The sequence below is a fragment of the Streptomyces griseocarneus genome (assembly GCF_014655595.1).
Classification (GTDB): domain Bacteria; phylum Actinomycetota; class Actinomycetes; order Streptomycetales; family Streptomycetaceae; genus Streptomyces; species Streptomyces griseocarneus.
On sequence record NZ_BNBL01000007.1, the window covers coordinates 131,252 to 244,146 of the forward strand.

The 112,895-nt window shown below is 72.4% G+C and carries 104 protein-coding genes and 2 tRNA genes (2 of these 106 running past the window's edge); 73 read left to right on the forward strand and 33 right to left on the reverse strand.

Annotation, left to right across the window (positions count from 1 at the left end):
* Positions 1 to 1,850: the 3' portion of a helix-hairpin-helix domain-containing protein gene (locus tag IE295_RS19220; RefSeq protein WP_372478890.1), read on the forward strand. The gene continues 253 nt to the left of window position 1, outside the view; 1,850 of the gene's 2,103 nt are visible here — the last part of the coding sequence; the start codon falls outside the window, past its left edge; its stop codon occupies positions 1,848 to 1,850.
* Positions 1,851 to 1,898: 48 nt separating this feature from the next.
* On the opposite strand, the gene IE295_RS19225 is transcribed toward IE295_RS19220, so the two are convergent.
* Positions 1,899 to 2,678: a hypothetical protein gene (locus IE295_RS19225; RefSeq protein WP_190064930.1), complete on the reverse strand. Its 780-nt coding sequence runs from the start codon at positions 2,676 to 2,678 to the stop codon at positions 1,899 to 1,901.
* Between the two features lie 47 nt (positions 2,679 to 2,725).
* Between IE295_RS19225 and IE295_RS19230 the strand changes: the two genes are divergently transcribed.
* Positions 2,726 to 2,914 carry a DUF5703 family protein gene (locus tag IE295_RS19230; RefSeq protein ID WP_086568809.1) on the forward strand — a complete coding sequence of 63 codons (189 nt, stop codon included), beginning with the start codon at positions 2,726 to 2,728 and terminating at the stop codon, positions 2,912 to 2,914.
* A gap of 133 nt (positions 2,915 to 3,047) precedes the next feature.
* Here the strand turns inward: IE295_RS19230 and IE295_RS34285 are convergent, their stop codons facing one another.
* The 3 genes from IE295_RS34285 to IE295_RS19245 all read right to left on the reverse strand — a co-directional run bounded on the left by IE295_RS34285 (position 3,048) and on the right by IE295_RS19245 (position 5,769).
* Complete coding sequence (locus IE295_RS34285; RefSeq protein WP_190064931.1) at positions 3,048 to 3,890, reverse strand: chaplin; 843 nt, start codon at positions 3,888 to 3,890, stop codon at positions 3,048 to 3,050.
* Between the two features lie 163 nt (positions 3,891 to 4,053).
* The gene (locus IE295_RS19240) at positions 4,054 to 4,287 is read right to left on the reverse strand and encodes a chaplin (protein WP_190064932.1); all 234 of its coding nucleotides are present in this window, start codon (positions 4,285 to 4,287) and stop codon (positions 4,054 to 4,056) included.
* A 153-nt stretch (positions 4,288 to 4,440) separates the two neighbouring features.
* On the reverse strand, positions 4,441 to 5,769 hold the full coding sequence (locus IE295_RS19245) for a M20/M25/M40 family metallo-hydrolase (protein ID WP_190064933.1): 1,329 nt from the start codon (positions 5,767 to 5,769) through the stop codon (positions 4,441 to 4,443).
* Between the two features lie 230 nt (positions 5,770 to 5,999).
* On the opposite strand from IE295_RS19245, the gene IE295_RS19250 reads away from it, so the two are divergent.
* Positions 6,000 to 6,087, forward strand: a tRNA-Leu gene (locus IE295_RS19250).
* Between the two features lie 14 nt (positions 6,088 to 6,101).
* Here IE295_RS19250 and IE295_RS19255 read toward each other — a convergent pair.
* Together IE295_RS19255 and IE295_RS19260 are read right to left on the reverse strand one after the other, a co-directional pair.
* Positions 6,102 to 6,947, reverse strand: coding sequence for a hypothetical protein (locus IE295_RS19255; protein WP_190064934.1), 846 nt, complete (start codon positions 6,945 to 6,947; stop codon positions 6,102 to 6,104).
* Between the two features lie 212 nt (positions 6,948 to 7,159).
* Positions 7,160 to 8,152 (reverse strand): magnesium and cobalt transport protein CorA, encoded by a 993-nt coding sequence (locus IE295_RS19260; protein ID WP_190064935.1) that lies wholly within the window; start codon positions 8,150 to 8,152, stop codon positions 7,160 to 7,162.
* 71 nt (positions 8,153 to 8,223) lie between these two features.
* On the opposite strand from IE295_RS19260, the gene IE295_RS19265 reads away from it, so the two are divergent.
* The 5 genes from IE295_RS19265 (at position 8,224) to IE295_RS19285 (ending at position 14,311) form a co-directional block, all read left to right on the forward strand.
* Positions 8,224 to 8,922: a histidine phosphatase family protein gene (locus IE295_RS19265; protein WP_190064936.1), complete on the forward strand. Its 699-nt coding sequence runs from the start codon at positions 8,224 to 8,226 to the stop codon at positions 8,920 to 8,922.
* A gap of 93 nt (positions 8,923 to 9,015) precedes the next feature.
* Positions 9,016 to 9,606 (forward strand): DUF3090 domain-containing protein, encoded by a 591-nt coding sequence (locus IE295_RS19270; protein ID WP_190064937.1) that lies wholly within the window; start codon positions 9,016 to 9,018, stop codon positions 9,604 to 9,606.
* Positions 9,570 to 10,466 carry an SCO1664 family protein gene (locus tag IE295_RS19275; protein WP_190064938.1) on the forward strand — a complete coding sequence of 299 codons (897 nt, stop codon included), beginning with the start codon at positions 9,570 to 9,572 and terminating at the stop codon, positions 10,464 to 10,466. Before IE295_RS19270 ends, IE295_RS19275 begins: the two co-directional genes overlap by 37 nt.
* 179 nt (positions 10,467 to 10,645) lie before the next feature.
* Positions 10,646 to 11,875 carry a cysteine--1-D-myo-inosityl 2-amino-2-deoxy-alpha-D-glucopyranoside ligase gene (mshC, locus tag IE295_RS19280; RefSeq protein ID WP_190064939.1) on the forward strand — a complete coding sequence of 410 codons (1,230 nt, stop codon included), beginning with the start codon at positions 10,646 to 10,648 and terminating at the stop codon, positions 11,873 to 11,875.
* Between the two features lie 177 nt (positions 11,876 to 12,052).
* Positions 12,053 to 14,311, forward strand: a complete 2,259-nt coding sequence (locus tag IE295_RS19285; RefSeq protein ID WP_505016467.1) for a TIM-barrel domain-containing protein — start codon at positions 12,053 to 12,055, stop codon at positions 14,309 to 14,311.
* Between the two features lie 17 nt (positions 14,312 to 14,328).
* Here the strand turns inward: IE295_RS19285 and IE295_RS19290 are convergent, their stop codons facing one another.
* The 4 genes from IE295_RS19290 to metH all read right to left on the reverse strand — a co-directional run bounded on the left by IE295_RS19290 (position 14,329) and on the right by metH (position 20,176).
* A complete protein-coding gene (locus tag IE295_RS19290) occupies positions 14,329 to 14,802 on the reverse strand; it encodes a nuclear transport factor 2 family protein (protein ID WP_190064941.1) in 474 nt (157 codons plus the stop codon).
* A gap of 83 nt (positions 14,803 to 14,885) precedes the next feature.
* Entirely contained in the window at positions 14,886 to 15,962 is a 1,077-nt protein-coding gene (locus IE295_RS19295) for a S1 family peptidase (protein ID WP_190064942.1), read from the reverse strand.
* A gap of 216 nt (positions 15,963 to 16,178) precedes the next feature.
* Positions 16,179 to 16,532: a peptidase inhibitor family I36 protein gene (locus IE295_RS19300; RefSeq protein ID WP_190064943.1), complete on the reverse strand. Its 354-nt coding sequence runs from the start codon at positions 16,530 to 16,532 to the stop codon at positions 16,179 to 16,181.
* Between the two features lie 137 nt (positions 16,533 to 16,669).
* Positions 16,670 to 20,176 (reverse strand): methionine synthase, encoded by a 3,507-nt coding sequence (gene metH, locus IE295_RS19305; protein WP_190064944.1) that lies wholly within the window; start codon positions 20,174 to 20,176, stop codon positions 16,670 to 16,672.
* Between the two features lie 300 nt (positions 20,177 to 20,476).
* Here metH and IE295_RS19310 point away from each other — a divergent pair, with 300 nt between their 5' ends.
* From IE295_RS19310 to IE295_RS19350, 9 genes are all read left to right on the forward strand, one after another.
* The gene (locus IE295_RS19310; protein WP_190064945.1) at positions 20,477 to 21,241 is read left to right on the forward strand and encodes an IclR family transcriptional regulator; all 765 of its coding nucleotides are present in this window, start codon (positions 20,477 to 20,479) and stop codon (positions 21,239 to 21,241) included.
* A gap of 347 nt (positions 21,242 to 21,588) precedes the next feature.
* Positions 21,589 to 22,371: an MIP/aquaporin family protein gene (locus IE295_RS19315; protein WP_190064946.1), complete on the forward strand. Its 783-nt coding sequence runs from the start codon at positions 21,589 to 21,591 to the stop codon at positions 22,369 to 22,371.
* Between the two features lie 44 nt (positions 22,372 to 22,415).
* Complete coding sequence (gene glpK, locus IE295_RS19320; protein ID WP_190064947.1) at positions 22,416 to 23,951, forward strand: glycerol kinase GlpK; 1,536 nt, start codon at positions 22,416 to 22,418, stop codon at positions 23,949 to 23,951.
* 2 nt (positions 23,952 to 23,953) lie between these two features.
* Positions 23,954 to 25,561 carry a glycerol-3-phosphate dehydrogenase/oxidase gene (locus IE295_RS19325; RefSeq protein ID WP_190064948.1) on the forward strand — a complete coding sequence of 536 codons (1,608 nt, stop codon included), beginning with the start codon at positions 23,954 to 23,956 and terminating at the stop codon, positions 25,559 to 25,561.
* A gap of 123 nt (positions 25,562 to 25,684) precedes the next feature.
* Positions 25,685 to 26,725 (forward strand): glycoside hydrolase family 18 protein, encoded by a 1,041-nt coding sequence (locus tag IE295_RS19330; protein WP_224323187.1) that lies wholly within the window; start codon positions 25,685 to 25,687, stop codon positions 26,723 to 26,725.
* Positions 26,726 to 26,868: 143 nt separating this feature from the next.
* Positions 26,869 to 27,909, forward strand: coding sequence for a PAC2 family protein (locus tag IE295_RS19335; protein WP_190064950.1), 1,041 nt, complete (start codon positions 26,869 to 26,871; stop codon positions 27,907 to 27,909).
* Between the two features lie 141 nt (positions 27,910 to 28,050).
* On the forward strand, positions 28,051 to 28,743 hold the full coding sequence (locus IE295_RS19340; protein WP_190064951.1) for an HAD family hydrolase: 693 nt from the start codon (positions 28,051 to 28,053) through the stop codon (positions 28,741 to 28,743).
* A gap of 459 nt (positions 28,744 to 29,202) precedes the next feature.
* Positions 29,203 to 30,798 carry an ABC transporter substrate-binding protein gene (locus IE295_RS19345; protein ID WP_190064952.1) on the forward strand — a complete coding sequence of 532 codons (1,596 nt, stop codon included), beginning with the start codon at positions 29,203 to 29,205 and terminating at the stop codon, positions 30,796 to 30,798.
* A 100-nt stretch (positions 30,799 to 30,898) separates the two neighbouring features.
* On the forward strand, positions 30,899 to 32,497 hold the full coding sequence (locus IE295_RS19350; protein ID WP_190064953.1) for an ABC transporter substrate-binding protein: 1,599 nt from the start codon (positions 30,899 to 30,901) through the stop codon (positions 32,495 to 32,497).
* A 137-nt stretch (positions 32,498 to 32,634) separates the two neighbouring features.
* On the opposite strand, the gene IE295_RS19355 is transcribed toward IE295_RS19350, so the two are convergent.
* Positions 32,635 to 33,306: a response regulator gene (locus tag IE295_RS19355; protein WP_190064954.1), complete on the reverse strand. Its 672-nt coding sequence runs from the start codon at positions 33,304 to 33,306 to the stop codon at positions 32,635 to 32,637.
* Positions 33,307 to 33,321: 15 nt separating this feature from the next.
* A complete protein-coding gene (locus IE295_RS19360; RefSeq protein ID WP_224323186.1) occupies positions 33,322 to 34,251 on the reverse strand; it encodes a RecB family exonuclease in 930 nt (309 codons plus the stop codon).
* A gap of 81 nt (positions 34,252 to 34,332) precedes the next feature.
* Between IE295_RS19360 and IE295_RS19365 the strand changes: the two genes are divergently transcribed.
* The 3 genes from IE295_RS19365 (at position 34,333) to IE295_RS19375 (ending at position 37,293) form a co-directional block, all read left to right on the forward strand.
* A complete protein-coding gene (locus tag IE295_RS19365) occupies positions 34,333 to 35,607 on the forward strand; it encodes a site-2 protease family protein (protein WP_190064956.1) in 1,275 nt (424 codons plus the stop codon).
* Between the two features lie 53 nt (positions 35,608 to 35,660).
* Positions 35,661 to 36,548, forward strand: a complete 888-nt coding sequence (locus tag IE295_RS19370) for a tRNA (adenine-N1)-methyltransferase (RefSeq protein ID WP_190064957.1) — start codon at positions 35,661 to 35,663, stop codon at positions 36,546 to 36,548.
* A 172-nt stretch (positions 36,549 to 36,720) separates the two neighbouring features.
* Entirely contained in the window at positions 36,721 to 37,293 is a 573-nt protein-coding gene (locus IE295_RS19375; protein ID WP_190064958.1) for a hypothetical protein, read from the forward strand.
* Positions 37,294 to 37,297: 4 nt separating this feature from the next.
* On the opposite strand, the gene IE295_RS19380 is transcribed toward IE295_RS19375, so the two are convergent.
* Positions 37,298 to 37,594 (reverse strand): ferredoxin, encoded by a 297-nt coding sequence (locus IE295_RS19380; RefSeq protein ID WP_190064959.1) that lies wholly within the window; start codon positions 37,592 to 37,594, stop codon positions 37,298 to 37,300.
* 242 nt (positions 37,595 to 37,836) lie between these two features.
* Here IE295_RS19380 and arc point away from each other — a divergent pair, with 242 nt between their 5' ends.
* From arc to prcA, 5 genes are all read left to right on the forward strand, one after another.
* Entirely contained in the window at positions 37,837 to 39,603 is a 1,767-nt protein-coding gene (arc, locus tag IE295_RS19385) for a proteasome ATPase (protein ID WP_190064960.1), read from the forward strand.
* Between the two features lie 319 nt (positions 39,604 to 39,922).
* Complete coding sequence (gene dop, locus IE295_RS19390) at positions 39,923 to 41,434, forward strand: depupylase/deamidase Dop (protein WP_190064961.1); 1,512 nt, start codon at positions 39,923 to 39,925, stop codon at positions 41,432 to 41,434.
* 182 nt (positions 41,435 to 41,616) lie between these two features.
* Positions 41,617 to 41,835: a ubiquitin-like protein Pup gene (locus tag IE295_RS19395; protein ID WP_086569168.1), complete on the forward strand. Its 219-nt coding sequence runs from the start codon at positions 41,617 to 41,619 to the stop codon at positions 41,833 to 41,835.
* 109 nt (positions 41,836 to 41,944) lie between these two features.
* A complete protein-coding gene (gene prcB / locus IE295_RS19400) occupies positions 41,945 to 42,787 on the forward strand; it encodes a proteasome subunit beta (RefSeq protein WP_190064962.1) in 843 nt (280 codons plus the stop codon).
* Positions 42,788 to 42,833: 46 nt separating this feature from the next.
* Positions 42,834 to 43,598, forward strand: a complete 765-nt coding sequence (gene prcA / locus IE295_RS19405; RefSeq protein ID WP_190064963.1) for a proteasome subunit alpha — start codon at positions 42,834 to 42,836, stop codon at positions 43,596 to 43,598.
* Here the strand turns inward: prcA and IE295_RS19410 are convergent.
* Positions 43,595 to 44,632, reverse strand: a complete 1,038-nt coding sequence (locus tag IE295_RS19410; protein WP_224323199.1) for a LacI family DNA-binding transcriptional regulator — start codon at positions 44,630 to 44,632, stop codon at positions 43,595 to 43,597. The genes prcA and IE295_RS19410 overlap by 4 nt on opposite strands.
* Before the next feature lie 267 nt (positions 44,633 to 44,899).
* Between IE295_RS19410 and IE295_RS19415 the strand changes: the two genes are divergently transcribed.
* From IE295_RS19415 to IE295_RS19470, 12 genes are all read left to right on the forward strand, one after another.
* On the forward strand, positions 44,900 to 46,168 hold the full coding sequence (locus tag IE295_RS19415) for an MFS transporter (protein WP_190065148.1): 1,269 nt from the start codon (positions 44,900 to 44,902) through the stop codon (positions 46,166 to 46,168).
* A 9-nt stretch (positions 46,169 to 46,177) separates the two neighbouring features.
* A complete protein-coding gene (gene pafA / locus IE295_RS19420) occupies positions 46,178 to 47,539 on the forward strand; it encodes a Pup--protein ligase (RefSeq protein ID WP_190064965.1) in 1,362 nt (453 codons plus the stop codon).
* A 153-nt stretch (positions 47,540 to 47,692) separates the two neighbouring features.
* Complete coding sequence (locus IE295_RS19425; RefSeq protein WP_190064966.1) at positions 47,693 to 48,676, forward strand: FKBP-type peptidyl-prolyl cis-trans isomerase; 984 nt, start codon at positions 47,693 to 47,695, stop codon at positions 48,674 to 48,676.
* A gap of 65 nt (positions 48,677 to 48,741) precedes the next feature.
* Entirely contained in the window at positions 48,742 to 49,116 is a 375-nt protein-coding gene (locus IE295_RS19430) for an FKBP-type peptidyl-prolyl cis-trans isomerase (RefSeq protein ID WP_190064967.1), read from the forward strand.
* A gap of 116 nt (positions 49,117 to 49,232) precedes the next feature.
* Positions 49,233 to 50,204 carry a helix-turn-helix transcriptional regulator gene (locus tag IE295_RS19435; protein WP_190064968.1) on the forward strand — a complete coding sequence of 324 codons (972 nt, stop codon included), beginning with the start codon at positions 49,233 to 49,235 and terminating at the stop codon, positions 50,202 to 50,204.
* Positions 50,205 to 50,225: 21 nt separating this feature from the next.
* Positions 50,226 to 51,188, forward strand: a complete 963-nt coding sequence (locus tag IE295_RS19440) for a helix-turn-helix transcriptional regulator (protein ID WP_190064969.1) — start codon at positions 50,226 to 50,228, stop codon at positions 51,186 to 51,188.
* Positions 51,189 to 51,223: 35 nt separating this feature from the next.
* Entirely contained in the window at positions 51,224 to 51,463 is a 240-nt protein-coding gene (locus IE295_RS19445; RefSeq protein ID WP_107431044.1) for a hypothetical protein, read from the forward strand.
* Positions 51,464 to 51,555: 92 nt separating this feature from the next.
* Positions 51,556 to 51,765, forward strand: a complete 210-nt coding sequence (locus tag IE295_RS19450) for a hypothetical protein (RefSeq protein ID WP_190064970.1) — start codon at positions 51,556 to 51,558, stop codon at positions 51,763 to 51,765.
* A 219-nt stretch (positions 51,766 to 51,984) separates the two neighbouring features.
* Complete coding sequence (tatA, locus tag IE295_RS19455; RefSeq protein WP_190064971.1) at positions 51,985 to 52,266, forward strand: Sec-independent protein translocase subunit TatA; 282 nt, start codon at positions 51,985 to 51,987, stop codon at positions 52,264 to 52,266.
* Positions 52,267 to 52,334: 68 nt separating this feature from the next.
* Complete coding sequence (gene tatC / locus IE295_RS19460) at positions 52,335 to 53,273, forward strand: twin-arginine translocase subunit TatC (RefSeq protein ID WP_190064972.1); 939 nt, start codon at positions 52,335 to 52,337, stop codon at positions 53,271 to 53,273.
* Between the two features lie 47 nt (positions 53,274 to 53,320).
* The gene (locus IE295_RS19465) at positions 53,321 to 54,214 is read left to right on the forward strand and encodes a diacylglycerol kinase (protein ID WP_190064973.1); all 894 of its coding nucleotides are present in this window, start codon (positions 53,321 to 53,323) and stop codon (positions 54,212 to 54,214) included.
* Positions 54,215 to 54,258: 44 nt separating this feature from the next.
* Positions 54,259 to 57,084, forward strand: coding sequence for a DEAD/DEAH box helicase (locus IE295_RS19470; protein ID WP_190064974.1), 2,826 nt, complete (start codon positions 54,259 to 54,261; stop codon positions 57,082 to 57,084).
* 42 nt (positions 57,085 to 57,126) lie between these two features.
* Here the strand turns inward: IE295_RS19470 and IE295_RS19475 are convergent, their stop codons facing one another.
* A complete protein-coding gene (locus IE295_RS19475) occupies positions 57,127 to 58,047 on the reverse strand; it encodes a LysR family transcriptional regulator (RefSeq protein ID WP_190064975.1) in 921 nt (306 codons plus the stop codon).
* 70 nt (positions 58,048 to 58,117) lie between these two features.
* Between IE295_RS19475 and IE295_RS19480 the strand changes: the two genes are divergently transcribed.
* Positions 58,118 to 59,242, forward strand: a complete 1,125-nt coding sequence (locus IE295_RS19480; RefSeq protein WP_190064976.1) for a TDT family transporter — start codon at positions 58,118 to 58,120, stop codon at positions 59,240 to 59,242.
* Here IE295_RS19480 and IE295_RS19485 read toward each other — a convergent pair.
* The 3 genes from IE295_RS19485 to IE295_RS19495 are packed head-to-tail and all read right to left on the reverse strand — an operon-like array spanning position 59,169 to position 62,797.
* On the reverse strand, positions 59,169 to 59,921 hold the full coding sequence (locus IE295_RS19485) for a helical backbone metal receptor (RefSeq protein ID WP_190064977.1): 753 nt from the start codon (positions 59,919 to 59,921) through the stop codon (positions 59,169 to 59,171). The genes IE295_RS19480 and IE295_RS19485 overlap by 74 nt on opposite strands.
* Before the next feature lie 22 nt (positions 59,922 to 59,943).
* Positions 59,944 to 61,755 carry an ABC transporter permease/substrate binding protein gene (locus tag IE295_RS19490; RefSeq protein WP_190064978.1) on the reverse strand — a complete coding sequence of 604 codons (1,812 nt, stop codon included), beginning with the start codon at positions 61,753 to 61,755 and terminating at the stop codon, positions 59,944 to 59,946.
* A complete protein-coding gene (locus tag IE295_RS19495) occupies positions 61,748 to 62,797 on the reverse strand; it encodes a quaternary amine ABC transporter ATP-binding protein (protein ID WP_190064979.1) in 1,050 nt (349 codons plus the stop codon). The genes IE295_RS19490 and IE295_RS19495 overlap by 8 nt, the downstream gene beginning before the upstream one ends.
* A 172-nt stretch (positions 62,798 to 62,969) precedes the next feature.
* Between IE295_RS19495 and IE295_RS19500 the strand changes: the two genes are divergently transcribed.
* The 3 genes from IE295_RS19500 to IE295_RS19510 all read left to right on the forward strand — a co-directional run bounded on the left by IE295_RS19500 (position 62,970) and on the right by IE295_RS19510 (position 65,493).
* A complete protein-coding gene (locus IE295_RS19500; RefSeq protein WP_190065149.1) occupies positions 62,970 to 63,875 on the forward strand; it encodes a 5'-3' exonuclease in 906 nt (301 codons plus the stop codon).
* A gap of 56 nt (positions 63,876 to 63,931) precedes the next feature.
* Complete coding sequence (locus tag IE295_RS19505; RefSeq protein ID WP_190064980.1) at positions 63,932 to 64,789, forward strand: siderophore-interacting protein; 858 nt, start codon at positions 63,932 to 63,934, stop codon at positions 64,787 to 64,789.
* Positions 64,790 to 64,860: 71 nt separating this feature from the next.
* Positions 64,861 to 65,493, forward strand: coding sequence for a hypothetical protein (locus tag IE295_RS19510; protein WP_190064981.1), 633 nt, complete (start codon positions 64,861 to 64,863; stop codon positions 65,491 to 65,493).
* Positions 65,494 to 65,844: 351 nt separating this feature from the next.
* Here the strand turns inward: IE295_RS19510 and IE295_RS19515 are convergent, their stop codons facing one another.
* The 3 genes from IE295_RS19515 to IE295_RS19525 form a co-directional block, all read right to left on the reverse strand.
* Entirely contained in the window at positions 65,845 to 66,606 is a 762-nt protein-coding gene (locus tag IE295_RS19515) for a gamma-glutamyl-gamma-aminobutyrate hydrolase family protein (protein WP_190064982.1), read from the reverse strand.
* Positions 66,607 to 66,657: 51 nt separating this feature from the next.
* Positions 66,658 to 68,124: an ethanolamine permease gene (eat, locus tag IE295_RS19520; protein WP_190064983.1), complete on the reverse strand. Its 1,467-nt coding sequence runs from the start codon at positions 68,122 to 68,124 to the stop codon at positions 66,658 to 66,660.
* 121 nt (positions 68,125 to 68,245) lie between these two features.
* Positions 68,246 to 68,968 carry a FadR/GntR family transcriptional regulator gene (locus IE295_RS19525; RefSeq protein ID WP_190064984.1) on the reverse strand — a complete coding sequence of 241 codons (723 nt, stop codon included), beginning with the start codon at positions 68,966 to 68,968 and terminating at the stop codon, positions 68,246 to 68,248.
* A 74-nt stretch (positions 68,969 to 69,042) separates the two neighbouring features.
* On the opposite strand from IE295_RS19525, the gene IE295_RS19530 reads away from it, so the two are divergent.
* The 4 genes from IE295_RS19530 to IE295_RS19545 all read left to right on the forward strand — a co-directional run bounded on the left by IE295_RS19530 (position 69,043) and on the right by IE295_RS19545 (position 73,934).
* On the forward strand, positions 69,043 to 70,410 hold the full coding sequence (locus IE295_RS19530) for a glutamine synthetase family protein (protein WP_190064985.1): 1,368 nt from the start codon (positions 69,043 to 69,045) through the stop codon (positions 70,408 to 70,410).
* An 11-nt stretch (positions 70,411 to 70,421) separates the two neighbouring features.
* Complete coding sequence (locus tag IE295_RS19535) at positions 70,422 to 71,789, forward strand: aldehyde dehydrogenase family protein (protein WP_190064986.1); 1,368 nt, start codon at positions 70,422 to 70,424, stop codon at positions 71,787 to 71,789.
* Positions 71,786 to 72,571, forward strand: a complete 786-nt coding sequence (locus IE295_RS19540; protein WP_190064987.1) for a 3-oxoacyl-ACP reductase — start codon at positions 71,786 to 71,788, stop codon at positions 72,569 to 72,571. The genes IE295_RS19535 and IE295_RS19540 overlap by 4 nt, the downstream gene beginning before the upstream one ends.
* Positions 72,572 to 72,665: 94 nt before the next feature.
* On the forward strand, positions 72,666 to 73,934 hold the full coding sequence (locus tag IE295_RS19545; RefSeq protein ID WP_190064988.1) for an HAD family hydrolase: 1,269 nt from the start codon (positions 72,666 to 72,668) through the stop codon (positions 73,932 to 73,934).
* A 9-nt stretch (positions 73,935 to 73,943) separates the two neighbouring features.
* Here IE295_RS19545 and IE295_RS19550 read toward each other — a convergent pair whose 3' ends face one another.
* Positions 73,944 to 75,131, reverse strand: coding sequence for an amino acid deaminase/aldolase (locus IE295_RS19550; RefSeq protein WP_372478873.1), 1,188 nt, complete (start codon positions 75,129 to 75,131; stop codon positions 73,944 to 73,946).
* Positions 75,132 to 75,300: 169 nt separating this feature from the next.
* Between IE295_RS19550 and IE295_RS19555 the strand changes: the two genes are divergently transcribed.
* The 4 genes from IE295_RS19555 to IE295_RS19570 all read left to right on the forward strand — a co-directional run bounded on the left by IE295_RS19555 (position 75,301) and on the right by IE295_RS19570 (position 79,075).
* A complete protein-coding gene (locus IE295_RS19555) occupies positions 75,301 to 76,149 on the forward strand; it encodes a hypothetical protein (RefSeq protein WP_190064989.1) in 849 nt (282 codons plus the stop codon).
* Positions 76,146 to 77,345 (forward strand): type VII secretion-associated serine protease mycosin, encoded by a 1,200-nt coding sequence (mycP, locus tag IE295_RS19560; protein WP_190064990.1) that lies wholly within the window; start codon positions 76,146 to 76,148, stop codon positions 77,343 to 77,345. Before IE295_RS19555 ends, mycP begins: the two co-directional genes overlap by 4 nt.
* A 50-nt stretch (positions 77,346 to 77,395) precedes the next feature.
* Entirely contained in the window at positions 77,396 to 78,136 is a 741-nt protein-coding gene (locus tag IE295_RS19565) for an SseB family protein (protein ID WP_190064991.1), read from the forward strand.
* 75 nt (positions 78,137 to 78,211) lie between these two features.
* The gene (locus IE295_RS19570) at positions 78,212 to 79,075 is read left to right on the forward strand and encodes an MIP family channel protein (RefSeq protein ID WP_190064992.1); all 864 of its coding nucleotides are present in this window, start codon (positions 78,212 to 78,214) and stop codon (positions 79,073 to 79,075) included.
* Between the two features lie 53 nt (positions 79,076 to 79,128).
* Here the strand turns inward: IE295_RS19570 and IE295_RS19575 are convergent, their stop codons facing one another.
* Entirely contained in the window at positions 79,129 to 79,506 is a 378-nt protein-coding gene (locus IE295_RS19575; protein WP_190064993.1) for a DUF1844 domain-containing protein, read from the reverse strand.
* Positions 79,507 to 79,890: 384 nt separating this feature from the next.
* Between IE295_RS19575 and infC the strand changes: the two genes are divergently transcribed.
* The 10 genes from infC (at position 79,891) to IE295_RS19625 (ending at position 90,663) form a co-directional block, all read left to right on the forward strand.
* Positions 79,891 to 80,529 (forward strand): translation initiation factor IF-3, encoded by a 639-nt coding sequence (infC, locus tag IE295_RS19580; protein ID WP_190064994.1) that lies wholly within the window; start codon positions 79,891 to 79,893, stop codon positions 80,527 to 80,529.
* A 128-nt stretch (positions 80,530 to 80,657) separates the two neighbouring features.
* Complete coding sequence (gene rpmI, locus IE295_RS19585) at positions 80,658 to 80,852, forward strand: 50S ribosomal protein L35 (protein WP_086568974.1); 195 nt, start codon at positions 80,658 to 80,660, stop codon at positions 80,850 to 80,852.
* A 95-nt stretch (positions 80,853 to 80,947) separates the two neighbouring features.
* Complete coding sequence (gene rplT / locus IE295_RS19590) at positions 80,948 to 81,334, forward strand: 50S ribosomal protein L20 (RefSeq protein ID WP_071964710.1); 387 nt, start codon at positions 80,948 to 80,950, stop codon at positions 81,332 to 81,334.
* 126 nt (positions 81,335 to 81,460) lie between these two features.
* The gene (locus IE295_RS19595) at positions 81,461 to 82,315 is read left to right on the forward strand and encodes a TrmH family RNA methyltransferase (protein WP_190064995.1); all 855 of its coding nucleotides are present in this window, start codon (positions 81,461 to 81,463) and stop codon (positions 82,313 to 82,315) included.
* Between the two features lie 36 nt (positions 82,316 to 82,351).
* Complete coding sequence (locus IE295_RS19600; protein ID WP_190064996.1) at positions 82,352 to 83,473, forward strand: sensor histidine kinase; 1,122 nt, start codon at positions 82,352 to 82,354, stop codon at positions 83,471 to 83,473.
* Between the two features lie 164 nt (positions 83,474 to 83,637).
* Complete coding sequence (gene pheS, locus IE295_RS19605) at positions 83,638 to 84,759, forward strand: phenylalanine--tRNA ligase subunit alpha (RefSeq protein ID WP_190064997.1); 1,122 nt, start codon at positions 83,638 to 83,640, stop codon at positions 84,757 to 84,759.
* Positions 84,759 to 87,266 carry a phenylalanine--tRNA ligase subunit beta gene (gene pheT / locus IE295_RS19610; RefSeq protein WP_190064998.1) on the forward strand — a complete coding sequence of 836 codons (2,508 nt, stop codon included), beginning with the start codon at positions 84,759 to 84,761 and terminating at the stop codon, positions 87,264 to 87,266. Before pheS ends, pheT begins: the two co-directional genes overlap by 1 nt.
* A gap of 185 nt (positions 87,267 to 87,451) precedes the next feature.
* On the forward strand, positions 87,452 to 88,651 hold the full coding sequence (locus IE295_RS19615; RefSeq protein ID WP_190064999.1) for a PP2C family protein-serine/threonine phosphatase: 1,200 nt from the start codon (positions 87,452 to 87,454) through the stop codon (positions 88,649 to 88,651).
* A gap of 85 nt (positions 88,652 to 88,736) precedes the next feature.
* Entirely contained in the window at positions 88,737 to 90,074 is a 1,338-nt protein-coding gene (locus IE295_RS19620) for a tetratricopeptide repeat protein (protein ID WP_190065000.1), read from the forward strand.
* A gap of 58 nt (positions 90,075 to 90,132) precedes the next feature.
* Positions 90,133 to 90,663 (forward strand): NUDIX hydrolase, encoded by a 531-nt coding sequence (locus tag IE295_RS19625; RefSeq protein ID WP_190065001.1) that lies wholly within the window; start codon positions 90,133 to 90,135, stop codon positions 90,661 to 90,663.
* A gap of 39 nt (positions 90,664 to 90,702) precedes the next feature.
* Here the strand turns inward: IE295_RS19625 and IE295_RS19630 are convergent, their stop codons facing one another.
* A complete protein-coding gene (locus IE295_RS19630; RefSeq protein WP_190065002.1) occupies positions 90,703 to 90,960 on the reverse strand; it encodes a hypothetical protein in 258 nt (85 codons plus the stop codon).
* Between the two features lie 192 nt (positions 90,961 to 91,152).
* On the reverse strand, positions 91,153 to 92,010 hold the full coding sequence (locus tag IE295_RS19635) for a 3-hydroxybutyryl-CoA dehydrogenase (protein WP_308013122.1): 858 nt from the start codon (positions 92,008 to 92,010) through the stop codon (positions 91,153 to 91,155).
* Positions 92,011 to 92,194: 184 nt separating this feature from the next.
* Between IE295_RS19635 and IE295_RS19640 the strand changes: the two genes are divergently transcribed.
* Complete coding sequence (locus IE295_RS19640) at positions 92,195 to 93,439, forward strand: glycoside hydrolase family 10-like protein (protein ID WP_190065004.1); 1,245 nt, start codon at positions 92,195 to 92,197, stop codon at positions 93,437 to 93,439.
* A 12-nt stretch (positions 93,440 to 93,451) separates the two neighbouring features.
* Here IE295_RS19640 and IE295_RS19645 read toward each other — a convergent pair whose 3' ends face one another.
* Positions 93,452 to 93,649, reverse strand: coding sequence for a DUF1918 domain-containing protein (locus tag IE295_RS19645; RefSeq protein ID WP_190065005.1), 198 nt, complete (start codon positions 93,647 to 93,649; stop codon positions 93,452 to 93,454).
* Positions 93,650 to 93,773: 124 nt separating this feature from the next.
* Positions 93,774 to 94,697 carry a DMT family transporter gene (locus tag IE295_RS19650; RefSeq protein ID WP_190065006.1) on the reverse strand — a complete coding sequence of 308 codons (924 nt, stop codon included), beginning with the start codon at positions 94,695 to 94,697 and terminating at the stop codon, positions 93,774 to 93,776.
* Here IE295_RS19650 and IE295_RS19655 point away from each other — a divergent pair.
* Positions 94,696 to 96,141: an aminotransferase-like domain-containing protein gene (locus IE295_RS19655; protein ID WP_190065007.1), complete on the forward strand. Its 1,446-nt coding sequence runs from the start codon at positions 94,696 to 94,698 to the stop codon at positions 96,139 to 96,141. The two genes, IE295_RS19650 and IE295_RS19655, sit on opposite strands and share 2 nt — an antisense overlap.
* Here the strand turns inward: IE295_RS19655 and IE295_RS19660 are convergent.
* Positions 96,138 to 97,067, reverse strand: a complete 930-nt coding sequence (locus tag IE295_RS19660; protein WP_190065008.1) for a LysR family transcriptional regulator — start codon at positions 97,065 to 97,067, stop codon at positions 96,138 to 96,140. The genes IE295_RS19655 and IE295_RS19660 overlap by 4 nt on opposite strands.
* Positions 97,068 to 97,162: 95 nt before the next feature.
* Between IE295_RS19660 and IE295_RS19665 the strand changes: the two genes are divergently transcribed.
* The gene (locus IE295_RS19665) at positions 97,163 to 98,605 is read left to right on the forward strand and encodes an MFS transporter (RefSeq protein WP_229922989.1); all 1,443 of its coding nucleotides are present in this window, start codon (positions 97,163 to 97,165) and stop codon (positions 98,603 to 98,605) included.
* A gap of 132 nt (positions 98,606 to 98,737) precedes the next feature.
* Here IE295_RS19665 and IE295_RS19670 read toward each other — a convergent pair whose 3' ends face one another.
* Positions 98,738 to 99,208: a MarR family winged helix-turn-helix transcriptional regulator gene (locus tag IE295_RS19670; protein WP_190065010.1), complete on the reverse strand. Its 471-nt coding sequence runs from the start codon at positions 99,206 to 99,208 to the stop codon at positions 98,738 to 98,740.
* A gap of 85 nt (positions 99,209 to 99,293) precedes the next feature.
* On the opposite strand from IE295_RS19670, the gene IE295_RS19675 reads away from it, so the two are divergent.
* The 6 genes from IE295_RS19675 to IE295_RS19700 all read left to right on the forward strand — a co-directional run bounded on the left by IE295_RS19675 (position 99,294) and on the right by IE295_RS19700 (position 105,380).
* On the forward strand, positions 99,294 to 100,259 hold the full coding sequence (locus tag IE295_RS19675; RefSeq protein ID WP_190065011.1) for an NmrA/HSCARG family protein: 966 nt from the start codon (positions 99,294 to 99,296) through the stop codon (positions 100,257 to 100,259).
* 128 nt (positions 100,260 to 100,387) lie between these two features.
* Positions 100,388 to 101,416 carry an N-acetyl-gamma-glutamyl-phosphate reductase gene (gene argC, locus IE295_RS19680; protein ID WP_190065012.1) on the forward strand — a complete coding sequence of 343 codons (1,029 nt, stop codon included), beginning with the start codon at positions 100,388 to 100,390 and terminating at the stop codon, positions 101,414 to 101,416.
* Positions 101,417 to 101,510: 94 nt separating this feature from the next.
* Positions 101,511 to 102,662, forward strand: a complete 1,152-nt coding sequence (gene argJ, locus IE295_RS19685; protein WP_190065013.1) for a bifunctional glutamate N-acetyltransferase/amino-acid acetyltransferase ArgJ — start codon at positions 101,511 to 101,513, stop codon at positions 102,660 to 102,662.
* A complete protein-coding gene (gene argB / locus IE295_RS19690) occupies positions 102,659 to 103,627 on the forward strand; it encodes an acetylglutamate kinase (protein WP_224323185.1) in 969 nt (322 codons plus the stop codon). The genes argJ and argB overlap by 4 nt, the downstream gene beginning before the upstream one ends.
* On the forward strand, positions 103,624 to 104,829 hold the full coding sequence (locus IE295_RS19695) for an acetylornithine transaminase (protein ID WP_190065014.1): 1,206 nt from the start codon (positions 103,624 to 103,626) through the stop codon (positions 104,827 to 104,829). The genes argB and IE295_RS19695 overlap by 4 nt, the downstream gene beginning before the upstream one ends.
* 8 nt (positions 104,830 to 104,837) lie before the next feature.
* Positions 104,838 to 105,380 (forward strand): arginine repressor, encoded by a 543-nt coding sequence (locus tag IE295_RS19700; RefSeq protein ID WP_190065015.1) that lies wholly within the window; start codon positions 104,838 to 104,840, stop codon positions 105,378 to 105,380.
* A 64-nt stretch (positions 105,381 to 105,444) separates the two neighbouring features.
* Here the strand turns inward: IE295_RS19700 and IE295_RS19705 are convergent, their stop codons facing one another.
* From IE295_RS19705 to IE295_RS19720, 4 genes are all read right to left on the reverse strand, one after another.
* Complete coding sequence (locus tag IE295_RS19705; RefSeq protein WP_190065016.1) at positions 105,445 to 105,936, reverse strand: AbfB domain-containing protein; 492 nt, start codon at positions 105,934 to 105,936, stop codon at positions 105,445 to 105,447.
* Positions 105,937 to 105,961: 25 nt separating this feature from the next.
* Entirely contained in the window at positions 105,962 to 106,297 is a 336-nt protein-coding gene (locus tag IE295_RS19710; RefSeq protein WP_190065017.1) for a hypothetical protein, read from the reverse strand.
* Positions 106,298 to 106,589: 292 nt separating this feature from the next.
* A tRNA-Pro gene (locus tag IE295_RS19715) sits at positions 106,590 to 106,663 on the reverse strand.
* A gap of 85 nt (positions 106,664 to 106,748) precedes the next feature.
* Complete coding sequence (locus IE295_RS19720) at positions 106,749 to 107,294, reverse strand: Uma2 family endonuclease (protein WP_190065018.1); 546 nt, start codon at positions 107,292 to 107,294, stop codon at positions 106,749 to 106,751.
* Between the two features lie 133 nt (positions 107,295 to 107,427).
* On the opposite strand from IE295_RS19720, the gene IE295_RS19725 reads away from it, so the two are divergent.
* From IE295_RS19725 to IE295_RS19745, 5 genes are all read left to right on the forward strand, one after another.
* On the forward strand, positions 107,428 to 108,621 hold the full coding sequence (locus tag IE295_RS19725; protein WP_190065019.1) for an argininosuccinate synthase: 1,194 nt from the start codon (positions 107,428 to 107,430) through the stop codon (positions 108,619 to 108,621).
* Positions 108,618 to 110,051 (forward strand): argininosuccinate lyase, encoded by a 1,434-nt coding sequence (argH, locus tag IE295_RS19730; RefSeq protein WP_190065020.1) that lies wholly within the window; start codon positions 108,618 to 108,620, stop codon positions 110,049 to 110,051. The genes IE295_RS19725 and argH overlap by 4 nt, the downstream gene beginning before the upstream one ends.
* A gap of 63 nt (positions 110,052 to 110,114) precedes the next feature.
* Positions 110,115 to 110,666 carry a TetR/AcrR family transcriptional regulator gene (locus IE295_RS19735; protein WP_224323184.1) on the forward strand — a complete coding sequence of 184 codons (552 nt, stop codon included), beginning with the start codon at positions 110,115 to 110,117 and terminating at the stop codon, positions 110,664 to 110,666.
* Positions 110,663 to 112,216, forward strand: a complete 1,554-nt coding sequence (locus tag IE295_RS19740; protein ID WP_372478862.1) for an MFS transporter — start codon at positions 110,663 to 110,665, stop codon at positions 112,214 to 112,216. The genes IE295_RS19735 and IE295_RS19740 overlap by 4 nt, the downstream gene beginning before the upstream one ends.
* A 199-nt stretch (positions 112,217 to 112,415) precedes the next feature.
* Positions 112,416 to 112,895: the 5' portion of an alpha/beta fold hydrolase gene (locus tag IE295_RS19745; RefSeq protein ID WP_190065022.1), read on the forward strand. It continues 351 nt past the right edge of the window; the window shows 480 of its 831 coding nt (coding positions 1-480); its start codon is at positions 112,416 to 112,418; the stop codon falls past the right edge of the window.

Sequence of the window (112,895 nt, forward strand, 5' to 3'; positions counted from 1 at the left end):
CGGCCGTGCGGGCCGTGGAGAGCGGGGAGCGCCCGGCCGCGTCGTTCTTCAACGAGCCGAAGCCCGCCCCGCGTCCCGCACGGACCGCGCGCCCCGCGCCGGCCCCGCGCGCGGCCGCCGCGCCGCCCGCCCGGGCCGCGGTCATCGCGCCCAGCGCCGAGCTGACCGAGGTGCTCGCCGCCGGCGGGGCACCGGAGCAACTGGCCGGGCAGGTCGCCGCGACGCTCGGCGAACACGCCGCCGAGGCCCTGCGGGAGGACCCGTGGCGGCTGCTGGCCGTGCCGGGCGTGCGGCCCGAGCAGGCGGACGGCTTCGCGCGGGCGCTGCTCGGGGCCGAGTGCGGACCGGGGGACGAGCGGCGGGCACGGGCCCTGGTCGTATGGCTGCTGGAGCGCGCCGCTCTCGCGGGGCACACGGTGCTCGAGTCCTCGGCCCTGCGCTCCGAGCTCGCCCGGCGCTCCGTACCGGACGCGGACGAGGCGCTGCAGAGCGCCGTCGCCGAGGGCTCGGTGCTCGTCTTCCGCGAGGGACCCGAGCCCGAGGAGACGGAGGAGGGCGAGGAAAGCACGGAGCCGGTCCGGCTGCTGATGGGCCTGGACCGCTGCGCCATGGCCGAGGAGAGCCTCGCCGACGGCCTGGCCCGCCTGGCGAACGCCGTCGGCCGGGACGAGGACCCCGCCGGCTGGGAGGAGGCCGCCGCCGGCGCGCCCTCACCGTCGGCCGCCGAGCTGATCCGTGCCGTCGCGGCCGCCGGCCTGGTCACCCACAGCGGCGGGGAGGCCGCCCGGGCCGAGCCCGCCGCGCTGATCGCCGCCGCCGAGGGCCTGGGCCTGCGGGCCTGCGCCGCGGCGCACACCGAGGACGGCCGCCGGCGGCTGGCCGGGCTCGGCGTCACCGACGCCGTGACCGTGGCCGGCCTGCTCTCCGGCCGCGAGGGCCCGGGGCGCGACGAGGACGGCACCCTGGCCCTGGACGTCCTGGCCGTCCTGGACGCCCCCCAGCTGGACGTGGAGACGGCCGCCCTGCTCGTGGAGTCGCTCGCGGACGGCACCCGGCTCGTCCTCTCCGGAGACCCGGGCGTCCTGTGGTCCGCGGGACCGGGCCGCGTGTTCGCGGACGTCGTGGCGTCCCGTACGTGCCCGGCCGTCGTCTCCCGCACCCCCGACCCGGGCCCCGTCGGCGAGCTGGTCTCGGGCATCGCCGTCGGCGAGCTCCAGCAGGTCGACGCCCCCGGCAAGGAGGTCGTGATCGTTCCCGTGCGGGACCCGGGCGAGGCGGTGCACCGCACCGTGCAGCTCGTCGCGGACTCCGTCCCGCGCGCCATCGGCGTGCCCGCCGACCGCACCCAGATCATCACCCCCGGGCACGGCGGCCCGGCCGGCACCCGCGCGCTCAACGCGGCGCTCAAGGAACGGCTCAACCCCGGCCCCGGCCGGTTCGGCGGCTTCGACCCGGGTGACCGCGTCGCGTACGTGCCGGCGCCCGGCCGGATGGTCCCCGGCACCGTGGTCTCGGCGGACGCGGAGGGGCTGCGGCTGGACTGCGGCGGTACGCCCGTGGTCGTACCGCCGGCCCGGGTGCCCGAGGAGGTGCGCCACGGCTGGGCCGTGACCGCCCACCAGGCCGTCGGGACGCGCTGGGAGGCCGCCGTGGTGGTGCTGCCGGGCGACGCCGCGTCCACGCTGACCCGGTCGTGGGTCTACACGGCGTTCAGCCGGGGCGAGCGGCATCTGTCGGTCGTGCACGGCGTGGACCAGGCGCTCGCCCGCGCGGTCGCCGAGGTGCCGGCCACGGCGCGCGACACCCGGCTGCGGACGCTGCTGGAGGCCCAGCTCCGGCCCGCCGGCTGACCGGCGCCCGCCCCGGGGGCCGCCGGGCCTCCGGGACGGGCTGCCGGATCACCGCTTGGACGCGCGCACGCCCCTGGTGCCGGTGCCGTCCTCCTCGTCGTCCCCGTCGAGGTCCAGCTCGTCGTCCTCGTCGTCGATGCCGTCGTCGTCCAGCCCCTCGGCGTCCTCGAGGTCGTCGTCGGGATCGTCGGGGTCGCCGAGACCGGCCTCCTCGTCGAAGACGGCGCTGACGTCGAAGCGGCAGACGACCCGCTGGGCGTCCGGCTGCTCGAACGGCGTGGACAGCCACTCGCCGGGCTCGGCGGGCTCGTCCGCCGCCGCCACCCACAGCGTGGAGTCGCCCTCCTCCAGGCCGAACTCCTTGTGCCGGGAGGCGATCTCGTCCGGTTCGTACTCCCCGAAGAGCACGCCGAGGGCGGTGTGGACGTTGTGGCCCGCGCCGCCGGGGGCGCCCGCGCCGGTGTCCGTGTCGGCGTCGGGATCGAGGTCGGCGACGCGCTGGGCCTGGGCGAGCAGACGCTGGGGCTCGACCACGGCGTAGTCCCTGCGGATCAGCACGCTGAGCGCGCTGGGCTCCTCGGGACCGGCGTAGGCGGGCAGCGCGTCGTCCCCGGGGATCTCGAAGGGGGTGACCTCGTCGTAGGCGTCGTAGAGCAGCTCGTCGTACGCCTCGGCTGTCGCGGCCAGCTCGTTGAACGCGGCGTAAACGGCCGGGTCGTCCTCCCCCGAACGGCGTTCGACGGCCTCGAGGTGGCGGTCCAGAGCGGCTTTGACCGCCTCGGCGGCGGCCCGTACCTCGGCAGCGGTTGGCTGCGCAGCATCAGACATAGTGCAGACGCTATCCGCACCGGGCCCGTTCCCGCACAATAGATGCGATGCCGGAATACGAATTCTGTGATGTGTATGTGCCCCGGGGCGTCTCCCGGAAGGCCGCCACGCGACTGCTGACCGACCACGCCGAGTACGGACACTGGGAGTTGGACCGACTACGCCTCTATCCGGACGGCAGCCGCAGGGCGCGGCTGCGCCGCCGGATCATCCGCCAGATCCGGGCGACCTGGTGACCGGGTGAACGCGTCGGCCGGGTGACGGCGTGCCGGAACGCGTCAGGGAGCGGGCCCCGCGACCGCGGGACCCGCTCCCTGTGTGTCCTCGGGCCGGCTGCCCGTCCTTCAGGCCGGGCAGCCCCTGCCGTCCTCAGCCCTGGGCGCCGCGCGCACGGCGGTAGAGCATGGCACCGCCGAGCAGCAGGCCCGCGCTGGCCGCGCCGGCCGCGCCGAGCTGGCCCGCGCCGGTGTGCGCGAGCTCGGCGGCCTGCTGGGCCACCGTCGCCGGGCGGTGCTCGGAGCCGGCCGCCGCCGGAGCCATGTGCGCGTCCTTGACCTCCATGGCCGGCTTGGCCTGGTGGTCGCCGGGCGCGCCCGGGTGACCGGCCGGCTGGCCGTGGTGGTCGGCCGGCTTGTGGCCGGGCTTCACCTCGCCGGGCTTGCCGTGGTGGCCGCCGGGCTTGTGCTCGTGGCCGCCCGGGTGACCGGGCTTGTCGCCGTGCGGCGGCTTGTGGCCCTGGTCGTGCCCGTGGTCGTGGCCGTGGCCGCCCGGGTGGGCGTGGCCGTCGTTGGCGCACTGGTTGCCGGTGGCCGGGTTGCCGATGCCGACGACGTTGACGCTGTTGCCGCACGCGTTGACCGGGATGCTCACCGGGACCTGCGCGGTGTTGCCGGAGAGCACACCGGGCGAGCCGGTGGTCCGGCCGTTCGCCAGCGCGCCGCCCTTGTGGCCGTCGTGGCCGTGGCCGCCGCCGTTGACGCAACGGTTGCCCGTCGCGGGGTTGAGCAGCCCGACCACGTTCACGGTGTTGCCGCAGGCGTTCACCGGCACGTGGACGGGAACCTGGACGGTGTTCCCGGACGCGACGCCGGGGGAGTGCGTGGCGGCACCCCGGGCGCCCGAGTCCGCCTGGGCGTATCCGCCGGTGACCGCCGCGATGACCCCACTTGCCGCCGCTGCCGTGATCAGGCCCTTCTTGGTGACCTGTCGCATTTCGTCTTGCCCCTCTGCTGCTTCTTGCCATGCGGAATGCGCAAGGGCGTTGTACTGCGCCCGTGCGCGGAAAGCTCCGGGTCGAAAGCCGGGTGGCTCCGGTGCACATGGCATGTGCCCCGGAGCCACCCGGTTTCAATCCTTCACGGGATGAGACACAACGTCACTTGTTGACGCAGACGTTGCCCGCGCTGGGGTTGAGCAGCCCGACGACGTTGATCGTGTTGCCACACAGGTTCACCGGCACAGCCACCGGGACCTGGACGACGTTGCCCGAGACGACGCCGGGGCTGTTCACAGCAGCGGCCTGAGCACCCCCGCTGGCGGCGGCGATGCCCGCGCCCGCGAGAACGAGACCACTGGTGGCAGCCGCAGCAGCGACGACCTTCTTGAGCATTGTTTCCTCCTTGTTGGCAATGCGGTCCCAGCCGCGGACCGCACACCTGTAACGACGAGGAGGGAATGGGGCTACGTAACCACTCCGGCGTTCACTCTTTCCGGTTAAGGAAACGCCAAATGTGTGCAGCCTGACGCCCGTTCGGGACCCGGCTCAGCACTGGTCCAGGAATCGATCGAGCACGCGCGCACCGAATTTCAGACCATCGACCGGCACCCGCTCGTCGACGCCGTGGAACATTCCCGCGAAGTCCAGCTCGGGCGGCAGCTTCAGCGGCGCGAAGCCGAAGCAGCGGATGCCCAGGTCATCGAAGGACTTGGCGTCGGTGCCGCCGGAGAGCATGTACGGCACCGCCCGCGCGATCGGGTCCTCGGCCCGGAGCGCCGACTGCATGGCGTCCACCAGGTCGCCGTCGAAGCTCGTCTCCAGGGCCTTGTCCGCGTGGACGTCCTCCCGCCTGACCCGGGGCCCCAGGATGCGGTCCAGATCGGCGAGGAACTCCTCCTCGTACCCCGGCAGGAACCGGCCGTCCACGTGCGCCGTGGCCTGCCCCGGGATGACGTTGACCTTGTAGCCCGCGCCGAGCATCGTGGGGGCCGCGGTGTTGCGCAGCGTGGTGCCGATCATCTTGGCGATGCCGCCGAGCTTGGCGAGGGTCGCCTCCATGTCCTCGGGGTCGAGCGGGGTGCCGAGCGCGTCCGAGAGCTCGTCCAGGAAGGACCGCACGGTCTTGGTCACCCGCACCGGGAACTCGTGCCGGCCCAGCCGGGCGACCGCCTCGCACAGCTCCGTGATGGCGTTGTCCTTGTTGGTCATCGAGCCGTGGCCCGCCGTGCCGTCCACGGTGAGCCGCATCCAGTGCATGCCCTTCTGGGCGGTCTCGATGAGGTAGAGCCGCAGGTTCTCGTTGACGGTGAACGAGAAGCCGCCCACCTCGCCGATGGCCTCGGTCACCCCCTCGAAGAGGCCGGGGTGCTTGTCGACCAGATGACGGGCGCCGTACGTGCCGCCCGCCTCCTCGTCGGCGAGGAAGGCCAGCACGATGTCGCGCGGCGGCTTGCGGCCCGAACGCAGCCGGTCGCGGACCACCGCGAGCGTCATCGCGTCCATGTCCTTCATGTCGACCGCGCCGCGCCCCCACAGGCACCCGTCCGCGATCTCGCCCGCGAAGGGGTGGTGGGTCCAGTCGTCGGCGTCGGCGGGCACCACGTCGGTGTGCCCGTGGATGAGCAGGGCCGGGCGGGAGGGGTCCGCGCCCTCTATCCGCGCCACGGTCGAGGCCCGGCCCTTGTGCGACTCGATGATCTGCGGCTCGAGCCCCACCTCGGCGAGCTTCTCGGCCACGTACTCCGCGGCCAGGCGCTCGCCCGGCCCGGAGTGGTCGCCGTAGTTGCTGGTGTCGATCCGGATCAGGTCGCGGCAGAGGTCGACGACCTCGTCCTCGGCGCCCGGGCCGGCGGTGGCCGGCTTCGACTCGCTCACGCTGCCTCCTCGTCATCGGCCGCCGGCCGGCGCGCGTGCGAGCGGCCTCCGGCGGGTGTCCACCGTCATCCTCCACCCGGCCGTTCCCCCAGCCCAAGGCCGCGATGCCGCCGACACACGCCCGCAACGATCACGTCCGCCCGCGGTCCGGCCAGGTGATCGAGCACCCCTGGATGTTTGCTATTGTTTTCCATGTCGCCGCGGGGAACACCGCGAACGACAGACACCTTGTCCGGGTGGCGGAATGGCAGACGCGCTAGCTTGAGGTGCTAGTGCCCTTTATCGGGCGTGGGGGTTCAAGTCCCCCCTCGGACACCAGCAGAAACCCCAGTTCACCTGGGGTTTTTCTGTTTTCCGGATGCCTTCACCGACTGCTTCGACGCATCCGGCGATGCGCTCGACGCGTCCGGCGATGGGGCCGGGGAGTCCGCCTTCTTCTTGAGACACTCCTTCTTCTTGGGGCACTCCATCCACCGGGTCTGATAGTCTATGCGCGGCTTCTTGTCCGCCCTCAGGACCGGGGTGTGGGTCGTCAGGTCGATTTTCCTCACGACCCTGCTGCGGTCGCCGGACTCACCCTCCCAGTAGCTCATCTCCAGGTAGCCGGAGCTCCTCCGAAGCCACGGAGCGGACTGGAGGTACACCTTCCTTCCCTCGGGGATGCTGACGATGCTCTTCTTCTCGTCGGTTCTGCTGTCGCTCCACTCCGTGGTCTCACCCTGCCGCTGTCCGTGCTCCTCGCCTTCCAGGTGACTCACGGTGACGTCGCGGCCGAGGCTGATGTCCAGCACGCCCGCGATGGCCGCCGAGATCAGCCCCGAGACGTCCTTTTCGATCGACCGCTCCCGCTTTCTGATCCTCTCCCTCTCCCGCGACTTCGCCTTCGACCTGGCCACGGATTCGTTGACCAGCAGCTCGACACTCCACGCGGGTCCGGCGCAGGCGCCGTAGGTGTCCGACACGGCTCTTTGGCCGAAGTCCACGTACCTGGACTGGTGCGTGATGACGAAACGGCACGTCGCGTACCTGCCGTATCCCAGACGGCGGTTCTCGGCCCGCGCCCATTCCTTGTTGTTCAGCAGGGGCCCGTGGTCGTAGCCGTCCTCCTTGCCCAGGCAGTCGGAGATCTCGCGGCGGTCGTGGGACGCGGGGAAGGCCGGAGTGTGGAGCAGGCCCACGAGGCCGGCCGAGGTGACACCGGCGACAACGGCATTCCATCGGATGCGAGGACGCGCAGAACGCACGGTGAGCCCCATTCGTCGAGAGGAATACGGAGAAATTCCCGGCAATTCAGAAAAACGACCGGTTTTGTTCCTGGTCACGGCGGCTCACTCCCGCAACCGGTTTCCCGCTCGGCTCGGCCCGTTCCTTCGTTCGCCCGGGCCCCGGGCTACAGCCAGCCGCGCCGCTTGAAGAGGCGGTGCAGCCAGAAGACGAGCCCCGCCATCAGCACCAGCACGGCCGGATAGCCCCAGGCCTGGCGCAGCTCGGGCATGTGGTCGAAGTTCATCCCGTACACCCCGGCGACCATCGTCGGGACCGCCGCCATCGCCGCCCACGCGGAGATCTTGCGCATGTCGTCGTTCTGCTGGACGCCCATCTGCGCGAGGTGGGCGGAGAGGATGTCCGTCAGCAGGCGGTCCAGGCCGTCGATGGACTCGTTGGCGCGGGTCAGGTGGTCGCCCACGTCGCGGAAGAACGGCCGGGCGCGCTCGTCGACGAACGGCAGGCCCGCCCCCGCCAGCCGCACCACCGGTTCGGTCAGCGGGCCGGTGGCCCGGCGGAACTCCACCACCTGGCGCTTGAAGGAGTAGATGCGCGACGCCGTGTGCCGGGTGTCGCCGCCCACCGGGGCGAACACCTCCGCCTCCAGGTCGTCCAGGTCCGCCTGCAGCATGCCCGACACCTCGATGTAGTGGTCGACGACCTCGTCGCTCACCGCGTAGAGCACCGCCGTCGGCCCGTGCGCCAGCAGCTCCGGGTCCTGCTCCAGGCGCCGGCGCACGCTGGCCAGCGGGCTGCCCTCGCCGTGCCGGACGGTGACCACGAAGGAGTCGCCGACGAACAGCATCAGCTCGCCGGTGGTGACGGTGTCCGCGTCGTCGTCGTAGACCACCGGCTTGAGCACCACGAACAGCGAGTCGTCGTACACCTCCAGCTTCGGCCGCTGGTGCGCGTTGAGCGCGTCCTCCACGGCCAGCGGGTGCAGCGCGAACTCGCTCGCCACCAGCTCGAACTCCTTCTCGGTGGGCTCGTGCAGCCCGATCCACACGAAGGCGTCGCCGGCCGCCCGCGCCTCGTCCAGCGCGTCGGAGAAGTCGGCGGGCCCCTCGGTGCGATGCCCGTCCCGGTAAATGGCGCAGTCCACGATCACGCGGGGCATTCTTCCCTGTCGCACAGGACGTACTCGTCACAGCCGTCCCGGCCCGCCGCGGGCGTCGTAGGCTGGCTGCCATGCCCACGCTGATCCTGGTCCGGCACGGCCGGTCCACCGCCAACACCGCGGGAGTGCTCGCCGGCTGGACTCCCGGCGTGGCCCTGGACGAACGCGGCACCGCGCAGGCCGCGGCCCTGCCGGCCCGGCTGGCCGGCGTCCCGCTGGCCGCCGTGGTCACCAGCCCGCTGCGGCGCTGCCGCGAGACCGTCGCACCGCTGCTCGCCGCCCGGCCGGAGCTGCCCTCGCACACCGACGACCGCATCGGCGAGTGCCACTACGGCGACTGGTCGGGCCGCAAGCTCGCCGAGCTCGCCGACGAGCCGCTGTGGGAGACGGTCCAGCGCCACCCCTCCGCCGCCGCCTTCCCCGGCGGCGAGTCGCTGCGCGCCGTGCAGGCCCGCGCCGTGGACGCCGTACGGGAGTGGAACGAGCGGATCGAGCGGGAGCACGGAGAGAACGCCGTCTATCTGATGTGCACGCACGGCGACGTCGTCAAGGCCGTCGTCGCCGACGCCCTCGGCCTGCACCTCGACCACTTCCAGCGGATCACCGCCGACCCGTGCTCGGTCACCGCCGTCCGCTACACCCGGCTGCGGCCGTTCCTGCTGCGCCTCGGCGACACCGGCGACCTCGCCGGGCTCGCCCCGGCCGAGGCGGCCCGTGAGGAGGGCCACAGCGAGGACGCGGCCGTGGGCGGCGGCGCGGGGGCCCCGTGATCGACCGGCGCAGTAGGGTGGTGACGCGGGACCGCCCCTGATCCCGCACCCGGAACAGTCACTTCCGACCACCGAACCCAATGGAGCAGGACGTTGTCCCGTCAGGTGTTCCTCTTTGACCCGCCGGACCGCTTCGTCGCCGGTACGGTCGGGCTGCCGGGCCGCCGCACTTTCTTCCTCCAGGCCACCGCCGGCGGCCGGACCACCAGCGTCGCCCTGGAGAAGGCCCAGGTCGAGGCGCTCGCCGAGCGCATCGACGAGCTGCTGGACGAGGTGGTCCGGCGCACCGGGGGCAGTGCCCCGGTGCCCGCCGTGGCCCCCGTCGAGTTCACCGACACCGCCCCCCTGGAGACTCCCGTCGAGGAGGAGTTCCGGGTCGGCACCATGGCGCTGGCCTGGGACGGCGACGGCCAGCGCATGGTGGTCGAGGCCCAGGCCCTGGTCGAGCTGGAGGCGGACACCGACGAGGACCTCGCCGAGGCCGAGGAACGGTTGCTGCAGGACGAGCTGAACGGCCCGCCGATGCTGCGGGTGCGGCTGACCGGAACCATGGCCCGGGCCTTCGCCAAGCGCGCCCTGGAAGTCGTCAACGCCGGCCGGCCCCCGTGCCCGCTGTGCAGCCTGCCGCTCGACCCGGAGGGACACGTATGTCCGCGCCAGAACGGATACCGCCGCGGAGCCTGAGCCCGCACGAGCTGCTGGCCGAGGGCGAGCTGACGGTGCGTGGGCAGATCCGCGAGGCGTCCAACGCGGTGCTCTACTGCACGGTCGAGTACGAGGGCGTGAGCGCCGCCTGCGTGTACAAGCCGGTCGCGGGGGAGCGGCCGCTGTGGGACTTCCCCGACGGCACCCTCGCCCAGCGCGAGGTGGCGGCCTACGAGCTCTCCGAGGCCATGGGCTGGGGCCTGGTACCGCCCACGGTGCTGCGCGACGGGCCGTACGGGCCGGGGATGTGCCAGCTGTGGATCGAGGCCAGTGAGGCGAGCGATGCCGGCGAGGCCGACGAGACCGACGGGGCCTCCGAGGAAACCGACGAGGCCTCCGGGGAAGGAGCCGGGCAGGACCGGCTGCTGGCCCTGGTCGAGGGCGACGAGCCCGGCCCCGGCTGGAAGGCCGTCGGCTACGCCGACGTGGGGGAGAACCGCACCGCGCTGCTCGTCCACGCCGACGACGAGCGGCTGCGCCGGCTGGCCGTCCTCGACGCCGTGATCAACAACGGTGACCGCAAGGGCGGCCACCTGCTGCCCGCCGCCGACGGGCGGCTCTACGCCATCGACCACGGTGTGACCTTCAACGCGGACGACAAGCTGCGCACGCTGCTGTGGGGCTGGGCGGGCGAGCCGCTGACCGAGGAGGCCCTGGCGGCCCTACGGCGACTTTCGGCCGATCTGGCCGAGGACCGCCCGCTGGCCGCCCGGCTGGCGGAGCTCATCACCCCGGCCGAGATCGATGCGCTCAGGGCGCGGGTGGCCGACCTCCTGCGCACCGGGCGCCACCGAGAGCCCAGTGGTCAGTGGCCGGCGATCCCCTGGCCGCCGGTCTAGGGCTTGCCCCGCGGCGGTGTGCGGGCGCGTGGAGTGGGCTGGCGCGGGCTGGAGCGGGCGCCATGCGGCCGTGGAACCGTTTCCGCAGCACACTGGACAGCGTGTGCGCAAGAGGGCCTCTTCGGCCAAGAGGGCGGTCCGGTTCGTATCCGGAACGTGCATCCGGTTACGCTCGGGGCATGCATGCCTGGCCCGCTTCTGAGGTGCCCGCCCTGCCCGGCAGTGGCCGCGACCTCCGGATCCACGACACCGCGACCGGTGAGCGAGTGACCCTCGCCCCCGGTCCCGTCGCCCGTCTCTACGTGTGCGGCATCACGCCGTACGACGCCACCCACATGGGGCACGCGGCGACCTACAACGCGTTCGACCTGGTGCAGCGCGTGTGGCTCGACACCAAGCGGCAGGTTCACTACGTCCAGAACGTCACCGACATCGACGACCCGCTGCTGGAGCGGGCCATCGCCAACGGGGACGACTGGACCGCCCTCGCCGAGCGCGAGACGGCCCTCTTCCGCGAGGACATGACCGCCCTGCGCCTGCTCCCGCCCCGCCACTACGTGGGTGCCGTGGAGTCGATACCCAAGATCGTCCCCCTGGTGGAGCGGCTGCGCGACGCCGGTGCCGCCTACGAACTCGACGGGGACATCTACTTCTCCGTCGCCTCCGACCCCTCCTTCGGCGGCGTCTCCCACCTCGACGCCGAGGCGATGCGCCTGCTGTCCGCCGAGCGCGGCGGCGACCCGGAGCGCCCCGGCAAGAAGAACCCCGTCGACCCCATGCTGTGGATGGCCGCCCGCCCGGGCGAACCCAGCTGGGACGGCGCCTCCCTCGGTCCCGGCCGCCCCGGCTGGCACATCGAGTGCGTCGCCATCGCCCTCGAGCACCTCGGCATGGGCTTCGACGTCCAGGGCGGCGGCTCGGACCTGATCTTCCCGCACCACGAGATGGGCGCCTCGCACGCCCAGGCGCTCACCGGCGAGAACCCCTTCGCCAAGACCTACGTGCACGCCGGCATGGTCGCCCTCCACGGCGAGAAGATGTCGAAGTCGAAGGGCAACCTCGTCTTCGTCTCCAAGCTGCGCCGCGACGGCGTGGACCCGGCCGCCATCCGGCTCACGCTGCTGGCCCACCACTACCGCGCCGACTGGGAGTGGACGGACGCCGTGCTGGCCGAGGCCGTGGAGCGCCTGGACCGCTGGCGTGCCGCCGTCTCCCGCCCCGACGGCCCCTCCGCCGACGCGCTCGTCGAGGAGATCCGCGAGGCCCTCGCCGACGACCTCGACGCCCCGGCCGCGCTCGCCGCGGTCGACCGCTGGGCAGCGGCGCAGGCCGCCACGGGCGGTACGGACGAGGGCGCGCCGGGCCTGGTCTCCCGCGCGGTGGACGCGCTGCTGGGCGTGGCGCTGTAAGGCGCTCGGCAAGGGCGTGGGCAAGGGAGCCGTGCGGCTCCCGCCCGAGTGGTTGAGGGGGCGCTCCCCGCGGGATTCCGCGGGGAGCGCCCCGTTCGTTTGAGATAAGTCCACGGGCCCGGTGCGGCAGTCCATGGTCGTGTACACGCCCAGTGCACTATTCACGCGGTCATGAGCATGCGACAGCGAACACGACGGCTGAGAGCGGTGGTCGCCACCGCTCTCCTGGCAGTGGTGGCGACCATGGCCGGCCCGGTGCGCGGAGCACAGGCCGTCGCCGCCGAGGAGACCGTGGGCGACGTCACCGGCTTCGCGACGGCCGGGCCCGTCTTCCACCTCCGGGCGGGCAGGGCGGCGGTGCGGGTCAGCTTCGTGACGGTGGACTCGTTCCGCCTGGAGCTCGCGCCGGACGGCGAGTTCACCGACCCCACCGGCAAGGACATCACCCAGCGCCAGGGGCCGCCCCCGGCGACCCGCTGGCGCGAGCGGGGCGACCGCTACGAGCTGAGCACGGCGGCGGTCACCCTCCGCGCGTACAAGAGCCCGCTGCGCTTCGCCCTCCACCGCGCCGACGGATCCCGGCTGTGGGCCGAGACCAAGGGCCTGACCTGGAACGCGGACCGCACCACCCAGACCCTCGCGCGCGGCACGGACGAGCAGTTCTTCGGCGCCGGGATGCAGAACGGGCGCGGCAACACCTCGCACCGCGGCAAGACGGTCGAGGTCGGGGTGGACTACAACTGGAACGACGGAGGGCACCCGAACTCGGTGCCCTTCTACCTGTCGTCGGCGGGATACGGCGTCTACCGCAACACCTACGCGCCCAATACGTACGCCTTCGCCGACCCCGTGACGGCGAGCGCGCGGGAGCGGCGCTTCGACGCGTACTACTTCGCCGGCACGTCGGCGAAGGACGTCATAGGCCAGTACACGCGCCTGACCGGGCGTCCCTTCCTGCCACCGCTCTACGGCCTGGAGATCGGCGACTCGGACTGCTACCTCCACAACAAGAACCGTGGCGAGCGGCGCACGCTGGACGCCCTGAAGGTCGCCGACGGCTACGTGGCCAACGACCTGCCGCTCGGCTGGATGCTCGTCAACGACGGCTACGGCTGCGGCTACGAGAACCTGGGCGAGGTGAACAAGGGGCTCGGCGACCGCAAGATGAAGATGGGCCTGTGGACCGAGGACGGCCTCGACAGGCTCGGCGAGCAGGTGAGGGCCGGCCAGCGGGTCGCCAAGCTGGACGTCGCCTGGGTCGGCGACGGCTACAAGTTCGCCCTCGACGGCTGCAAGGACGCCTACAAGGGCATCGAGGACAACAGCGACGCCCGCGGCTTCACCTGGGCCCCCGAGAGCTGGTCCGGCGCCCAGCGCTGCGGAGTGCAGTGGTCCGGCGACCAGAAGGGCTCGTGGGAGTACATCCGCTGGCAGATCCCGACGTACGCGGGCGCCACGATGTCGGGCCTGGCCTACACGACGGGCGACGTGGACGGCATCTTCGGCGGCAGCCCGAAGACGTACGTGCGCGACCTGCAGTGGAAGGCCTTCCTGCCGGCCGTGATGACCATGGACGGCTGGGCGCCGAGCGACAAGCAGCCGTGGCGGTACGGCGAGCCGTACACCTCGATCAACCGCAAGTACCTGAAGCTGAAGGAGTCGCTGCTGCCGTACATGTACTCCTACGCGGCCCAGGCGACCCGCACGGGCGTCGGGCCGGTGCGCCCGCTGGCGCTGGAGTACCCGGACGATCCCAAGGCGTCGTCGGACGCGGCGAAGTACGAGTTCCTGACGGGTGAGTACTTCCTCGTGGCGCCCGTCCACGAGGACACCGACGTCCGCAACGGCATCTACCTTCCCAAGGGCACCTGGACCGACTACTGGACGGGCCGTACGTACGAGGGCCCGACCACCGTGAACGGCTACCGCGCACCGCTGGACACGCTGCCGCTGTTCGTCAAGGCCGGTGCGAACATCCCGATGTGGCCCGGCATCCGCTCCCACGAGGACCGCACGGCCGGCTCCCCGGTGGCGTGGGACGTCTACCCGCAGGGCACTTCGTCGTTCACCCTGTACGAGGACGACGGCGTCACCCGCGCCCACCGCTCGGGCGCCTTCGCGGAGCAGAAACTGACGGTCCGGGCGCCCGCGACCGCCGGTCCGGGCGACGTGACGCTGTCCCTGAGCCCCCTGACCGGCGACTACCGGGGCAAGCAGACGGCCCGCCCGAACCACTTCACGGTCCACACCGCCACGGCCCCGGCCGCCGCCACCCTGGACGGGCGGCCCCTGCCGAGGCTCGACTCGAAGGAGGCCTTCGATGCGGCCGACGAGGGCTGGTGGTACGACGCCGCCGACCGGGGCGGCGTGGTGCGGGCCAAGACGGGCGTCCGGCCGACGGACCGGGGGCTGACGCTGGCGCTGCGGGCGGGGTGATCCCGGCCGGCCGCGCCTCAGGGCCGGCGGGGGAGCACCGGCGGCTCGCCCTTGGTCCAGACGATGTGCAGGGCCATCCGGCGCAGGCGCCAGCCGTCGGGAGTGCGGACCGCTTCGGCCTCGACGTGGCCACCGGACTCGAAGAGGCGCTCGGGGGCACCGAGCACGTGGGTGCTGAGCTGGTTCCAGCGGACGGTGGCGCGGTCGCCGTGGAGGTCGACGGCGATGTTCGAACCGAAGTGGACGGTGCGCTCGAAGAGCGCCATGGCGTCGCGGGTGGAGGTCAGCTGGGCCTCGGCGCCTTCGTGCGTGCCCACCGGCGTCCGCGTGGACGCGTCCTCGGTGAAGAAGGAGCGGGCCCAGTCGTCGCCGAAGGCCCGCTCGTCGAGCGAGCGGAGGTAGTCCGTGACGAGGCGCTCGATGCCGGCGCGGTCGGTGAGGGCGCGGAGTGCGGAGGTCTCGGGTGCGGAGTTCTTCTGCTGCGGTTCCATGATCACATCGTGCGACCTCAGGAATGGTTGAGGTCAACCCCCGGGCCCTGGGGAAGGGTCCGGGGGTGCGGCCGGCGGGACGGTCAGCCGATGCGGACTCCGTACACGGACAGCGGCTCGGTCACCGGCTGGAAGTACGTCGTGCCGCCCGAGGTGCAGTCGCCGTTGCCGCCCGAGGTCAGGCCGATGGCCGTGCCGCCGTCGAAGAGGGGGCCGCCGCTGTCGCCGGGCTCGGCGCAGACGTTGGTCTGGATCAGGCCGGAGACCGTGCCCTGCGGGTACTGGACGGTGGCGTTGAGGGCCGTGACGGTGCCCCCGTGCAGCCCGGTGGTGCTGCCGCTGCGCTGCACGGCCTCGCCCACGAAGGCGTCCGCGGCCCGGGAGACGAACTGCGCCGAGCCGTTGTAGAGGTTCACCTCGCTGGGGTGCTCGATGCCGGGGTTGTACTTCACGATCCCGTAGTCGTCGCCGGGGAAGCTGCTGCCGGCCGTGCGCCCGATCTCCCGGCCGGCCGCGTCGGTCCACACGGCCCGGCCGTTCGTGCAGTGCCCGGCGGTCAGGAAGTACGGGGTGCCGTCGCCGCCGAGCACGTTGAAGCCGAGCGAACAGCGGGCACCGCCGCTGTAGATGGCGTCGCCGCCCCGGATGAACGTCGTGAACCGCGTGTCGGTGTGGCGGGTCTCGACCTTGTCGCCGAAGGTGTCGGCCGTCGTGCTGAGGTTGCCGAACTGGGTGGTGTTCACGGTGCGGTCGGCGGTGACGACGATCTTGTTGATCCTCGGGTCCATCGCCCAGGCCGTGCCCGGCGTGTTGACCTTCTCCCGCAGCGCGGTGCCGGCCGCGTCGAGCTGCGCGGTGGTGTACTTCACCATCCTGGGCTCGGCCCCCGCGTTGCGCACCGTCGCGGCCCCGGCCTCGTCGACCACGTTCACGACGAGCTTCTTCGTGGCGGCGTCGTAGTACGACCCCGCCGCCCCCGCCTTGAGCTCGGTGGCGAGGCTCGCGGACAGCGTTCTGGCCTCCTCGCCGGAGAGCTCGCGCGGGTCCGCCGCCCGGGCCGGGCCCGCGGCGGCGCTGGGCAGGGTGAGACCGGCCGTGAGGGTCAGGGCCGCCAGGCCGGTGAGGGCGATTGCCGTGAACCGGGAGATCGAGCGCTGCATGATCGACTGTCCTCCTGCGGATGGCGGGGCCCCCGGCCCTCGACGGGCCGGCGGCCCCGGAGGGCACGATGAGAGCGCACCCATCCGATTACGTGAAGTAAGCGGATGGGTGCGCTGTGTAGCGACGCTCAAGCTAGGGGGCGCCCCCGGGGCGCACACAAGAGTGGTGAGGCGCGCACCCATCCCGCCCCCGCGAGACCGGGCGCCCGCGTCGGATCAGCAGGGCCGCGCCGACCGGGCCTCCAGGCCGAGGCCCGGGGTGTAGGAGCCCGGGTGGACGATGACGGCCCGGCCGGCGTAGGAGGGGCGGGGGTAGAGGCACCAGGCCAGGCTGGTCTGGTTCTTGGCGCTGCGGATGGGCGGGAGGAGGCGGGGCTCGGCGTGTTCGAGCATTCTCGGGCGGCCTCCCGCGCTGGGCTCCGACCAGGTGCACAGGCCGACCACCGGCGGGCAGATCGGCGCTCGCGCCGGCACCCGGGCCTGTGCCGTGGACGCCGGCAGCAGGGCCGCCGTTCCCACGGACGCGGTGGCGACCGCGAGCATCACCGCTTTCCTCAACGCACGCCTCATGGCCGTTCCTCCCTCGTTTCCGGCGATGGGGCCACCGCCAGGCGGTGGCCTTTCCCGCGGACATCGCCGGCAAACGGGGGCAACACCCGCAATCCTCCGATCGGATGCGGGAAACGGCTCCGGGGCTCCGCCGCGCGCTACCGCGCGTTGAAGTACTTCGCCTCCGGGTGGTGGATCACGATCGCGTCCGTGGACTGCTCCGGGTGGAGCTGGAACTCCTCCGAGAGCTGCACGCCGATGCGCTCCGGCTCCAGGAGGTCCGCTATCTTCGCGCGGTCCTCCAGGTTGGGGCAGGCGCCGTAGCCGAGGGAGAAGCGGGCGCCGCGGTACTTCAGGGCGAACATGCCCTCGACGTCGTCCGGGTCCTCCGCGCCGAAGCCGAGCTCGGCCCGCACGCGCGCGTGCCAGTACTCGGCGAGGGCCTCGGCCAGCTGGACGGACAGGCCGTGCAGCTCCAGGTAGTCGCGGTAGGCGTCCGCCGCGAAGAGCTTCGCCGTCGCCTCGCCGATCCTCGAGCCGACCGTGACGACCTGCAGGCCGACCACGTCCGTCTCGCCCGATTCCTCCGGGCGGAAGTAGTCCGCGAGGCACAGCCGGCGCCCGCGCCGCTGGCGCGGGAAGGTGAAGCGGGTGCGCTCGGTGCCGTCCTCGTGCAGGAGGATGAGGTCGTCGCCCTTGCTCACGCACGGGAAGTAGCCGTAGACGACGGCGGCCTCCAGCAGGTTCTCCGTGTGGAGCTTGTCCAGCAGGCCGCGAAGGCGCGGCCGGCCCTCGGTCTCGGCCAGCTCCTCGTACGTCGGGCCGGTCGTGCGGGCCTGCTTCAGGCCCCACTGGCCCTTGAACAGCGCGCCCTCGTCCAGCCAGGACGCGTAATCCTTGAGCGGAATGCCCTTGACGACGCGCGTGCCCCAGAAGGGGGGTTCGGGGACGCGGTTGTCCACGGCGACGTCCGAGCGGACGGCGCCCTCCGGCTCCTCGACCTCCAGGACGGCCACGTCCCGCTTCGCCACCCGCCGCTGCTTGAGCTCCGGCAGGGCCGCGCCCGGCACCCCCCGCTTGACGGCGATCAGCGCGTCCATCAGGCGCAGGCCCTCGAACGCGTCGCGGGCGTAGCGCACCTCGCCCTCGTAGATCTCGTGGAGGTCCTGCTCGACGTACGCCCGGGTCAGCGCCGCACCGCCGAGGATCACCGGGTAGGTGGCCGCCAGCTTGCGCTGGTTCAGCTCCTCCAGGTTCTCCTTCATGATGACGGTGGACTTCACCAGCAGGCCGGACATGCCGATGACGTCGGCCCGGTGCTCCTCGGCGGCCTCGAGGATGGCCGAGACCGGCTGCTTGATGCCCAGGTTGACGACGTTGTAGCCGTTGTTGGACAGGATGATGTCGACGAGGTTCTTGCCGATGTCGTGGACGTCGCCGCGCACGGTGGCGAGCACGATCGTGCCCTTGCCCTCGGCATCGGACTTCTCCATGTGCGGCTCGAGGTAGGCGACCGCGCTCTTCATCACCTCGGCCGACTGCAGCACGAACGGCAGCTGCATCTGGCCGGAGCCGAAGAGCTCGCCGACGACCTTCATGCCCTCCAGCAGGGTGTCGTTGACGATGTCGAGCGCCGGGCGTTCGGTCAGCGCCTCGTCGAGGTCGGCCTCGAGGCCGTTCTTCTCGCCGTCGATGATGCGCCGGCGCAGCCGCTCCTCCAGCGGCAGGGCCGCCAGCTCCTCGGCCTTGCCGGCCTTCATGGACTTGGTGTCCACGCCCTCGAACAGCTCAAGGAACCGCTGCAGCGGGTCGTATCCCTCACGGCGGCGGTCGTAGATCAGGTCGAGGGCGACCTCGCGCTGCTCCTCCTCCAGCCGGGCGATCGGCAGGATCTTGCTGGCGTGCACGATGGCCGAGTCCAGGCCCGCCTCGACGCACTCGTTGAGGAAGACGGAGTTGAGCACCATGCGCGCGGCCGGGTTGAGGCCGAAGGAGATGTTCGACAGGCCCAGCGTGGTCTGGACGTCGGGGTGGCGGCGCTTGAGCTCGCGGATGGCCTCGATGGTGGCGATGCCGTCGCGCCGGGACTCCTCCTGGCCGGTGGCGATGGTGAAGGTGAGGCAGTCGACGATGATGTCGCACTCCCGCACGCCCCAGTTCCCGGTGAGGTCGGCGATCAGCCGCTCGGCCACGGCCACCTTGTGCTCGGGCGTACGGGCCTGCCCGTCCTCGTCGATGGTCAGGGCGATCAGCGCGGCGCCGTGCTCCACCGCCAGCCGGGTGATGCGGGCGAAGCGCGAGTCGGGTCCGTCGCCGTCCTCGTAGTTGACGGAGTTGATCACGGCCCGGCCGCCCAGCTTCTCCAGTCCCGCCCGGATGACGGCGGGCTCGGTGGAGTCCAGCACGATGGGGAGCGTGGAGGCGGTGGCGAAGCGGCCGGCGATCTCGGCCATGTCGGCGACGCCGTCCCGGCCGACGTAGTCCACGCACAGGTCGAGCAGGTGCGCGCCCTCGCGGATCTGGTCGCGGGCCATCTCCACGCAGTCGTCCCAGCGGCCCGCGAGCATGGCCTCGCGGAACTTCTTCGAGCCGTTGGCGTTCGTCCGCTCGCCGATGGCCAGGTAGGAGGTGTCCTGCCGGAAGGGCACGGTCTGGTAGAGCGAGGCCGCCCCCGGCTCCGGGCGCGGCGCGCGCTCGGTCGGGGTCAGGTCCCGCACCCGCTCCACGACCTGCCGCAGGTGCTCCGGCGTGGTGCCGCAGCAGCCGCCGACCAGGGACAGCCCGTACTCCCTGACGAACGTCTCGTGGGCGTCCGCCAGCTCGGCGGGAGAGAGCGGGTAGTGCGCGCCGTTCTTGCCCAGCACGGGCAGGCCGGCGTTGGGCATGGCGGAGACGCGGGTGCGGGCGTGGCGCGAGAGGTAGCGCAGGTGCTCGCTCATCTCGGCGGGGCCGGTGGCGCAGTTGAGGCCGATCATGTCGATGCCCAGCGGCTCCAGCGCGGTGAGCGCCGCGCCGATCTCGGAGCCCAGCAGCATGGTGCCGGTCGTCTCGACCGTCACCTGGACCAGCAGCGGCAGGTCCACGCCGGCCGCGGTCATGGCGCGCCGGGCGCCGACGACGGAGGCCTTGGTCTGCAGCAGGTCCTGGGTCGTCTCCACCAGGATCGCGTCGGCGCCGCCGGCGACGAGGCCCTCCACGTTCTGCTGGTAGGCGTCGCGCAGCGTCCCGTACGAGGTGTGGCCGAGGGTGGGAAGCTTGGTACCGGGGCCCACCGAGCCCAGGACCCAGCGGGTGCGGCCGTCGCCGGCGGCGAACTCGTCCGCCACCTCGCGGGCGATGCGGGCGCCGGCCTCGGATAGCTCGAAGATGCGTTCGGAGATCTCGTACTCGCCCAGGGCGGAGAAGTTGGCGCCGAAGGTGTTGGTCTCCACGCAGTCGACGCCGACCGCGAAGTAGGCCTCGTGCACCGAGCGCACGATGTCGGGGCGGGTGACGTTCAGGATCTCGTTGCAGCCCTCGAGCTGCTGGAAGTCCTCGAGGCTGGGGTCCTGCGCCTGAAGCATCGTGCCCATCGCCCCGTCGGCCACCACCACTCGGGTGGCGAGGGCCTCGCGCAGTTGCGCGGCTCGGGCGGGCAGAAGGGTCGATGGCGTACGCGAGGCCATGGATGTGCTCCCGGGTGTGCGACGGCTGTCGGCTTTACGCCCTCCCTGCAGAGGGCGCACGCCGCAAGCGTAGCCGTAGCGCGCCGCGCGGGCAGGGGGCGTCCCAGGGGGCGGACCGGCGGGGGCCGGCGGGCGGCGGTCGGGCCGGGGTGGCCGGATTGGGCCGGGAGGCGGGTCTCAGCGATCATGGACAAGCCTGCTGTCGGGTACCCCCTGGTCGGCATCGGCCGATAGTGTTCAGCATTGCCGAACGGATACAAACGGATACAGCCGGACGGCGGCGTGTAAGGAGGTTGCTCGATGGCACGGACCATCCAGTCGCTCGAACGGGCTGCGGCGATGCTGCGGCTGCTCGCGGGCGGCGAGCGGCGGCTCGGCCTGTCCGACGTGGCCTCCGCGCTGGGGCTCGCCAAGGGAACCGCGCACGGCATCCTGCGGACGCTGCAGCAGGAGGGGTTCGTCGAGCAGGACCCCGCGTCCGGCCGCTACCAGCTGGGGGCCGAGCTGCTGCGGCTGGGCAACAGCTACCTGGACGTGCACGAGCTGCGGGCCCGGGCCCTGGTGTGGGCGGACGACCTGGCCCGCTCCAGCGGCGAGAGCGTCTATCTGGGCGTGCTCCACCAACAGGGCGTGCTGATCATCCACCACGTCTTCCGGCCGGACGACAGCCGGCAGGTGCTGGAGGTCGGCGCGATGCAGCCGCTGCACTCCACCGCCCTGGGCAAGGTGCTGTGCGCCTACGACCCGGTGGCGCACGCCGAGGTGGCCGAATCCGACCGCCAGGCGTTCACCCCCACCACCGTCACCGCCCTGCCCGACCTCGAGGGCGTGCTCGATCTCACCCGGGCCCGCGGCTGGGCCGCGGACGTGGAGGAGACCTGGGCGGGCGTGGCCTCCGTGGCGGCGCCCATCCACGACCGGCGGCGGATGCCGGTGGGCGCGGTCGGCATCACCGGCGCCGTGGAGCGCGTGTGCGAGGACGGCGAGCTGCGGGCCCGGCTGGTCGCGGCCGTACGCGACTGCGCGCGTGCCGTCTCCCGCGACCTGGGCGCCGGGCGCTTCTGACCCCCGGCCCCGGGGGCCGCCGGATGCCCCGATGGGCCCGGCCGGAATCCCGGGTCGCGGGCATCCAGGGGCCCTTCGAGGGCCCCTCGAGACCGCCTCGTTACCGGCCGGTATCCAAACGTAGATTTACGGCCAGTTGGCCGAGAGTTTCCGGTCACAGAACCCTTGACGCGCCCTTAACCGTGCAGAAAACTGCCGTGCATCGGTCGGCATTGTCGAACACCTAACGACAATATTCGCTATGGTGTGCAGTGCCACGGGACCGATCACCGCCCTCACGGAGGGCGCGGACCACCGGAGGGACCCGGGGTTCGCCTTCCCCTGGACGAAGGACAAAGGAGTCGCGGGTGTCCAGCTCCGACATCTTCACCGGTGAGCTCATCGGTACCGCAGTGTTGATCCTGCTCGGCGGCGGCGTGTGCGCCGCCGTCACCCTGAAGCGCTCCAAGGCGCAGAACGCGGGCTGGCTCGCCATCACGTTCGGCTGGGGGTTCGCCGTACTGGCCGGTGCGTACATCGGCACCAAGTCCGGTGCGCACCTCAACCCCGCCGTCACCCTCGGCCTGGCCATCGACGGCGCCGTCGAGTGGAGCGACGTTCCGCTCTACGTCGGCTCCCAGATGCTGGGCGCGATGATCGGTGCGTCGCTGGTGTGGCTCGCCTACTACGGTCAGTTCAAGGCCCACATGACGGACCCGGAGCTCGTCGCGAGCCTCAACCCCGCCGAGGGCATGGTCGACCAGACCGTGACGCCCGAGGCCGGCCCGGTGCTGGGCGTCTTCTCGACCGGCCCCGAGATCCGCAACGTGGTGCAGAACCTCGTCACCGAGATCATCGCCACCGCCGCGCTGGTGCTCTTCATCCTCACCATGGGTCTGACCAAGGGCCTGGCCACCAGCGGCACGGGCACCCTGATGGTCGCCCTGGTCGTCGTGGGCATCGGCCTCTCGCTCGGCGGCCCGACCGGTTACGCCATCAACCCCGCCCGTGACCTCGGCCCGCGCATCGTGCACGCGCTTCTGCCGCTGCCCAACAAGGGCGGTTCAGACTGGGGCTACGCCTGGATCCCGGTGGTCGGCCCGCTCGTCGGCGCCGCGCTCGCCGCAGGCATCCACAAGATCGCGTTCTGACCAGCACCCGCCGAGACCCTTCAGATTTCAGGAGCACACTCCACATGACCGAGACCACCGGCACCCACGCCCAGGGCCCGTTCATCGCCGCGATCGACCAGGGCACCACCTCCTCCCGCTGCATCGTCTTCGACCGCGACGGACGCATCGTCTCCGTCGACCAGAAGGAGCACGAGCAGATCTTCCCGAAGCCGGGCTGGGTCGAGCACGACGCCATGGAGATCTGGACCAACGTCCAGGAGGTCGTCGCCGGCGCCGTCGAGAAGGCCGGCATCACCGCCGCCGACGTCAAGGCCATCGGCATCACCAACCAGCGTGAGACCACGCTGATGTGGGACAAGAACACCGGTCAGCCGGTCTACAACGCCATCGTCTGGCAGGACACCCGCACCGACGCCCTGTGCAAGGAGCTCGGCCGCAACGTCGGCCAGGACCGCTTCCGCCGCGAGACGGGCCTGCCGCTGGCCTCCTACTTCTCCGGCCCGAAGGTCCGCTGGCTGCTGGACAACGTCGAGGGCCTGCGCGAGCGCGCCGAGGCCGGCGACATCCTCTTCGGCACCATGGACTCCTGGGTCATCTGGAACCTCACCGGTGGCACCGACGGCGGCGTGCACGTCACCGACGTCACCAACGCCTCCCGCACGATGCTGATGAACCTCCGCAGCCTCGACTGGGACGAGCGCATCCTGGAGTCCATGGAGGTCCCGGCCGCCGTGCTGCCGGAGATCCGCTCCTCCGCCGAGGTCTACGGCACCGCCAAGGGCGGCGCCCTCGCCGGCGTGCCCGTCGCCTCCGCGCTCGGCGACCAGCAGGCGGCCCTCTTCGGCCAGACCTGCTTCTCCGAGGGCGAGGCCAAGTCGACCTACGGCACCGGCACGTTCATGCTGATGAACACCGGCGACGAGCCCGTCAACTCCTACAACGGCCTGCTGACCACCGTCGGCTACCGCATCGGCGACCAGAAGCCGGTCTACGCCCTCGAGGGCTCCATCGCCGTCACCGGCTCCCTCGTGCAGTGGATGCGCGACCAGATGGGCCTCATCAAGAGCGCGGCCGAGATCGAGACGCTGGCCAGCTCCGTCGAGGACAACGGCGGCGCCTACTTCGTGCCGGCCTTCTCCGGCCTGTTCGCCCCCTACTGGCGCTCCGACGCGCGCGGCGTGATCGCGGGCCTGACCCGCTACGTCACCAAGGCGCACATCGCCCGCGCCGTGCTCGAGGCCACCGCCTGGCAGACCCGCGAGATCACCGACGCCATGACCAAGGACTCCGGCGTCGAGCTGACCGCGCTCAAGGTCGACGGCGGCATGACCTCCAACAACTTGCTGATGCAGACGCTCTCGGACTTCCTGGACGCCCCTGTGGTGCGCCCGATGGTCGCCGAGACCACCTGCCTCGGCGCCGCCTACGCCGCCGGCCTGGCCGTCGGCTTCTGGCCGGACACCGACGCCCTGCGCGCCAACTGGCGCCGGGCCGCCGAGTGGACCCCCCGCATGGACGCGGACACGCGTGACCGCGAGTACAAGAGCTGGCTCAAGGCCGTCGAGCGGACCATGGGCTGGATCGAGGACGAGGAGTAATCATGACAACCCCGCAGAGCGTTCCGACCCTGGGAACGCACCCGGCTGCCGGCGCCAACCCGGGCCGCGCCGAGACCCGGGACCGGCTGTCCAACGCGACGTACGACCTCCTGGTGATCGGTGGCGGCATCCTGGGCACCTCGGTGGCCTGGCACGCCGCGCAGTCCGGTCTGCGGGTCGCGATGGTGGACGCCGGCGACTTCGCCGGCGCCACCTCCTCCGCCTCCTCCAAGCTCGTCCACGGCGGTCTGCGCTACCTGCAGACCGGCGCGGTCAAGCTGGTGGCGGAGAACCACCACGAGCGCCGGGTGCTGGCCAAGGACGTGGCCCCGCACCTGGTCAACCCGCTCACCTTCTACCTGCCCGTCTACAAGGGCGGCCCGGTGGGCGCGGCCAAGCTCGGCGCCGGTGTCTTCGCCTACTCGGCGCTGTCCGCCTTCGGCGACGGCGTCGGCAAGGTGATCTCCCCGGCCAAGGCCAAGGCCGACAACCCCGGTCTGCGCACGGACAACCTCAAGGCCGTGGCGGTCTACTACGACCACCAGATGAACGACTCCCGCGTGGCCGTCATGACGGTCCGCGCGGCCGTCGAGTCCGGTGCCGTGGTCCTCAACCACGCCGAGGTGACCGGCCTGCGCTTCACGCACGGCAAGGTGACCGGCGCGGAGCTCAAGGACCGCATGGACGGCACCGAGTTCGGCATCGACGCGCGCGTCGTCCTCAACGCCACCGGCCCGTGGGTGGACCACCTGCGGAAGCTGGAAGACAAGGGCGCCGCGCCGTCGATCCGCCTCTCCAAGGGCGCGCACATCGTGATGAAGCGCAAGTCGCCGTGGAAGGCCGCCATGGCCACCCCGATCGACAAGTACCGCATCACCTTCGCCCTGCCGTGGGAGGACCAGCTGCTGCTGGGCACCACCGACACCCAGTACGAGGGTGACCCGGCGGACGTGCGCGCCACCGAGGAGGACATCCAGCAGATCCTCGACGAGGCGGCGTTCTCCATCCAGGACGCGGACCTCGACCGCGACCTGATGACGTACGCCTTCGCCGGCCTGCGGGTGCTGCCCGGCGGCCCCGGCGACGTGGCCCAGGCCAAGCGCGAGACGGTCGTCTCCGAGGGCAAGGGCGGCATGCTGTCGGTCGCCGGCGGCAAGTGGACCACCTACCGCCACATCGGCCGTACGGTCATGAGCAAGCTCGCCAAGGTGCCCGGCAGCCCGCTGACCGAGGACATGGAGCCCGTCTCCAGCCTGGTCCGCCGCACCCCGCTGCCCGGCGTCGCCAACCCCAACGCGGTGGCCCACCGCCTGCTGGTGGACCGCGAGCCCGGCAGCCGCATGGACCCGCTGACGGCCCGTCACCTCGCTACCCACTACGGCTCGCTGTCCTTCGACATCGCGCGCCTGGTCAACGAGAACCCCGAGCTCGGCGAGCGGATCCACGAGGACGGCCCGGAGATCTGGGCCCAGGTCGTCTACGCCCGTGACCACGAGTGGGCCGCCACGGTCGACGACGTGCTGCGCCGCCGCACGACCCTGACGATCCGCGGCCTGGACAACGAGGACGTCCGCACCCGGGTCAAGGACATGCTGAACGACAAGAGCTGACGCTCTTCCGGCCGGACGAGCGGAAGGGGAGGGACGCCCCGGGCGTCCCTCCCCTTCCGCATGCGAACCGAACGCAACCGACGCGGGCTCGAACACGTCCCTCGAAGGGAAGAGGGGGACGACATGAACCGGCCAAAAATGCGGCGCAGGACGCTGTTCAGGCGCGTCGCGGTGCGCATCGCGCTCGGCCTCGCCCTGCTGGTGCTGATACCCGTGGTAACGGCGGGCAGCGCGCTGCGCGCCTCGTACGCGGGCTCGCCCGCCCACGACGCGGTCACGCGCGGCAGGGACGCCATCTGGCTGGGGCACGCCTGGATCGACGGCCGCCGCGGCGAGGCCGACCTGGCCCGCCTGAAGCGGCGGATCGGGGACACGGGCATCCGCGACCTGTACGTGCACGCCGGCCCGCTCGAGCACGACGGCACGCTGCCCGCCTCGGCGTACCGCAACGCCGCCTGGCTCATCGCGGCCGTGCACCGCGAGCTGCCGGGCGTGCGGGTGCAGGCGTGGCTGGGCAACAAGCTGGTGACCGGGCCGGACGGCGCGGGGCTGTGGCTGGGCTCGCCGGCCGCCCGCGCCGCCGTGGTGACCTCCGCGCGCCAGGTGATGCGGGCGGGCTTCGCGGGCGTGCACGTGGACGTCGAGCCGGTGCCCAGCGGCGACGCGGACTTCCTCGCCCTGCTCGACGCCCTCCGCCCGGCCGTGCGGTCCGCCGGCGGGGTGCTGTCGGTGGCCGCCCAGCAGATCGACCCGCTGCCCTCGATGCACAGCGCGGCCCGCGTGATGGGCAGCAAGAAGTGGTGGACCCAGAGCTACTTCGGCAAGGTCGCCCGCCGGGTGGACCAGATCGCCGTCATGTCGTACGACACCGCGCTCCCGTGGGAGAACCTCTACGGCGGCTACGTGGCGCGGCAGACGGCACTCGCCCTCCAGGCGGCCCCGGCGACGACGGACCTGCTGATGGGCCTGCCCTTCTACCACACCGACAACTGGGGCCATCAGAGCCGGGCCGAGACCGCGGCGGCCGCCGTGCGCGGCGCCCGGCTGGGCCTGAGCCGCGAGGACCACGGCCGGCAGCGGTTCGGGATGGCCCTGTACGTGGACTTCGCGGCGACCGAGGCGGACTGGCGTGCCTACCGCGGCGAATGGGGCGTGCGTGGCTGAAAGGCCTCCCCCTCGGGGGCTGCGAAGGGGGGTCGTCGAAGTCGTAGGCTTGGGGCACACACAAGACAACCGCAACTGCACGGAACGGCAACCGGCGACACCCTGGACATCCGAGGGGCAGGCCGGTCGGAAGGAGGCGCTGGGTGATCGAGCTTGAGGGGGTTCCCGAGCTGATCGACCCGGTGATGATCTGTGCCTTCGAGGGCTGGAACGACGCCGGTGACGCCGCCTCCAGCGCGGTCGCGCATCTGGACCGGGAATGGAAGGGCGAGGTCTTCGCCGCGCTCGACGCGGAGGACTACTACGACTTCCAGGTCAACCGGCCGACGGTCTGGCTGGACGGCGGTGTCCGCAAGATCACCTGGCCGACCACCCGGCTCTCCGTGGTGCGCACCGGCGGCGACAAGGGCGCGCCGCGCGACCTCGTCCTCGTGCGCGGCATCGAACCGAGCATGCGCTGGCGCTCGTTCTGCAACGAGATCCTGGGCTTCGCCCACGAGCTGGGCGTGGAGATGGTGGTGATCCTGGGCTCGCTGCTCGGGGACACCCCGCACACCCGGCCCGTTCCGGTCAGCGGCGTGACCTCCGACCCGGACCTGGCGCGGACCCTGGACCTGGAGGAGTCCCGCTACGAGGGCCCCACCGGCATCGTCGGCGTCCTCCAGGAGGCGTGCACCCACGCCGGCGTCCCGGCGGTGAGCCTGTGGGCGGCCGTCCCGCACTACGTCTCCCAGCCGCCGAACCCGAAGGCCACCCTGGCCCTGCTCAACCGCCTCGAGGACCTGATCGACCTGCGCGTCCCGCAGGGCGAGCTCCCCGAGGACGCGCGGGCCTGGCAGCTGGGCGTGGACCAGCTGGCCGCCGAGGACAGCGAAGTCGCCGAGTACGTCCAGTCGCTGGAGGAGGCGCGGGACACCGCGGACCTGCCGGAGGCCTCCGGCGAGGCCATCGCCCGGGAGTTCGAGCGCTACCTGCGCCGCCGCGACGGACAGCCGGGCCAGCCCGGCCAGGGCGGGGGGCTGGCGGCGGAGCCGGGCCTGGCCGAGGGCGGCCGGGACGCCTCGTACCTCAGGGACACCACGAGCGGCCGTACGCGGCCGCCCAGGCCCTCCGCGAAGGACGAGGACGAGGGCGCGTCCGAGGGCCCCGAGCGGGGCCAGGACGGCCCGAAGGACGAGGACTGACCCTCCCGTCCCGGCTTTCGCGGTTTTTTGACGCGACGCACCGTAACGGTCCGCCGTACACTTGTCTGCCCGGTGAAGGCCGGTTCACCGCCCCGTACGGGGCTGGGGGACCGGCCTTCTCGTCCCCCAGGAGGTGTGCGGATGACCAGCAGCATTCCCGCTGTCGATAACCGTCCGGAAGCATCGGCCCTGCAGGCCGTCCTGCTCGACATGGACGGCACGCTGGTCGACACCGAGGGTTTCTGGTGGGAGGTCGAAGTCGCGGTCTTCGCCGAGCTGGGGCACCAGCTGCTGGAGGAGTGGCGCGAGGTCGTCGTCGGCGGCCCGATGGCGCGCAGCGCCTCCTTCCTGATCAAGGCCACCGGCGCGCGGATCGCGCTGGCCGAGCTGTCCGCCCTGCTCAACAGCCGCTTCTCCGAGATGATCGTCCGCGGGGTGCCGCTGATGCCGGGCGCACGGCGGCTGCTGGCCGAGCTGGCCGCGCACTCGGTGCCGACGGCGCTGGTCTCGGCCTCGCACCGGGAGATCATCGACCGGGTGCTGCACAGCCTGGGCCCGCAGCACTTCACGCTCACCGTCGCGGGCGACGAGATCGCCCGGACCAAGCCGCACCCCGACCCGTATCTGCTGGCCGCCGCCCGGCTGGGCGTGGACCCCGCGCGCTGTGCGGTGGTGGAGGACACCCTCACGGGCGTGACGGCGGCCGAGGCGGCCGGCTGCCGGGTGGTGGCGGTGCCCTCGGTGGCGCCGATCCCGCCGGCCGTGGGCCGTACGGTCGTGGGCTCGCTGGAAGAAGTCGACTTGTCTTTTCTGCGGGGCCTGATCAAGGTCTGAGCTCCCGCGGAAGGTGCTCACGGGAATGCACCGGCGCATGCACTGAGCGTGCGGCGCCGGAATGACCAAGAACTCTTAGCGTTTGATCGATTGTTTTCCGTGACGAATGCGGCGGCTGAATTCACACGGTCGGCCGGGGAATCGCGCACGTGACGTTCGTCACCGGATCCGAAGTCCGCGCGTCGGCTTGCATCGGCCCGAGAGGGCGTTCCCGGGGGTTGAAGCGCGCCCTTGTGTCCCGTTTGATCATCTCGTGCCGGAATCGTTCCGGCGTCCGGATATCGGACATTCACCTGCCGTTATCGCGGCGTGATTTTGCGTCGAGTTCGACCTGTTCCGGGGGCGGCGGCCGCGCGCACTAATCTTTTCGCGAGAACTTCACGACTGCCCGTATGACCAGCACATCGACTATCGGTAGGGTCCGGGCAGTCGAACGCACCACAGGGAGAACCCCAGACAATGAACCGCAAGACGTTGGTCCTGCCGATCGTGGCAGGCCTGCTGGCCCCCGCTCTCGTCGCCTGTGGCGGGGGCGAGGGATCCGGTGGGAACAAGGCCATCGTCATCGGCACGACCGACCGGTTCGAGGAGACCACCGACGCCCCGGCGCCGTTCGACCCTGCCGCCGCGTACGACATCGGCGCCTGGAACGTCCTCCACAGCACTTTCCAGACGCTGCTGCGCCTGCCCCGCTCCGGCACCGACCCGGTCGGTGACGCCGCCGAGAAGTGCGCGTTCGGCGACCGCAAGAACGAGCAGCTCCGCTGCACGCTGCGCAGCGGCCTGAAGTTCTCCAACGGGCACGCGCTCACCGCCGAGGACGTCAAGTTCTCCATCGACCGCGCCCGGGTCATCAACTTCGAGAACGGCCCGGTCTCCCTGCTCAGCAACATCGACAAGGTGGAGACCCCGAGCGAGCTCGAGGTGGTCTTCCACCTCAAGTCGCCCGACGCCACCTTCCCGCAGAAGATCGCCACCCCGGCCGCCGCCATCGTCGACAGCGAGTCGTACCGGAAGGACAAGCTGGACACCGGCTTCAGGACCGTCGGCTCCGGCCCGTACACCCTGAAGACCGAGGCCAAGGACGGCCGGGTGGTCAAGGCGACGTTCAGTAAGAACGGGAGCTACAAGGGCTCCGTGAAGGTGCAGAACGACAAGGTCGAGATGCGCTTCTACGACGACGCCGCGTCGATGGAGAAGGCGCTCAAGAGCGGCGACATCGACATCATGAACCGCGCCCTGCTCCCCGAGCAGATCGGCCGGCTGCGCACCGCCACGGACCAGGGCGTCCGCCTGCTGGAGTCGCCCGGCCAGGAGATCAGCTACCTCGCCTTCAACACCGAGGACCCGGCGGTGAAGCCCAAGGCCGTGCGCCAGGCCATGGCCCAGCTGGTCGACCGCCAGGCGCTGGCCCGCGACGACTACAAGCGCACGAGCGAGCCGCTGTACTCCCTGGTGCCCAGCGGGATCGCCGGCCACCAGAACTCCTTCTCCAACAAGTACGGCGAGCCCAGCGTCGAGAAGGCCCGCGCCCTGCTGAAGGCCGCGAACATCACCACTCCGGTGCCGCTGACCCTCACGTACACCACCGACCACTACGGTGAGACGACGGAGAAGGTCTTCAAGTCGCTGCAGAAGCAGCTCAACGGCAGCGGTCTCTTCGACGCCAAGGTGCAGGGCGTGAAGTGGGCGGACTTCCGCCCCGAGGCGGCCAAGGGCAAGTACGCCGTCTACGGCATGGGCTGGTTCCCCGACTTCCCGGACCCGGACAACTTCATCGCCCCGTTCGTCGGCAAGGACAACTTCCTCTCCTCGCCCTACCGCAACTCCAAGATCTCCAACGAGCTGATCCCGCAGTCCCGCGAGGCCGCGCAGCGTGACGCGGCCGCCAAGTACTTCCAGCAGGCCGCGGACATCCTCGCCGAGGACGTGCCGGTGCTGCCGCTGTGGCAGGGCAAGCAGTACGTCGCGGTGCGGGAGAAGATCACCGGTGCGGAGTGGGCGCTGAACTCCGCCTCCGAGCTGCAGCCGTGGGAGCTCACCCGCGGCGCCTGACGGCCCGGCGCCACCCCGACCGAACCACCAACGCAAGTCCAGTTTCACCGGTTTCACCCGATGGTCTCTTCTGCGATCAAGAACTGTGAGGAAAGTGCACGTGAGGAAACGTGACCAGTGGCTCGCCGCCCCGCTCGGCGCGGGGCTTGCCGCCGCCCTGCTGAGCGGGTGCGGATCGGAAGACGGCAGCGGGGCCGGCACCGGGCAGTCGGTGGTCATGGGCATGTCGGACGAGGTGCTCTCCACCGACCCGGCATCCGGTTACGACCCGGGTTCCTGGCTGCTCTTCAACAACGTCTTCCAGTCGCTGATGAGCTTCCCCAAGGGAAGCACCACTCCGCAGCCGGACGCCGCCAAGAGCTGCAAGTTCAAGGACGACACCAGCACGGTCTACGAGTGCACGCTGGTGGAGGGGCTGAAGTTCAGCAACGGCCACGACCTCACCTCCGAGGACGTCGCCTACTCCTTCCGCCGCACGCTGAAGATCAACGACAAGAACGGTCCGGCGTCGACCATGCTGTCGACGATCAAGAACATCAAGACGCCGGACGACGCGACCGTCGTCTTCGAGCTCAAGCGCTCGGACGCGACCTTCCCGCAGAAGATCGCCTCCGGTGCCGGCTCGATCGTGGACCACACGGAGTACCCGAAGGACAAGCTCCGCACCGACGGCAAGGCCGTGGGCTCCGGGGTCTACAAGCTGGACTCCTTCGACAAGAAGACCAAGGCCGTCTTCAAGCCCAACGGCTCCTACAAGGGCCCGGCCACGCTGCAGAACAGCGGCATGACCCTCAAGTTCTTCGACGGCAAGCAGGACGAGCTCAAGGCCGCCGTGCAGAAGGGCGACGTGGACCTGGCCTACCGAGGCCTGGCCATCAAGGACATCGCCGACATCGAGGCCGCCGGCGCCGGCGACAAGGGCAGCCTCAAGGTGATCGAGGGCACCAGTGCGGAGGTCCAGCACCTGGTCTTCAACACCAAGGACTCGGTGGTCGGCAAGGTAGGCGTCCGCAAGGCCATCGCCTACACCATCGACCGCTCCACGCTCGTGCGCGACGTCTACAAGCGCACCGCCGAGCCGCTGTACTCCGTGGTCCCCAGCGGCATCACCGGCCACCGGACGCCGTTCTTCGACGTCTACGGCGACCGCCCGCAGCCCGACAAGGCCGCCGCGGCCATCAAGTCGGCGGGCATCTCCGGCAAGGTCAAGCTCACCCTGTGGGCCACCCCGGTGCGTTACGGCCCGGCGACCGTGGCCGAGTTCAAGGAGATCGCCAAGCAGCTCAACGCCAGCGGCCTCTTCGAGGCCGACGTGCAGAGCGTGCCGTTCGACCAGTACGAGAAGGACATCGCCGCCGGCAAGTACGGCGTCTACGTCAAGGGCTGGGTCCCCGACTACCCGGACCCCGACAACTTCACCGCGCCGTTCTTCGGCGAGGACAACGTGCTGGCGAACAACTACCAGTCCAAGGAGATAGCCGGCATCCTGCCGACGACCGCCGCCCAGGGCAGCCGTGCCGCGACCGTCGCCGACTTCACCAAGGTGCAGAACGCCGTCGCCCAGGACGTGCCGGTGCTGCCGCTGTGGCAGGGCAAGCAGTACGCGGTGGCCAACGAGCGGATCTCCGGTCTGCAGTGGACCCTCGACGCCTCGACCGTCTTCCGATTCTGGGAGATCAGCAAGGGCGCCAAGGAGTAGCACTCCCCGTCGACGCGACGACGCCCCGGCACACGGTCATCGTGTGCCGGGGCGTCGTCACGTTCCGGGCCTTGAGGCTTCACGCCGTCAGGGTTCGGGCCGTCAGGGCTCGCGCCTTCAGGGGGCGTACGGCCGGGTCACTGCGCCCCGGGACGCACCAGTCCGCTCTCGTAGGCGTAGACCGCCGCCTGCACCCGGTCCCGCAGGCCCAGCTTGGTCAGCACGTGCCCCACATGCGTCTTGACCGTCGTCTCGCTGACGAAGAGGTCCGCCGCGATCTCGGCGTTCGACAGGCCACGGGCCACCAGCTTGAGCACCTCGACCTCACGGTCGGTCAGCGTGTGCAGCGTGTCCGGCAGCGGCTCCTCGCCCGACGGCAGATGCCCGGCGTACTTGTCCAGCAGCCGCCGCGTGATGCTCGGCGCCAGCATCGCCTCGCCGCCCGCCACCACCCGGATCGCCTGCACCAGCTCATGGGCGGGCGCGTCCTTGAGCAGGAAGCCGCTGGCCCCCGCCCGCAGCGCCTCGACCACGTACTCGTCGAGGTCGAAGGTGGTGAGCACCAGCACCTTCGCCGGACCGTCGCGCTCCGGGCCGGTGATCTGACGGGTCGCCTCGACGCCGTCCATGCGGGGCATCCGGATGTCCATCAGCACCACATCGGGCTGCAGGGCGCGGACCTGGTCGAGAGCCTGCAGACCGTCTCCGGCCTCCCCGACGACCGCGAGGTCCTGCTCGGCCTCCAGGATCATGCGGAAGCCGGTGCGCAGCAGAGGCTGGTCGTCGACCAACAGGACGCGGATCGCCACAGGAGAACTCCTTCGCTAGACCGCGTCCATTCTGCCCTGCGCCCCGTCGGCCGGGGCAGCCGGACCGTCGTCCGGCGCCGAACGCGGCACCGGGACGGGCAGCGGATACGGCGGGGGAGTGCCGCCGAATTCCGGGCAGAGCGCCTGGTGGTCGCACCAGCCGCACAGCTTCGTCGGCCGCGGCCGCCAGTCGCCGGTGTCGGTGGCCAGCGAGATCGCCTCCCACAGCGCGCGCAGCTTGCGCTCCACCGCCAGCAGCTCCGCCTCCACCGGGTCGTACGTCAGCACGTCGCCGCTGCCCAGGTAGACCAGCTGCAGGCGGCGCGGGATCCGGCCCCTGAGCCGCCACATCACCAGGGCGTAGAACATCATCTGGAACAGCGGGGTGTCCCGGTACCGCGGGGCGGGGGCCTTGCCGGTCTTGTAGTCCACGATGCGCACGTCGCCCGAGGGGGTCACGTCCACCCGGTCGACGATGCCGCGCAGCTTCAGCCCCGAGTCCAGCACCGTCTCCACGAACAGCTCCCGTTCGGCGGGCTCCAGCCGCGTGGGGTCCTCGAGCGTGAACCACCGCTCGACCAGCCGCTCCGCGTCCGCCAGCCACGTCGCGAGCCGGTCGGCGTCCTGGCTGCCGTCCTCCCGAAGGAACAGCTCCGCCAGCTCCGGCCGGGATCCCAGCAGCCTCTCCCACTCGCCCGGGACCAGGTCCCTGGCCCGCGGCGCGGTCCGCTCGGCCGCCGGGGCGTCGAAGAGCCGCTCGAGCACCGCGTGCACCACCGTGCCCCGGGTGGCCGCCGCGCTCGGCTTCTCCGGGAGCTTGTCGATCACCCGGAAGCGGTAGAGCAGCGGACACTGCATGAAGTCGGCCGCGCGCGACGGCGACAGCGAGGCCGGGCGCGCGGCGGCGGGCGCCGGGGCGGCGGAGGGCTCGGGAGCGGTATCCATGACACAAACCCTACGGCCGGTCACTGACAGTCGGCCGCATACCATCGACGGTAGACCCCTTCGCACTGCATGATCGTAAGAATGCACCACGTGGGTGCGAATGACCGGATCGGACGAGGGGACACCGTGGACAACAGCGGGCAGGGCCAATCCGGCGTCGGAGGCGCCGGCCGACCGGCCGGGCCCGGGGACCGCAAGCCGCAGCCCCCGCGCGAGAGCGGCGGCGGCATCCTCATGGGCCGGCCCTTCGGGGTGCCCGTCTACGTCGCCCCCAGCTGGTTCCTCGTCGCCGCCCTCATCACCTGGGTCTTCGGCGGCCAGCTCGACCGCGTGCTGCCCGAGCTGGGGCGCGCCCGCTATCTGGTCGCCCTCTTCTTCGCGGTCGCCTTCTACGCCTCCGTCCTGGTCCACGAGCTCGCCCACACGGTCGCCGCCCTGCGCTTCAAGCTGCCGGTGCGCCGCATCCAGCTGCAGTTCTTCGGCGGCGTCTCCGAGATCGAGAAGGAGACCGAGACCCCCGGCCGCGAATTCGTGCTCGCCTTCGTCGGCCCGCTGCTCTCGCTCGTCCTCGCCGGGCTCTTCTACCTCGGCGTGCTCGCCGTCGAGCCCGGGACCGTGCCCGCCGTGCTGCTCGCCGGGCTGATGGTCTCCAATCTCCTCGTGGCGGCCTTCAACCTGCTGCCCGGCCTGCCCCTGGACGGCGGCCGCATGCTCCGCGCCATCGTCTGGAAGATCAGCGGCCGGCCCATGACCGGCACCGTGGCCGCCGCCTGGGTCGGCCGAGCCCTCGCCGTCTCCGTCCTCGTCGGCCTCCCGCTGCTCACCCACCGCGACGCCACCGAGGACCTGGGCGGCCTCGACACCCTCACCGACGCCCTGCTCGCCGCCATCCTCGCCGCGATCATCTGGACCGGCGCCGGGAACAGCCTGCGCATGGCGCGGCTGCGCGAGCACCTGCCCGCCCTGCGGGCCCGCGCCCTGACCCGGCGCGCCGTCCCCGTCGAGGCGGACACCCCACTGTCGGAGGCCCTGCGCCGCGCCAACGAGGCCGGGGCCCGCGCCCTGGTCGTGGTCGACGGACAGGGCAACCCCACCGCGCTGGTCCGCGAGGCCGCCATCGTCGGCGTGCCCGAGCACCGCCGCCCCTGGGTCGCGGTCGGCACCCTCGCCCAGGACCTGAGGGAGGGCATGCGCGTCGCCGCCGAGCTCTCCGGCGAGGACCTCCTCGACGTGCTCCGGGCCACCCCCGCCACCGAGTACCTGGTCGTCGAGGACTCCGGCGAGGTCTACGGCGTGCTGTCCGCCGCCGACGTCGAGCGCGCCTTCGTCGCGGCCATGGCCAGGCCCTCGTCCTGAGCCCGCCGGGCCTCGTGGTGCTGAGGCCTCCGCGGGCCCGGTAGGCTGGTCACATGTCCGAACCGACCGGTGCCGCCCGCCGTCGCGGGCCCTTCCAGGTCGGGGACCAGGTCCAGCTCACCGACCCCAAGGGACGCCACTACACGTTCACGCTCGAGGCCGGGAAGAACTTCCACACCCACAAGGGTTCCTTCCCGCACGACGAGCTGATCGGTGCTCCCGAGGGCAGTGTTGTCCGTACCACGGGAAACGTCGCCTACCTCGCGCTGCGCCCCCTGCTCCCCGACTACGTCCTGTCCATGCCCCGCGGTGCCGCCGTGGTCTACCCCAAGGACGCGGGGCAGATCCTGGCCTTCGCCGACATCTTCGCCGGCGCCCGCGTCGTCGAGGCGGGAGTGGGCTCGGGCTCGCTCAGCGCCTTCCTGCTGCGGGCCATCGGCGACCAGGGCATGCTGCACTCCTACGAGCGCCGCGCGGACTTCGCCGAGATCGCGCAGGCCAACGTGGAGCGCTACTTCGGCGGCCCGCACCCCGCCTGGCAGCTGACCGTCGGCGACCTGCAGGACAACCTCTCCGACACCGACGTCGACCGGGTCATCCTCGACATGCTCGCCCCGTGGGAGTGCCTGGAGGCCGTCTCCAAGGCGCTCGTGCCCGGCGGCATCCTGTGCTGCTACGTGGCCACCACCACCCAGCTCGCGCGGACCGTGGAGTCCATCCGTGAGATCGGCTGCTTCGCCGAGCCGCAGCCGTGGGAGTCGATGATCCGCAACTGGCACGTGGAGGGCCTCGCGGTCCGCCCGGACCACCGGATGATCGGCCACACCGGCTTCCTGGTCACCGCCCGCCGCCTGGCGGACGGCGTCGAGCCCCCGATGCGCCGCCGCCGTCCGGCCAAGGGTGCCTACGGCGAGGACTACGAGGGCCCCAACAAGGGCTGACGCCCGCCCGCACCACCGAGCGCCGTCGCCGAGTCACGCGATCCCCGCGAACTCGGCGGCGGCGCTTCGTCGTTGAGTGAAACCCGGGCCCATGCCCGGCGTAGGACGGCCGGGCGTCGTATGGCACGATGCGGAAGATCCTCGTCCCCAGCTCTCACAGGAGTCGGTGCGCGTGCAGTCCCCGGCAGGACCCGAGTCCCACCCGCACACCCGTCCCCGCCCGGCCCACTGGCTGGCCACCGCCGCCGCCCTGGGCGGCGTGATCACCGGCGTGGCCCTCCTCGGCCCCGGCGACGCGACCGCCACCGCACCCGCCACCGGCCCGGAAACCGCCGCGGCGGCACCCGACGCCCGGGCCGCGCGCTATCCGGTGGACTGCGGCCGGGCGAGCGCGGAGGTCGTCCGCGAGGCCACGGGTGATCTCGACGGCGACGGCCGGGCCGAGACCACCGCCGTCGTGCGCTGCCCGTCCGGCGCGGGCACCCCGCCCAGCGGCGTCTACGTCCTCGCCCCGCCGGCCGCCCCGGGGGCACCGCCCCGGATCGTGGCGACGCTGGTCGACCCCGGGCAGAAGATGAGCGTCACCGGCCTCGGCATCACCGAGCGCACCGTTTCGGCCACTCTTGCCGGCTACTCCGCCGCGAGCGTCCCGCGCTGCTGCCCCGACCTGAGGCGGACGGTCAAGTGGCACTGGCGGGAGGGGAAGTTCGTGCTGACCCCGCTGCCGGTCGCCGCGCGTGCGTGAGCCGTTACGCGGCGTCCGGACCGAAGACCTCGACCTTGTCGGAGACGCGCCGGACGTGGATGCAGTCCCCCGGGCACTCCACCGCGGAGTCCCGCACGTCGTTGATCAGCGGCAGCGGGACGCGCGTGGTGGCACCCTTGTCCTGGAGCAGCTCGTCATCGGCGCTCTTCACATAGGCCAGCCCGTCGATGTCCAGCTCGAAGACCTCGGGGGCGTACTGCGCGCAGATGCCGTCGCCGGTGCACAGGTCCTGGTCGATCCAGACTTCCAGCTCACCGAGTCCCTCTTCCTGCACGGTCATCTCGCCTGCCGTTTCCTGCGTACGTGAACCAATTGGAGCCAGCCCTGACGGGTGTTGACCGAGTCGACGATACAACCGCCCGCTTTCCGATGTTGATGGGTGGGTATTCCCCTCACGTGAGGACGTGCGCAAGGGTGAAGATCGGACACACTCCTACCGGGTTTGTGATCTAGGGGTTTCAACCTGCACCGGCCCAGGTAGGGTCAGGAAGCGTCCAGCTCCCCTTGGAGGAGGTGAGGACCGTGGCAGCCCACGACGACGACATGAACCGCGGCATCCGGCCGGGACGAGGGTCTGACGACCCCGCGGGCCAGGTTGCCTATCTCGAGCAGGAGATCGCCGTCCTGCGCCGCAAGCTCGCCGACTCTCCGCGCCACACGAGGATTCTCGAAGAGCGGATCGTCGAGCTCCAGACGAACCTGGCCGGCGTCTCCGCACAGAACGAGCGCCTCGCGAACACCCTCCGCGAGGCCCGGGACCAGATCGTGGCCCTGAAGGAGGAGGTCGACCGGCTCGCGCAGCCGCCGGCCGGCTTCGGGGTCTTCCTGGTGGCGAACGAGGACGGCACCGCCGACATCTTCACCGGGGGCCGCAAGCTCCGGGTGAACGTCAGCCCCGGGGTCGGCCTCGAGGAGCTCAGGCCCGGCCAGGAGGTCATGCTCAACGAGGCCCTCAACGTGGTCGACGCCATGGCGTTCGAGCGGCACGGCGACATCGTCACCCTCAAGGAGATCCTCGAGGACGGCGAACGCGCCCTGGTCATCGGGCACACCGACGAGGAGCGGGTGGTGAGGCTCGCCGAGCCGCTGCTGGACATCACCATCCGCCCCGGCGACGCCCTCCTGCTCGAGCCCCGCTCCGGCTACGTCTACGAGGTCATCCCGAAGAGCGAGGTCGAGGAGCTCGTCCTCGAAGAGGTCCCGGACATCGACTACACGAAGATCGGCGGCCTGGGGAACCAGATCGAGCTGATCCGCGACGCGGTCGAGCTCCCCTACCTCTACCCCGACCTCTTCAAGGAGCACGAACTGCGGCCGCCCAAGGGCGTGCTGCTGTACGGCCCGCCCGGCTGCGGCAAGACGCTCATCGCCAAGGCCGTGGCCAACTCCCTTGCCAAGAAGGTCGCCGAGGTCACCGGCAAGCCCGCGGGGAAGAGCTTCTTCCTCAACATCAAGGGCCCCGAGCTGCTCAACAAGTACGTCGGCGAGACCGAGCGGCACATCCGGCTGATCTTCCAGCGCGCCCGGGAGAAGGCCAGCGAGGGCACGCCGGTCATCGTCTTCTTCGACGAGATGGACTCCCTCTTCCGCACCCGCGGCTCCGGGGTCAGCTCGGACGTGGAGAACACCATCGTCCCCCAGCTGCTCTCCGAGATCGACGGTGTGGAGGGCCTGGAGAACGTCATCGTCATCGGCGCCTCCAACCGCGAGGACATGATCGACCCGGCGATCCTCCGCCCGGGCCGCCTCGACGTGAAGATCAAGATCGAGCGCCCGGACGCCGAGGCCGCCAAGGACATCTTCTCGAAGTACCTGACCGAGACCCTGCCCCTGCACGCCGACGACCTCGCCGAGCACGGCGGGTCCGCCAGGGCGGCCGTCGAGGGCATGATCCAGTCGGTCGTCGAGCAGATGTACGCCGAATCCGAGGAGAACCGCTTCCTGGAGGTCACCTACGCGAATGGTGACAAGGAAGTCCTCTATTTCAAGGACTTCAATTCCGGGGCGATGATCCAGAACATTGTGGACCGGGCCAAGAAAATGGCCATCAAGGCCTTCCTGGACCACAACCAGAAGGGTCTTCGGGTCTCCCACCTGCTCGCCGCCTGCGTGGACGAGTTCAAGGAGAACGAGGACCTGCCCAACACCACCAACCCGGACGACTGGGCCCGCATCTCCGGAAAGAAGGGCGAGCGGATCGTCTTCATCCGCACCCTGGTCACCGGAAAGCAGGGCGCCGACACCGGCCGCTCCATCGACACCGTGGCCAATACCGGCCAGTATCTGTAAGACCGCCGTCCGGCTGCGGATGTCCCTGTTGTTCTGCCTTCCCCGCCTCCGGCGGGGAAGGACCCGGGGCGTCCGCAGCCGGACGCGTTTTGCACCACGTGTTGCACCACTTGTGGGACTCGCACAAGCGATGTTTTCCGACCGCCACAAGAACCGGAGCAATGACTGTAATGATCTCCCCAGGGCCGCAAAGCCGTTCTAGGCTCTTCGGTACCGCCGCCGAGCGCAATGGGGGATCGGGGACCGTGCACGTTCTGGATGCGCAGCGGTACTTGAGCGGCGACCCCACCCGGGGGCGCCGCCGGGCAAGGAGGGCCGCATGACCGTACGGCGAGTAATGGGCATCGAGACGGAGTACGGGATCTCCGTCCCGGGTCACCCGAACGCCAATGCCATGCTCACCTCGTCCCAGATCGTCAACGCCTACGCGGCCGCGATGCACCGGGCACGCCGTGCCCGCTGGGACTTCGAGGAGGAGAATCCGCTGCGGGACGCCCGCGGCTTCGACCTCGCCCGCGAGGCCGCGGACTCCAGTCAGCTCACCGACGAGGACATCGGGCTGGCCAACGTCATCCTCACCAATGGCGCACGCCTGTACGTCGACCACGCCCACCCGGAGTACAGCTCCCCGGAGATCACCAACCCCCGGGACGCGGTCCTCTGGGACAAGGCGGGGGAGCGGATCATGGCCGAGGCCGCCGAGCGCGCCGCCCAGCTGCCCGGAGCCCAGCCGATCCACCTCTACAAGAACAACACCGACAACAAGGGCGCCTCCTACGGCACCCACGAGAACTACCTGATGAAGCGGGAGACCCCCTTCTCGGACATCGTGCGCCACCTGACGCCGTTCTTCGTCTGCCGGCAGGTCGTCACCGGCGCCGGCCGGGTCGGCATCGGCCAGGACGGCCACGAGCACGGCTTCCAGATCAGTCAGCGTGCCGACTACTTCGAGGTGGAGGTGGGCCTGGAGACCACCCTCAAGCGGCCCATCATCAACACCCGCGACGAGCCGCACGCCGACGCCGAGAAGTACCGCCGGCTGCACGTGATCATCGGCGACGCCAACCTCTCGGAGATCTCCACCTACCTCAAGCTGGGCACCACCGCCCTGGTGCTGTCGATGATCGAGGACGGCTTCATCGCCGCCGACCTCGCCGTCGAACAGCCCGTGCGCACCCTCCACCAGGTCAGCCACGACCCCACCCTGCGACGCCTGATCACGCTCCGCAGCGGCCGCACGCTGACGGCGGTCCAGCTGCAGATGGAGTACTACGAGCTGGCCCGCAAGTACGTCGAGGACCGCTTCGGGGCGGACGCGGACGAGCAGACCAAGGACGTGCTCACCCGATGGGAGGACGTGCTGAACCGGCTCGAGCACGACCCGATGAGCCTGGCCGGGGAGCTGGACTGGGTGGCCAAGCGGGAGCTGCTCGAGGGCTACCGCCGCCGCGACGGCCTGGGCTGGGACGCGGCCCGCCTGCACCTGGTGGACCTGCAGTACGCGGACGTACGGCCGGACAAGGGCCTGTACAACCGGCTGGCGGCCCGGGGCCGGATCAAGCGCCTGCTGGACGAGGCCGACGTGGCCCGCGCCCGTACGGCCCCGCCCGAGGACACCCGCGCCTACTTCCGCGGCCGCTGCCTGGAGCAGTACGCCGAGGACGTGGCCGCGGCCTCCTGGGACTCGGTCATCTTCGACCTCCCCGGCCGTGACTCCCTGCAACGGGTCCCCACGCTGGAGCCGCTGCGCGGCACCCGCAACCACGTCAAGGAGCTCCTGGACCGCTGTCGCACGGCCGAGGACCTGGTGCGGGTCCTGTCGGGCGGCTGAGGCGGGGATCCGCCCGGCGATGGCCCGGGGAGGGTCTGAGAAGCACGGGATGAGGGAATCATCAGAGTGGTTCCGGGACGTTGTAGCAAGTGCAGGGCCGATGCCGGACCCTGCTTGTAGGGTCTGATCTTGTACGGCGCTACATCCGGAAGTTTCGTCGGAACACGAGCGGGGTGAGGGCAATGGCGACCAAGGACACCGGCGGCGGGCAGCAGAAGGCCACGCGTTCGACAGAGGAGGTCGAGGAGCAGGCGCAGGACGCGCAGGTCTCCGAGGACCTCAAGGAGCGCCAGGAGAAGCTGTCGGACGACGTGGACTCCGTGCTGGACGAGATCGATGACGTGCTCGAGGAGAACGCCGAGGACTTCGTGCGTTCGTTCGTGCAAAAGGGCGGGCAGTAGGGCCGGCACTCCGTCCCGTGTCCCGTGCCGGGGCACGGGACGGACGGCTTGACGGCCCGGGGGTATGGTCCCGTTCAGTATTTCTAGATGATCTCTTCGAAGGATTCGTGTGGAAGCCAACTTTCCCAGTACAGGGCGTCTGCCGGCTGCCTTCCTGACGCCCGGCTCCTCGTCGTTCATGGATTTCCTCGGGGCGCACCAGCCGGAGATGCTGCCGCGCAACCGGCAGCTGCCGGCCCAGGGCGTCATCGAGGCCCCGCACGGCACGACCATCGTCGCGGCCACGTTCCCGGGCGGGGTGGTGCTCGCCGGTGACCGGCGCGCCACGATGGGCAACGTCATCGCGCAGCGCGACATCGAGAAGGTCTTCCCCGCCGACGAGTACTCCGCGGTGGGCATCGCCGGCACGGCGGGGCTGGCCGTGGAGATGGTCAAGCTCTTCCAGCTGGAGCTGGAGCACTTCGAGAAGGTCGAGGGGGTCTCGCTCTCGCTGGAGGGCAAGGCCAACCGGCTGTCGACGATGATCCGCAGCAACCTCGGCATGGCCATGCAGGGGCTGGCCGTGGTGCCGCTGTTCGCGGGCTACGACGTGGACCGCCAGAAGGGCCGCATCTTCTCCTACGACGTGACCGGCGGGCGCTCCGAGGAGCACGGCTACGCGGCCACGGGCTCCGGTTCGCTGTTCGCGCGCGGTGCGCTGAAGAAGCTCTTCCGTGAGGACCTGACGGAGCAGCAGGCCACCACGCTCGTCGTCCAGGCGCTCTACGACGCCGCCGACGACGACTCGGCGACCGGCGGACCCGACCTCGCGCGCCGCATCTACCCCATCGTCACCGTCATCAACGACGAGGGCTTCCGCAAGCTCACCGACGCCGAGGCCTCCGAGATCGTCCGCGCCGTTCACGAACGGCGGCTCCAGGAGCCCGACGGCCCGCGGGCCGCGCTCCTGTGACGCCTTCGACACTGACGGAACCCCACACGAGAAGGGACGGATAACGGTGTCGACGCCGTTCTATGTCTCACCCCAGCAGGCCATGGCCGACCGCGCCGAGTACGCCCGCAAGGGCATCGCGCGCGGCCGCAGCGTCGTGGTCCTCCAGTACAACGACGGCGTGCTCTTCGTCGCCGAGAACCCCTCCCGCGCGCTGCACAAGGTGAGCGAGATCTACGACCGGATCGCCTTCGCGGCGGTCGGGAAGTACAACGAGTTCGAGAACCTGCGCATCGGCGGCGTGCGCTACGCGGACCTGCGCGGCTACACCTACGACCGGGACGACGTCACGGCCCGCGGCCTGGCCAACGTCTACGCCCAGACGCTGGGCACGATCTTCTCCAGCGCCGGCGAGAAGCCGTACGAGGTCGAGCTGATCGTCGCCGAGGTCGGGGCCGGCCCCGAGGACGACCAGATCTACCGGCTGCCGCACGACGGCTCCATCGTGGACGAGCACGGCTCGGTCGCGGTCGGCGGCAACGCCGACCAGATCAGCAACTACCTCGACCAGCGGCACCGCGACGGGATGACGCTCGCCGAGGCGCTCAAGCTCGCCCGGGCCTCGCTCGCCCGCGACACCAACGGCACCGAGCGCGCGCTGACCGCCGAGCAGCTGGAGGTCGCCGTCCTGGACCGGACGCGGCCGCAGCAGCGGAAGTTCAAGCGGCTGCTGGGCCGGCAGCTCTCGCGGCTGCTGGAGGAGGGCTCCGGCGCCGAGTCCGTGGCGGACGTGGCCGACGAGCCGGGCGAGGACGCCGGCCCGCAGGGCTAGCCCACCGACGCCTCACGCCGCGCGCCCCGCCGGGTCTGTCCGCCGGGGCGCGCGGCGTCGTCGTGGGGCCCGCTGGTGCCCCGGGTGACCAGCTCCACCGGCACGGTCGTGGTCGTCGCGGGCTGCCCGTCGAGCACGGCCACCAGCGCCCGCATCCCGGCCGCGCCCACGGCCTCGGCGGGCAGGCGGACGGTGGTCAGCTCCGGCTCGACGGCGGTCGCCAGCGACAGGTCGTCGAAGCCGGTCACCGACACCTCCTCCGGCACCCGCAGCCCCAGCCGCCGGGCGGCCTTGCAGGCGCCCGCCGCCAGGATGTCGTCGTCGCAGATCAGCGCGGTGGGGCGGGGGCCCGGCCCGGTCAGCGCCCGCTCGGCCGCGCGCAGGCCGGCGGCCACGGTCATGGCGGCCGGCTCGGTCCGCACCACCGCCGCGCCCGCCGTGGCCCGCACGGCGTCGGCCAGGGCCCGGGCGCGGACCCGGAAGGTCCAGGAGTCGATGTCGGCCGCGATGTGCGCGAAGCTGCGGTGGCCCAGGGCCAGCAGATGCTCCGTCACCTGGCGCATGCCGTCGGCGATGTCGAGGTTGACGGTCGCCACGGCGTCCGTCCGGTCGGGATCGCTGTCCAGCATGACCAGGGGCAGGCCGCCCTCGCGCAGGTCGCTCAGGGCGTCCGCCGCCATGGAGGAGGCGATCACGCCGTCGAGGGTCGCCCGGGCCGAGGCGAAGGGGTCGCGGGCCGGGCCGGTGCCCTCCGGGGAGGGGTAGAGCACCACGCCCACGCCGTGCTCGGCGGCGACGCGGGCGGCGCCGGTGTAGACGCCGGCGAAGAATTCGTTGGTGAGTGCCGGGACGACCAGCAGCGCGGTGCGGGTGCGGCCCAGGCGCAGGTTCCGGGCGGCGAGGTTGGGGCGGTAGTCCAGCTCGCGGGCGGCGGCGCGCACGGCCTCGGCGGTGGGCTCGGAGACCCGGCCCCGCCACTTGCCGCCCATCACCAGGGAGACGGTGGCCTGGGAGACGCCCGCGGCGCGCGCCACGTCCCGGCTGGTGGCCCGGGCGGCCGCCGCGTGCCGGCCCCGGACGGTCGGCCAGCGCCCGCCCGCGTCCCCGTCGTCCCCGCCCCCGCGCTTGTCCTCCGCCACCGCCGCGACACCCCTCTCCGCTGCCTGCCGAGCCGCGCGGGTGGACCCACGGGCTGCCGCCATGGTACGTATAACGACGCTAGTTATACGTAAAACCGGGATAGCTCGGTCATAAGACTACCGGGCTTGTCAAAAACAGACCGGTTCCACGAGAGGCGGACCATGGCGGCGGCGGGCGGCGGATACGTCGAGATGCTCAGAACGCGGCACGCGGCGCGACTGCTCACCGGCACCCTGGTGGGGCGGCTGCCCAACGCCACGGCCGCGCTGGCGATCGTGCTCTTCGTGCGCGCCGAGGGCGGCAGCTACACCCTCGCCGGCGCGCTCTCCGCGGTCTACGGCGTCGCCAACGCCGTCGGCCAGCCGCTGCTCGGCCGGGCCGTCGACCTCTACGGCCAGCCCCGCGTCATCCTGCCCTCGGCCCTGATGACCGCGCTGGGCATGGCGGCCTTCACCGTCGTCGGCCTCGACCCGCTGCCCCTGTCCTACCTGGCCATGATCGTGGCCGGCTTCTTCGCGCCGCCGCTCGAGGGCGGTCTGCGGGCCCTGTGGCCGTCGGTCCTGAAGAACGAGGACGACCTTCACGCCGCGTACTCGCTGGACGCGATCGCGCAGGAGCTGATCTACGTGGTCGGCCCGCTGATCGTCACCCGCGTCGTGGCGATCTGGTCCGAGGCCGCCGCGCTGAACCTCCTCCACCTGATGGGCGTCGTCGGCGCCCTCGCGGTGGTCACCTCGCCGCCCTCCCGGAAGTGGCGGAGCGAGCCCCGCGAGGCGCACTGGCTGGGCGCGCTGCGCTCCCGCGGGCTGCTGGTGCTGCTCGGCGCCTTCTTCTTCATCGGCTCGGCGCTGGGCTCCATAGCCGTCGCCGCGGTCGCCTACGGCGACGCGCACGACGGCGGCAACATCGCCGGCTGGCTGCTGTCGGCCCTGGGCGTCGGCGCCCTGATCGGCGGCTCCGTCCACGGCGCCCGGCAGTGGCCCGGCAGCCCCGAGCAGCGCCTGCGGGTGCTCGTGGGCGGGCTGGCCCTGCTCTACGTGCCGCTGGTGCTGACGCCCGGCGTGGTGGCCATGACGGTCCTCGCCGCGGTGGCGGGCCTCTTCCTCGCGCCCTGCCTGGCCACCGCCTTCGTGGTGGTGGACCGGCACGCGCCGCGCGGCACGGTGACCGAGGCGTTCTCCTGGCTGGTGACCTCCTTCGGCGTCGGCGCGGCCATCGGGACGGCCTTCGTGGGACCGGCGGTGCAGTCCGGCGGCGCCCGGGCGGGCTTCCTCGTGGCGGTGGGCGGCGGGGCCGCGGCCCTGGTCGTCATGGTGCTGGCCCGGCGCTCCCTGCAAGCCCCCTCGGTCCCCTCGCCCGTGGTGGCCCGGTCGGAAAATGATCGAAGCGGTGCTGTCGAACCCGGTTTCAGCGCAGGGCATCAGGCGTAGTGTTCAGGCATGGACCGCCGCATTTTCGGGCTGGAGAACGAGTACGGCGTCACGTGCACCTTCAGAGGACAGCGCCGGCTGTCCCCTGACGAAGTGGCGCGGTACCTCTTCCGCCGTGTCGTTTCCTGGGGCCGCAGCAGCAATGTCTTCCTGCGCAACGGCGCTCGCCTCTACCTCGACGTGGGCTCGCACCCGGAATACGCAACACCGGAGTGCGACAGCGTGACCGAGCTGGTCACCCACGACAAGGCGGGGGAGCGCATCCTCGAGGGCCTGCTCGTCGATGCCGAGAGGCGCCTGCACGAGGAGGGGATCGCGGGCGACGTCTACCTCTTCAAGAACAACACCGACTCCGCCGGGAACTCCTACGGCTGCCACGAGAACTACCTCGTCGCGCGGCACGGGGAGTTCTCGCGTCTCGCGGACATCCTCATCCCCTTCCTGGTCACCCGGCAGCTGATCTGCGGCGCCGGGAAGGTCCTGCAGACCCCCCGCGGCGCGGTCTACTGCGTCAGCCAGCGGGCCGAGCACATCTGGGAGGGCGTCAGCTCCGCCACCACCCGCTCGCGCCCCATCATCAACACCCGGGACGAGCCGCACGCCGACGCCGAGCGCTATCGTCGGCTCCACGTCATCGTCGGCGACTCCAACATGTCCGAGACCACGATGCTGCTCAAGGTCGGCGCCACCGACCTCGTGCTGCGCATGATCGAGGCCGGTACGGTCATGCGCGACCTGACCCTGGAGAACCCCATCCGGGCCATCCGCGAGGTCAGCCACGACGTCACCGGCAGACGCAAGGTGCGCCTGGCCAGCGGCCGGGAGGCCTCCGCCCTGGAGGTCCAGCAGGAGTACTACGAGAAGGCCGTGGACTTCTGCGAGCGCCGCGGCATCCGCACGGGCACGGTCGAGCGCGTGCTCGAGCTGTGGGGCCGCGCCCTGGAGGCGATCCGGGACGAGGACCTGGACCGCATCTCCACCGAGATCGACTGGGTGATGAAGTACCAGCTCATCGAGCGGTACCGCGCCAAGAACAACATCACCATGTCGCACCCGAGGATCGCCCAGATAGACCTCGCCTACCACGACATCCACCGCCGCCGGGGCCTGTACTACCTCCTGGAGCGGCGGGGGCAGGCCGCCCGGGTGTGCAACGACCTCAAGATCTTCGAGGCCAAGTCGGTGCCGCCGCAGACCACCCGCGCCCGGCTGCGCGGCGACTTCATCCGCCGGGCCCAGGAGCAGCGCCGGGACTTCACCGTCGACTGGGTCCACCTCAAGCTCAACGACCAGGCGCAGCGCACGGTGTTGTGCAAGGACCCGTTCCGGTCGGTGGACGACCGGGTGGAGAAGCTCATCGCCGGAATGTGACGGCGGAGGCGGCGAAGGCCGCAAAGGGCACGCGTGTGCGCCGGGTTCACCGTACCCGGCGCACAACCGTGTCGGACGGGGTTGATCGGCGCGATACAGGCCGTAGAGTGACGGGCACTGCCCAGCCGACCCCTATAGCCCGAGTTGGACTTCATGAACCACACGAAGAACGCGCGTCGCCTCGCCGCGGCGTTGGCCGTGCCCGTCCTGCTGCTGACCGCCTCGGCGTGCGGGTCCGACGACGACGGCGGCTCGTCCGACGCCAAGGTGACGGTGGAGGGGAAGTTCGGCGAGAAGCCCGAGATCTCCGTGCCGAAGGACACCAAGCCGGCGGACAAGCTCGTCGTCAAGACCCTGACCGAGGGCACGGGCGCGAAGGCGGAGAAGGGTTCCTTCGTCCGCCTCGACTTCGCCGGGCAGACGATGAAGGACAACAAGCCGCTGGGCGGCACCTGGGCGACCCAGGACAAGTCGGGGAGCAAGGGCCCGCGCCGCCAGATGGTGCAGCAGCTCGGCCAGCCCAGCCAGGAGATGCCCGCCAAGGTGCTGGACGCCGTGATCGGCCAGAAGGCCGGCTCCCGCATCGAGGTCGAGGGCACGGCGAAGGCGCTGATCGGCGACCAGCTCAACCCGCAGGCGGGCGTCAAGCCCGAGGACGGCCTGGTGTGGGTCATCGACGTCGTCGGCGCCCAGAAGGTCGACTCCAAGGCCGAGGCCAAGGGCGAGCAGGCCAAGCCGGAGGAGGGCATGCCGGAGGTCAAGGCCAACGCCCAGAAGGCCGCGGACATCACCATTCCCAAGGACACCAAGCCGCCGACGGACCTCAAGGACCAGGTCCTGATCAAGGGCAGCGGCCCGGAGATCAAGGCCGGTGACGGCCTGATCGCCCAGTACACGGGCGTGAAGTGGGAGGACGGCAAGAAGTTCGACTCCTCCTGGGACCACTCCGGGGCCACCGCGTTCCAGATCGGCACCGGCTCGGTCGTCCAGGGCTGGGACAAGGGCCTGGTCGGCAAGCACGTGGGGGACCGGGTGGAGCTGGTGATCCCGCCGAAGTTCGGCTACGAGGGCCAGGCGGGCAGCGGGCTGGACAAGAACACCCTGGTCTTCGTCGTGGACATCGTGGGCAAGGTCTGATCCTCTGATCGGGATCTGCCAGAATTGCACGGTTGTCCGCAGGATTGATTCGTAGGAGCACGTTCGTGAACATCGAGAAGCCCGAGATCGACTTCCCCGAAGGTGACATCCCGACCGACCTCGAGATCACCGAGATCTGGGAGGGCGACGGCGCCGTGGCCAAGGCCGGCGACTTCGTCAAGGTCCACTACGTGGGCGTGTCCTGGTCCACCGGTGAGGAGTTCGACGCGAGCTGGAACCGCGGCAACCCGCTGGAGTTCAAGCTCGGCGCCGGCCAGGTCATCGAGGGCTGGGACAAGGGCATCCAGGGCATGAAGGTCGGTGGCCGCCGCAAGCTGGTCATCCCCGCCCACCTCGGCTACGGCGACCGCGGCGCCGGTGGCGGCGCCATCGCCCCGGGCGAGACGCTGATCTTCGTTTGCGACCTGATCGCCGTCTGACACACCCCGAACGAAGGCCGAGGGCCCGTGCCTGCCTGGCACGGGCCCTCGGCTTTTGTCGTACGAGCCGTGAGCGGTACGGTCAACGGTTGAGAGCACAAGTAGAGAGGGCGTCGATGGCGATTGCCAAGGCCGAGCGGCTGATGAACCTGGCGTTGTGCCTGCTGGGCACGCGCCGCCCGCTCAGCAAGGGGGAGTTGCGGGCTTCGATCGAGGCTTACATCGAAACCGCCCCGGTCGGTGAGTCCGGGAACGACGACGCCTTCAACCGGATGTTCGAGCGCGACAAGGACGACCTCCGCGAGCTGGGCCTGATCATCGAGACCGTCGAGGGCCTCGACGGCGAGACCGGCTACCTCGCCCGCCGCGACAGCAACCGCCTCCCCGCGATCACCCTCGACGTCGAGGAGGCCGCGGCCCTGGGCCTCGCCGCCAAGGTCTGGCAGCAGGCCCGGCTGGCCGGCGCCGCCAGCGGGGCGCTGCAGAAGCTGCGCGCCGCCGGGATGCCGGTGGCCGAGGACGCGTACGGCACCCACAGCGTCCTCGAGACCCGCATCCCCGTGCACGAGGCGGCCTTCGAGCCCCTGATGCTCGCCGCCCGCGACCGCCGCCCGGTCGTCTTCGACTACCGCAAGGCCAACGCGGTCCACCCCGAGCAGCGCCGTGTGGAGCCCTGGGCCCTGGAGTTCTGCCGCGGCCACTGGTACCTGGCCGGCTGGGACCGCGACCGCCAGGCCGAGCGCGTCTTCCGCCTCTCCCGCATCACCGGCAAGGTCCGCTCGCGGTCCCTGCCCTTCACCGCGCCCGTGCCCGACCACGTCACGGTCCGCACGACCGTCGAGAGCTGGGCGGGGGAGACGGCCACCGGCACGGCCCGGATCAAGGTGCGGGCGGGCCACGGCTACCCGCTGCGGGCCCGCGCCGCCGCCACCCGCGACCTCGGTGACGGCTGGGACGAGCTGGAGATCCCCTACGGGCACGGGCTGGACGCCTGGCTGGTGGAGTTCGGGCCCGACGTGATCGTGCTCGAACCCGCCGAACTGCGGGCCGATGTGATCGACCGGCTGCGTGCCGTGGCCAAGGGCTGAGAGGAACGGGAGCGACTTCTGATGGCCACCAACGCCATTGACCAGACCCGGCGCATGCTGTCGCTGGTCACCTACCTGCGCGAACGCCCCGGTGCCCGGGTCGCCGACGTCGCCCGCGCCTTCGGCATCACCGAGGACGAGCTGATCGGCGACCTCGACGTGCTGCCCATGTGCGGCACCAGCTTCCGGGGCGGTGACCTGCTGGACATCGACACCGACGGCGACCGCATCTGGTGGCACAACCCCGACGCCTCGGGCACCAGCACCGGCGAGCCGCTGCGCCTGGCCGCCGACGAGGCCACCGCGCTGCTGGTCGCGGCCCGGGCCGTGGCCACCCTGCCCGGCCTGCGCGAGAGCGACCGGCAGGCGCTGCTGCGCGCCACCGCCAAGATCGAGGCCGCGGCCGGCGAGGCGGCGGGCGCCAGCTCCCGGCTGTCGGTCCGCTTCGAGTCCGAGGGCGGGGTCTTCGCCGACGCCGACCGGGCGATCTCCGAGCGCCGCCGCGTCTGGCTGCGGTACTACTCGCCCGCGCGCGACGAGCTCACCGAGCGCGAGGTCGACCCGATCCGGCTGTTCGCCGTGGGCCACACCTACATGGAGGCGTGGTGCCGGCTGTCCGAGGCGCGGCGCACCTTCCGCCTGGACCGGGTGGCCGAAATCCGACTGCTCGACGAGCCCTCCGACCCCCCGCCGGTCGAGCTGCGCGACCTGTCCGAGGGCCTGGTGCAGCCCGCCGCCGAGGACCCCGAGGTGGTCATCGAGGTCGGCCCCGGCGGCCGCTGGGTCGCCGAGTACTACCCCCACGACAGTGCCGAGGAGCTGCCCGAGGGCGGCCTGCGGATCGCGCTGCGCACCCCCGACCCCGCCTCGCTGCGCCGCCTGGCGCTGCGGCTGGGCCGGGACGGGCGGATCGTCTCCCCGCCCGAGCTGTCCGACAGTGCGCGGGAGGCGGCGCGCGAGGCTCTCGCGGCGTACGGCGAGTGAAGGGCAGGGCGAGGGTGGAAGGGGCAGGGGACGTCATGGACGCGAGGACGTCGGTGGCCGCGGTCTTCAAGGCCGCGTGCCCCGACTGCCGGGGCAGCTTCGAGCTGGCGGCCGGCGCGCTGCGGCTGGCGATCGGCGCCAGCGACCGCACCACGTTCTACTCCTTCACCTGCCCCGACTGCGGCTCCGCCGTCCGCAAGCCGGCCGGTGAGCGGATCGTCGAGCTGCTCACCGACGGCGGCGTGCGCACCCTGCGGCTGCACATCACCGCCTGACCCGTCCCGTCCGCCGACCCACCCCGTCCGACCAGCGAGATCCGGCCAAGTGTTCACCCGGCCGTCCCTCTCCCCCCGATAGGCTCGTCCTCATGTTCTGGCCCATGCTCGCCATCGCCCTCGGCTTCTGCGGCATCGCCGTCCTCGCGGTCCTCGCCGCGCGCGTCTTCGCCGAGGTGCGGCGGCTCTCCCGGCAGGTCTCCCAGGCCTCGCAGAGGATCACCCGGGCCGCCGAGGACCTGGAGCGGGCCGCGTCCCCGCTGGCGGCGCAGACCGCCCGTACGCTGCGCGAAGGCCGCTGATCGCCGCATACGGGGGCTCTCCTGCGGTTTCGGGACGGACGGTACGCTGGTCGAGGTGGCCCTGTTGACGAGGCGGAGGGTCGCGACTGGGAGTATGCACAGGGATTGCCGAGCGTTTACCCCTGCGCGTTACGATCGCTGCCGTACGGCTGATGGACATATGTCCGGTCGGCCGGCCGGTCCCACACCCATCCCGCTTCGGTGAGAAGGTAAATCCTTATGTTCGGACGGCTCGGAGCTCCGGAGCTCATCCTCATCCTCGTCGTCATCGTCCTGCTGTTCGGTGCGAAGAAGCTTCCGGACATGGCGCGCTCCCTCGGCAAGTCCGCCCGCATCCTCAAGAGCGAGGCGAAGGCCATGAAGTCCGAGGGCCAGGACAACGCCGCCGCCCCCGCCGACCCGCCCGCCGCGGAGCAGGCCCCCCGTACGATCAAGGCCGCGCCCGGCGACGTGACCTCCCGCCCGGTCGGCGAGCCGAGCGACCGTACGACCCAGCGCTGACCCCGGACAGACTTCAGACGGCCGCCGCGTTCGGGCGTCCGTCTGCCGCACGAGAATAGGGACGTGGGTTGCCGAAGTCTGCCCGCAAGAAGGAGAAGGACCCCGAGGGGCGGATGCCGCTCGCGGAGCACCTGCGTGAGCTGCGCAACCGGCTGGCGAAGTCCGTCCTCGCCGTCGTGATCGTCGCCGTGGTGGCGGCCTTCTACTACAAGGACATCATCGAGGTCTTCAAGCACCCGATCCAGGACGCGATCGGCTGCAAGATCTCCTTCGCGGAGCTCGCGAACAAGGACGCCCGCCAGCAGTGCGCCAGCATCACCATGTCCGGCCTGGTCGGACCGTTCACCCTGATGGTGAAGGTCTCGCTGGTCTCCGGTCTGGTGCTGGCGAGCCCGGTGTGGCTCTACCAGCTGTGGGCGTTCCTCGCGCCGGGGCTGCACAGGACCGAGAAGAAGTACGCCCTGGGCTTCGTCGCGGCGGGCGTGCCGCTCTTCGCGGCGGGCGGTTTCTTCGCCTACAAGGTGCTGCCCTCCGCGGCCAAGGTCCTCATCGAGTTCACCCCGGGCGGGGTCGACAACCTGCTGCCGCTCGACGAGCTCATCGACCTCGTCACCCGCCTCGTGGTCGTCTTCGGGCTCTCCTTCGAGCTGCCGCTGCTGCTGATGATGCTCAACTTCGGCGGAGTGCTCACCGGCCGCCGCATGCTGGGCTGGTGGCGCGGCATGATCATGTGCGTCACGATCTTCTCCGCCGTGGCCACCCCGACCGTCGACCCCTTCTCGATGTTCCTGCTGGCCGGCCCGATCATCGTGCTGTACTTCATCGCGGTCGGCATCGCGCTCCTGAACGACAAGCGCAAGCGCGAGGCGGACCCCGACCGGCTGCTCTCCGACGACGAGGCCGCACCGCTGGACCTCAGCCCGCAACCCATCGGCGACTCCGAGCCGCTGCCCCCGCTGTCCGAGCAGTCCGCCGGCCACGGCAAGGGCTACGACGACGTGACGTGAGAGCGACCGGTCGCGCGGGCGCACCCCGCGACCGGTAGTGTCCCCGGGTGACCAGCGACATCACGTTATTCGTCAACCCCACCGCCGGCCGGGGCCGCGGCGCCCGGGCGGCCGCGCCCGCCGCCCGCGTGCTGCGGGACGCCGGTTTCCACGTCCGTACGGTGGTGGGCGCCGACGGCCCGGACGCGCTGCGGCGCGCCCACGAGGCCGTCGCGGGCGGCACCGGCGCGCTGATAGCCGTCGGCGGCGACGGCATGACCTCGCTGGCCCTGCGCGCCGTCGCCGGCACCCCCACCCCCCTCGGCGTGGTGGCCGTCGGCACCGGCAACGACTTCGCCCGCGCCGCCGGCCTGCCCGTACGCGACCCCGTCGCCGCCGCCGGGGTGGTCGCCGCCTCCCTCAAGGGCGACGGCGGCCGGGCCGTCGACCTCGGCAGGGTGGGGGAGAGGTGGTTCGGCACCGTCCTCGCCTCCGGCTTCGACTCACGCGTCAACGACCGCGGCAACCGCATGCGCTTCCCCACCGGCCGGCTGCGCTACGACGCGGCCCTGCTCGCCGAGCTGGCCGCGCTGCGCCCCATCCGCTACCGGCTGCGGCTCGACGACGGCCCCGAGCAGCACATCGACGCCACCCTGGTCGCGGTCGGCAACGGACGCTCGTACGGCGGCGGCATGCGCATCTGCGCGGGCGCCCGCCTGGACGACGGCCTCTTCGACGTCACCGTCGTCGGCCCCTGCCGCCGCTCCACGCTGCTCACGGTCTTCCCCAAGGTCTACCGCGGCACCCACCTCGGCCACCCCGCCGTGACCACCCACCGGGCGGCGAAGGTGACCCTGGAGGCGGACGGCGTCACCGGCTACGCCGACGGGGAGCCGCTGGGCCCGCTGCCGCTCACCGCCGAGACCGTGCCCGCCGCCGTGCGTCTGCTGGGAGCTCGATAAAGATCGGGTGGCTGTCAGAGGTCCCCGGTAGGCTCGTAGACAAGATGACCGACGACATGTCCCCTGCTGAGCGCTACGCCCTGGCACGGCAGCGCGCCGCGGAGCAGGCCACCGCGCTCGCCCCCTTCCGCGAGATGTACGACTTCGAGCTGGACCCCTTCCAGATAGAGGCCTGCAAGGCCCTGGAGGCCGGAAAAGGGGTGCTGGTCGCGGCGCCGACCGGCTCCGGAAAGACCATCGTGGGCGAGTTCGCCGTCCACCTGGCCCTCACCCAGGGCCGCAAGTGCTTCTACACCACGCCGATCAAGGCCCTTTCCAACCAGAAGTACAACGACCTGGTCCGGCGCTACGGCGCCGCCAAGGTCGGCCTGCTGACCGGCGACAACAGCGTCAACGCCGACGCCCCCGTGCTGGTGATGACCACCGAGGTCCTGCGCAACATGCTCTACGCGGGCTCGCAGGCGCTCATAGGCCTCGGTCACGTGGTCATGGACGAGGTGCACTACCTCTCCGACCGCTTCCGCGGCGCCGTCTGGGAGGAGGTCATCATCCACCTCCCCGAGTCGGTGACGCTGGTCTCCCTGTCGGCCACCGTCTCCAACGCCGAGGAGTTCGGCGACTGGCTGGACACCGTCCGCGGCGACACCGAGGTGATCGTCTCCGAGGAGCGGCCCGTCCCGCTGTGGCAGCACGTGCTGGCCGGCCGGCGGATGTACGACCTCTTCGAGGAGGAGACCGACCACGGCGGCCGAGGCGCCGCCCGCCGCGAGGTCAACCCCGACCTGCTGCGCATGGCCCGCATGGAGAACAGCCGCGTCTACAACCCCCGCGACCGCCGCCGGGGCAAGATGGTGCGCGAGGCAGACCGCGAGCGCGAGCGCCGCCAGCGCAGCCGGATCTGGACGCCCGGCCGCCCCGAGGTCATCGAGCGCCTGGACGCCGAGGGCCTGCTGCCCGCCATCACCTTCATCTTCAGCCGCGCCGGCTGCGAGGCCGCCGTCCAGCAGTGCCTCTACGCCGGCCTGCGGCTCAACGACGACGCGGCCCGCGCCAGGGTGCGCGAGATCGTCGAGGAGCGCTGCGCCCCGATCCCCGACGAGGACCTCCACGTCCTGGGCTACTTCGAATGGCTCGAGGGGCTCGAGCGCGGCATCGCCGCCCACCACGCGGGCATGCTGCCGACCTTCAAGGAGGTCGTCGAGGAGCTCTTCGTCAAGGGCCTGGTCAAGGCCGTCTTCGCCACCGAGACCCTGGCCCTGGGCATCAACATGCCGGCCCGGTCCGTGGTGCTGGAGAAGCTGGTGAAGTGGAACGGCGAGCAGCACGCCGACATCACCCCCGGCGAGTACACCCAGCTCACCGGCCGCGCCGGCCGCCGCGGCATCGACGTCGAGGGCCATGCCGTGGTGCTGTGGCAGCGCGCCATGGACCCGGGCGCGCTGGCGGGCCTGGCCGGCACGCGCACGTACCCGCTGCGCTCCAGCTTCAAGCCGTCGTACAACATGGCGGTCAACCTGGTCTCGCAGTTCGGCCGGCACCGCTCGCGCGAGCTGCTGGAGACCTCCTTCGCCCAGTTCCAGGCGGACAAGTCGGTCGTCGGCATCTCCCGCCAGGTCCAGAAGAACGAGGAGGGCCTCGCCGGGTACCGCCAGGCGATCGAGTGCCACCTCGGCGACTTCGACGAGTACGCCCGCCTGCGCCGCGAGCTGAAGGACCGTGAGACCGAGCTGGCCAAGCAGGGCGCGTCCCAGCGGCGGGCCGCCGCGGCCGCCGCGCTGGAGCGGCTCAAGCCGGGCGACGTCATCCACGTGCCCACGGGCAAGTACGCCGGCCTCGCGCTCGTGCTCGACCCGGGCGTGGCGCCCGCCCGCACCGACCGCCACCGCGGCTTCGACCACTACGACGGCCCGCGCCCGCTCGTCCTCACCGCCGAGCGGCAGGTCAAGCGGCTCGCCCCGATCGACTTCCCGGTGCCGGTCGAGCCGATGGAGCGGATGCGCATCCCCAAGTCCTTCAACCCGCGCAGCCCGCAGTCCCGCCGCGACCTCGCCTCCGCGCTGCGCACCAAGGCCGGTCACCTCGAGCCCGACCGGCACCGCAGGGCCCGGGGCGCGGCCGCCGACGACACCGAGATCGCCCGCCTGCGCACCGCCATCCGCGCGCATCCCTGCCACGGCTGCGACGAGCGCGAGGACCACGCCCGCTGGGCCGAGCGCCACTACCGCCTGCAGCGCGACACCCGGCAGCTGGAGCGGCGCATCGAGGGCCGGACGAACACCATCGCCCGGACCTTCGACCGCATCTGCGCGCTGCTGAGCGAGCTGGGCTATCTGCACGGCGACGAGGTCACGGAGAACGGCCGCCGCCTGGCCCGGCTCTACGGCGAGCTGGACCTGCTGGCGTCCGAGTGCCTGCGCGACGGCGTCTGGGACGGCCTGAAGCCCGCCGAGCTGGCGGCCTGCGCCTCCGCGCTGGTCTACGAGGCCCGCGCCGCCGACGACGCCGCCCCGCCGAAACTGCCCGCGGGCCCGGCGCAGGACGCCCTCGCCGAGATGGTCCGCATCTGGGGCCGGCTCGACGCCCTGGAGGAGCAGCACAAGATCAACCAGACGGAGGGCGTCGGCCAGCGCGAGCCGGACCTCGGCTTCGCCTGGCCCGCCTACCGCTGGGCCTCCGGCCACGGTCTGGACGAGGTGCTGCGGGAGATCGACATGCCGGCGGGCGACTTCGTGCGCTGGACGAAGCAGCTGATCGACGTCCTCGGCCAGATCGCGGCGGCGGCCCCGCCCGGCAGCCCCGTCGCGCGCAACGCCCGCAAGGCGGTCGACGGACTGCTGCGCGGCGTCGTGGCGTACTCGTCGGTGGGCTGAGGTGGGCTGAGCCACCCCGGCACGCCCGGTCCCGGCCGCGCCCTAGCGGGCGGTCAGCCCCAGCAGGTCGCGGGCCGGGCCCGTCGGGCGGTGGCCCGTCGGCCAGACCGCCCGCAGGGCGCGGCGCAGCGGCAGGCCGGCGACCGGGATCTCCACCAGCCGCCGGGCGGCCAGCTCCTCGTCGATCGCCAGCTCGCTCAGCACCGACGGTCCGGCACCGCTGACGGCCGCCGCCTTGGCCGCGGTCGTCGACGCCAGCTCCAGCAGCGGGGGCGCCGGCCCGTCGCACGCGGCGAGGGCCGCGTCGAGCACCTGACGGGTGCCCGAACCGCGCTCGCGCAGGATCAGGGGGGTCGCCGCCAGCTCGGCCGGGGGCAGCGGGGCGCCGCGCCGGGCCCAGGGGTGGCCGGGGGCGGTGACGACGACGAGCCGGTCGTGGCCGATCACCGTGCCGTCCAGGCCGGGCGGCACGTCCAGGCCCTCGACGAACCCGAGGTCCGCCTCCCCGGCCAGCAGCCGACCGGCGACGGCGGCGGAGTTGCCGGCCAGCAGCGAGACGGCCGTGTCCGGCCGCTGCGTGCGCAGCGCGACCAGCCAGCCCGGCAGCAGGTACTCGGCGATGGTCATGCTGGCGGCGACCCGCAGGCGCGCGTCGCGCCGTCCCCGCAGGGCCTGCGCGCCCGCGTCGAAGGCCTCGGCCGCCTCCACGATCCGCCGCGCCCAGTCCGTGACGAGCACCCCGGCGTCCGTCAGCCGCGAACCGCGCGGGGAGCGCTCCACCAGCGCGACCCCGAGCTGCCGTTCCATGGCGCGCAGCCGGCCGCTCGCGGCGGGCTGGGTGATGCCCAGCTCCCGCGCCGCCCGCCCCAGGCTGCCCAGCCGGGCCACGGCGAGCAGCAGCTCGAGCGCCCCGAGGTCGGGCACCCGGTGCGCCAGCGGCACGCGGACCGGCTCCTGACTCATCAGTCCAGCTTATGCCCTCATAGCCACATCGTCCCTGGTGAGGGCCTCGCCCCGGGGAGAGGCTGGAACCATGAGCACGCACAGCCACCCCACACCCCTGCGCCACCTCGGCCCCAACTGGTACGCGACCGTCATGGGCACCGCCATCGTCGCGTCCGCCGGGGCCGCCCTGCCCCTCCACGCACCGGGCCTGCGCGGGGCGTACGAGGCGGTGTGGGCGCTGGCCGTGCTGCTCCTGCTCTCCCTCCTCGCCGCCCGCGCCGGCCACTGGGCCCGCCACCGGGACCAGGCCCGGCGGCACCTGGGCGACCCGGCGGTCGCCCCCTTCTACGGCTGCCTGGCGATGGCCGTGCTCGCCGTCGGCGGGGCCACGCTCTCCGTCGGCTCCGGGGTCATCGGCGAGCGGGCGGCCGTGGCCGCCGACGCCGTGCTGTGGGTGGCCGGCACCGGCATCGGGCTCGCCGCTGCGGCGGCCATTCCGTATCTGATGGTCACCCGCCACCGGATAGCGCCGGGCGACGCCTCCCCCGTGTGGCTGCTGCCGGTCGTCGCGCCGATGGTCTCGGCCGCGACCGGTCCCGCGCTCGTGCCGCACCTGGCGGCCGGCCAGTGGCGGGAGGCGATGCTGCTGGGGTGCTACGCGCTGTTCGGGGCGAGCCTGCTGGCGACGCTGGTCATCCTGCCCGCCGTCGTCGCGCGCCTGATCCACCACGGGCCGCTGCCGCTCGTGCTGACCCCCACGCTCTTCCTCGTCCTCGGCCCGCTGGGCCAGTCCACGACCGCCGTGGGCAACCTGGCCGACGTCGCACGGGGCGCGGTCGCGGCCCCCTACGCCGAGGCCCTGGGCGGCTTCGCGGTGCTCTACGGCGTCCCCGTCATGGGCTTCGCCCTGCTGTGGCTGGCCCTGGCGGGCGCCATGGCGGTCCGCGCCTTCCGCGGCGGCATGGGCTTCGCGATGACCTGGTGGGCCTTCACCTTCCCCGTCGGCACGTGCGTCACGGGCGCCGCCGGCCTCGCCCGGCACACCGGACTGTCCGCCCTGACCTGGGCGGCCGGCGGGCTGTACGTCCTGCTGGTGGCCGCCTGGGCGGTCGCGGCAACCCGCACGGCGGCCGGGCTGGTCAGCGGCCGGCTGCTCGCAGCGCCGCGCCCAGCACCGTCGGCGCCTGTGCCAGCGATGGCCCGTACCACGTGAGATGACGCCCGCTGACGAGCGCGGACGGCAGGCCGGGAAAGGACTCCGGCCCGTCGTCCGCGCCGAAGCGGTACGGCTCGTCGGGCAGCACGACCAGCTCCGCACCGCAGGAGTTGAGCTCCTCGAGCGGGATGCGGGGGTAGCGCTCGGCGTGCCCGGCGTGGACGTTGAGCACGCCGAGGCGGGCGAGGACGTCGCCGGCGAAGGTGTCCCGGCCCAGCACCATCCAGGGCCTGCGCCACACGGGCACCACGGCCCGTACCGGGGGAGCGTCCGCCCGTACGTCGCGCCAGGCGTCGCGCGCGTCGTCGAGCCAGGCGGGCCGGGCCAGGCGGCAGCCGCGCACCAGGACGCGCTCCAGCTCGGCGAACGCCTGCCCGAGCGTGCGGACTTCGGTGACGAGGACGTCCAGCCCGGCCGCCCGCAGGGCGCCGAGGTCGGGGGCGCGGTTCTCCTCCTCGTTGGCGATGACGAGGTCGGGGGCGAGGGCCACGATCCGTGCCACGTCGGGGTTCTTGGTGCCCCTGACGCGGACGACGTCGAGGTCCGCGGGGTGTTCGCACCAGTCGGTGGCCCCGACGAGCAGCTCCGGGGCCGTGGCGGCCACGGCCTCGGTCAGCGAGGGGACCAGGGAGACGACGCGGCGTACGGCGGGGCGGGCCCTGGTCCGTGGAGTCACGGCCCCACCGTACGCCTGTTCGTCAGGTGCCGACAGGCGCCATCCTGTCGGCGAAGCCCGGGTGGGCGTCGAGCCAGCGGCGGGCGGACTCCTTCTCCTTGCCCTTGCCGCCGCTCTGGATCTCCGCCTCGAGCGAGGAGAGGTCCTTCTCGCTCATGCGGAAGTCCTTCACCCACTGGGTGACGCGCGGGAAGTCCTTGGCGAAGTCCTTCTTGCCCACCGCGTGGATCTCCTCGCCCTTGCCCCAGGCGCCCTTGGGGTCCTTGAGCTTCTTCAGGTCGTGCGTGCCGTACGCCCAGTGCGGCGACCAGAGCGTGGTGACGATGGGCTCCTTCTTCTTGATGGCCCGGTCGAGGTCGGCGAGCATCGCGGAGGTGGAGGACGAGACGACCTTGTACTCGCCGTCCAGGCCGTACTCCTTGAGCACGGTGTCGTTGAGCCTGGCCATCATGCCGGCGCTGGCCTCGATGCCGGTGATCTTTCCGCCGAACAGCGCGCCCTTGCCCTTGAGGTCGGCCAGGGAGTCGACGCCCTTGACGTAGGAGGGCACGGACAGCTCCAGCGAGGTGGGGCCGTACCAGGAGCCGAGGTCGGCGAGCTTGTCGCCGTAGCGGTCCATGTACTGCTTGTGCGTCGTGGGCAGCCAGGCGTCGAACTGCAGGTCCATCTGGCCCTGGGCGAGGGCGGTGTAGAGCGGGCCCGGGTCGAGCTGCTGGACCTGGGGCTTGTAGCCGCGGTCCTCGAGGACGTTCTGCCAGAGGTAGGTGGTGGCGACGGCCTCGTCCCACGGGAAGTACCCGAGCTTGATGTGCTTGCCCTGGCCGATGTTCTTGCCGGCGGCCACGCTCTGGCGGTCGTCGCCGCCGCCGGCGAGGTGCAGGCCGCCCCCGACGAGCGCGAGGACGACGATGCCGACGGTGGCCACCGCCGTGCCGGGCCGGTAGCCCAGGACCGCGGGGGCGGCCCGGCGCGCCGAGGCGGCGGCCTTGGCCTCGGCCCGGCGGCCGAGCGGGGAGACCCGCTTGCCGAGCGCCGCGGTCATGCGGTCGAGGTACATGGCGAGGACGACGACCGCCAGGCCGCTCTCGACGCCGCCGCCGATGTCGACCTTGGTGACGGCGGAGTACACGGCCTCGCCGAGACCGCCGGCGCCGGCCATGCCGGCGATGACGACCATGGACAGCGCCAGCATGATCACCTGGTTGACGCCCGCCATGATGGTGGGCAGGGCCAGCGGGAGCTGGACGCGCACGAGGGTGTCGCGCGGGGTGGTGCCGAAGGCCCGGGCGGCCTCGACGAGTTCGCCGTCGACCTGGCGGATGCCGAGCTCGGTCATCCGCACGCCCGGGGGCATCGAGAAGACGATGGTGGCGATCAGGCCGGGGATGGGCCCGATGGAGAAGAACATCACGCCCGGGATCAGGTAGACGAAGGCGGGCATGTTCTGCATGACGTCCAGCACGGGCCGCAGCACGCCGCTGACCCGGCGGGAGCGCGCCGCCCAGATGCCGAGCGGGACGGCCACGAGCAGGGTGATGAGGCTGGCGACGAGGACGAGTGAGAGCGTCGCCGTCGCCTCGTCCCACAGCCCGAAGGAGTCGATCAGCGCGAGTCCGGCGAAGGCGAGCAGGCCGGCGCCCAGGCCGCGCAGCCACCAGGCGAGGACGGCGAGGATGCCGGCGACGATCAGCGCGTCGGGCGCGCCGATGACGGCGTCCACGCCCTCGTACAGCCCGGTCAGCACGGTGTTGACGGCGTCGAAGAGCCAGGAGAGGTGCGACTGCAGCCAGCCGACGGCGCTCTCCGCCCAGCCGCCGAGGTTGATGCTAGGCACGGGCGGTCACTTCCTCCGTGGCGGCGTGGGGTTGTTCGCCCAGCGCGGCCAGCAGCCCCTCGCGGGTGACGACGCCGGCCGGCTCGCCGTCCCGGCCGGTGACGGCGACGGGGGTGTCGCTGTGGGAGAGGGTCGTGAACAGCTCGGCCACGGGGGTGTCGGCGTCGACGGTGGCGGTCGTGTGCGGGACGGCGGCGGACGGCTCGTCCATGATCGAACCGGCGGTGAGCACGCGGGAGCGGTCGACGTCCTGGATGAAGGAGGCGACGTAGTCGTCGGCCGGGCGGACGAGGATGTCCTCGGCGGTGCCGTTCTGCACGATCCGGCCGTCGCGCATGACGGCGATGCGGTCGCCCAGGCGCATGGCCTCGTTGAGGTCGTGGGTGATGAAGACGATGGTCTTCTTCAGCCGCTTCTGCAGGTCAAGCAGCTGGTCCTGCATGTCGCGCCGGATCAGCGGGTCCAGCGCGCTGAAGGACTCGTCCATCAGCAGCAGGTCGGCGTCGGTGGCCAGCGCGCGGGCGAGGCCCACGCGCTGCTGCATGCCGCCGGAGAGCTCATCGGGCCAGGAGGTCTCCCAGCCGGCCAGGCCGGCCAGCTCCAGGGCCTCGGCCGCCCGCTCCTCGCGCTCGCGGCGCGGGACGCCGCGGACCTCGAGGCCGTAGGCGGCGTTCTCCAGCACGCTGCGGTGGGGGAAGAGCGCGAAGTGCTGGAAGACCATGCTGATGTTGCTCGAGCGCACCTCGCGCAGCTCGCGCGGGGACAGCGCGGTCAGGTCGCGGCCGTCGTAGAGGACGCTGCCGGCGGTCGGCTCCAGCAGTCCGTTCAGCATGCGCAGCAGCGTGGACTTGCCGGACCCGGAGAGGCCCATCACCACGAAGATCTGGCCGGCCTCGACCTCGAACGACGCGTCGATCACCGCCGCGGTGGTGCCGTCGGCGCGCAGCTCGTCGCGGCTCGCGCCGTCCTCGAGCCGGCGGACGGCTGCTTCGGGTCGTCTGCCGAACACCTTGTACAGGTGCTCGGCCTTCAGCCTGGACACATAGACCTCTCGGGTAGAACTCGATCCCGGCCGCCTCCCCCAGCAGGCCGGGCCACTTCCGGGCTCGCGCCTGCCCCGGGCCATTAGGGGCAAACCGAACGTGATCCGCTTCACATGGCGGTGGGGTGCTGTCGGTGGCGTGCGGCATGATCGAGCCGTGACCCGACGCCTGATGCTCCTCGACACCGCCTCCCTGTACTTCCGCGCCTACTTCGGGGTGCCGGACTCGGTGAAGGCTCCCGACGGCACGCCCGTGAACGCGGTGCGCGGCCTGCTGGACTTCATCACCCGCCTGGTCCAGGACCACCACCCCGACGACCTGGTGGCCTGCATGGACTTCGACTGGCGCCCGCAGTGGCGGGTCGAGCTGATCCCCTCGTACAAGGCGCACCGGGTGGCGGAGGAGACGCCGTCGGGCCCCGACGAGGAGGAGGTGCCGGACACGCTCTCCCCGCAGGTGCCGGTCATCGAGGCCGTGCTGGACGCGATCGGCATCGCGCGCGTCGGGGCGGTGGGGTACGAGGCCGACGACGTGATCGGCACGCTGGCCGGGCGGGCGGCGGGCCCGGTGGACATCGTCACCGGCGACCGCGACCTCTATCAGCTCGTCGACGACCGGCGCGGGGTGCGGGTGCTGTATCCGGTCAAGGGGGTCGGCACGCTGAACGCCGTGGACGAGGCGGTGCTGCGGGAGAAGTACGGGGTGGACGGCCCCGGCTACGCCGACCTGGCGCTGCTGCGCGGCGACCCGAGCGACGGGCTGCCGGGGGTGCCCGGGATCGGGGAGAAGACGGCCGCGAAGCTGCTGGCCGCCTTCGGCGACCTGGCCGGGATCATGGCGGCGGTCGACGATCCGGCGGCGAAGATCAGCCCGGCGCAGCGCCGGCGGCTGGACGAGTCCCGTCCGTACCTGGCGGTGGCGCCGAAGGTGGTGCGGGTCGCCTCGGACGTGCCGCTGGCGCCCTTCGACGCGGCGCTGCCGGCCGCGCCCCGCGATCCGGCCGGGCTGGAGGAGCTTGCGGCGCGCTGGGGGCTGGGGGGTTCACTGCAGCGGCTGCTCTCCGTTCTCCACGGGTGAGATGTTAGGTTAGGCAGGCCTAACTTATAGCGATCAGGGGATCAGGGGAGAACGCCATGGCAGACCGTCCCGTCCGCAAGAAGCCTCAGCTCACGCAGGCGCATGTGATCCGCACCGAGCGTCTGACGCCGCACATGGTGCGGGTGGTGCTCGGCGGCGAGTCCCTCGCGGAGTTCGGCGCCGGCGAGTGCACCGACCACTACGTCAAGCTGCTCTTCCCGGTGCCGGGCGTCACCTACCCCGAGCCCTTCGACATGGAGGTCATCCGCCGCGACCTGCCGCGCGAGCAGTGGCCGAGCACGCGCACGTACACCGTGCGCTCCTTCGACCGCGCGGCCCGCGAGCTGGTGATCGACTTCGTCTTCCACGGCGACGAGGGCCTGGCCGGCCCCTGGGCCGCCCAGGCGCGGCCCGGGGACGAGATCCGCATGCTCGGCCCCGGCGGCGCGTACGCCCCGGACCCGGCCGCCGGCTGGCACCTGCTGGCGGGCGACGAGAGCGCGCTGCCCGCGATCGCCGCGTCCCTCGAGGCGATGCCGGAGGGCGCCCTCGTCCACGCCTTCGTCGAGATCGCCGACGAGAGCGAGGAGCAGAAGCTGGAGCTGCCCGCCGGCGTGGAGGTCACCTGGCTGCACCGCGGCGCCTCCCCGGTGGGCGAGGCCCTGGTGGCGGCCGTGCGCTCGCTGGACTTCCCGGCCGGCGACGTGCACGCGTTCGTGCACGGCGAGGCCGGGTTCGTCAAGGAACTGCGGCGCCACCTGCGCCTGGAGCGCGAGGTGCCGCGCGAGCGGCTGTCGATCTCGGGCTACTGGCGGCGCGGCCACGACGAGGACGGCTGGCAGGCCTCCAAGCGCGAGTGGAACCAGCAGGTGGAGGCCGAGCAGGAGGGCGGCACCGCGACCGGCGCCGCCTGAGACCCGGGCGAGTGGCGGGCGACGGCGACCTGACGGCCCGTCGGCCGCGATCGTTCTCGTATTCTCGCCGCATGAACACTGCCCGGACCCCCCTGGCGGCCCTGGCCGCGGCGGCCCTCGTCCTGACGGCCGCCGCCGGCGCCGCCGCGGACCCCTCCCTCTCCGACTCCGAGAGCTCGATATCGAGCGGTGCTCCCACCCAGCGCGGCCGGGAGGCGGTCTTCACCGTCACCACGGGGCAGACGACGCTCGACGAGCACGACGGCTACCTGACCGTCGAGTCGCCGGCGTTCGCCAAGAAGCTCACGCTGCGGGCGAAGCGTTTCCGCGAGGGGAAGAACGGCGAGCTCTACACCAGGGTCGCGGGCATGGTCCTGTGCGACATCGAGCCGGGCACCTACCCCGTCGAGCTCAGGGACGGCGGCGAGGACGAGCCGGCGGACTCCGTCGAGCTGACGGTCGTCTCCGCGATGGACCCGGGCAACCGCGAATTCTGCGCCGGCCCCGCCGACTACGACTCCGCCGTCGACAGGACCAGCGAGACGGCTCCCGACGAGGACGAGGAGGAGGACGACGGCGTCTCCCTCGGCGAGCTCGCCGCCGTCATCGCCGGCACCGCGGCCCTGGCCGCGGCGCTCGCCGCGACGGCCACCTACCTGGTCACCAGGCGGCGCCGCGGGCGGGGACCGGACGAGCCGGCGTAACCGCCGGACGATTCGGCGGCCCCCCGCCCGGGTGGACCGCGTTCAAAGCCCGGACGCCGGGGCGCCGGGCCGGGAACGATGCCGGGCATGCCGGCAGACCCTCTCCCCGCGCCCCGTGCTCCTCTCGTGCGCTGCAACCGCTGCCACCACCCCATGTGGTGGGACCTGACACCGGGACAGCCGCCGTGCTGGTACTGCTCGCTGTGCGGGCACCCGGCGGGGCGGAGGATCAACGCCGCCGCCGTCCCGCCTCCGTGCCCCCAGGGGTGTTCCTCGCCGGTCACGGAGATCCGGGACGGGGTGCGGCGGCACATCTGCCACTGACGCGCATCCCTGCCACTGACGCCGGGCTCAGCGCCGCGGGCGCGACGCCGCGGCCCGCACCAGGGCCCTTGCCAGGCGCAGGTCGTCCCGGGCCTCGGGGTGCCACTGGACGCCCAGGGCGAAGCGGTCGCCCGGGTACTCGAGCGCCTCCACCGTGCCGTCCTCCGCGTGGGCCGTGGCCACCAGGCCGTCGCCCAGCCGGGCCACCGCCTGGTGGTGGTGGGTGGCCACGTCCACGGCGTCGGGCAGCAGGCGGGCGGTCAGCGTGCCCGGGACCGGCTTGACGAGGTGGCCGGAGAAGGCGCCCGCACGGGGGTTGTGGGCCTCGTGGCCCACCTCGTCCGGCAGGTGCTGCAGCAGCGTGCCGCCCGCGTGGACGTTCATCACCTGCATGCCCCGGCAGACGCCGAGCACCGGAACGTCCTGGTCCAGAGCGGCGGCCAGCAGGGCCAGTTCCCAGCGGTCGCGTTCGGGGACGGCGGCGCCGGTGCGGGGGTGGGGCTCCTCGCCGTACAGGGCCGGGTCCAGGTCCTCGCCGCCGGCGAGCACCAGGCCGTCCAGCCGCCGGACCACGCCGGCGGCCGCCGCCGGGTCGTCCGGCGGCAGCATCACCGCCAGGCCGCCGGACCGCTGGACGTACTCGGGGTACGCGGCCGGGAGCAGGGCCGCCGGAAGGTCCCACGCCACCCCCCAGCGGGCCCGGGTGAGGTAGGTGGTGACGCCGATCAGCGGCGGCTGTGCGCCGGCGGGCCGTGCGGCGACCGGCTGTGACTGCGCGTTCAATTCCATGGTCCTTTCCTGCATGTCCCTATCGCTGCCCTTGCCTGTCCCGGCCGCGCGTCATTCGCGGGCCAGTTCCGCTTCCGCCCGGGCCAGCGCCGCGAACTCCTCCTCGGGCGCGCTCGCCACCAGGCGGTGCCGGCTGTAGAGGGCGAAGTACGCCGCGGCGACGGCGTACACGCCCAGGGCGATCAGGGCCGCCGTCACGTCCACCAGGAACGTGGCCACCAGCGCCGAGCAGGCCAACAGGAAGGCCACCGTCGAGGTCACGGTTCCGCCCGGCGTGCGGTAGGGCCGGGCCAGGCCCGGCTCGCGGCGGCGCAGCACGATGTGGGACAGCGACATCAGCGCGTACGAGATGGTGGCGCCGAACACGGCGACGTTGAGCATCCGCGCCCCGTCGCCGCTGGCGGCGGCCAGGGCGAAGCCGAGCGTGCCCGGCACCAGCAGGCCCAGCCAGGGGGCCTTGCGCCGGCTGGTGAGGGAGAGGAAGCGGGGGAGGTAGCCGGCCCGGGAGAGGGCGAAGAGCTGGCGGGAGCCGGCGTAGATGAGGGAGAAGAAGGAGGCCACCAGGCCCGCCAGGCCCGCGTAGTTGACGATGCGGCCGAGGGTGGTGGCGTGGCCGTCCCGCTGCAGCGCGGCCACCAGCGGATTGCCCGCGTCCTTGATGGCGTCGGCCCCGCCCGCCCCCGTGGAGGCGAGGAAGGTCGCCAGGGCCAGGACCAGCAGGATGCCCATCGAGGTGGCCATGGCCCGCGGCAGCGTACGGGCGGGGTCGCGGGTCTCCTCGGCGGCCAGCGGCACGCCCTCGACCCCGAGGAAGAACCACATGCCGAAGGGGAACGCCGCCCAGATGCCCAGCAGCCCGAACGGCAGCCAGGAGGAGGACCCGAAGGCGTCGGGGTCGGCGGGGATGTCGTTGAGGCGGGTGGCGTCGAAGTCGGTGAAGGCCCCGACGGCGAAGACGATCAGGGCGGCCACCGCCACGCCCGTGACGACGAAGCTGAACCGCAGCGCCTCGCCGACGCCCCACAGGTGGATGCCGATGAAGACGACGAAGCAGGCCAGGTAGACGGGCCAGGAGGAGGTGAGGCCGAACAGGTGCAGGGACTCGACGTAGTCGCCGATGAAGAGGGAGATCGCGGCGGGGGCCAGCACGTACTCGATGAGGATGGCCGTCCCGGTCAGGAAGCCGCCCCAGGGGCCCAGCGCGCGGCGCGCGAAGCCGTAACCGCCGCCGGCGGTCGGGAGGATGGCGGCGAGCTCGGCCAGGGCGAAGACCATGCAGGTGTACATCAGCCCCATCAGGGCGGCGGCGACGGCGAGCCCGCCGAAACCGCCCTGGGCGAGGCCGAAGTTCCAGCCGGAGAAGTCGCCGGAGACGACATAGGCGACGCCCAGGCCGGTGAGCAGGAGGGGGCCGGCGCTGCCCCGGCGCAGGGTGCGCCTGTCGAGGTAGCCGGTGGATGCGGGGGAGCCGCCGGGCGGGGCGGGCGGTGCGCTGGGGGAGTCCGTGCGATCGGCCATGAGCCGCTCCTGCCTGGAAATGCCGGGGGGCAAAGGTTTTGCGCCATACCTTTGCCCCGGCGGCGGCCCCAAGGCAACCCCTGTGCGTTAAACCCGGGTTACTTCCCCCCTCCCGCGCCGGTTATGCCAGGAATCCGCGCAGCAGCGCCGCCGTGCCGCAGCAGTGCTCGCGCATCACCTCGCGCGCCCCGTCCGCGTCCCGGTCCAGCACCGCCTCCACCAGCGCGGTGTGCTGCCGCTGGGAGTGCTCGAGGTTGCGCACGAGCAGCGGGATGCCGTCCAGCAGGTCGTTGACGGTGGCGCGGACGGCGGCGTACTGCGCGGCCAGCGTCGCCGACCCTGACAGCTCGGCCAGGGTCAGGTGCAGCAGCGTGTCCAGGCGGCGGTAGTCCGCCAGCGGCGCGTCGTGGGTGGCGGCCAGCGCGGCGCGCAGCCGCTGCGCCTGCTCGCCGGTCAGCCCGTGGGCCGCGCACAGGCCGGCCGCGCCCACCTCCAGCACCTCGCGGAAGCGCAGGGTGTCCTCGACGTCCACGGCCGCGACGCGGGCCCGCAGTTCGTCCTCGCTCGCCGAGCGCGTCCTGGCCAGCACGAACGTACCGCCGTACCGCCCGCGCCGGCTCTCCACCAGCCCCTGGTCCTGCAGCACCTTCAGCACCTCGCGCAGCGTCACCCGGCTGATGTGCAGGCGCTCGGCCAGTTCGCGTTCGGCGGGCAGCCGTTCGCCCTGGGGCACCAGTCCCAGCCGCACGATCTGCAGGATCTGCTCCAGCGCCTCCTCGAATCCGTTGCCCGCCCGGACGGGTCGCAGCACCGGTGCCAGCCGGTCCGTTCCGTGGTCGGTCATCGCTCCCCCCTTCCCAATCAATGGTCTACGGCCCTACCTTAAGACCTCCGGTCGCACCGACAGGAGGCCCTACCGTGGCAGACCGCACGCCCCCGCTCACGGTCGACGAGCTGCGCCGGCTCGTGGACACCGGGGAGATCGACACCGTCGTCCTCGCCTTCACGGACATGCAAGGAAGGCTCCAGGGAAAGCGGTTCGCCGCCCGGTTCTTCCTCGACGACGTCCTCGAGCACGGCACCGAGGGCTGCAACTACCTTCTCGCGGTGGACGTGGACCTCAACACGGTCGGCGGCTACGCGATGTCGTCCTGGGAACGCGGCTACGGCGACTTCGCCATGCGCGGCGACCTCTCCACCCTGCGCCGCACGCCCTGGAACCCCGGCACCGCCCTGCTGACCGCCGACCTCGCCTGGCACGACGGGTCGCCCGTCGTCGCCTCGCCGCGCCAGATCCTGCGCCGCCAGCTCGACCGGCTCGCCGAGCACGGTTGGAGTGCTTACGCGGGCACCGAACTGGAGTTCATCGTCTTCAAGGACACCTACGAAGCGGCATGGAACCGCGGCTACCGCGAGCTGACGCCCGCCAACCAGTACAACAGCGACTACTCCGTCCTCGGCACCGGCCGCGTCGAACCCCTGCTGCGCCGCATCCGCAACGAGATGGGCGCCGCCGGCATGACGGTGGAGTCCGCCAAGGGCGAGTGCAACCTCGGCCAGCACGAGATCGCCTTCCGCTACGACGAGGCGCTGACCACCTGCGACCAGCACGCCGTCTACAAGACCGGCGCCAAGGAGATCGCCGCCCAGGAGGGCATGGCGCTCACCTTCATGGCCAAGTACAACGAGCGCGAGGGCAACTCCTGCCACATCCACCTCTCGCTGCGCGACGAGGCCGGGCGGCCCGTGCTCGCCGACGACTCCGGCCCGTACGGCATGTCCCCGCTGATGCGGCACTTCCTCGCCGGGCAGCTCGCCGCCCTGCGCGACTTCACCCTCCTCTACGCCCCCAACATCAACTCCTACAAGCGCTTCCGCCCCGGCTCCTTCGCCCCCACCGCCGTCGCCTGGGGCCCGGACAACCGCACCTGCGCCCTGCGGGTCATCGGCCACGGGCACTCCCACCGCTTCGAGAACCGGCTGCCCGGCGGCGACGTGAACCCCTACCTCGCCGTCGCCGGCATGGTCGCCGCCGGCCTGTACGGCGTCGAGCACCGGCTCGAGCTGCCCGAGGCCTGTACCGGCAACGCCTACACGGGCGACGCGGCGCACGTCCCCGCCACCCTGCGCGAGGCCGCGCGGCTGTGGGAGAACAGCCCCATAGCCCGCGAGGCCTTCGGCGACGACGTCGTCGAGCACTACCTGAACATGGCGCGTGTCGAGCAGGAGGCGTACGACACCGCCGTCACGGACTGGGAGCGGTTCCGCTCCTTCGAGCGGATGTAAGGACAGCCGCCTTGGACATCGTCAACCCGGCGACCGAAGAGGTCGTCGCCACCGTCCCCGACACCACCCGCGAAGAGGTCGACGCGGCCGTCGCCCGCGCGGTGAAGGCCCAGACGGCGTGGGCGGCCCTGCCCCCGGGCGACCGCGCCCGCCACCTGCGCCGCTTCGCCGACGCGGTCGACGCCCACCTCGAGGAGCTCGCCGCCCTGGAGGTCCGCGAGGCCGGCCACCCCATCGGCAACGCCCGCTGGGAGGCGGGCAACGCCCGCGACCTGCTGGAGTACGCGGCCGCCGGGATCGAGCGGCTGAGCGGCTCCCAGATCCCCGTGGCCGGCGGCCTCGACGTCACCTTCCACGAACCGCTCGGCGTCGTCGCCGTCATCGCCCCGTGGAACTTCCCGATGCCCATCGCCGCCTGGGGCTTCGCCCCCGCGCTCGCCGCGGGCAACGCCGTGCTCCTCAAGCCCGCCGAGACCACCCCGCTGACCGCCCTGCGGCTGGCGGGCCTGGGCCTGGAGGCCGGGCTGCCCGAGGGCCTCTTCCAGGTCCTGCCGGGAGCCGGGCCGGTGGCGGGCGACGCGCTCGTCGGGCACCGGGACGTCGCCAAGGTCGTCTTCACCGGCTCCACCGCCGTCGGCAAGCAGATCATGGCCAAGTGCGCGGCGGACGTGAAGCGCGTGACCCTCGAACTCGGCGGCAAGAGCCCCAACATCGTCTTCGCCGACGCCGACGTCGAGCGCGCCGCCGCGGCCGCCCCCGGCTCGTTCCTCGACAACACGGGCCAGGACTGCTGCGCCCGCAGCCGCATCCTCGTCCAGCGCTCGGTCTACGACCGCTTCATGGAACTGCTGGAACCGGCCGTCAAGTCGTTCGTTGTCGGCGACCCCACCGACCCGGCCACCCAGATGGGCCCGCTCATCTCCGCCGCGCACCGCGAGCGCGTACGGTCCTACGTCCCCGAGTCCGCCCCCGCCGCCATCCGCGGCGAGGTCCCGGCGGGCAAGGGCTTCTGGTACCCGGCCACCGTCCTCGAGGGCGGCCCGCGCGACCGTGCGGCCGTCGAGGAGGTCTTCGGTCCCGTGGCCGTCGTCATCCCCTTCGAGGACGAGGCGGAGGCGGTACGGATCGCCAACGCCACCGACTACGGCCTGTCCGGCTCCGTGTGGACCCGCGACGTCTCCCGTGCCCTGCGCGTCTCCCGGGCCGTCGCCGCCGGCAACCTCTCCGTCAACTCCCACTCCAGCGTCCGCTACTGGACGCCGTTCGGCGGCTTCAAGCAGTCCGGCCTCGGCCGGGAGCTCGGCCCCGGCGCGCTGTCCGCCTTCACCGAGACCAAGAACGTCTTCATCGCCATCGACCCCGTGGAGGAGTCCAAGTGACCGACCAGAGCCCCGTCTGCCGCCGCCTCGTCGGCCGCACCGCCGTCGTCACCGGAGCCGGCAGCGGCATCGGCCTGGCCACCGCCCGGCGGCTGGCCTCCGAGGGCGCGAACGTCGTCTGCGCCGACATCGACGAGAGCGCGGGCAAGGCCGCCGCGGCCGAGACCGGCGGCCTGTTCGTCAAGGTCGACGTCACCAGCCCCGAGGAGGTCGAGGCGCTCTTCAGGACGGCCCACGACACCTACGGCTCGGTCGACATCGCCTTCAACAACGCCGGCATCTCGCCGCCCGACGACGACTCCATCCTCACCACCGGCCTCGAGGCCTGGAAGCGCGTCCAGGAGGTCAACCTCACCTCGGTCTACCTCTGCTGCAAGGCCGCGCTGCCGTACATGCGCGAGCAGCGCAGGGGCTCCATCATCAACACCGCCTCCTTCGTCGCCGTGATGGGCGCCGCCACCTCCCAGATCAGCTACACCGCCTCCAAGGGCGGCGTGCTGGCGATGTCCCGCGAGCTGGGCGTGCAGTTCGCCCGCGAGGGCATCCGGGTCAACGCGCTGTGCCCGGGCCCGGTGAACACCCCGCTGCTGAAGGAGCTCTTCGCCAAGGACCCCGAGCGCGCCGCCCGCCGCCTGGTGCACGTGCCCGTCGGCCGCTTCGCCGAGCCCGAGGAGATCGCGGCCGCCGTCGCCTTCCTCGCCAGCGACGACTCCTCCTTCGTCAACGCCGCCGAGTTCCTCGTCGACGGTGGCATCGCGGGCGCGTACGTCACACCGCTGTAAGGTCCATGATCAAGTGCCGGGACCGGCCCGGGGCGCACGCCCCGGCGCCGGTCCCGCCGCAAGCCCTGCCCCTCACACGCACCAAAGAGAGCTCATGCGCACCAAGTCCGCCATCGTCGTCGGCCTCGCTGCCGCCGCGGCCCTCGCCGCGTCGGTCCCGGCCACCGCGGCCCCCGCCCCTCACGAGCCCCGCCGCGCCTGCCCGCAGCTCGACAAGAAGCTCGCCTGGTCCGGGGACAACCGCGCCCGGCTGCAGAAGATGATCGACGAGCGGGGCACCTGCTCCGGCAACCGCGGCCCGCGCCCGGTCGCCGCGTTCGACTGGGACAACACCGTCGTCAAGAACGACATCACCGACGCCACGCTCGCCTGGGCGCTCAAGCACGACAAGATCCTGCGGCCCAAGAGCTGGAAGGACACCAGCGCCTGGCTCACCACCGCCGCCGACAAGGCCCTGACCAAGGCCTGCGGCACCGCCGTGCCCGTCGGCCGGCCGCTGCCCACCTCGAAGAACACCGCCTGTGCGGACGAGATCTTCGAGATACGCGAGAAGTCGCAGACCATGTCCGGCGAGACGGCCTTCGCCGGCGAGTGGAACCACCGGCGCACGGTGCCCGCCTACGGCTGGATCCCGCAGCTGTTCTCCGGGCACACCCCCGCCGCCCTGACCTCCTTCGCCCGCCAGGCCCGCGCCGAGCAGCTCGCCGCGCCCGTCGGCACGAAGCAGACCGTCGGCACGCACACGATCGCCGGGTACATCCGCTACTACGACCAGCAGAAGGACCTGATCCGCACGCTCAAGGCGGCCGGCTTCGACGTCTACATCGTCTCCGCCTCCTCCGAGCCGATCGCCGAGGCCTGGTCCAGCGGCGTCGGCCTGGACCGCAAGCACACCATCGGCATCCGCAGCATCACCAAGCACGGCCTCCTCACCCCGGCCCTCAAGGGCTGCGGCGGCGTGGAGACCGGGCGCGGTGACGCCCTGCCGTACATGGACGGCAAGCGCTGCATGATCAACCAGGAGATCTTCAGGATCAAGGGTGCCAAGGCCTGGAAGCAGCAGGACTTCTCCCACCGCATCGCCCTCGGCGCGGGCGACGCCGACACCGACGTGACGTTCGTGAACGACGCCACCGGTGCGCACGTCGCCATCAACCGCAACAAGTCCGAGCTGATGTGCCGGGCCTACGACGACGCGGACGGCCGCTGGGTGGCCAACCCGATGTTCATCGACCCGATGCCGCGCAAGTCCGGTACGTACCCCTGCTCGACGACCGGCGCCACGGCCGAGGACGGCTCGAAGGTGCCCGTGCGGCGCGCCGACGGCTCCGTCATCGCGGACCAGGCGGACCGGGCGTTCTGAGCCGGGGGCTCACAGGAACGTGTGACCCTCGCCCCGGTAGGTGGCGGCCGTGCCGACGACGCGGTCGCCATCGACGAGGTGCAGCGCGGGGAAGCGCTCGCACAGCTCGCCCGCCTTCGCGTGCCGGAACCACACCTTGTCGCCGATCAGCAGGTCGTCCGCCGCCTGGCCCAGCAGGGGCGTCTGCACCTCGCCGGCGCCCTCCTGGGGCGCCAGCCGCAGCCCCGCCGGGAGGTACGGCACCGGCAGCCGGTCCGCCCCGGCCGCGCCGGACGCGGGATACCCGCCGCCGAGCACGGTCACCACGCCCAGCCCCGGCCGGCGCACCACGGGCAGCGCGAACAGCGCCGCGGGGCGCGCCCGGAATGAGCTGTAGTCGTCGAACAGGCGGGGCGCGTACAGCCCCGAGCCCGCCGCGACCTCCGTCACGGCGGGCTCGGCTGCGGTGTCGTGCACGCTGCCGGTGCCCCCGCCGTTGACGAACTCGAGGTCCGCGACCTCCCGCACCGCCCGCACGGCCTCCTCCCGCAGCGCCCGCAGGCGGACGCGGGCGGCGGACTGCATCAGGCGGACCGCCCGGGCCCGCAGCGGACGGCCCAGGGGGCTGTCACCCACGCCCGCCACATGGGCCTCATAGGCCATCAGGCCCACCAAACGGAAGCCCGGCCTGCGATCGACGGCACGGGCCAGCTCGGCCAGCCGCCCCGGATCGCTCACCGGTGACCGTAACGCCCCGATCCGTACCCGGCCGCCGAGCAGCCGCAGCGAGACGTCCAACTCCAGGCACACCCGCACCTCTTCGCGCCCCTGCCGGGCGGCGTCGATCAGCGCCAGCTGGGCCGGGTCGTCCACCGTCACCGTGACCGCGCCCGCCAGCTTGGCGTCCGACGTCAGCTCGGCGAACGCCGCGCGGTCGGCCGAGGGGTAGGCCAGCAGCACGTCCGCCACGCCCGAGCGCGCCAGCCACAGCGACTCGGCGAGCGTATGGCTCATCACGCCCGCGAAGCCCTCCCGCGCCAGCACCCGGTCCAACAGCGCCCGGCAGCGTACGGACTTGCTCGCCACCCGCACCGGCTTGCCCCGCGCCCGGCGCACCAGATCGGCGGCGTTGGCGTCGAACGCCTGGAGGTCGACCACCGCCAGCGGAGCCTCGAGGTGGGCGGTGGCCCGGTCGTAGCGCACTCGGTCCGACGACATGGCGCGCAGCTTGCCAGAAGGGGAATCGCACTGGATAGGGGGAGGGCGCGGGCGAATGGCACCCGCCGTGCCACGCACCGTAAAGTGGCGCGCACGCCGGGCCCTTCGGGCCGCGGCCGATGTCCGACATAAGGCGGTTCGGCGAGCCGGCCCGCGAGGGGGAGCGCACGTGAGCACCGAAGCGGATGCCCCTGCGCCGCCCGCCGCTCCCGTGTACGCGCCGCCACCTCCGGTGCGGCCCCCGGCCGCCGGCGGTCTGCGTGCCGCCCGCAGGAGGACGGCGGCGGCCGTATGCCTGTTCGCCGGACTGGGGCTCATAGCCGGGGCCGCCGCCGGAAGTTGGCTCACGGGCGGCCGTCCCGAGCCGCCGGCCGCCGAGGCGGCGTACGAGCGCGGCGGCACCCTGTGGCGCGACGTCCCCGTCGACGAGCTCTTCCCCCGCAGCGTGCACGGCGACGCGGCGGGCCCCGGCGGGGCACGGCGCGACTGGACCCGCATCGGCGTCGCCCCCGACGGCGACTGCCGCGGTGCCTTCGACCCCCCGCTGGCCGAGGCCCTCGCCCCCGTGGGCTGCCGGCGCCTGCTGCGCGCCACCTACGCCGACGTCACCTCCTCCAGCGTGACCACGGTCGGCCTGCTGGTCACGGACACCGGCACCGCCGGCATGCGGGAGCTGCGCGAGCGCTTCTCCGCCGAACGCCTCGACGAGCGCCCCGGCCTGATGCCCCGCCCGTACGCCCCCCGGGGCACCGTCGCCGAGCGGTTCGGCGACGCCCAGCGCGCCAGCTGGCGCATCAGCGTCCTCACGGACGTCCCGGCGGTCGTCTACTCCGTCACCGGCTTCGCCGACGCCCGCACCGGCACCCCGCCCCAGCCCGCCGCCCGGGCGGTCGCCCCCGGCGCGACCACCGCGCCGGCCCAGGCGGGCCTCGGCCACGACGCGACGGCCCTCGCGGAGCAAGTGGAGCGCATATTCCGCCAGAACGCCCACAAGCCGGGCGCGGGGAGCGGCCGATGACCGCCCGACGGCGGCGCCCGCGCGTCCTCGCCCCGCTCTCCGCCGCCCTCGCCCTCGCGCTGCTGGCCGCGCCGTCCGCCCGGGCCGACGCCATAAGGGCCCAGGAGTGGGCGCTCCAGGCGATGCACGTCGAGGACGCGTGGCGGACGACCAAGGGCGCGGGCGTGACCGTCGCCGTGCTCGACACCGGCGTCGACGACGGGCACCCGGACCTGCGCGGCCGGGTGCTGCCCGGCAAGGACCTGATCGGGTTCGGCGCGGCGCCGGGGGAGCGCTCCTGGGCCCGGCACGGGACCGCCATGGCCGGCATCGTCGCCGGCCGGGGCCACGGGCCGTACGACGCCGACGGCGTCATGGGCGTGGCGCCCGAGGCCAGGATCCTGCCCGTGCGCGTGATCCTCGAGGACGCCGACCCCGCCCGGCCCAAGGCCCGGGGCGCGCGCGGCAGCGCGCTGGCCGACGGCATCCGGTGGGCCGCCGACCACGGCGCCGACGTCATCAACCTCTCCCTCGGGGACGACAGCGACACCGCGCACCCCGAGCCGCGCGAGGACGCCGCGGTGCAGTACGCGCTCGGCAAGGGTGCCGTCGTCGTGGCGTCGGCCGGCAACGGCGGCGAGAGCGGCGACCACGTCTCCTACCCCGCCGCCTACCCCGGCGTGATCGCCGTGACGGCCGTGGACCGCTACGGGGCGCGGGCCGCGTTCTCCACCCGGCGGTGGTACGCCACCGTCAGCGGGCCCGGCGTCGACGTCGTGATCGCCGACCCCGACCGGCGCTACTACGAGGGATGGGGGACGAGCGCGGCCGCCGCGTTCGTCTCCGGCGCCGCCGCCCTGGTCCGGGCGGCCGCCCCCGGCCTGAGCGCGGCCGAGGTCCGCGCCCTGCTGGTGCGCACGGCGCAGGACGCGCCGCCCGGCGGGCGCAGCGACGAGCGGGGAGCCGGGCTGGTGGACGCGGCGACGGCGGTGGCCGAGGCCGGCCGGGCCGCGATCACCACGCGCGGCGGGGCGGCACAGGCGCCGCGCTACTTCGGCGGCGGCCCCAAGGGCGCGTCGGCGGGCCGGGGCGACGGCGGCCCGGGAACGGCGGCGCTGGCCGCCGGCGGGGCAGGGGCGGCGCTGGTCGGCGCGTCGGGAGTGCTGTGGTGGCGAGGGCGCAGGAGGACCTTTCCCCCGCACCACCCCTTCCCGTAGTGCCCGTAGGGGTGAAGAGGGGCGAAAGGACCACCCGATAGGCTCGCCCCGTGGCCCTGAAGAACATCCCCGATCCCGGTTTCTCCGACGACGACGGCTCCGCCGACCCGGCACTGACCGAGGCGCTCGCCGCCTGGTCGGCCGACCGGTCCGCCGAGGGGCGGGTGCTCGCGGCCCTGCAGGGGGCGCGGCTGCTCGTCCCCGTCGTGGCGGTGCTCGGCGAGGTGGAGACCGGGCCCGACGGGCTCCGGCGCGAGAAGACCAGCGACATGGCCGTGCCGACGCTGCAGGCGCCGGACGGGCGGCGGGCGCTTCCGGCGTTCACCTCGACCGAGTCGCTGGCCCGCTGGCGCGCGGACGCCCGGCCCGTGGCCGTACCGCTGCACCAGGCACTGCAGGCAGCGGCGCACGAGAAGGCGGACACCATCGTGGTCGACCTGGCCGGACCGGTGACGTATCCGCTGACCGGCCCGGCGCTGCTCGCGCTGGCCGAGGGGCGCACGAGCACCGACCCGCTGGCCGACCCGGCCGTCGCGGACGCGCTGCGCGGCGTGCTCGCGGCCGAGTCCGGCGTGCTGCGGGCGCACCTGGCGCCGGCCCGGGAGGCGGACGGCACCCTGGCGCTGACCCTGGTGCCGCAGGCCGCCGCCGGCGAGGTGGTGGGGCGGCTCGCCCGGGCGCTGGCGGGCGACGAGGTGCTGCGGGCCCGGCTCGTCAAGGGCCTGGAGGTGGCCCTGCTGCCGGCCGGGGCGACGGTGCCGGCGGGCGCGGAGGAGCTCCTCAGCCGCTGATCTCCGAGAGGCGCCGGGGGAGAGACCGTCCGACAATTGCGTACGGACGGTCCACGAGATCCTCGGGAGGACGCCATGGACGCCCTGAAGAGCGTGAAGCCGGCTTGGGAGAACCTCGACCCGGTGAAGACGAGGGCCATTTCCGCCGAGTTCCTCGGGACCCTGCTGCTGGTCTTCTTCGCCGTCGGCTGCGTCGTCCTGGCGGCCGACTACATCGGTGTGCTGGGCATCGCGCTGACCTTCGGCTTCACCCTCCTGGCCCTGGCGTACGCCCTCGGGCCGGTCTCCGGCTGCCACGTCAACCCGGCGGTGACGCTCGGGCTGCTGCTGGAGCGCCGGATCTCGCTGCACACGGCCATCGAGTACTGGATCGCCCAGGTGCTCGGCGGGATCGTGGGCGCGGCGATCCTCTTCCTGCTGGCCAAGCAGGTGCCGGGGCTCAAGACCCACGGCGCCTTCGGCAGCAACGGCTTCGCCGACCGGTCTGCGGTGCACCTCAACACCGGCGGCGCGTTCCTGGCGGAGGTCGTGATGACCTTCCTGCTGGTCTTCGTGGTGCTGTCGGTGACGCACCGGGTCGCCGTGGTCGGCTTCGACGGGCTGGCGATCGGCGTGGCCCTGGCGGTCGTCCACCTGATCGGCGTGCCGCTGACCGGCACCTCCGTCAACCCCGCCCGCAGCATCGGCCCGGCGCTCTTCGCGGGCGGCGGGGCGCTGTCCCAGCTGTGGCTGTTCATCATCGCCCCGCTGATCGGCGCCGCGCTCGCCGCGTGCGCGCACCGGGTCACCCACCCCCTGCACTCGCCGGCCATCGTCGCGGACGACATCGCGGAGCCCGAGCGGCTGGCCACCCGGCCCGCACCGGGCCGGCGGGGCGGCTCCGGCGGCACGGCGGACGAGCCGGGCCCGGAGGGCGGCGCGGGAACCGGCCCGGCCTGAGGCCGGCGGGGCCGGCCGCCGCCGGCGTCAGGAGTGGGCGTCAGGAGCAGGCGTCAGGAGTAGACGGGCCCGGTGAACTTCTCGCCGGGCCCCTGGCCGGGCTCGTCCGGCACCACGGAGGCCTCGCGGAAGGCCAGCTGCAGCGACTTCAGGCCGTCGCGCAGCGGCGCCGCGTGGAAGTTGCTGATCTCGGTGGCGCTGGCGGTGACCAGGCCGGCCAGGGCGTGGATCAGCTTCCGCGCCTCGTCCAGGTCCTTGTGCGTCTCGCCCTCCTCGGCGAGGCCCAGGTTGACCGCCGCGGCGCTCATCAGGTGCACGGCGACGGTGGTGATCACCTCGACCGCGGGGACGTCCGCGATGTCGCGCGTCATGCTGTCGAAGTCCGGGGTCCCCGCGTCGTCGGGGGTGGCCTCGGGGGTGGCGTCGCTCATCGTTGCTCTTCCGTTCTTCACGTTCTTCGTACCGCGGCGGTGCGACCAGCCTAGGGCCAGGGTCCGGGCGCGCTCGGGTGGGGACCTGCCCGGCTCGCTGGTATGCTGGACAACGACCGGCCGGACACCCGTGTGCCCGGCCCACAAGTGGAGGCTCCGATCTCCCACCTGACCGACCCCCGGTCGGCAGGTCTCGGGTCAGACAGGTGGCCCATCGTTCCGTACGGACGATGGGGAGCTGTCTATCGCGCCTCGCGGCTCACCGCGGCGGTGCTCCCTGAGTGTGAGGAGCCCTGCCTGTGACCCGTCCGGGGCGTTTTTTGCGTCTCGCGCGACGCGGCGGTCATACCGAAAAGACGTTACGCGGCTGTCCGCCAGGCGGCCGTGTGGTGCTACCGAGGAGGCCCCATCAGCGCCGAGCCCCGCATCAACGACCGGATCCGAGTCCCCGAGGTGCGACTTGTCGGTCCCAGTGGCGAGCAGGTCGGCATCGTGCCGCTTGCCAAGGCACTGGAGCTTGCGCAGGAGTACGACCTCGACCTGGTCGAGGTCGCGGCGAACGCCCGTCCGCCGGTCTGCAAGCTCATGGACTACGGGAAGTTCAAGTACGAGTCGGCCATGAAGGCCCGTGAGGCGCGCAAGAACCAGGCGCACACGGTCATCAAGGAGATGAAGCTCCGGCCGAAGATCGACCCGCACGACTACGACACCAAGAAGGGTCACGTCGTCCGGTTCCTCAAGCAGGGCGACAAGGTCAAGATCACGATCATGTTCCGTGGTCGCGAGCAGTCCCGGCCCGAGCTGGGCTACCGACTGCTGCAGCGTCTCGCGGAAGACGTCCAGGAGCTGGGTTTCGTCGAGTCGAACCCCAAGCAGGACGGCCGCAACATGATCATGGTCCTCGGTCCGCACAAGAAGAAGACCGAGGCGATGGCCGAAGCCCGCGAGGCGCAGGCCGCCCGCAAGGCGGAGCGCCAGGGTGGATCCACCGCGGACGCCGCTGAGGAGCCCGCAGAGGCGTGATCCCGGGGCCCTCACGGGCCCCGGCGCTCACTCCGGGGCGTCCCCGCCCCGGACAGCAATCAACAGTTGACGCTCCCGTGCGCCCTGAAGAGGGCCGGGGGTGCCACCGACGAGGAGAGAACGGCGCTATGCCGAAGAACAAGACGCACAGCGGTGCCAAGAAGCGCTTCAAGGTGACCGGCTCCGGCAAGGTGCTCCGCGAGCGCGCCGGCAAGCGCCACCTGCTCGAGCACAAGTCGTCCCGCCTGACGCGTCGCCTCACCGGCAACGCCGAGATGGCCCCGGGCGACGCCGCGAAGATCAAGAAGCTTCTCGGCAAGTGACGTCCGGCGCCACCGCGCCGAACGTCCGCACCGGGACCCAATCGAATTCGGGCCGTGTGAGAACACACCGCGGCCCCGCTACAAGGAGTTAACAAGTGGCACGCGTCAAGCGCGCAGTCAACGCGCACAAGAAGCGTCGGGCGATCCTCGAGGCGGCCAGCGGTTACCGCGGCCAGCGGTCGCGTCTGTACCGCAAGGCCAAGGAGCAGGTCACCCACTCCCTGGTCTACAACTACAACGACCGCAAGAAGCGCAAGGGCGACTTCCGTCAGCTGTGGATCCAGCGCATCAACGCCGCTGCCCGCCAGAACGGCATGACCTACAACCGCCTCATCCAGGGTCTGAAGGCCGCCAACATCGAGGTGGACCGCAAGATCCTGGCCGAGCTCGCGGTCAACGACATGAACGCGTTCGCCGCGCTCGTCGAGGTCGCCCAGAAGGCGCTGCCGGCCGACGTCAACGCGCCGAAGGCTGCCGCCTGATCCAGGCGCCACCAGGCGTTCAGCGGACCCGCAGGCCCCCGCGGCCTGCGGGTCCGCTGCCGTTTGCCGCTCGCCGCGCAGCCGGCGAGGCCGTACGACCCCACCCAGTGAAGTGAGCCGCCGCCCATGGGCACCCCCGAGCTGATCTCCCCGCGTTCCCCCCGAGTCATCGCCGCACGGCGGCTGGCCAAGCGTAGTTTCCGGGTCAAGGAGCGCCGGTTCATCGCCGAGGGCCCGCAGGCCGTGCGCGAGGCGATCGAGCACCGCAGCGGCGGCGAGCCGACGCTGATCGAGCTCTTCGCGACCGTCGAGGCCGCCGAGCGGCACGCCGAGATCATCGGCGCCGCCCGCGACGCCGGGGTGCGGTTCCACCTCGCCACCGACGACGTGATCGCCGACCTGTCGCAGACCGTGACCCCGCAGGGCCTCGTCGGCGTCTGCCGCTTCCTCGACTCGCCCTTCGAGGAGATCCTGGCCGCCCGCCCCCGGCTGGTCGCCGTCCTGGCGCACGTGCGCGACCCCGGCAACGCCGGCACCGTGCTGCGCTGCGCGGACGCCGCGGGCGCCGACGCCGTGGTGCTCACCGACGCCTCGGTCGACCTCTACAACCCCAAGTCCGTACGGGCCTCCGTCGGCTCCCTCTTCCACCTCCCGGTGGCCGTGGGCGTCCCCGTCGAGCTGGCCGTGCAGGGCCTGCGGGCCGCCGGGGTGCGGATCCTGGCCGCCGACGGTGCGGGCGACCGCGACCTGGACGCCGAGCTGGACCGGGGCACCATGGGCGGGGCCACCGCCTGGGTCTTCGGCAACGAGGCCTGGGGCCTGCCGGAGGAGACCCGGGCGCTCGCCGACGCCGTGGTGCGCGTGCCCATCCACGGCAAGGCCGAGTCGCTCAACCTCGCCACGGCCGCCGCCGTGTGCCTGTACGCCTCCGCCCGTGCGCAGCGCGCGTCCGGAGGGTGCCGCTCCGTGACCTCCAGCTAGTAGGGTGGCGCTCCGGGGGCTCGGGAGGGGGTGCGGATGAGGTACGTCAGAACTTCCGGGAGCGTGGCCGGCACCTGCCCGGCGGCCTCCCCCGCGGGCTTCGGCCTGCACCCCGACGACCTGCCCGACGGCCTGGTCGTCGCCGACGCCGCCGGCCGCGTGACCTGCTTCAACTCCGCCGCCGCCCGCATCACGGGCGTCCGCGCGGGCGACGCCGTCGGCAGGCCGCTGGAGAGCGCGCTGCCCCTGGAGGACCTCGACGGCCGCCGCTGGTGGGCGCTGACCGACCCCTACGGGGGCCTCGCCACCCGCACCGGACAGCCCGAGCGCAATCTGCTGCTGCCCGGGGGACGCCAGGTGCTGGTCTGCGCCCGCTACGTCCGGGAGCGGCCGGGCGGCCCGGTGGCGCGGGTCGTGGTCCAGCTGCGGGGCACCGAGGCGCGCCGGCGCACCGAGCGCAGCCACGCCGAGCTGATCGCCACCGTCGCCCACGAGCTGCGCTCGCCGCTGACCTCCGTCAAGGGCTTCACCGCGACGCTGCTGGCCAAGTGGGAGCGGTTCACCGACGACCAGAAGCGGCTGATGCTGGAGACCGTCGACGCCGACGCCGACCGGGTCACCCGGCTGATCGCCGAGCTGCTGGACATCTCCCGCATCGACTCCGGCCGCCTGGAGGTGCGCCGGCAGCCCCTGGACATCGCCGCCGCCGTGCGCCGCCACGTCCAGGCGCACGTGCGCACCGGGCAGAGCGAGGACCGCTTCGTGGTCAGGGTCGCGAAGGAGCCGCTGCCCGCGCTCTGGGCGGACCCGGACAAGATCGACCAGGTGCTGGGCAACCTCCTGGAAAACGCGGTGCGCCACGGCGAGGGAACCGTCACCATAGAGGTGGCACCAGCAGTGATGAAGGCCCGTGCGGAGGGGACGGCGGTCACCGTGAGCGATGAGGGCCCCGGGATCCCCGAGGAGTCGATGGCCCGCGTCTTCACCCGCTTCTGGCGGGGCAGCAAGCGCGGTGGCACGGGCCTGGGCCTGTACATCGTCAAGGGCATCGTCGAGGCCCACGGCGGGACGATCACGGTGGGACGCGCCCCCCGCGGCGGCGCCCAGTTCCGGTTTACCCTGCCCGTGGGTGCCCCGGCCTTCCTGACCCAGGCCTGAAGCCCCGCCCCACGGGCTCACCCGACCACACGCGCCCCTTAGACTCGACCTTTGGCACCTTTGGCACCACCTGGCAATGACGTCGGGCTAGCGCCGCGCAGCGAAGCGAAGCCTGGGGGCACCTCCCGGCGGCAGCCGGGGGACAATCGGAAGCACGGGAAGAGATGTCGGCACCGAATAAGTCGTACGACCCTGTCGAGGTCGAGGCACTGAAACCGCAAGAGATCGAGCGCATGCGGGACGAGGCGCTCGCCGCCTTCGCCGCCGCCGCCGACCTGGAAGCCCTCCGCGAGGCCAAGGCCGCCCACATGGGCGACCGCTCCCCGCTGGCGCTGGCCAACCGCGAGATCGGGGCCCTGCCCCCGCAGGCCAAGGCCGAGGCGGGCAAGCGCGTGGGCATGGCCCGCGGTGCCGTGAACAAGGCCCTCGCCGCCCGCCAGACGGAGCTGGAGGCCGAGCGCGACGCCCGCGTCCTGGTCGAGGAGGCGGTCGACGTCACCCTGCCCCACGACCGCGTCCCCGCCGGCGCCCGGCACCCGCTCACCACCCTCTGCGAGCGCATCGAGGACGTCTTCGTGGCCATGGGCTACGAGGTCGCCGAGGGCCCCGAGGTCGAGGCCGAGTGGTTCAACTTCGACGCCCTGAACTTCGAGCCGGACCACCCGGCCCGCGCCATGCAGGACACCTTCTTCGTCGAGGGCAAGGACAAGAAGCAGGAGTCCGGCGTCGTCCTGCGCACCCACACCTCCCCGGTGCAGGTCCGCTCGATGCTGGACCGCGAGCCCCCCGTCTATGTGGTCTGCCCGGGCCGCGTCTACCGCACCGACGAGCTGGACGCCACGCACACCCCGGTCTTCCACCAGGTCGAGCTCCTCGCCATCGACGAGGGCCTGACCATGGCCGACCTCAAGGGCACCATCGAGCACATGGTGCGCTCGCTGTTCGGCGAGGGCCTGACCACCCGGCTGCGCCCGAACTACTTCCCGTTCACCGAGCCCTCCGCCGAGCTGGACATGGAGTGCTACGTCTGCCGCGGCGAGTCGGTCGGCAACCCCGAGAAGGCGTGCCGGACCTGCTCCAGCGAGGGCTGGATCGAGCTGGGCGGCTGCGGAATGGTCAACCCGCGGGTGCTGGTCGCCGCGGGCATCGACCCGGAGAAGTACAGCGGATTCGCCTTCGGGTTCGGCATCGAACGGATGCTGATGTTCCGCCACAACGTCGAAGACATGCGAGACATGGTCGAGGGTGACGTGCGCTTCACCCGGCCGTTCGGGATGGAGATCTGATGCGCGCCCCGCTTTCCTGGCTGCGGGAATACGTCGACCTGCCGGCGGGCGAGACCGGCCGTGACGTACAGGCCAAGCTCATCGCCGCAGGTCTCGAGGTCGAGCGCGTCGAGCAGCTCGGCGCCGACATCAAGGGCCCCCTGGTCGTCGGCAAGGTGCTGACCATCGAGGAGCTCGAGGGCTTCCGCAAGCCGATCCGCTTCTGCACGGTCGACGTCGGCGACGCCAACGGCACCGGCGAGCCGCAGGAGATCGTCTGCGGCGCCCGCAACTTCTCCGTCGGCGACAAGGTCGTCGTCGTGCTGCCCGGCGCCGAGCTGCCCGGCGGCTTCGCCATCGCCGCCCGCAAGACCTACGGCCGGGTCTCGCACGGCATGATCTGCTCCGGCGAGGAGCTGGGCATGGGCGACGACGGCAAGGGCGGCATCATCGTGCTCTCGCCCGAGCACGAGGCCGGCACCGACGCCATCGAGCTGCTGCAGCTCGTCGACGAGGTCCTCGACATCGCCGTCACCCCCGACCGGGGCTACTGCCTGTCGATGCGCGGCATCGCCCGCGAGGCCGCCACCGCCTACGGCCTGCCGCTGCGCGACCCGGCCCTGCTGGACGTGCCCGCGCCCAACGGCTACGGCTACCCCGTCCAGGTCGCCGACCCCACCGGCTGCGACCGCTTCACCGCCCGCACCGTCACGGGCCTCGACCCCGAGGCGCGCTCCCCGATCTGGCTGCAGCGCCGCCTGCAGAAGGCCGGCATGCGCCCGGTCTCGCTGGCCGTGGACATCACCAACTACGTGATGCTCGAGCTGGGCCAGCCGCTGCACGCCTACGACCGCTCCCGCGTGGACGGGACGCTCGGCGTGCGCCGCGCCCTGCCCGGCGAGAAGCTCACCACCCTCGACGGCACCAAGCGCGTCCTGGACGCCGAGGACCTGGTCATCACCGACAACCGCGGCCCGATCGGGCTCGCCGGTGTCATGGGCGGCGCCGACACCGAGATCGCGGACCACGAGGCCGGCCAGGGCACCACCGAGGTCGTCATCGAGGCCGCGCACTTCGACCCGGTCGTCGTCGCCCGGGCCGCCCGCCGCCACAAGCTGTCCTCGGAGGCGTCCAAGCGCTTCGAGCGCGGCGTCGACCCGCAGGCCGCCTCCGCGGCCGCCCAGCGCACCGTCGACCTGCTGGTGCTGCTGGCCGGCGGCACCGCCGAGGCCGGGGTCACCGAGGTCGTCGCCCCCAGCGGGCCGCGCACGATCACGCTGAGCGCCGACCGCCCCGACCGCGTCGCGGGCGTCGAGTACGGCCGCGAGACCGTCGTGCGCCGCCTGCAGGAGGTCGGCTGCGACGTCTACGGGCAGGACGAGCTGATCGTCACCGTGCCCAGCTGGCGGCCGGACCTGACCGACCCCAACGACCTCGCCGAGGAGGTCATCCGGCTCGAGGGCTACGAGAACCTCCCCTCCACCCTCCCGCAGCCGCCCGCCGGCCGCGGCCTGACCCCGCGCCAGCGCCTGCACCGCCGGGTCGGCCGGGCGCTGGCCGGCGCCGGGTACGTCGAGGCGCTCAACTACCCCTTCATCGGGGAGTGGGCCCTGGACCACCTGGGCCTGGAGGCCGACGACCCGCGCCGCACCGCGGTGCGCCTGGTCAACCCGCTCTCCGACGCCGAGCCGCTGCTGCGCACCACGCTGCTGCCGGGGCTGTTCGCCGCCCTGCGCCGCAACGACAGCCGCGGTGAGCACGACCTGGCGCTCTTCGAGACCGGCCTGGTCTTCCGCCCGACCGGCGACGAGCTCGCCCCGGTGCGCCTGCCCGTCGACCGCCGTCCCACCGACGAGGAGATCGCCGCGCTCGACGCCGCGCTGCCCCGGCAGCCGCGCCGCGCCGCCGTGGTCCTCGCCGGGGCCCGCGAGCGGGCCGGCTGGTGGGGCCAGGGCCGCCCGTCCACGTGGGCGGACGCCGTCGAGGCGGGCCGCGCCGTGGCCCGCGAGGCCGGCGTCGAGCTGATCGTCCGCCAGGACCAGCAGGCGCCGTTCCACCCGGGCCGCTGCGCCGCGCTGCTCGCCGTCGTCGACGGCGAGGAGGTGCTCGTCGGCAACGCCGGTGAGCTCCACCCGCGCGTCACCAAGGCGTTCGGCCTGCCGGAGCGCACCTGCGCGATGGAGATCGAGCTGGACCGCCTGGAGCAGGCCGGCACCGGCCCGGTCACGGCCCCGCACGTGTCCGCCTTCCCGGTGGCCACCCAGGACGTCGCGCTCGTCGTGGACGCCTCGGTCGCCGCGGCCGACGTCGAGGCCGCGCTGCGGTCCGGCGCGGGCGAGCTGCTCGAGTCGCTGCGCCTGTTCGACGTCTTCACCGGCCCCCAGCTCGGTGAGGGCAAGAAGTCGCTGGCCTACGCCCTGCGCTTCCGCGCCGACGACCGCACGCTGACCGCCGAGGAGGCCTCCGCGGCCCGTGACGCGGCGGTCCGGGCGGCCGTCGAGAGCACGGGCGCGGTGCTGCGCGGCTGACGCGCCGTAGTCACGCGCGAGGGGCGCCCCGGATCTCCGGGGCGCCCCTTCGTCTGTCGCGCATCGTCAGCGAGGCACGCTCCGAATGTCACTCAATGGGGTGGAATCGATGGGTCAGGTCGTTACTTTCGCGTGACCACTCGAAAGAATCGAGCGCGTCATTGCTGCAATGGGGGGCCGACGGCATGATCCGTGAACGGGCGCTTCGCTGGCGGCGTGGCCTGGTGGTGGCGCTGCCCGGGCTGTGGGTCCTCGGGGTCGTCTGCTGGGAGCTGCTGAGCCCCCTGGGAGCGCAGTTCGTCCAACTCCTCGCCGCCGCGCCCGCGATCGCCTGCGCCGGCACCGGCCGCCGCCAGTGCGTCGTCCTGGGCGGCGCCTGCGCGCTGTTCGCCCTGGTGCCGCTCGGCTCCGCCGGCCGCGCCGAGGCCGGCCGGCTCGGCACCTGCTGCGCGATCCTCGCGGTCGTCGGCGCCGGCTACCTCACCTCCGGCCGCGGCCGCCGCCTCGCCCAGGAGCTCGAGCACGTCAGGGAGGTGGCGGCCGCCGCCCAGCGCGCCCTGCTGCGGCCCCTGCCGCCCCTGCTCGACGGACTCGCCCTGGCCGGCGGCCATCTGTCCGCCAGCAGGGGAGCCCTCGTCGGCGGCGATCTCTACGAGGCGCTCGCCACCCCGCACGGCGTCCGCGTCGTCATGGGCGACGTCCGCGGCCACGGCCTGCCCGCCCTGGGCACCGTCGCCGCCCTGCTCGGCAGCTTCCGCGAGGCCGCCCACGACGAGCCCGAACTGCCCGGCGTCCTGCGCCGCCTGGAGCGCGCCCTGCAGCGCCACCTGCGCGAGCGGGCCCGCACCGACGCCGGGCCCGGAGCGGCGTCCGCGGGGGCCGTGCGGGAGCGCGCCGACGCCGAGGAGTTCGTGACCGTCCTGCTGCTGGAGGTCAGCGAGGAGGGCGAGGTCACGGCGCTCAACTGCGGGCACCCCTGGCCGCACCGCCTCACCGGCACGCCCCACGGCACGCCCCGCGCCGTCACCGTGGCCCCCGGCGACCCGCTGCCCCCGCTCGGGGCGTTCCCGCTGCCCGCCGAGCTGCCCCTGCTCGCCCTGGACCGGCTGCGCCCCGGCGACGCCCTGGTCCTGCACACCGACGGCGCCGAGGACGCCCGGGACGCCGCCGGGGCGTTCTTCCCCCTCACCGGCGTCCTCACCGAGGCCGCCCGCCGCACGCCACCGGCCCCCGCCGCCGTCGTCGAGCACGTCCAGGACGCCCTGCTGCGCCACACCGGCGGCCGGCTCGGCGACGACATCGCCCTGCTGGCCCTGCGCAACGACCGCACCCGCGTCCCCGCCCGGCCGGCGCCCGCCCCGCTCGCCCGCTGCGCCCGGCGCTGAAGTCCCTTGCGGCGGTGGCTCGTTCACACCCCGTGCGAAGTGACCTCCACTACGCTGATCCCACCGAGCGCACCGGAGGGCGGGCATGGAGCCCAACACACTGCTCGACGCCATCCTCGACGAAGCGGGCATATCCCACGCCGGCCTGGCCGCCCACATCAACGCGGCGGGCCGGGCGCGGGGACTGGCGTTGCGTTACGAACACACCGCCGTCGCCCGCTGGCTCAAGGGCCAGCGGCCCCGCGGCCAGGTACCGGACCTGATCTGCGAGGTCCTCGGCGAGCGGCTGCACCGCGCGCTGACCCTCGACGACATCGGCCTGGGCACCCCCGGCACCCCCCGGGCGCCCGGCACCCCGCTGTCCGGCTTCGTCGAGCGCGCCACCGCCCTGTGGCGCTCCGACGAACAGCAGCGCGAACACGTCGTACGGGCCCCCGCCGTCACGGGCACCCCCGCCGTCATCCCGGTCTGGGAGTGGGAGAACCCTCCCGAGGACGCCGACGTCTCCCGCCGCGGGCTGACCCGCGTCTCGCCGACCGACATCGAGATGCTGCGCGCGGCCCGCGCCCACTACGAGCAGATGTACCGCAAGGCGGGCGGCGTCGCGACCCGGGCCAGGGTGGTCGGCTTCCTCAACGCCGAGGCGGCCCCCCTGCTGCGCGGCAGCTACTCGGACGCCACGGGCCGTCAGCTGCACCGGGCCACCGGCGGCCTGGTGGCCGTCGCGGGCATCTGCGCCTACGACTCCGACGCGCACGGCCTGGCCCAGCGCTACTTCCACCAGGCGCTGCGGCTGGCCAAGGCCAGCGGGGACCGGGGCCTGGGCGCGTACGTGATCGCCCTGCTCGTCAACCAGTCGCTCTTCATGGGGGAGTACCGCCAGGCCGTCGCCTTCGCCGAGTCCGCGCTGCGGGCCGCGGGCTCCGACCTCACCCCCGCGCTCGCCGCCGACCTCTACGCCATGCAGGCCAAGGCGTACGCCCGGCTCGGCGACGGCGCCGGGGCGCTCGGCTGCATCCGGCGGGCCGAGGCGGCCGCCGAACGCATCCACCGTGGCCAGGAGCCCGCCGAGACCGGCTACGTCCAGCCCGGCCTGGTGAACGTACAGGTGGCGGAGGCGCTGCTCAGCCTCGGCGACCTCGGACCCGCCCGTGAGCACGCGGACCGGGCCGTCGACACCCCCGCCCACGACCGGGGCCGTGTCCACCGGCTCGCCATGCTCACGCACATCGAGCTGCGTCAGGGAGACGCGGACAAGGCGGTGGCCACCGCACGGGAGATGACCGAGCAGGCGAGAGGCATGGAATCGCAGCGCTTACGGGACCGGCTCCGAGCGGTGCGCGAGCACCTGATCGAAAGTGGGTGCGCGGCCACGGCCGAGGCCGCCGAGATGATCGACGGGGCGCTGCGCGTGCCCTTGTGAGGCAAGTCGCCGGGACAACGCCCGGGAGGTGGCCACCTCGGCGGAAGGTGGCATACACGTGCGTTGGAAGAATCTCAGGGAGCTGACCGTCTACGAGAACCGCTGGTTCCAGGTCAATCTCGCGGACGTCGAACTCCCCGACGGCCGTCATCTCGACCACTTCCTCATCCGGCTGCGGCCCGTCGCCGTGGCCACGGTGGTCAACGCGGCGAACGAGGTCCTGCTGCTGTGGCGGCACCGTTTCATCACCGACAACTGGGGCTGGGAGCTGGCGGCGGGCGTCGTCGAGGACGGCGAGGACATCGCCGGCGCCGCGGCCCGCGAGATGGAGGAGGAGACCGGATGGCGGCCCGGCCCGCTGCGGCACCTGATGTCCGTGGAGCCGTCCAACGGTCTCACCGACGCCCGGCACCACATCTACTGGACGGACGAGGCCGAGTACATCGGTGACCCGGAGGACGGCTTCGAGTCGGACCGCCGGGAGTGGGTGCCGCTCAAGCTGGTGCCCGACCTGATCGCCCGCGGTGAGGTGCCCGCCGCCAACATGGCGGCCGCCCTGCTGCTCCTGCACCACATCCGGCTCGGCTGACGCCTCCCGCGTCGCCGTCCGTTGCCCGTGGTTCCGCGTTCATCGGCCGATCGCCTGCCAGACGGCGACCGCCAGTCCGGCGAGGCCGGTGAGCGCGGCAAGTGACGGCAGCGGCCATTTGCCGTGTTCCAGAGCCCGTACCCGCTCGGTCATGTCGGTCAGCTCGCGCTCCGCCTGGTCGCTGCGCTGAGTGAGCAGGGCCAGGTGCCCGTCGATGCGGACGACGCCGACGTCGAGGCTGCGCCTGAGCTCCGCGAGCTCGGCCGCCCTGACGGCGTGCTCGGGATGGATGGTCACGGTCCGTACCCCTTCCGGGAGAGTCCATGCGTGGTGACGACGATCCGAGTCAATCGCGTGGACGGGCGGGGCGGGAGCGTGTGCGGAGGGTATCCGCGGGTCACCGGCGCACACCCCGTGTGAACGCACGCCCCCGCCGGCGGGGCCGGCGGGGGCGCGGTCGGTGACGGACGGTCAGCGGACGGGCCGCTCTCAGTAGGTGTAGAAGCCCGAGCCCGTCTTGCGGCCCAGGCGGCCGGCGTCGACCATGCGCTGCAGCAGCGGCGGGGCGGCGTACAGCGGCTCCTTGTACTCCGCGTACATGCTGTCGGCGACCGAGGCGACGGTGTCCAGGCCGATCAGGTCGGACAGCCGCAGCGGGCCCATCGGGTGGGCGCAGCCCAGCTCCATGCCGTTGTCGATGTCCTCGCGGCTGGCGATGCCGGACTCGAACATCCGGATGGCCGAGAGGAGGTAGGGGATCAGCAGGGCGTTGACCACGAAGCCGGAGCGGTCCTGGGCGCGGATGGCGTGCTTGCCCAGCACCTTGCCGACCAGCGCCTCGGCGCGCCGGATCGTCTCCTCGCCGGTGGTCAGCGCGGGGATCAGCTCGACGAGCTGCTGCACCGGGGCAGGGTTGAAGAAGTGGATGCCGATGACCTTGTCCGGGCGGGAGGTCGCCACGGCCAGCTTCACCAGCGGGATGGAGGAGGTGTTGGAGGCCAGGATCGCGTCCGGGCTGGTCACCACCTGGTCGAGGACCTTGAAGATCTCCGTCTTGACCTGCTCGTTCTCCACGACGGCTTCGATGATCAGGTCGCGGTCGGCGAACTCGCCGAGGTCGGTGGTGAAGCTCAGCCGCGCCAGGGTGGCGTCTCGCTCCGCCTCGGTGATCTTGCCGCGTTCGGCGGCCTTGCCGAGGGAGTTGGTCAGGCGGGTGCGCCCCAGCTCCAGCGCGTCACCGGTGGTCTCGGCGACCTTGACGTCCAGGCCCGCCCGGGCGCACACCTCCGCGATGCCCGCGCCCATCTGGCCGCAACCCACCACTCCGACGCGTGCAATGCCGGCGATTGAGTCTGTCACCTCGTGCCTTTCGCTGATCTTCGTCGATTGCCGCGGGTGGTCGAAGGTCGTCCGGCTCCCGCCTTGGCAAAGACGTTACTCCGCGGTGGGCGGTGGTGAGAGGGCCGGGGCGGGCATGCTCTGCGCGAATGCTGTGACACACGAGGCATCCTCAAGCAGGGAGAATTCGCAAATGGGGCGTTTGACCAGAAGAGGGTTCGGGGTGGCCGCCGCGGGTGCCATGACGGCGATGCTGGCGACGGGTGAGGCGGGCGCGCTGCCGGCGCCCGAGGGTGCCGGGCGGAGCCGCAAGGGGGAATTCCGCGGCATGTGGGCCGCCACGGTCGTCAACATCGACTGGCCGTCGCAGCCCGGCCTGCCGCCCGAGCGCCAACGGGCCGAGCTGACCGCGCTCCTCGACGTCGCCGTGGCCCGCCGGCTCAACGCCGTCCTCCTCCAGATAAGGCCCACCGCCGACGCCTTCTGGCCGTCCCGCTACGAGCCGTGGTCGGAGTACCTGACGGGCACTCAGGGACGCTCGCCCGGCTGGGACCCGCTGGCCTTCGCGGTGCGCGAGGCCCACCGGCGCCGCCTGGAGCTGCACGGCTGGTTCAACCCGTACCGCGTCGCCAACCACACCGACCCCGGCCGGCTGACGCCCACCCACCCCGCCCGGGTGCACCCCGGCTGGGTGCTGCCCTACGGCGGCAAGCTCTACTACAACCCCGGCCTGCCGGAGGTCCGCCGCTTCGTGCAGGACGCCATGCTGGACGCGGTCTGGCGCTACGACCTGGACGGCGTGCACTTCGACGACTACTTCTACCCCTACCCCGTGGCCGGGCAGACCTTCGACGACGCGGCGGCCTACGAGCGCTACGGCGCCGGCTTCCCCGACCGGGCCGCCTGGCGGCGCGACAACATCGACCGGCTGGTGCGGGAGATGTCCGAACGCATCAAGAGGCGCAAGAGACATGTGCGGTTCGGCGTCAGCCCGTTCGCCGTCTGGCGCAACCGCGCCACCGACCCGCTGGGCTCCGACACCCGGGCCGGCGTCCAGACCTACGACGACCTCCACGCCGACACCCGCAAGTGGGTCCGCGAGGGCTGGATCGACTACATCGTCCCGCAGTGCTACTGGCACATCGGCTTCTCCGTCGCCGACTACGCCAAGCTGCTGCCCTGGTGGGCGGAGACCGTACGCGGCACCGACGTCCACCTCTACATCGGCGAGGCCCTGTACCGGGCCGGCGATCCCGCGCAGCCCGCACCCTGGCAGGACCCCGCCGAACTCTCCCGCCACGTCGCCCTCGGCAGGACGTACCCCGAGGTGCTCGGCAACGTCTACTTCTCCGCCCAGCACGTCGTCCGGGACCGCATCGGCGCGATGGCGCGCGTGGTGAAGGACCACTACCCCCACCGCGCACGCCCGCCGCGCTGACGCCCCGGGCGGCTACTGGTCGCCCGCCTTGCGGTGGTCCACCACGGAGTCCGGGCCCGGGGACATGATGCTCTCGTGCCCGTTCTCGGACCGGACCCGGTACGGCGGGGTGCCGTCGCGGCCCAGGACCTCCACGATCTCCACGACGTGGTCCTGCTGCCCGACCACCCGGCCGTGCACCACCAACCGGTCGCCCTTGCTCGCATGCATCGACGTGACCCTTTCGCCGAGGGATGGGACAGGTGCACTCGGATACTCCCAGCCTAGGACGAGCGGCGGTATAGGGCGCGCCCGGGAAAGTGCGGACCGGTGCGCCGGCCGGTGTCCGGCCGGGTCAGCGTCCGGCCCGCTGGGTCACGCCGATGCACACCAGCACGGCGAGGGCCGCCACGGGCGCGGCCGGCGTCAGCCGCTCGCCCAGCAGCGCCACCGACCACACCAGGGTGAGCAGGGGCTGGGCCAGCTGCAGCTGGCTCGCCCTGGCCACCCCGATCGCGGCCATCCCCCGGTACCAGACCCACAGGCCCACGAACTGCGAGCCGACCGCCACCCACAGCAGCCCGGCCACCGCGTGGCCGGTCAGCCGGACCGGCTCGGACGCCAGCGCGAGCACCGCGCCGACGGCGGCCACCGGCAGGCACAGCACCAGCGCCCAGGCGATCACCTGCCGGCCCGGCATCTCGCGGGCCAGCCGGCCACCCTCCGAGTAGCCGGCCGCGCACACCAGCAGGGCGCCGAAGAGATACAGATCGCCGGCGGTCGGCGCGCCGCCGCTCTGCCACAGGGCGAAGACCGCCACCACGACCGCTCCGGCCACCGCGGCCGCCCAGAACAGCCGCGGGTGCCGCGCCCCGGTCCGCAGCGCCGAGTAGGCGGCCGTCGTCAGCGGCAGCAGGCCCACGACCACGGCCGCGTGGGAGGTCGTGGAGGTGCGCAGGGCGAGGGTGGTCAGCAGGGGGAACCCGACCACGGTCCCGGCGGCCACCACGAGCAGCCCCCGCCACTGCGCCCGGGTGGGCCGGGACGCCCGGCCGGCGAGCAGGCAGGCCCCGGCGAGCACGCCCGCCAGGACCAGCCGGCAGGTGGTCGCCGACCACGGACCGAAGCCTTCGAGCGCCCACGCGGTCGAGGGGAAGGTGAGCGAGAACGCGACCACGGCGAGGGCGGCGAGCAGCGTGCCGAGGCGGGACCGGCCGTCCGTCCGCGGGGCGTCCACCGCTATCGCGGACGGGAGAGTAGCGCTATCTTGTGCTGTCATGCATGAGCGTAACAGCGTCGCCGAGCTGGCCGGGATCCTGCGCGCGGAGGTCAACCGCTACTCTCCGGGCGAGAAGCTGCCGTCGAGTCGCGCGCTGATCGACCGCTTCCACGTCAGCCCCGTCACCGTCTCCCGGGCGCTGGCCGCGCTGGCCGCCGAGGGCCTGGTCGTCACCCGGCCGGGCGCCGGCGCCTTCCGCGCCGAGCCGCGCCGGGCCCCCGCCCGCTCCGGCGACACCTCCTGGCAGCAGGTCGCGCTGAGCGCCGAGACGGGCGACGAGGCCGTACCGCGCTCCGTCGACGCCCGCGGGATCTCCTTCAGCCTCGCCGCGCCACCGCCCGGCGTCATCGAGCTCACCGGCGGCTATCTCCACCCCTCGCTCCAGCCCGAACGTGCCCTGGCCGCCGCCCTCGCGCGGGCCGGCCGGCGGCCCGGCGCCTGGGAACGGCCGCCGCTGGAGGGCGTGGGTGACCTGCGCGCCTGGTTCGCCCGCGAGATCGGCGGCCCGGCCGGCCTCGTCTCCGCCTCCGACGTCCTGATCACCTCCGGCGGCCAGAGCGCGCTGACCACCGCGCTGCGCGCCCTCGCCCCGCCCGGGGCGCCCGTGCTCGTCGAGTCCCCCACCTACCCCGGCATGCTCGCGGCCGCCCGCGCCTCGGGGCTGCGGCCCGTACCCGTGCCGGTGGACGACCGCGGCGTGCGCGCCGACCTGCTGGCCGACGCGTTCCGCGCCAGCCGCGCCCGGGTCTTCGTCTGCCAGCCGCTCTACCAGAACCCCACCGGCACGGTCCTGGCCGACGAGCGGCGCCGGGAGGTGCTCCGGGTCGCCCGCGCGGCGGGCGCCTTCGTCATCGAGGACGACTTCGCGCGCCGCCTCGCCCACGAGGACGCCCCGCCCCTGCCGCCCACCCTCGCCTCCGACGACCCCGACGGCGTCGTCGTGCACGTCTGCTCGCTGACCAAGTTCACCTCGCCCAGCCTGCGCGTGGGCGCCCTCGCCGCCCGGGGCCCGGTCCTGGAGCGGCTGCGGGCCATCCAGGTCGTCGACAGCTTCTTCGTCCCCCGCCCGCTGCAGGAGGCGGCGCTCGAACTCGTCGGCTCACCCGCCTGGGCCCGCCACCGCCGTACGGTCGCCGCCGTGCTGCGCACCCGCCGCGAGACGCTCCTGGCCGAACTGGGCCGGCGACTGCCCGCCCTGAGCGCCGGGTTCGTTCCCCCGGGCGGCTTCCACGTCTGGCTCCGCCTGCCGGACGGCACCGACGAGAACGCCCTGGCCGCCGCCGCGCTGCGCGCCGGCGTCGCCGTCTCCCCGGGCCGGCCCTTCTTCTGCGCCGAGCCCCCGGCGCCGCACCTGCGGCTGTGCTTCTCGGCGGCCGCGAGCACCGACGAACTGGCCGAGGGCGTACGCCGCCTGCGGGCCGCCCACGACGAAGTCCCGGCCTAGGGCGTGTCCGAGGGCGTGTCCGACGGGCCGGCCCCCGGGCCGCCCGCGATCCGCGCCACCGCCGCGCGCAGCCAGCGGTGGGCCGGATCGGTGTCCAGCCGTACGTGCCAGGCCATGCCGGTGGTCACCGGCGGGAGGTCCAGCGGGATCTCCCGCACGGCCAGCGGCAGCGCCTCGGCGGCCTGCGCCGCGACGGCGTCGGGCACCAGGGCCAGGACGTCGGTGCGCAGCGCCAGGAAGCAGGCGGTGAGGTGCGTGGGGACGGTGGCCAGCACCCGGCGGGTCAGCCCGATGGCGGCCAGGCGCTCGTCGACGACGCCGTGGAAGCGGCCCCTGCGCGAGACGGTGATGTGGGGGACCGCCGCGAAGGCCTTGGGCGTCAGCGGCTCGTCCGCGTGGGGCGCGTCCCGGCGGCAGACCGCCACGTAGTGGTGCCGGGCCAGGTCCTGGTGGCGCACGTCGTGCGGGAGGTCCGGCAGGTGCCCGAGGTCGAGGTCGACGCGGTCCCGCAGGTCCGCCGGGTCCTCGTCGCCCTCGGGCAGGATGCGCAGCTGGATGCCGGGGGCCTCCCGCGCCACGCGTTCGGTCAGGCCGGGGCCCAGGACGACGGCCATGCCGTCGTTCGAGCGCAGGGTGAACCGGCGGCGCACCGCCGCGATGTCCACGGGCTGCGCCGGCCGCAGCGCGGCCAGCGCCCCGGCCAGGGCCGCCTCCACCCGCGGCCGCAGCTCCAGCGCCCGCGGCGTGAGGGCGAGCCCCCGCCCGGCCGGCACCAGCAGCGGGTCGTCCAGCACCCGGCGCAGCCGGCCCAGCGTGCGGCTCATCGCGGAGGGGGAGACGTTCATCCGGGCCGCCGCCCCGGTCACGCTGCCCTCGCGCAGCAGGGCGTCGAGGGCCGGCAGGAGGTTCATGTCGGGCAACTGCATGCCGCCATCGTTGCACGGCAATCAAGCCTGGCTTGAGCATTCGGACCTTGTGGTCAACGGTCGCGCGGTCCCACGATGGGCGGGACGAGAAAGCGATGGAGCAGATGATCGATAGCAAGCAGCGCAACACCGCCCTCCTGGTCGCCGGGTGCTTCTTCATGGAGAACCTGGACGGCACGATCGTGTCGACGGCCGCGCCGCGCATGGGGGAGTCCCTGGATGTCGCACCGACGGCGATAGGGCTGGTCGTCACCGCCTACCTGGTGACGCTGGCCGTCCTGATACCGCTCAGCGGCTGGCTGACCGCCCGCTTCGGGGCCCGGCGCGTCTTCCTGACGGCCATCGCCGTCTTCTCCCTCGCCTCGCTGGGCTGCGCGCTGAGCTCCAGCCTCGGCGAACTGGTGGCCATGCGGGTCCTGCAGGGCGCGGGCGGCGCGATGATGGTGCCGGTCGGCCGGCTGATGGTGGTCGCCAGGGCCGACAAGCCGGACATACCCCGGCTGGTCTCCTACGTCGTCTGGCCCGCCCTGGTCGCCCCCGTGATCGCGCCGCTGCTCGGCGGGCTGCTGACCACCTACGCGAGCTGGCACTGGATGTTCCTGGTCAACCTCCCGCTCGGCGTCGTGGCCTTCGCCGTCGCCCGGCGCCTGATCGACGCCGGCCCGCCCGGAACCGACGTGCCGCGCCTGGACCTGTGGGGCGTGCTGCTCACCTCGACCGGCCTCGGCGCGCTGACGTGGACGGCGCACCTGCTGTCCGCGGCGGGCGCGCCCTGGCAGCCCGCGGCCGCGGCGGGCGCCCTCGCGGTGCTGCTGCTGGCGGCGGCCGCGTGGCACCTGCTGCGCGCACAGGCGCCGCTGATCGACCTGCGCACCCTGAAGGTGGCGACCTTCCGGGCGTCGGTGTCCGGGGGCTCGCTGTTCTGGATCGTGGTCGGGGCCGTGCCCTTCCTGCTGCCGCTGCTCTTCCAGGAGGTCTTCGGCTGGAGCGCGGTGCGCTCCGGTGCTGTCGTGCTGTTCGTCTTCGTGGGCAACATCGGCATCAAGCCCGCGACCACCTACCTGCTCAACCGCTTCGGCTTCCGGCCGCTGCTGCTCGCCGCCACGCTCGGCGTCGGCGCCACGACGGCCGTCTGCGCGTTCTTCACCGCCGCGACGCCCATCGCCCTGATCGTCGTCGTCAGCGTGGTCAGCGGCGCCGCCCGCTCGCTGGGCCTGACCTGCTACCAGGTCATCGCCTTCGCCGACGTCCCGCACAAGCGCATGCGGGACGCCAACACCCTGCAGTCGACCGCCCAGCAGGCCGCGGCGGGCCTCGGCGTCGTCGCCGCCACGGTCGCCCTGCGCGCCGGCGGCCCCCTCGGCGACCTGCTGCCGGGCGCCGTCGGCCCGGCCACCGCCTATGGCGTCGCCTTCTGCCTGCTCGCGCTCGTCAGCCTCGGCGCCCTGGCCGGGGCCGTACGCCTGCACCCGGCGGCGGGCGACGCCGTACGCCGCCCGGCCCCCGCCCGCGAGCCGGCACCGGCCGGCGGCCGCTGAGATCCACCGGAAACGACGAAGGCGGGCGCCGTCGCGCCCGCCTTCGTCGTACTGTGCCCGCCCGAAGTGGCCGGAAAGCGACTCCTCGGACAGGGGCCCGCCGCTCGGCGGGGATCCGGCCGGGGGATGCGGTCAGCAGGGATCCGTCTCGTGCTCCTCGAGCCGCTCGGAGATCGCCGCGCACGCCTCCGCGAACCGGTCGAGCAGCTCGGGCTCCAGGGCGTCGGCGAAGATCGCGCGCACCGAGGCGGCGTGCGTCGGCGCCGCGCGGACGATGGCCGCGTACCCCTGTTCGGTCAGCACCACCTCCGGATAGCGGGCGCCCGGCACCGCCTCCCGGCAGACCAGGCCGCGCCGCTCCATCCGGGACAGCTGATGGGACAGCCGGCTCTTCTCCCACTGGGTGGCCCGGCCCAGCTCCACGGCCCGCATCCGCCGCCCCGGCACCTCGGAGAGGTTCACCAGGATCTCGAAGTCCTGCGGGGAAAGGTCGAACTTCCGCTGCAGCTGGCGGCCCAGATGGGTGCTCAGGCGTTTGCTCATGGCCAGGTACGCCCGCCACGCCCGCTGCTGCGTCTCGTCAAGCCAGGGTTCCTCTGCCATGGGACGCATTCTAGCCATAGGTTGACGCATCAACCCGAGCGCTCTACGTTGGTTGTCATATCAACCTGCAGTCGGGGAGGACTGGATGAGCGAGCAGAAGATCATCGCGGTGGTGGGGGCGACCGGCGCTCAGGGCGGCGGGCTGGTCCGGGCGATCCTGGCCGACCGTGACGGGGGGTTCGCCGTCCGGGCGATCACCCGTAACACCGGGTCGGCCAAGGCCCGGGCGCTCGCCGAGCTCGGCGCCGAGGTGGTGGCGGCCGACCTCGACGACGAGGCCGCGCTGCGGGCGGCGTTCGAGGGCGCGTACGGCGCGTTCGTGGTGACCAACTTCTGGGAGCAGCGCCCGGAGGACGACGCGCGGGCCCGCACCGCCGCCCAGATGGAGCTGGCCCAGGCCGGCAACGCCGCGCGGGCCGCCAAGGCCGCGGGCGTGCGCCACCTGATCTGGTCCACGCTCGAGGACACCCGCCCGTTCTTCGGGCTCGGCGGCGAGCGGGTGCCGACGCTGGACGACGGCACGTACACGGTGCCGCACTTCGACGCCAAGGCCGAGGCCGACGACATCTTCCGCGAGGCGGGCGTGCCGACCACGTTCCTGCGCACGAGCCTGAACTTCGACGTCTTCCTGGGCATGATGGCGCCGCGCCGCGACGAGCAGGGCGCGCTCGTGCTCGCCCTGGCCATGGGCGACGCGAAGCTGTCCGGGATCGCCTCCGAGGACGTCGGCCGGACCGCGTACGGCATCCTCCGCCGCGGCGGCGACCTGATCGGTCAGACGATCGCCGTCGCCGGCGACCACCTGACCGGCGAGGAGTACGCCGCGGCCATGGGCAGGGCCTTCGGCGAGCCGGTGACCTACTACGCGCAGCCCTTCGAGCAGCTGCGCCAGTTCTCCGTCGAGACCGCCAACATGTTCCAGTACTACGCCGAGAACGAGAAGGAGTTCGTCGGCGCTCGTGACCTCGGCCGGGCCCGGGAGCTCAACCCGGAGCTGCAGTCCTTCGAGGCCTGGCTGGCCGCCCACGCCGACGCCGTCCCCCGGGGCTGAGGCGAGGGATCCGACGGCCAGGACCGGACATCCGGTCCTGGCCGTCGGCGTTTCCGCACGTCGGAGCGGCATTGCATAAAACTTCCTCTCTCCGTATAGTCATGCTGCATACGGAGGAGGACCGATCCATGGCGATACGTGCGGCAGTGGCCGGAGCGAGCGGATACGCGGGCGGCGAGGTGCTGCGCCTGCTGCTCGGACACCCCGAGGTGCGCATCGGCGCCCTGACGGCGAACTCCAGCGCCGGACAGCGCCTGGGCGCCCTCCAGCCCCACCTGCCCCAGCTCGCGGACCGGGTGCTCGAACCCACCAGCGCCAACACGCTCGCCGGGCACGACGTCGTCTTCCTCGCCCTTCCGCACGGGCAGTCGGCGGCCGTGGCCGACGAGCTGGGCGAGTCGGTGCTCGTCATCGACTGCGGCGCGGACTTCCGGCTCCAGGACGCCGGGGCGTGGGAGCGGTTCTACGGCACCGCCCACGCCGGCACCTGGCCGTACGGGCTGCCCGAGCTGCCCGGCGCCCGGGCGGCCCTCGGCGGCACCCGGCGGATCGCGGTCCCCGGCTGCTACCCCACCGCCGTCTCGCTCGCCCTCTTCCCCGCCTACGCCGCCTCCCTCGCCGAGCCCGAGGCCGTGATCGTCGCCGCGTCCGGCACGTCCGGCGCCGGCAAGGCCGCCAAGCCCCACCTGCTCGGCAGCGAGGTCATGGGCTCCATGAGCCCGTACGGCGTCGGCGGCACGCACCGGCACACCCCCGAGATGGCGCAGAACCTGTCCGCCGTCGCCGGGGAGCCCGTCACCGTCTCCTTCACCCCCACCCTCGCGCCCATGCCCCGCGGCATCCTCGCCACCTGCAGCGCCAAGGCCCGCCCCGGCGTCACCGCCCAGGGCCTGCGGGCGGCGTACGAGAAGGCCTTCCAGGGCGAGCCGTTCGTGCGGCTGCTGCCGGAGGGCCAGTGGCCGGCCACGGCGCACGTCCACGGTTCCAACGCCGTGTCCGTGCAGGTCGCCCTCGACGAGGAGGCCGGCCGGATCATCGCCGTCAGCGCGATCGACAACCTGACCAAGGGCACCGCCGGCGGCGCGGTGCAGAGCATGAACATCGCCCTCGGCCTCCCCGAGGAGCTGGGGCTGCCGGCCACGGGAGTGGCGCCATGAGCGTACGCCGGATGCTCGCGACCGTACTGGCACGGCTGCTGCCGTGCGAGAACCCCGACTGCCCCCACAGCACGACCATGACCGAGGAGATGCAGTGAGCGTCACCGCAGCAAAGGGATTCACGGCGGCCGGCATTGCCGCCGGGATCAAGGAGAGCGGCAGCCCCGACCTGGCCCTCGTGGTCAACCAGGGCCCCCGCCTGGCCGCCGCGGGCGTCTTCACCGCCAACCGCGTCAAGGCCGCGCCCGTCCTGTGGTCGCAGCAGGTCCTCAAGGGCGGCCTCGTCTCCGCCGTCGTCCTCAACTCCGGCGGGGCCAACGCCTGCACCGGCCCCGAGGGCTTCCAGGACACCCACGCCACCGCCGAGAAGGCGGCCGAGGTGCTGGGGCACAGTGCGGGCGAGATCGCCATCGCCTCCACCGGACTCATCGGTGTGCGGCTGCCGATGGACAAACTGCTGCCCGGCATCGAGAAGGCCGCCGCGGGGCTCTCCGCCCACGGTGGTGAGAAGGCCGCCATCGCCATCAAGACCACGGACACCGTGCACAAGACGGCCGTGGTCCAGGGTGACGGCTGGACCGTGGGTGGCATGGCCAAGGGTGCGGGGATGCTCGCGCCGGGCCTGGCCACCATGCTGGTCGTCCTGACCACCGACGCCGACATCGACGCCCCCGGCCTCGACGCCGCCCTGCGCTCCGCCACCCGGCAGACCTTCGACCGGGTCGACTCCGACGGGTGCATGTCCACCAACGACACCGTGCTGCTGCTCGCCTCGGGCGCCGCCGGGGTCACCCCCGCCCAGGACGTGTTCGCCGAGGCCGTCCGCGTTGTCTGCGACGACCTCGCACGCCAGCTCATCGGCGACGCCGAGGGCGCCAGCAAGGACATCCGCATCGAGGTGATCAACGCCGCCACCGAGGACGACGCCGTCGAGGTCGGGCGCTCCATCGCCCGCAACAACCTCCTCAAGTGCGCCCTCCACGGCGAGGACCCCAACTGGGGCCGGGTGCTCTCCGCCATCGGCACCACCTCCGCCGCCTTCGACCCCGACCGGCTGAGCGTCGCCATCAACGGCGTCTGGGTGTGCCGGAACGGCTCCGTCGGCGAGGACCGCGACCTGGTCGACATGCGCTACCGCGAGGTCCAGATCACCGCCGACCTGGCCGAGGGCGCCGAGAGCGCCGTCATCTGGGCCAACGACCTGACCGCCGACTACGTCCACGAGAACAGCGCGTACTCCTCATGACCGCGACGAACGACACCCCGACCGCAGCGGACGCCGCCCCGGCCCCGGCGGACGACGCCCCGAACACCGTCACCCGCCGGCACACCGCCCTGCCCAAGGCCCGCATCCTCGTCGAGGCCCTGCCCTGGCTGACCCGCCATCACGGCAAGACCGTCGTCATCAAGTTCGGCGGCAACGCCATGGTCGACGAGGAGCTGAAGGCCGCGTTCGCCCAGGACGTCGTCTTCCTCCACCACGCCGGGCTGCGCCCGGTCGTGGTGCACGGCGGCGGCCCCCAGATCAGCGCCCAGCTCGACCGGCTGGGCCTGGAGTCGGAGTTCAAGGCGGGACTGCGCGTCACCACCCCCGAGGCCATGGAGGTCGTACGGATGGTGCTGGCCGGGCAGGTGCAGCGCGAGCTCGTCGGCCTGCTCAACCGGCACGGCCCGCTCGCCGTCGGCCTCACCGGCGAGGACGCCCACCTGATGAGCGCCACCCGGCACTACGCCCGGGTGGACGGCGAGCGGGTGGACATCGGCCGGGTCGGCGAGATCACCGACATCGACCCGGGTGCCGTCCAGGCCCTGCTCGACGACGGCCGCATCCCGGTCGTCTCCTCCATCGCCCGCAGCGCCGACGACGCCGGCGTCTTCAACGTCAACGCCGACACGGCCGCCGCCGCCCTCGCCGTCGCGCTGGGCGCGGAGACGCTGATGGTCCTCACCGACGTCGAGGGCCTCTACGCGGACTGGCCGCACAGCGACGACGTCATCAGCAGGCTCACCGCGAGCGAACTCGAGACGCTGCTGCCCGAGCTGGCCAGCGGAATGGTGCCCAAGATGGAGGGCTGCCTGCACGCCGTGCGCGGCGGCGTCACCACCGCCCGCGTGATAGACGGGCGGGTCCAGCACTCGATCCTGCTGGAGATCTTCACCGACGAGGGCATCGGCACCATGGTCGTCCCGGACCCCGAGGGGGAGTCATGAGCAACGCCGAGCTGACCCGCCGCTGGCAGGGCGCCATGATGGACAACTACGGCACCCCCGGCATCCCCCTCGTGCGCGGCGAGGGCAGCACCGTCTGGGACGCCGACGGCAGGCGCTACCTCGACTTCGTCGGCGGCATCGCCGTCAACGCCCTCGGCCACGCCCACCCGGCGGTCGTCCGGGCGGTGTCGGACCAGATCGCCACCCTCGGCCACGTCTCCAACCTCTACACCGCCGAGCCGACGGTCCACCTCGCCGAACGGCTGCTCGAGCTCGCCGGGCGCCCGGGGCGGGTCTACTTCTGCAACTCCGGCGCCGAGGCCATCGAGGCCGCCGTCAAGATCGGGCGGCGCACCGGGCGTACGCACATGGTCGCCGCCGCCGGCGGCTTCCACGGCCGCACCCTGGGCGCACTCGCCCTGACCGGCCAGCCCGCCAAGCAGGAGCCGTTCCTTCCGCTGCCCGGCGACGTCACCCACGTCCCGTACGGCGACACGGAAGCACTGCGCGCCGCGGTCACCACCGACACCGCGCTCGTGGTGCTGGAGCCCATCCAGGGCGAGAACGGCGTGGTCGTGCCCCCGCCCGGCTACCTGGCGGCGGCGCGGGAGATCACCCGGGCCACCGGAACGCTGCTCGTCCTGGACGAGATCCAGACAGGTATCGGCCGCACCGGCGACTGGTTCGAGCACCTCGCGCAGGGCGTCGAGCCCGACGTCGTCACCCTCGCCAAGGGCCTGGGCGGAGGGCTGCCCATCGGCGCCACCCTGGCCTTCGGCACCGCCGCCGACCTGCTGACTCCCGGTCAGCACGGCTCCACCTTCGGCGGCAACCCGGTCTCGTGCGCCGCCGCCCTCGCCGTCCTGGACACCCTCGCGTCCGACGACGCCCTCGGCCGCGTGCGGCGTACGGGCGCGCGCCTGCGTGACGGGATCGCCGCACTCGGCCACCCCCTGGTCGACCATGTCCGTGGCACCGGCCTGCTCCTGGGTATTGTCCTAGACGAGCCCCTCGCACCGCAGGTGCAGCAGGCGGCCCGGGAAGCCGGTCTCCTGGTGAACGCGGTCGCACCCCACGTGGTGCGGCTGGCCCCTCCGCTGATCATCACCGAGGATGAAGCGGAGACGTTTCTCCAGGCGCTGCCGGGCGTCCTGGACGCCGCCGCCGGCGGGGCCACAACGGAACGACGATCCGGAGACTGACGACAACGATGACCGAGGCGCAGGAGACCGAGCCGGTTCACGGCGGACAGGCCGTGCCGCAGACCCGCACCGCCCGCCACCGCCGGATCGTGGACATTCTCAGCCGACAGGCCGTCAGGTCCCAGAGCCAGCTCGCCAAGCTGCTCGCCGACGACGGCCTGTCCGTCACCCAGGCCACGCTCTCCCGCGACCTGGACGAGCTCGGCGCGGTCAAGATCCGCAACACGGGCGGCGAGCTCATCTACGCCGTGCCCTCCGAGGGCGGCGACCGCACCCCGCGCGCCCCGCTGGGGGAGTCCGCCACCGAGGCCCGCATGGGCCGCCTGGCGGCCGAGCTGCTGATCTCCGCCGAGGCCTCGGCCAACCTGGTCGTGCTGCGCACCCCGCCGGGCGCGGCCCAGTTCTTCGCCTCGGCCATCGACCAGGCGGGCGTCCACGAGATCATCGGCACCATCGCCGGCGACGACACCCTCCTGCTGATCAGCCGCGACCCGGCCGGCGGCCAGGCCCTGGCGGACCACCTGATGAGGCTGGCCCAGAAGGAGCACTGACCGGCCCCGCCCGGGGGCCGCTCGGGCCCCGGGCTGGCGGGGCCGGCGCCTGCCGGCACCACGCTCAGTGGGGCCCTGGGGGTTCCGGCGACAGCCCTGGAACCAACCTGAAGGTCGCGTCCTTCCGGTCCAGGTCGCTATTGATCGGTTCGACGAAGAGATGAAAGTTCCTGTGCCTGATGAAGAGGCTGGGGATGTTGAAACACCGAAACGACACCAGGTTGGGGTCCGCGAGCCCTTGAACCTTGGTGAACGTGGCATCCTTCCGCATCAGTTTCATTTCCGGGGACTCGGGTGGGGGAGTCGTCCCGGGGGGAACGAGCGGAGTGTTCGGCCCTTCATGGAGCTTGAGACGGGAGTCCTGGTGCCGCAGAAAGTGAAGGGGAAAGTTGACGGACCGGAAGGACACGAGGTTTCTGTCCGCCAGGCCGTCCACCATGTCGAACGTCGCGTCGGCGCGGTCCAGGTCGCTGGTGATGACTGACAGCTCGCCCAGAAAGTCTGCGTGACGAACGAAGCGATCCTGGAAGTTGAAGGATTGAAGAGAGGAGCCCATCCCCGCACGCTCCCTTGCCGTTCTGTTACTTTTCGGTGATCGGGACGGTGATGTCGAGGTTGCGGATGAGTACCTTTTCCATCTCGTCCGTGATCTCGAAATCCCCTTCGACCCGGGTTTCTGTCACTACTTGCGGGACAGTGCCGTCGGGTTCTTTCTCCACCAGGTTGATGTGCAGAGTGTCGGGAGTCGGTACCAGCGGCGGGCTTGCGAGTTCCAGCGTGAGCCCAAAGCCCGGAGTGGGGCAGGAACCGTAGCCTTCTACTGCAACCCGGCGTCCGCCCTTGGCGCCTCTGTACGCCGTGGCGCTGAAGTTTTCCGCCTTGTAGTTGCAGATGGATCCATTCAGATCCTCGGACATGGCTTCTCCCGTTCTCGCTTCTCGGGTTGAGGCTGGGATCAACGCCTCTTCATCGTTCCATCGTTGGCGTAGGTGATGGTTCCCGCAACTTTGAGGCCGAGCGGGTCCACGTCCATCCGGGCCCCGGGAACCCCGGACCGGATCGGACGGGCCGGGCGAGCCGCCGACCGCCTGGGCAAGATCCGCATCGTCTGCGGCAAAGGGCGACAAGATCGCCCGGAAAAACGACGAAGGCCCTGCCTCACCGAAGTGAGACAGGGCCTCTGACCTGGGCTTCAGCCCTGGCCTACTGTCGGGACGGCGGGATTTGAACCCACGACCCCTTGACCCCCAGTCAAGTGCGCTACCAAGCTGCGCCACGTCCCGGTGCCGTGTCCCTCCGGGGTTCTTCCCGGTGGGGCGTGCAGAAAGAAAATATCCTGTTCCGCGCCGTGATCCAAATCGGGGGTCGTCACCTCCTGCGGTCGAAGGTGTCCGTGGGGATGTCGATCTTGCCGCCGTCGGCCAGTTGCAGGTGGATGGTGTCGCCGTACTTGTGCAGCCGGCGGGTGGCGTACCTGCCGTCCACGGGGCGGGTGAGCAGGTCGCACTCGCCGCGGAACGGGTCGATGATCAGAAACGCCGGGACGCCGGACCGCGCGTACTGCTCCTCCTTGAGTGCGAAGTCGTACCCGTCGTGCTCGGTGGAGACGATCTCAACCGCGACCAGCAGATCCTCGTGCGAGTAGGGCTCCTCGAGCCGGCCGTCCCTGAGGATCGACACGTCCGGTACGCGCGGGGCTTCCGCCGGGAACTCGATCAGCACGTTGGACAGCACCCGTTCGTCGGCCAGGCCTGCCGCGCGTGCAGCCTCCTGGGCGTCGAAGTCCGTCGAACAGTGGACCCCGGTCCGCATCGCGATCACGATTCGGTCGCCCACCACGTCGATCTTGATGCCTCCCTGGTGCTCGCAGATGGCGTGGAACGTGCTCACGAGGAGGTCGAGTGGCCATGGCATGCGCCAAGCCCCCTGGGCACATGGCCTCCCTGCGGGCCCGGCGCAACATTCACTCCCGCGAGCTATTGACGAAACATACGGCGCACTGCATAGTTATGCCTACCAGTACATGCAGCACCGTAAGGAGAATCCCGTGACCGAGCGCGTCGTACTCGCCTACTCCGGCGGCCTTGACACCTCCGTCGCCATCGGCTGGATCGCCGAGGAGACGGGCGCCGAGGTCATCGCCGTCGCCGTGGATGTCGGCCAGGGCGGCGAGGACCTGGACGTCATCCGCAAGCGCGCGCTCGCCTGCGGTGCGGTGGAGGCGGAGGTCGCCGACGCCAAGGACGAGTTCGCCGAGGAGTACTGCCTCCCGGCGATCAAGGCCAATGCCCTCTACATGGACCGGTACCCCCTGGTCTCCGCCCTCTCGCGGCCCACGATCGTCAAGCACCTGGTGGCCGCGGCCGAGAAGCACGGCGCGACCACCGTCGCCCACGGCTGCACCGGCAAGGGCAACGACCAGGTCCGGTTCGAGGCCGGCATCTCCTCCCTCGCCCCCGAGCTGAAGTGCATCGCCCCGGTCCGCGACTACGCCATGACCCGGGACAAGGCCATCGCCTTCTGCGAGGCCAAGGGCCTGCCGATCGCGACGACCAAGAAGTCGCCGTACTCCATCGACCAGAACGTCTTCGGCCGGGCCGTCGAGACCGGCTTCCTCGAGGACATCTGGAACGCCCCGATCGAGGACGTCTACGACTACACCGCCAACCCGGCCACGCCCCGCGAGGCCGACGAGGTGGTCATCACCTTCGAGCAGGGTGTCCCCGTCGCCCTCGACGGCAAGCCCGTCAGCGTGCTGCAGGCCATCCAGCAGCTCAACGAGCGGGCCGGCGCCCAGGGCATCGGGCGGCTCGACATGGTCGAGGACCGGCTGGTCGGCATCAAGTCCCGGGAGATCTACGAGGCGCCCGGAGCCATCGCGCTGATCACCGCGCACAAGGAGCTGGAGGCCGTCACCGTCGAGCGCGAGCTCGCCCGGTACAAGCGGGGCGTGGAGCAGCGGTGGGCCGAGCTGGTCTACGACGGCATGTGGTTCTCGCCGCTCAAGCGGGCCCTGGACGGCTTCATCGCCGAGGCCAACCAGCACGTCTCCGGCGACATCCGGATGACCCTGCACGGCGGCCGGGCCGTCGTGACGGGCCGGAAGTCCGCCCAGTCGCTGTACGACTTCAACCTCGCCACCTACGACACGGGCGACACGTTCGACCAGTCCATGTCGAAGGGCTTCATCGAGATCTTCGGTCTCTCCGCCAAGATCGCGGCCAAGCGGGACCTGGTGTGAGCGACGAGCAGCAGGGCGTACGCCTGTGGGGCGGCCGGTTCGCGGACGGACCGGCCGAGGCCCTGGCCAAACTCTCGGCCTCCGTCCACTTCGACTGGCGGCTCGCCCCGTACGACATCGCCGGCTCCCGGGCCCACGCCCGGGTCCTGCACAAGGCCGGGCTGCTGACCGCCGACGAGCTCCAGCGCATGATCGAGGGCCTCGGACTGCTCGAGGCCGACGTCGCCGCCGGCACGTTCACGGGCACCATCGCCGACGAGGACGTGCACACCGCCCTCGAGCGCGGTCTGCTGGAGCGGCTCGGCCCCGAGCTCGGCGGCAAGCTGCGCGCCGGGCGGTCCCGCAACGACCAGGTCGCCACGCTCTTCCGGATGTACCTGCGCGACCACGCGCGGATCATCGGCGGTCTGGTCGCCGATCTCCAGGAGGCGCTCGTCGGCCTCGCCGAGGCGCACCCGGACGTCGCCATGCCGGGGCGTACGCACCTGCAGCACGCCCAGCCCGTGCTCTTCGCCCACCATGTGCTCGCGCACGTCCAGGCGCTGTCGCGGGACGCGGAGCGGCTGCGGCAGTGGGACGAGCGCACGGCCGTCTCGCCGTACGGGTCGGGGGCGCTCGCCGGGTCCTCCCTCGGGCTGGACCCGGAGGCGGTCGCCGCCGACCTCGGCTTCGAGCGGGGCTCGGTGGGGAACTCCATCGACGGCACGGCCTCGCGTGACTTCGTCGCCGAGTTCGCGTTCATCACGGCCATGATCGGCATCGACCTGTCGCGGATCGCCGAGGAGATCATCATCTGGAACACGAAGGAGTTCTCCTTCGTGACCCTCCACGACGCTTTCTCCACCGGCTCCTCGATCATGCCGCAGAAGAAGAACCCGGACATCGCCGAGCTGGCGCGCGGCAAGTCCGGGCGGCTGATCGGCAACCTCACCGGGCTGCTCGCCACGCTCAAGGCCCTGCCGCTCGCGTACAACCGCGACCTGCAGGAGGACAAGGAGCCGGTCTTCGACTCCTGCGACCAGCTGGAGGTCCTGCTTCCCGCCTTCACCGGGATGATGGCGACCCTCACGGTCAACCGCGCCCGGATGGAGGAGCTGGCCCCCGCCGGTTTCTCGCTGGCCACGGACATCGCCGAATGGCTGGTCAAGCAGGGCGTGCCGTTCCGTGTGGCGCACGAGGTCGCGGGGGAGTGCGTCAAGGAGTGCGAGGCGCGGGGCATCGAGCTGGACGGGCTGAGCGACGAGCAGTTCGCCGCCATCTCCCCGCACCTGACCCCCGATGTGCGCTCGGTCCTCAGCGTGCCGGGCGCGCTGGCCTCGCGCAGCGGGCGCGGCGGCACGGCTCCCTCGGCGGTCGTGGTGCAGCTGCAGGAGGTCAAGGCGGACCTGGCCGTCCAGCGGGAATGGGCGGACGCTACGCGACACGGGTGATCATTTTGAGACGACCATAACCCGAATGAGACATCCATGTCTCATTCGGGTTATGGTCGTCTCATGAGTGTTGACCGCCGTGAGCACGTACTGAGAGCAGCCGCAGCCCTGCTCACCCGTAAGGCGACCGCCTCCATGGACGAGATCGCCAAGGCCGCCGGCATCAGCCGCGCCACCCTCCACCGCCACTTCGCCGGCCGCGACGCACTCGTACGGGCCCTGGAACGGCTCGGCATCGACCAGTTCGAGCGTGCCCTGGACGAGGCCCGGCTCGACGAGGGCGACGCGGCGCAGGCCGTGCGCAGGCTGATCGAGAAGGCCGAGCCGGTCGCCGGCATCCTGTCGTTCCTCTACACCGAGAACCAGCTCTTCGAGGGCGCGGTCGACGAGGGCTGGAACCGCCTGGACGCCCGCGTCCACGCCCTCTTCGTCCGCGGTCAGGAGGAGGGTGCCTTCCGCATCGACCTCTCACCCGCCTGGCTCACCGACGCGCTGTACGGGCTGATCGCCTCGGGGGCGTGGGCCGTGCAGGATGGGCGGGTGGCCGCCAAGGACCTCACCCGCATGGTCTCCGAGCTGTTGCTCGGCGGGGCGCAGCGGAGGGCCGAGCGGTGAGCGCCAAGACCGCCGGCCCGGCGCCCGGTGCGCCCGCGCCGGTGGAAGAGCCGCGGCGGGGCCGCTGGCTCGCCCTCGCCGTCCTCGCCCTGGCCGTGCTGCTCGTCGCCATCGACGCCACCGTCCTGGGCCTCGCCACGCCCTTCCTCAGCGAGGACCTGCAGCCGTCGGGCACCCAGCTGCTGTGGATCGGTGACATCTACTCCTTCGTCATCGCCGGACTCCTGGTGTCCATGGGCAGCCTCGGGGACCGCATCGGCCGCAAGAAGCTGCTGCTGTGCGGCGCGGTGGCGTTCGGCGCGGTCTCCGTGCTCAACGCCTATGCCAGCAGCCCCGAGATGATGATCGCGGCCCGCGCCCTGCTGGGCGTGGCGGGCGCGACGCTGATGCCCTCCACCCTCGCCCTCATCCGCAACCTCTTCCACGACCCCCAGGAACGCAGCCTGGCCATCGGCATCTGGGGCGCGATGGCGTCGGCGGGCGCGGCCGTGGGCCCGGTCGTGGGCGGCTTCCTGCTGGAGAACTTCTGGTGGGGCTCGGTCTTCCTGATCAACCTGCCGGTCATGGCGGTGCTGGTGCTGGTCGGCATCAAGCTGCTGCCCGAGTCCCGGGACCCCTCGCCGGGGCCCTGGGACCTGATCAGCGTGGTGTTGTCGATGGTCGGCATCGTGGCGGTCGTCTACGCGATCAAGGAGGCGGCGACCCACGGCCTGACCTGGCCCATCGCCCTCGTGGCCGCGACCGGCGCGCTGGCGCTGGTGTGGTTCGTACGACGCCAGCTCCGGCTCCCGTCGCCGCTGCTGGACATGCGGCTCTTCCACCACCGGGGCTTCTCCGGCGCCGTGCTGGCCGACCTGCTGACCGTGCTGGGGCTGTCCGGGATGGTCTTCTTCCTCTCCCAGTTCCTGCAGCTGGTGCAGGACCGCAGCCCGCTGGAGGCGGGGCTCGCGGAACTGCCCGCGGCCGTCGGCGCGGTGACGGCGGGCCTGCTCGCCGGCCAGGCGGCCCGGCGCTTCTCGGTGCGCTCGGTGGTGACGGGCGGCCTCGCGGCGATCGGGGTGGCGCTGGCGACGCTGATGTGGCTGTCCCCCGACACCGACTATCCGGTGCTCGGCGTGGTGCTGCTGATCGTCGGCGTCGGCGCCGGCTTCTCGTTCACCGTCACCGCCGACGTGATCCTCTCCAGCGTCCCCAAGGAGCAGGCGGGTTCCGCCTCGGCCGTCTCCGAGACGGCGTACGAGCTCGGTGCCGCGCTCGGCATCGCCCTGCTCGGGTCGATCGTCACCGGCGTCTACCGCGACTTCGCCGTGCCCCCGGGCGTGCCGGCCGCGCAGGCGAACGAGGCCCGCGAGTCGCTGGGCGGCGCGGTCCAGTCGGCGTCGGCGCTGCCCGCGGACACGGGCCAGGCGCTGCTGTCCTCGGCGCAGGAGGCCTTCGTGGAGGGGCTGCGGATCGCGTCCGGGGTCGGCGCCGTGGTGCTGCTGGCCACGGCCGTGGCGGCCTGGTTCCTGCTGCGCGGACAGCGGCTGGAGGAGGGGTACGGCGGCTGAGCCGGATACAGCTCGGATGAGCAAACATCACAGGGGCCGGGGCTGGCAAGCCCCGGCCCCTGTGATGTTTACCGGCGAGTAACTCCCTTGACGCGCTCCTTATGTGCCGGAGAACATCACGTCCACCGGTCGACATTGTCGAACGTGGTTCGGACGAGGGCGTCCGCTGTGGGACGCCGTGTTCAAAGGATTCCCCCACATGCGTCTGCGCACCACCGCACGGTTCCTGGTCGCCGCCGCGGCCACCGCCGCGCTGAGCCTCATGGGGCTCACCGCCACCCCGGCGTCCGCCTCGCCGCTGGACATCCCGCCCAAGGGCGCCAACGACTGGTCCTGCAAGCCGGACTCGGCGCACCCGCAGCCGGTCGTGCTGGTCAACGGCACCTTCAAGCTGATGGTCGAGAACTGGGCCAAGCTCTCCCCGGCGCTGAAGGACGCGGGCTACTGCGTCTTCGCCTTCAACTACGGGCACATGGAGACCGACCCGATACCCCAGGCCGCCCAGGAGCTCTCGGACTTCGTGGAGGCCGTGCGCGGCGCCACGGGCGCCGAGAAGGTCGACATCGTCGGGCACAGCCAGGGCGGCATGATGCCGCGCTACTACGTGAAGTTCCTCGGCGGCGCCGCCAAGGTCGACGACCTCGTGGGCATCGTCCCCTCCAACCACGGCACGAAGAAC

Bases quoted from the DNA above. Each gene is read 5' to 3' on its own strand.
- IE295_RS19225 (WP_190064930.1), bottom strand. From the start codon at position 2,678: ATGTCTGATGCTGCGCAGCCAACCGCTGCCGAGGTACGGGCCGCCGCC.
- IE295_RS19230 (WP_086568809.1), top strand. From the start codon at position 2,726: ATGCCGGAATACGAATTCTGTGATGTGTATGTGCCCCGGGGCGTCTCC.
- IE295_RS34285 (WP_190064931.1), bottom strand. From the start codon at position 3,890: ATGCGACAGGTCACCAAGAAGGGCCTGATCACGGCAGCGGCGGCAAGT.
- IE295_RS19240 (WP_190064932.1), bottom strand. From the start codon at position 4,287: ATGCTCAAGAAGGTCGTCGCTGCTGCGGCTGCCACCAGTGGTCTCGTT.
- IE295_RS19260 (WP_190064935.1), bottom strand. From the start codon at position 8,152: ATGCCCCGCGTGATCGTGGACTGCGCCATTTACCGGGACGGGCATCGC.
- IE295_RS19265 (WP_190064936.1), top strand. From the start codon at position 8,224: ATGCCCACGCTGATCCTGGTCCGGCACGGCCGGTCCACCGCCAACACC.
- IE295_RS19275 (WP_190064938.1), top strand. From the start codon at position 9,570: ATGTCCGCGCCAGAACGGATACCGCCGCGGAGCCTGAGCCCGCACGAG.
- mshC (WP_190064939.1), top strand. From the start codon at position 10,646: ATGCATGCCTGGCCCGCTTCTGAGGTGCCCGCCCTGCCCGGCAGTGGC.
- IE295_RS19285 (WP_505016467.1), top strand. From the start codon at position 12,053: ATGCGACAGCGAACACGACGGCTGAGAGCGGTGGTCGCCACCGCTCTC.
- IE295_RS19290 (WP_190064941.1), bottom strand. From the start codon at position 14,802: ATGGAACCGCAGCAGAAGAACTCCGCACCCGAGACCTCCGCACTCCGC.
- IE295_RS19295 (WP_190064942.1), bottom strand. From the start codon at position 15,962: ATGCAGCGCTCGATCTCCCGGTTCACGGCAATCGCCCTCACCGGCCTG.
- IE295_RS19300 (WP_190064943.1), bottom strand. From the start codon at position 16,532: ATGAGGCGTGCGTTGAGGAAAGCGGTGATGCTCGCGGTCGCCACCGCG.
- metH (WP_190064944.1), bottom strand. From the start codon at position 20,176: ATGGCCTCGCGTACGCCATCGACCCTTCTGCCCGCCCGAGCCGCGCAA.
- IE295_RS19310 (WP_190064945.1), top strand. From the start codon at position 20,477: ATGGCACGGACCATCCAGTCGCTCGAACGGGCTGCGGCGATGCTGCGG.
- glpK (WP_190064947.1), top strand. From the start codon at position 22,416: ATGACCGAGACCACCGGCACCCACGCCCAGGGCCCGTTCATCGCCGCG.
- IE295_RS19325 (WP_190064948.1), top strand. From the start codon at position 23,954: ATGACAACCCCGCAGAGCGTTCCGACCCTGGGAACGCACCCGGCTGCC.
- IE295_RS19330 (WP_224323187.1), top strand. From the start codon at position 25,685: ATGAACCGGCCAAAAATGCGGCGCAGGACGCTGTTCAGGCGCGTCGCG.
- IE295_RS19340 (WP_190064951.1), top strand. From the start codon at position 28,051: ATGACCAGCAGCATTCCCGCTGTCGATAACCGTCCGGAAGCATCGGCC.
- IE295_RS19345 (WP_190064952.1), top strand. From the start codon at position 29,203: ATGAACCGCAAGACGTTGGTCCTGCCGATCGTGGCAGGCCTGCTGGCC.
- IE295_RS19360 (WP_224323186.1), bottom strand. From the start codon at position 34,251: ATGGATACCGCTCCCGAGCCCTCCGCCGCCCCGGCGCCCGCCGCCGCG.
- IE295_RS19365 (WP_190064956.1), top strand. From the start codon at position 34,333: ATGCACCACGTGGGTGCGAATGACCGGATCGGACGAGGGGACACCGTG.
- IE295_RS19370 (WP_190064957.1), top strand. From the start codon at position 35,661: ATGTCCGAACCGACCGGTGCCGCCCGCCGTCGCGGGCCCTTCCAGGTC.
- IE295_RS19380 (WP_190064959.1), bottom strand. From the start codon at position 37,594: ATGACCGTGCAGGAAGAGGGACTCGGTGAGCTGGAAGTCTGGATCGAC.
- dop (WP_190064961.1), top strand. From the start codon at position 39,923: ATGACCGTACGGCGAGTAATGGGCATCGAGACGGAGTACGGGATCTCC.
- IE295_RS19395 (WP_086569168.1), top strand. From the start codon at position 41,617: ATGGCGACCAAGGACACCGGCGGCGGGCAGCAGAAGGCCACGCGTTCG.
- IE295_RS19415 (WP_190065148.1), top strand. From the start codon at position 44,900: ATGGCGGCGGCGGGCGGCGGATACGTCGAGATGCTCAGAACGCGGCAC.
- pafA (WP_190064965.1), top strand. From the start codon at position 46,178: ATGGACCGCCGCATTTTCGGGCTGGAGAACGAGTACGGCGTCACGTGC.
- IE295_RS19425 (WP_190064966.1), top strand. From the start codon at position 47,693: ATGAACCACACGAAGAACGCGCGTCGCCTCGCCGCGGCGTTGGCCGTG.
- IE295_RS19435 (WP_190064968.1), top strand. From the start codon at position 49,233: ATGGCGATTGCCAAGGCCGAGCGGCTGATGAACCTGGCGTTGTGCCTG.
- IE295_RS19440 (WP_190064969.1), top strand. From the start codon at position 50,226: ATGGCCACCAACGCCATTGACCAGACCCGGCGCATGCTGTCGCTGGTC.
- IE295_RS19445 (WP_107431044.1), top strand. From the start codon at position 51,224: ATGGACGCGAGGACGTCGGTGGCCGCGGTCTTCAAGGCCGCGTGCCCC.
- IE295_RS19450 (WP_190064970.1), top strand. From the start codon at position 51,556: ATGTTCTGGCCCATGCTCGCCATCGCCCTCGGCTTCTGCGGCATCGCC.
- tatA (WP_190064971.1), top strand. From the start codon at position 51,985: ATGTTCGGACGGCTCGGAGCTCCGGAGCTCATCCTCATCCTCGTCGTC.
- IE295_RS19470 (WP_190064974.1), top strand. From the start codon at position 54,259: ATGACCGACGACATGTCCCCTGCTGAGCGCTACGCCCTGGCACGGCAG.
- IE295_RS19475 (WP_190064975.1), bottom strand. From the start codon at position 58,047: ATGAGTCAGGAGCCGGTCCGCGTGCCGCTGGCGCACCGGGTGCCCGAC.
- IE295_RS19480 (WP_190064976.1), top strand. From the start codon at position 58,118: ATGAGCACGCACAGCCACCCCACACCCCTGCGCCACCTCGGCCCCAAC.
- IE295_RS19500 (WP_190065149.1), top strand. From the start codon at position 62,970: ATGCTCCTCGACACCGCCTCCCTGTACTTCCGCGCCTACTTCGGGGTG.
- IE295_RS19505 (WP_190064980.1), top strand. From the start codon at position 63,932: ATGGCAGACCGTCCCGTCCGCAAGAAGCCTCAGCTCACGCAGGCGCAT.
- IE295_RS19510 (WP_190064981.1), top strand. From the start codon at position 64,861: ATGAACACTGCCCGGACCCCCCTGGCGGCCCTGGCCGCGGCGGCCCTC.
- IE295_RS19515 (WP_190064982.1), bottom strand. From the start codon at position 66,606: ATGGAATTGAACGCGCAGTCACAGCCGGTCGCCGCACGGCCCGCCGGC.
- eat (WP_190064983.1), bottom strand. From the start codon at position 68,124: ATGGCCGATCGCACGGACTCCCCCAGCGCACCGCCCGCCCCGCCCGGC.
- IE295_RS19525 (WP_190064984.1), bottom strand. From the start codon at position 68,968: ATGACCGACCACGGAACGGACCGGCTGGCACCGGTGCTGCGACCCGTC.
- IE295_RS19545 (WP_190064988.1), top strand. From the start codon at position 72,666: ATGCGCACCAAGTCCGCCATCGTCGTCGGCCTCGCTGCCGCCGCGGCC.
- IE295_RS19550 (WP_372478873.1), bottom strand. From the start codon at position 75,131: ATGTCGTCGGACCGAGTGCGCTACGACCGGGCCACCGCCCACCTCGAG.
- mycP (WP_190064990.1), top strand. From the start codon at position 76,146: ATGACCGCCCGACGGCGGCGCCCGCGCGTCCTCGCCCCGCTCTCCGCC.
- IE295_RS19570 (WP_190064992.1), top strand. From the start codon at position 78,212: ATGGACGCCCTGAAGAGCGTGAAGCCGGCTTGGGAGAACCTCGACCCG.
- IE295_RS19575 (WP_190064993.1), bottom strand. From the start codon at position 79,506: ATGAGCGACGCCACCCCCGAGGCCACCCCCGACGACGCGGGGACCCCG.
- rpmI (WP_086568974.1), top strand. From the start codon at position 80,658: ATGCCGAAGAACAAGACGCACAGCGGTGCCAAGAAGCGCTTCAAGGTG.
- IE295_RS19595 (WP_190064995.1), top strand. From the start codon at position 81,461: ATGGGCACCCCCGAGCTGATCTCCCCGCGTTCCCCCCGAGTCATCGCC.
- IE295_RS19600 (WP_190064996.1), top strand. From the start codon at position 82,352: ATGAGGTACGTCAGAACTTCCGGGAGCGTGGCCGGCACCTGCCCGGCG.
- pheS (WP_190064997.1), top strand. From the start codon at position 83,638: ATGTCGGCACCGAATAAGTCGTACGACCCTGTCGAGGTCGAGGCACTG.
- pheT (WP_190064998.1), top strand. From the start codon at position 84,759: ATGCGCGCCCCGCTTTCCTGGCTGCGGGAATACGTCGACCTGCCGGCG.
- IE295_RS19615 (WP_190064999.1), top strand. From the start codon at position 87,452: ATGATCCGTGAACGGGCGCTTCGCTGGCGGCGTGGCCTGGTGGTGGCG.
- IE295_RS19620 (WP_190065000.1), top strand. From the start codon at position 88,737: ATGGAGCCCAACACACTGCTCGACGCCATCCTCGACGAAGCGGGCATA.
- IE295_RS19640 (WP_190065004.1), top strand. From the start codon at position 92,195: ATGGGGCGTTTGACCAGAAGAGGGTTCGGGGTGGCCGCCGCGGGTGCC.
- IE295_RS19645 (WP_190065005.1), bottom strand. From the start codon at position 93,649: ATGCATGCGAGCAAGGGCGACCGGTTGGTGGTGCACGGCCGGGTGGTC.
- IE295_RS19655 (WP_190065007.1), top strand. From the start codon at position 94,696: ATGCATGAGCGTAACAGCGTCGCCGAGCTGGCCGGGATCCTGCGCGCG.
- IE295_RS19650 (WP_190065006.1), bottom strand. From the start codon at position 94,697: ATGACAGCACAAGATAGCGCTACTCTCCCGTCCGCGATAGCGGTGGAC.
- IE295_RS19660 (WP_190065008.1), bottom strand. From the start codon at position 97,067: ATGCAGTTGCCCGACATGAACCTCCTGCCGGCCCTCGACGCCCTGCTG.
- IE295_RS19665 (WP_229922989.1), top strand. From the start codon at position 97,163: ATGGAGCAGATGATCGATAGCAAGCAGCGCAACACCGCCCTCCTGGTC.
- IE295_RS19670 (WP_190065010.1), bottom strand. From the start codon at position 99,208: ATGGCAGAGGAACCCTGGCTTGACGAGACGCAGCAGCGGGCGTGGCGG.
- IE295_RS19675 (WP_190065011.1), top strand. From the start codon at position 99,294: ATGAGCGAGCAGAAGATCATCGCGGTGGTGGGGGCGACCGGCGCTCAG.
- argC (WP_190065012.1), top strand. From the start codon at position 100,388: ATGGCGATACGTGCGGCAGTGGCCGGAGCGAGCGGATACGCGGGCGGC.
- argB (WP_224323185.1), top strand. From the start codon at position 102,659: ATGACCGCGACGAACGACACCCCGACCGCAGCGGACGCCGCCCCGGCC.
- IE295_RS19695 (WP_190065014.1), top strand. From the start codon at position 103,624: ATGAGCAACGCCGAGCTGACCCGCCGCTGGCAGGGCGCCATGATGGAC.
- IE295_RS19700 (WP_190065015.1), top strand. From the start codon at position 104,838: ATGACCGAGGCGCAGGAGACCGAGCCGGTTCACGGCGGACAGGCCGTG.
- IE295_RS19705 (WP_190065016.1), bottom strand. From the start codon at position 105,936: ATGGGCTCCTCTCTTCAATCCTTCAACTTCCAGGATCGCTTCGTTCGT.
- IE295_RS19710 (WP_190065017.1), bottom strand. From the start codon at position 106,297: ATGTCCGAGGATCTGAATGGATCCATCTGCAACTACAAGGCGGAAAAC.
- IE295_RS19720 (WP_190065018.1), bottom strand. From the start codon at position 107,294: ATGCCATGGCCACTCGACCTCCTCGTGAGCACGTTCCACGCCATCTGC.
- IE295_RS19735 (WP_224323184.1), top strand. From the start codon at position 110,115: ATGAGTGTTGACCGCCGTGAGCACGTACTGAGAGCAGCCGCAGCCCTG.